This is a genomic window from Rheinheimera sp. F8, assembly GCF_001518915.1.
Genome location: NZ_CP013656.1, coordinates 1,584,869 through 1,700,211, shown reverse-complemented (window position 1 = coordinate 1,700,211; position 115,343 = coordinate 1,584,869). Strand labels below are relative to the sequence as shown.

At 52.7% G+C, this 115,343-nt stretch carries 100 protein-coding genes (2 of these 100 running past the window's edge); 49 read left to right on the top strand and 51 right to left on the bottom strand.

Annotated elements, in window-relative coordinates; all coding sequences use genetic code 11:
* Nucleotides 1–591 carry the 5' portion of a DUF3334 family protein gene (locus ATY27_RS07710; RefSeq protein WP_208933022.1) on the bottom strand. Its footprint begins 87 nt before the window's first position, so only the first 591 of its 678 coding nucleotides appear in the window; it begins with the start codon at nt 589–591; its stop codon lies beyond the left edge, outside the window.
* Between the two features lie 518 nt (nt 592–1,109).
* On the opposite strand from ATY27_RS07710, the gene ATY27_RS07705 reads away from it, so the two are divergent.
* The 3 genes from ATY27_RS07705 (at nt 1,110) to ATY27_RS07695 (ending at nt 4,486) form a co-directional block, all read left to right on the top strand.
* The gene (locus tag ATY27_RS07705; protein ID WP_208933021.1) at nt 1,110–2,591 is read left to right on the top strand and encodes a hypothetical protein; all 1,482 of its coding nucleotides are present in this window, start codon (nt 1,110–1,112) and stop codon (nt 2,589–2,591) included.
* Nucleotides 2,592–2,614: 23 nt separating this feature from the next.
* On the top strand, nt 2,615–3,172 hold the full coding sequence (locus ATY27_RS07700) for a sugar O-acetyltransferase (protein WP_208933020.1): 558 nt from the start codon (nt 2,615–2,617) through the stop codon (nt 3,170–3,172).
* Nucleotides 3,173–3,307: 135 nt separating this feature from the next.
* Entirely contained in the window at nt 3,308–4,486 is a 1,179-nt protein-coding gene (locus tag ATY27_RS07695; RefSeq protein WP_208933019.1) for a multidrug effflux MFS transporter, read from the top strand.
* Here the strand turns inward: ATY27_RS07695 and dusC are convergent.
* A complete protein-coding gene (dusC, locus tag ATY27_RS07690) occupies nt 4,470–5,414 on the bottom strand; it encodes a tRNA dihydrouridine(16) synthase DusC (RefSeq protein ID WP_208933018.1) in 945 nt (314 codons plus the stop codon). The genes ATY27_RS07695 and dusC overlap by 17 nt on opposite strands.
* Nucleotides 5,415–5,592: 178 nt before the next feature.
* On the opposite strand from dusC, the gene ATY27_RS07685 reads away from it, so the two are divergent.
* Together ATY27_RS07685 and ATY27_RS07680 are read left to right on the top strand one after the other, a co-directional pair.
* The gene (locus ATY27_RS07685) at nt 5,593–6,420 is read left to right on the top strand and encodes a transporter substrate-binding domain-containing protein (protein ID WP_208933017.1); all 828 of its coding nucleotides are present in this window, start codon (nt 5,593–5,595) and stop codon (nt 6,418–6,420) included.
* Nucleotides 6,421–6,456: 36 nt separating this feature from the next.
* On the top strand, nt 6,457–6,642 hold the full coding sequence (locus ATY27_RS07680) for a hypothetical protein (RefSeq protein WP_208933016.1): 186 nt from the start codon (nt 6,457–6,459) through the stop codon (nt 6,640–6,642).
* Here ATY27_RS07680 and ATY27_RS07675 read toward each other — a convergent pair.
* The 8 genes from ATY27_RS07675 to ATY27_RS07640 all read right to left on the bottom strand — a co-directional run bounded on the left by ATY27_RS07675 (nt 6,626) and on the right by ATY27_RS07640 (nt 20,831).
* Nucleotides 6,626–7,543: an endonuclease/exonuclease/phosphatase family protein gene (locus ATY27_RS07675; protein ID WP_208933015.1), complete on the bottom strand. Its 918-nt coding sequence runs from the start codon at nt 7,541–7,543 to the stop codon at nt 6,626–6,628. The genes ATY27_RS07680 and ATY27_RS07675 overlap by 17 nt on opposite strands.
* A gap of 70 nt (nt 7,544–7,613) precedes the next feature.
* Nucleotides 7,614–7,838 carry a hypothetical protein gene (locus tag ATY27_RS07670; RefSeq protein WP_208933014.1) on the bottom strand — a complete coding sequence of 75 codons (225 nt, stop codon included), beginning with the start codon at nt 7,836–7,838 and terminating at the stop codon, nt 7,614–7,616.
* Between the two features lie 110 nt (nt 7,839–7,948).
* Nucleotides 7,949–10,552: an alpha-amylase family glycosyl hydrolase gene (locus tag ATY27_RS07665; protein ID WP_208933013.1), complete on the bottom strand. Its 2,604-nt coding sequence runs from the start codon at nt 10,550–10,552 to the stop codon at nt 7,949–7,951.
* Nucleotides 10,553–10,559: 7 nt separating this feature from the next.
* Nucleotides 10,560–12,059, bottom strand: a complete 1,500-nt coding sequence (locus ATY27_RS07660) for a tryptophan halogenase family protein (RefSeq protein WP_208933012.1) — start codon at nt 12,057–12,059, stop codon at nt 10,560–10,562.
* Nucleotides 12,060–12,118: 59 nt separating this feature from the next.
* Nucleotides 12,119–14,950: a TonB-dependent receptor gene (locus ATY27_RS07655; protein ID WP_208933011.1), complete on the bottom strand. Its 2,832-nt coding sequence runs from the start codon at nt 14,948–14,950 to the stop codon at nt 12,119–12,121.
* A 448-nt stretch (nt 14,951–15,398) separates the two neighbouring features.
* Nucleotides 15,399–16,838, bottom strand: a complete 1,440-nt coding sequence (locus tag ATY27_RS07650) for a capsule assembly Wzi family protein (protein ID WP_208933010.1) — start codon at nt 16,836–16,838, stop codon at nt 15,399–15,401.
* A 165-nt stretch (nt 16,839–17,003) separates the two neighbouring features.
* On the bottom strand, nt 17,004–19,076 hold the full coding sequence (locus ATY27_RS07645; RefSeq protein WP_208933009.1) for a M13-type metalloendopeptidase: 2,073 nt from the start codon (nt 19,074–19,076) through the stop codon (nt 17,004–17,006).
* A gap of 129 nt (nt 19,077–19,205) precedes the next feature.
* Nucleotides 19,206–20,831, bottom strand: coding sequence for a methyl-accepting chemotaxis protein (locus tag ATY27_RS07640; protein WP_208933008.1), 1,626 nt, complete (start codon nt 20,829–20,831; stop codon nt 19,206–19,208).
* 153 nt (nt 20,832–20,984) lie between these two features.
* On the opposite strand from ATY27_RS07640, the gene ATY27_RS07635 reads away from it, so the two are divergent.
* The 7 genes from ATY27_RS07635 to argA all read left to right on the top strand — a co-directional run bounded on the left by ATY27_RS07635 (nt 20,985) and on the right by argA (nt 31,272).
* Complete coding sequence (locus tag ATY27_RS07635) at nt 20,985–21,398, top strand: DUF350 domain-containing protein (protein WP_208933007.1); 414 nt, start codon at nt 20,985–20,987, stop codon at nt 21,396–21,398.
* Between the two features lie 10 nt (nt 21,399–21,408).
* Entirely contained in the window at nt 21,409–22,002 is a 594-nt protein-coding gene (locus ATY27_RS07630; protein WP_208933006.1) for a DUF1190 domain-containing protein, read from the top strand.
* A gap of 11 nt (nt 22,003–22,013) precedes the next feature.
* Nucleotides 22,014–23,168, top strand: a complete 1,155-nt coding sequence (locus ATY27_RS07625) for a glutathionylspermidine synthase family protein (protein ID WP_208933005.1) — start codon at nt 22,014–22,016, stop codon at nt 23,166–23,168.
* 280 nt (nt 23,169–23,448) lie between these two features.
* Nucleotides 23,449–25,176 (top strand): glycosyl hydrolase family 18 protein, encoded by a 1,728-nt coding sequence (locus ATY27_RS07620; RefSeq protein ID WP_208933004.1) that lies wholly within the window; start codon nt 23,449–23,451, stop codon nt 25,174–25,176.
* 85 nt (nt 25,177–25,261) lie between these two features.
* Nucleotides 25,262–28,312 (top strand): glycosyl hydrolase family 18 protein, encoded by a 3,051-nt coding sequence (locus tag ATY27_RS07615; protein ID WP_208933003.1) that lies wholly within the window; start codon nt 25,262–25,264, stop codon nt 28,310–28,312.
* A 63-nt stretch (nt 28,313–28,375) separates the two neighbouring features.
* Nucleotides 28,376–29,575, top strand: a complete 1,200-nt coding sequence (locus ATY27_RS07610) for a lytic polysaccharide monooxygenase (protein ID WP_208933002.1) — start codon at nt 28,376–28,378, stop codon at nt 29,573–29,575.
* A gap of 374 nt (nt 29,576–29,949) precedes the next feature.
* Nucleotides 29,950–31,272, top strand: a complete 1,323-nt coding sequence (gene argA, locus ATY27_RS07605) for an amino-acid N-acetyltransferase (RefSeq protein ID WP_208933001.1) — start codon at nt 29,950–29,952, stop codon at nt 31,270–31,272.
* 39 nt (nt 31,273–31,311) lie between these two features.
* Here the strand turns inward: argA and ATY27_RS07600 are convergent, their stop codons facing one another.
* Nucleotides 31,312–32,388 carry a glycerol-3-phosphate dehydrogenase/oxidase gene (locus ATY27_RS07600; protein ID WP_208933000.1) on the bottom strand — a complete coding sequence of 359 codons (1,077 nt, stop codon included), beginning with the start codon at nt 32,386–32,388 and terminating at the stop codon, nt 31,312–31,314.
* A gap of 170 nt (nt 32,389–32,558) precedes the next feature.
* On the opposite strand from ATY27_RS07600, the gene ATY27_RS07595 reads away from it, so the two are divergent.
* On the top strand, nt 32,559–34,016 hold the full coding sequence (locus ATY27_RS07595; RefSeq protein WP_208932999.1) for a hypothetical protein: 1,458 nt from the start codon (nt 32,559–32,561) through the stop codon (nt 34,014–34,016).
* A gap of 53 nt (nt 34,017–34,069) precedes the next feature.
* Here ATY27_RS07595 and ATY27_RS07590 read toward each other — a convergent pair whose 3' ends face one another.
* A complete protein-coding gene (locus ATY27_RS07590; RefSeq protein WP_208932998.1) occupies nt 34,070–35,341 on the bottom strand; it encodes a glutamate-5-semialdehyde dehydrogenase in 1,272 nt (423 codons plus the stop codon).
* A gap of 14 nt (nt 35,342–35,355) precedes the next feature.
* On the bottom strand, nt 35,356–36,441 hold the full coding sequence (gene proB / locus ATY27_RS07585; protein ID WP_244151415.1) for a glutamate 5-kinase: 1,086 nt from the start codon (nt 36,439–36,441) through the stop codon (nt 35,356–35,358).
* Between the two features lie 229 nt (nt 36,442–36,670).
* On the opposite strand from proB, the gene ATY27_RS07580 reads away from it, so the two are divergent.
* Nucleotides 36,671–37,312: an OmpA family protein gene (locus ATY27_RS07580; protein WP_208932996.1), complete on the top strand. Its 642-nt coding sequence runs from the start codon at nt 36,671–36,673 to the stop codon at nt 37,310–37,312.
* A gap of 255 nt (nt 37,313–37,567) precedes the next feature.
* On the opposite strand, the gene speE is transcribed toward ATY27_RS07580, so the two are convergent.
* On the bottom strand, nt 37,568–38,428 hold the full coding sequence (speE, locus tag ATY27_RS07575) for a polyamine aminopropyltransferase (RefSeq protein WP_208932995.1): 861 nt from the start codon (nt 38,426–38,428) through the stop codon (nt 37,568–37,570).
* A gap of 129 nt (nt 38,429–38,557) precedes the next feature.
* On the opposite strand from speE, the gene speA reads away from it, so the two are divergent.
* The 3 genes from speA to ATY27_RS07560 all read left to right on the top strand — a co-directional run bounded on the left by speA (nt 38,558) and on the right by ATY27_RS07560 (nt 42,458).
* Entirely contained in the window at nt 38,558–40,441 is a 1,884-nt protein-coding gene (speA, locus tag ATY27_RS07570) for a biosynthetic arginine decarboxylase (RefSeq protein ID WP_208932994.1), read from the top strand.
* 176 nt (nt 40,442–40,617) lie between these two features.
* Nucleotides 40,618–41,508, top strand: a complete 891-nt coding sequence (locus ATY27_RS07565) for an acyltransferase (protein ID WP_208932993.1) — start codon at nt 40,618–40,620, stop codon at nt 41,506–41,508.
* The gene (locus tag ATY27_RS07560) at nt 41,508–42,458 is read left to right on the top strand and encodes an acyltransferase (protein WP_208932992.1); all 951 of its coding nucleotides are present in this window, start codon (nt 41,508–41,510) and stop codon (nt 42,456–42,458) included. The genes ATY27_RS07565 and ATY27_RS07560 overlap by 1 nt, the downstream gene beginning before the upstream one ends.
* Before the next feature lie 8 nt (nt 42,459–42,466).
* Here the strand turns inward: ATY27_RS07560 and ATY27_RS07555 are convergent, their stop codons facing one another.
* Nucleotides 42,467–43,675: a methyltransferase gene (locus ATY27_RS07555; protein WP_208932991.1), complete on the bottom strand. Its 1,209-nt coding sequence runs from the start codon at nt 43,673–43,675 to the stop codon at nt 42,467–42,469.
* Between the two features lie 53 nt (nt 43,676–43,728).
* On the opposite strand from ATY27_RS07555, the gene ATY27_RS07550 reads away from it, so the two are divergent.
* Complete coding sequence (locus tag ATY27_RS07550; RefSeq protein ID WP_208933459.1) at nt 43,729–44,115, top strand: response regulator; 387 nt, start codon at nt 43,729–43,731, stop codon at nt 44,113–44,115.
* 31 nt (nt 44,116–44,146) lie between these two features.
* Here the strand turns inward: ATY27_RS07550 and ATY27_RS07545 are convergent, their stop codons facing one another.
* The 3 genes from ATY27_RS07545 to ATY27_RS07535 all read right to left on the bottom strand — a co-directional run bounded on the left by ATY27_RS07545 (nt 44,147) and on the right by ATY27_RS07535 (nt 47,291).
* Nucleotides 44,147–45,124: an FHA domain-containing protein gene (locus tag ATY27_RS07545; protein ID WP_208932990.1), complete on the bottom strand. Its 978-nt coding sequence runs from the start codon at nt 45,122–45,124 to the stop codon at nt 44,147–44,149.
* Nucleotides 45,115–46,380 (bottom strand): serine protease, encoded by a 1,266-nt coding sequence (locus ATY27_RS07540; protein WP_208932989.1) that lies wholly within the window; start codon nt 46,378–46,380, stop codon nt 45,115–45,117. Before ATY27_RS07540 ends, ATY27_RS07545 begins: the two co-directional genes overlap by 10 nt.
* Nucleotides 46,381–46,445: 65 nt before the next feature.
* Nucleotides 46,446–47,291, bottom strand: a complete 846-nt coding sequence (locus ATY27_RS07535; RefSeq protein WP_208932988.1) for a tetratricopeptide repeat protein — start codon at nt 47,289–47,291, stop codon at nt 46,446–46,448.
* 375 nt (nt 47,292–47,666) lie between these two features.
* Between ATY27_RS07535 and ATY27_RS07530 the strand changes: the two genes are divergently transcribed.
* Nucleotides 47,667–49,403: an acetolactate synthase 3 large subunit gene (locus tag ATY27_RS07530; protein WP_208932987.1), complete on the top strand. Its 1,737-nt coding sequence runs from the start codon at nt 47,667–47,669 to the stop codon at nt 49,401–49,403.
* A gap of 1 nt (nt 49,404) precedes the next feature.
* Nucleotides 49,405–49,896, top strand: coding sequence for an acetolactate synthase small subunit (gene ilvN / locus ATY27_RS07525; RefSeq protein ID WP_208932986.1), 492 nt, complete (start codon nt 49,405–49,407; stop codon nt 49,894–49,896).
* Nucleotides 49,897–50,007: 111 nt separating this feature from the next.
* Here the strand turns inward: ilvN and ATY27_RS07520 are convergent, their stop codons facing one another.
* Together ATY27_RS07520 and ATY27_RS07515 are read right to left on the bottom strand one after the other, a co-directional pair.
* The gene (locus tag ATY27_RS07520; protein ID WP_208932985.1) at nt 50,008–51,237 is read right to left on the bottom strand and encodes an MFS transporter; all 1,230 of its coding nucleotides are present in this window, start codon (nt 51,235–51,237) and stop codon (nt 50,008–50,010) included.
* Nucleotides 51,238–51,246: 9 nt separating this feature from the next.
* Nucleotides 51,247–52,686 carry an FAD-dependent oxidoreductase gene (locus tag ATY27_RS07515; protein ID WP_208932984.1) on the bottom strand — a complete coding sequence of 480 codons (1,440 nt, stop codon included), beginning with the start codon at nt 52,684–52,686 and terminating at the stop codon, nt 51,247–51,249.
* Nucleotides 52,687–52,880: 194 nt separating this feature from the next.
* Here ATY27_RS07515 and ATY27_RS07510 point away from each other — a divergent pair, with 194 nt between their 5' ends.
* Both ATY27_RS07510 and ATY27_RS07505 read left to right on the top strand, forming a co-directional pair.
* On the top strand, nt 52,881–53,468 hold the full coding sequence (locus tag ATY27_RS07510) for a sigma-70 family RNA polymerase sigma factor (RefSeq protein WP_208932978.1): 588 nt from the start codon (nt 52,881–52,883) through the stop codon (nt 53,466–53,468).
* A 108-nt stretch (nt 53,469–53,576) separates the two neighbouring features.
* On the top strand, nt 53,577–54,437 hold the full coding sequence (locus ATY27_RS07505; RefSeq protein ID WP_208932976.1) for an AraC family transcriptional regulator: 861 nt from the start codon (nt 53,577–53,579) through the stop codon (nt 54,435–54,437).
* A gap of 72 nt (nt 54,438–54,509) precedes the next feature.
* Here ATY27_RS07505 and ATY27_RS07500 read toward each other — a convergent pair whose 3' ends face one another.
* Complete coding sequence (locus ATY27_RS07500; protein ID WP_208932974.1) at nt 54,510–55,793, bottom strand: cation:proton antiporter; 1,284 nt, start codon at nt 55,791–55,793, stop codon at nt 54,510–54,512.
* 333 nt (nt 55,794–56,126) lie between these two features.
* On the opposite strand from ATY27_RS07500, the gene ATY27_RS07495 reads away from it, so the two are divergent.
* From ATY27_RS07495 to ATY27_RS07485, 3 genes are all read left to right on the top strand, one after another.
* On the top strand, nt 56,127–56,399 hold the full coding sequence (locus ATY27_RS07495) for a hypothetical protein (RefSeq protein ID WP_208932972.1): 273 nt from the start codon (nt 56,127–56,129) through the stop codon (nt 56,397–56,399).
* A gap of 11 nt (nt 56,400–56,410) precedes the next feature.
* Nucleotides 56,411–58,360, top strand: a complete 1,950-nt coding sequence (locus tag ATY27_RS07490; protein WP_208932970.1) for a tetratricopeptide repeat protein — start codon at nt 56,411–56,413, stop codon at nt 58,358–58,360.
* Between the two features lie 135 nt (nt 58,361–58,495).
* On the top strand, nt 58,496–59,278 hold the full coding sequence (locus tag ATY27_RS07485; protein ID WP_208932968.1) for a peptidylprolyl isomerase: 783 nt from the start codon (nt 58,496–58,498) through the stop codon (nt 59,276–59,278).
* On the opposite strand, the gene ATY27_RS07480 is transcribed toward ATY27_RS07485, so the two are convergent.
* From ATY27_RS07480 to ATY27_RS07465, 4 genes are all read right to left on the bottom strand, one after another.
* The gene (locus tag ATY27_RS07480; RefSeq protein WP_208932966.1) at nt 59,210–59,455 is read right to left on the bottom strand and encodes a cysteine-rich CWC family protein; all 246 of its coding nucleotides are present in this window, start codon (nt 59,453–59,455) and stop codon (nt 59,210–59,212) included. The genes ATY27_RS07485 and ATY27_RS07480 overlap by 69 nt on opposite strands.
* Before the next feature lie 14 nt (nt 59,456–59,469).
* Nucleotides 59,470–60,096: a GntR family transcriptional regulator gene (locus ATY27_RS07475; protein ID WP_208932964.1), complete on the bottom strand. Its 627-nt coding sequence runs from the start codon at nt 60,094–60,096 to the stop codon at nt 59,470–59,472.
* The gene (locus ATY27_RS07470) at nt 60,096–61,304 is read right to left on the bottom strand and encodes a benzoate/H(+) symporter BenE family transporter (protein ID WP_244151414.1); all 1,209 of its coding nucleotides are present in this window, start codon (nt 61,302–61,304) and stop codon (nt 60,096–60,098) included. The genes ATY27_RS07475 and ATY27_RS07470 overlap by 1 nt, the downstream gene beginning before the upstream one ends.
* 69 nt (nt 61,305–61,373) lie before the next feature.
* Nucleotides 61,374–61,622 (bottom strand): GNAT family N-acetyltransferase, encoded by a 249-nt coding sequence (locus ATY27_RS07465; RefSeq protein WP_208932962.1) that lies wholly within the window; start codon nt 61,620–61,622, stop codon nt 61,374–61,376.
* 108 nt (nt 61,623–61,730) lie between these two features.
* Here ATY27_RS07465 and prsT point away from each other — a divergent pair, with 108 nt between their 5' ends.
* From prsT to ATY27_RS07440, 5 genes are all read left to right on the top strand, one after another.
* The gene (gene prsT, locus ATY27_RS07460) at nt 61,731–64,490 is read left to right on the top strand and encodes an XrtA/PEP-CTERM system TPR-repeat protein PrsT (protein WP_208932960.1); all 2,760 of its coding nucleotides are present in this window, start codon (nt 61,731–61,733) and stop codon (nt 64,488–64,490) included.
* 252 nt (nt 64,491–64,742) lie between these two features.
* Nucleotides 64,743–65,807 carry a choice-of-anchor A family protein gene (locus ATY27_RS07455; protein WP_208932959.1) on the top strand — a complete coding sequence of 355 codons (1,065 nt, stop codon included), beginning with the start codon at nt 64,743–64,745 and terminating at the stop codon, nt 65,805–65,807.
* Between the two features lie 224 nt (nt 65,808–66,031).
* Nucleotides 66,032–67,216 (top strand): formate-dependent phosphoribosylglycinamide formyltransferase, encoded by a 1,185-nt coding sequence (gene purT / locus ATY27_RS07450; protein ID WP_208932957.1) that lies wholly within the window; start codon nt 66,032–66,034, stop codon nt 67,214–67,216.
* Nucleotides 67,217–67,351: 135 nt separating this feature from the next.
* Nucleotides 67,352–68,050, top strand: coding sequence for an AAA family ATPase (locus ATY27_RS07445; protein ID WP_208932955.1), 699 nt, complete (start codon nt 67,352–67,354; stop codon nt 68,048–68,050).
* Nucleotides 68,007–68,354 carry a ribbon-helix-helix domain-containing protein gene (locus ATY27_RS07440; protein WP_208932953.1) on the top strand — a complete coding sequence of 116 codons (348 nt, stop codon included), beginning with the start codon at nt 68,007–68,009 and terminating at the stop codon, nt 68,352–68,354. The genes ATY27_RS07445 and ATY27_RS07440 overlap by 44 nt, the downstream gene beginning before the upstream one ends.
* Before the next feature lie 148 nt (nt 68,355–68,502).
* Here ATY27_RS07440 and ATY27_RS07435 read toward each other — a convergent pair whose 3' ends face one another.
* Complete coding sequence (locus ATY27_RS07435; RefSeq protein WP_208932951.1) at nt 68,503–68,862, bottom strand: hypothetical protein; 360 nt, start codon at nt 68,860–68,862, stop codon at nt 68,503–68,505.
* Nucleotides 68,863–69,191: 329 nt separating this feature from the next.
* Between ATY27_RS07435 and ccoG the strand changes: the two genes are divergently transcribed.
* The 8 genes from ccoG to ATY27_RS07395 all read left to right on the top strand — a co-directional run bounded on the left by ccoG (nt 69,192) and on the right by ATY27_RS07395 (nt 75,097).
* Nucleotides 69,192–70,601: a cytochrome c oxidase accessory protein CcoG gene (gene ccoG / locus ATY27_RS07430; protein WP_244151413.1), complete on the top strand. Its 1,410-nt coding sequence runs from the start codon at nt 69,192–69,194 to the stop codon at nt 70,599–70,601.
* 120 nt (nt 70,602–70,721) lie between these two features.
* Nucleotides 70,722–71,711, top strand: coding sequence for a serine/threonine protein kinase (locus ATY27_RS07425; protein WP_208932950.1), 990 nt, complete (start codon nt 70,722–70,724; stop codon nt 71,709–71,711).
* 93 nt (nt 71,712–71,804) lie between these two features.
* Nucleotides 71,805–72,443: a thiol:disulfide interchange protein DsbA/DsbL gene (locus tag ATY27_RS07420; protein WP_208932948.1), complete on the top strand. Its 639-nt coding sequence runs from the start codon at nt 71,805–71,807 to the stop codon at nt 72,441–72,443.
* Nucleotides 72,444–72,461: 18 nt separating this feature from the next.
* Nucleotides 72,462–73,109, top strand: coding sequence for a thiol:disulfide interchange protein DsbA/DsbL (locus ATY27_RS07415; protein WP_208932946.1), 648 nt, complete (start codon nt 72,462–72,464; stop codon nt 73,107–73,109).
* A 19-nt stretch (nt 73,110–73,128) separates the two neighbouring features.
* Nucleotides 73,129–73,776, top strand: a complete 648-nt coding sequence (locus ATY27_RS07410; RefSeq protein ID WP_208932944.1) for a thiol:disulfide interchange protein DsbA/DsbL — start codon at nt 73,129–73,131, stop codon at nt 73,774–73,776.
* Between the two features lie 213 nt (nt 73,777–73,989).
* Nucleotides 73,990–74,283 (top strand): hypothetical protein, encoded by a 294-nt coding sequence (locus ATY27_RS07405; protein WP_208932943.1) that lies wholly within the window; start codon nt 73,990–73,992, stop codon nt 74,281–74,283.
* Between the two features lie 14 nt (nt 74,284–74,297).
* The gene (locus ATY27_RS07400; protein WP_208932941.1) at nt 74,298–74,810 is read left to right on the top strand and encodes a hypothetical protein; all 513 of its coding nucleotides are present in this window, start codon (nt 74,298–74,300) and stop codon (nt 74,808–74,810) included.
* Between the two features lie 2 nt (nt 74,811–74,812).
* Complete coding sequence (locus ATY27_RS07395; protein ID WP_208932939.1) at nt 74,813–75,097, top strand: hypothetical protein; 285 nt, start codon at nt 74,813–74,815, stop codon at nt 75,095–75,097.
* A gap of 97 nt (nt 75,098–75,194) precedes the next feature.
* Here ATY27_RS07395 and ATY27_RS07390 read toward each other — a convergent pair whose 3' ends face one another.
* The 4 genes from ATY27_RS07390 to ATY27_RS07375 are packed head-to-tail and all read right to left on the bottom strand — an operon-like array spanning nt 75,195 to nt 79,099.
* Nucleotides 75,195–76,130 (bottom strand): alpha/beta hydrolase-fold protein, encoded by a 936-nt coding sequence (locus tag ATY27_RS07390; RefSeq protein WP_208932938.1) that lies wholly within the window; start codon nt 76,128–76,130, stop codon nt 75,195–75,197.
* Nucleotides 76,130–77,317 carry a serine hydrolase domain-containing protein gene (locus ATY27_RS07385; RefSeq protein ID WP_244151412.1) on the bottom strand — a complete coding sequence of 396 codons (1,188 nt, stop codon included), beginning with the start codon at nt 77,315–77,317 and terminating at the stop codon, nt 76,130–76,132. The genes ATY27_RS07390 and ATY27_RS07385 overlap by 1 nt, the downstream gene beginning before the upstream one ends.
* A complete protein-coding gene (locus ATY27_RS07380) occupies nt 77,310–78,728 on the bottom strand; it encodes a M23/M56 family metallopeptidase (protein ID WP_208932936.1) in 1,419 nt (472 codons plus the stop codon). Before ATY27_RS07380 ends, ATY27_RS07385 begins: the two co-directional genes overlap by 8 nt.
* Nucleotides 78,722–79,099, bottom strand: coding sequence for a BlaI/MecI/CopY family transcriptional regulator (locus tag ATY27_RS07375; protein ID WP_208932934.1), 378 nt, complete (start codon nt 79,097–79,099; stop codon nt 78,722–78,724). The genes ATY27_RS07380 and ATY27_RS07375 overlap by 7 nt, the downstream gene beginning before the upstream one ends.
* Nucleotides 79,100–79,346: 247 nt before the next feature.
* Here ATY27_RS07375 and ATY27_RS07370 point away from each other — a divergent pair, with 247 nt between their 5' ends.
* From ATY27_RS07370 to ATY27_RS07360, 3 genes are read left to right on the top strand one after another with little or no spacing between them, the layout of a single operon-like run.
* Nucleotides 79,347–80,027 carry a response regulator transcription factor gene (locus ATY27_RS07370; RefSeq protein ID WP_208933455.1) on the top strand — a complete coding sequence of 227 codons (681 nt, stop codon included), beginning with the start codon at nt 79,347–79,349 and terminating at the stop codon, nt 80,025–80,027.
* Nucleotides 80,024–81,268, top strand: a complete 1,245-nt coding sequence (locus ATY27_RS07365; protein ID WP_208932933.1) for a HAMP domain-containing sensor histidine kinase — start codon at nt 80,024–80,026, stop codon at nt 81,266–81,268. The genes ATY27_RS07370 and ATY27_RS07365 overlap by 4 nt, the downstream gene beginning before the upstream one ends.
* Nucleotides 81,269–81,323: 55 nt before the next feature.
* Complete coding sequence (locus ATY27_RS07360) at nt 81,324–82,877, top strand: amidohydrolase family protein (protein WP_208932931.1); 1,554 nt, start codon at nt 81,324–81,326, stop codon at nt 82,875–82,877.
* Nucleotides 82,878–82,883: 6 nt separating this feature from the next.
* On the opposite strand, the gene ATY27_RS07355 is transcribed toward ATY27_RS07360, so the two are convergent.
* On the bottom strand, nt 82,884–83,717 hold the full coding sequence (locus tag ATY27_RS07355; protein ID WP_208932929.1) for a peptidoglycan DD-metalloendopeptidase family protein: 834 nt from the start codon (nt 83,715–83,717) through the stop codon (nt 82,884–82,886).
* A 622-nt stretch (nt 83,718–84,339) separates the two neighbouring features.
* Here ATY27_RS07355 and ATY27_RS07350 point away from each other — a divergent pair.
* A complete protein-coding gene (locus ATY27_RS07350) occupies nt 84,340–86,976 on the top strand; it encodes a TonB-dependent receptor (RefSeq protein ID WP_208932927.1) in 2,637 nt (878 codons plus the stop codon).
* A gap of 708 nt (nt 86,977–87,684) precedes the next feature.
* Entirely contained in the window at nt 87,685–89,076 is a 1,392-nt protein-coding gene (locus ATY27_RS07345) for an IS4 family transposase (RefSeq protein ID WP_208932925.1), read from the top strand.
* On the opposite strand, the gene trpS is transcribed toward ATY27_RS07345, so the two are convergent.
* Together trpS and rpe are read right to left on the bottom strand one after the other, a co-directional pair.
* Nucleotides 89,073–90,086 (bottom strand): tryptophan--tRNA ligase, encoded by a 1,014-nt coding sequence (gene trpS / locus ATY27_RS07340; RefSeq protein ID WP_208931942.1) that lies wholly within the window; start codon nt 90,084–90,086, stop codon nt 89,073–89,075. The two genes, ATY27_RS07345 and trpS, sit on opposite strands and share 4 nt — an antisense overlap.
* Nucleotides 90,087–90,221: 135 nt before the next feature.
* Nucleotides 90,222–90,899: a ribulose-phosphate 3-epimerase gene (gene rpe / locus ATY27_RS07335; RefSeq protein ID WP_208931943.1), complete on the bottom strand. Its 678-nt coding sequence runs from the start codon at nt 90,897–90,899 to the stop codon at nt 90,222–90,224.
* 238 nt (nt 90,900–91,137) lie between these two features.
* Here rpe and ATY27_RS07330 point away from each other — a divergent pair, with 238 nt between their 5' ends.
* The 3 genes from ATY27_RS07330 to ATY27_RS07320 all read left to right on the top strand — a co-directional run bounded on the left by ATY27_RS07330 (nt 91,138) and on the right by ATY27_RS07320 (nt 92,532).
* Nucleotides 91,138–91,893: a TorF family putative porin gene (locus tag ATY27_RS07330; protein ID WP_208931944.1), complete on the top strand. Its 756-nt coding sequence runs from the start codon at nt 91,138–91,140 to the stop codon at nt 91,891–91,893.
* A 147-nt stretch (nt 91,894–92,040) separates the two neighbouring features.
* A complete protein-coding gene (locus ATY27_RS07325; protein ID WP_208931945.1) occupies nt 92,041–92,322 on the top strand; it encodes a hypothetical protein in 282 nt (93 codons plus the stop codon).
* Nucleotides 92,323–92,337: 15 nt separating this feature from the next.
* On the top strand, nt 92,338–92,532 hold the full coding sequence (locus tag ATY27_RS07320) for a DUF2970 domain-containing protein (RefSeq protein WP_208931946.1): 195 nt from the start codon (nt 92,338–92,340) through the stop codon (nt 92,530–92,532).
* A gap of 13 nt (nt 92,533–92,545) precedes the next feature.
* Here ATY27_RS07320 and ATY27_RS07315 read toward each other — a convergent pair whose 3' ends face one another.
* The 9 genes from ATY27_RS07315 to ATY27_RS07275 form a co-directional block, all read right to left on the bottom strand.
* The gene (locus ATY27_RS07315; RefSeq protein WP_208931947.1) at nt 92,546–93,382 is read right to left on the bottom strand and encodes a Dam family site-specific DNA-(adenine-N6)-methyltransferase; all 837 of its coding nucleotides are present in this window, start codon (nt 93,380–93,382) and stop codon (nt 92,546–92,548) included.
* A 12-nt stretch (nt 93,383–93,394) separates the two neighbouring features.
* Nucleotides 93,395–95,008 carry an AAA family ATPase gene (locus tag ATY27_RS07310; RefSeq protein ID WP_208931948.1) on the bottom strand — a complete coding sequence of 538 codons (1,614 nt, stop codon included), beginning with the start codon at nt 95,006–95,008 and terminating at the stop codon, nt 93,395–93,397.
* Entirely contained in the window at nt 95,001–96,089 is a 1,089-nt protein-coding gene (gene aroB / locus ATY27_RS07305) for a 3-dehydroquinate synthase (RefSeq protein ID WP_208931949.1), read from the bottom strand. The genes ATY27_RS07310 and aroB overlap by 8 nt, the downstream gene beginning before the upstream one ends.
* A gap of 19 nt (nt 96,090–96,108) precedes the next feature.
* Nucleotides 96,109–96,627 carry a shikimate kinase AroK gene (aroK, locus tag ATY27_RS07300; RefSeq protein ID WP_208931950.1) on the bottom strand — a complete coding sequence of 173 codons (519 nt, stop codon included), beginning with the start codon at nt 96,625–96,627 and terminating at the stop codon, nt 96,109–96,111.
* A gap of 153 nt (nt 96,628–96,780) precedes the next feature.
* Complete coding sequence (locus ATY27_RS07295) at nt 96,781–98,808, bottom strand: type IV pilus secretin PilQ family protein (protein WP_244151355.1); 2,028 nt, start codon at nt 98,806–98,808, stop codon at nt 96,781–96,783.
* Between the two features lie 32 nt (nt 98,809–98,840).
* Complete coding sequence (locus ATY27_RS07290; RefSeq protein ID WP_208931952.1) at nt 98,841–99,389, bottom strand: pilus assembly protein PilP; 549 nt, start codon at nt 99,387–99,389, stop codon at nt 98,841–98,843.
* Nucleotides 99,386–99,976, bottom strand: a complete 591-nt coding sequence (locus ATY27_RS07285; protein ID WP_208931953.1) for a type 4a pilus biogenesis protein PilO — start codon at nt 99,974–99,976, stop codon at nt 99,386–99,388. The genes ATY27_RS07290 and ATY27_RS07285 overlap by 4 nt, the downstream gene beginning before the upstream one ends.
* Nucleotides 99,973–100,611: a PilN domain-containing protein gene (locus ATY27_RS07280; RefSeq protein ID WP_208931954.1), complete on the bottom strand. Its 639-nt coding sequence runs from the start codon at nt 100,609–100,611 to the stop codon at nt 99,973–99,975. The genes ATY27_RS07285 and ATY27_RS07280 overlap by 4 nt, the downstream gene beginning before the upstream one ends.
* Nucleotides 100,599–101,678, bottom strand: a complete 1,080-nt coding sequence (locus ATY27_RS07275; RefSeq protein ID WP_208931955.1) for a pilus assembly protein PilM — start codon at nt 101,676–101,678, stop codon at nt 100,599–100,601. The genes ATY27_RS07280 and ATY27_RS07275 overlap by 13 nt, the downstream gene beginning before the upstream one ends.
* Before the next feature lie 152 nt (nt 101,679–101,830).
* Here ATY27_RS07275 and ATY27_RS07270 point away from each other — a divergent pair, with 152 nt between their 5' ends.
* Nucleotides 101,831–104,380, top strand: a complete 2,550-nt coding sequence (locus tag ATY27_RS07270; protein ID WP_208931956.1) for a penicillin-binding protein 1A — start codon at nt 101,831–101,833, stop codon at nt 104,378–104,380.
* A 69-nt stretch (nt 104,381–104,449) separates the two neighbouring features.
* Here the strand turns inward: ATY27_RS07270 and argH are convergent, their stop codons facing one another.
* The 8 genes from argH to ATY27_RS07230 all read right to left on the bottom strand — a co-directional run bounded on the left by argH (nt 104,450) and on the right by ATY27_RS07230 (nt 112,884).
* Complete coding sequence (gene argH, locus ATY27_RS07265; protein WP_208931957.1) at nt 104,450–105,835, bottom strand: argininosuccinate lyase; 1,386 nt, start codon at nt 105,833–105,835, stop codon at nt 104,450–104,452.
* Between the two features lie 67 nt (nt 105,836–105,902).
* Nucleotides 105,903–107,123, bottom strand: coding sequence for an argininosuccinate synthase (locus ATY27_RS07260; RefSeq protein WP_208931958.1), 1,221 nt, complete (start codon nt 107,121–107,123; stop codon nt 105,903–105,905).
* A 10-nt stretch (nt 107,124–107,133) separates the two neighbouring features.
* Entirely contained in the window at nt 107,134–108,048 is a 915-nt protein-coding gene (locus tag ATY27_RS07255; RefSeq protein WP_208931959.1) for an ornithine carbamoyltransferase, read from the bottom strand.
* Between the two features lie 113 nt (nt 108,049–108,161).
* Nucleotides 108,162–108,932, bottom strand: coding sequence for an acetylglutamate kinase (gene argB / locus ATY27_RS07250; protein WP_208931960.1), 771 nt, complete (start codon nt 108,930–108,932; stop codon nt 108,162–108,164).
* Nucleotides 108,925–109,968: an N-acetyl-gamma-glutamyl-phosphate reductase gene (gene argC, locus ATY27_RS07245; protein WP_208931961.1), complete on the bottom strand. Its 1,044-nt coding sequence runs from the start codon at nt 109,966–109,968 to the stop codon at nt 108,925–108,927. Before argC ends, argB begins: the two co-directional genes overlap by 8 nt.
* Before the next feature lie 269 nt (nt 109,969–110,237).
* Complete coding sequence (dauA, locus tag ATY27_RS07240) at nt 110,238–112,007, bottom strand: C4-dicarboxylic acid transporter DauA (RefSeq protein ID WP_208931962.1); 1,770 nt, start codon at nt 112,005–112,007, stop codon at nt 110,238–110,240.
* A 42-nt stretch (nt 112,008–112,049) separates the two neighbouring features.
* Entirely contained in the window at nt 112,050–112,664 is a 615-nt protein-coding gene (locus ATY27_RS07235; protein ID WP_208931963.1) for a hypothetical protein, read from the bottom strand.
* 22 nt (nt 112,665–112,686) lie between these two features.
* The gene (locus ATY27_RS07230) at nt 112,687–112,884 is read right to left on the bottom strand and encodes a hypothetical protein (RefSeq protein ID WP_208931964.1); all 198 of its coding nucleotides are present in this window, start codon (nt 112,882–112,884) and stop codon (nt 112,687–112,689) included.
* 476 nt (nt 112,885–113,360) lie between these two features.
* Between ATY27_RS07230 and ATY27_RS07225 the strand changes: the two genes are divergently transcribed.
* Both ATY27_RS07225 and ATY27_RS07220 read left to right on the top strand, forming a co-directional pair.
* The gene (locus tag ATY27_RS07225) at nt 113,361–114,692 is read left to right on the top strand and encodes a HAMP domain-containing histidine kinase (protein ID WP_208931965.1); all 1,332 of its coding nucleotides are present in this window, start codon (nt 113,361–113,363) and stop codon (nt 114,690–114,692) included.
* Nucleotides 114,692–115,225, top strand: a complete 534-nt coding sequence (locus ATY27_RS07220) for a response regulator (protein WP_208931966.1) — start codon at nt 114,692–114,694, stop codon at nt 115,223–115,225. The genes ATY27_RS07225 and ATY27_RS07220 overlap by 1 nt, the downstream gene beginning before the upstream one ends.
* 40 nt (nt 115,226–115,265) lie before the next feature.
* On the opposite strand, the gene metL is transcribed toward ATY27_RS07220, so the two are convergent.
* A protein-coding gene (gene metL / locus ATY27_RS07215) for a bifunctional aspartate kinase/homoserine dehydrogenase II (protein WP_208931967.1) crosses the window boundary here: on the bottom strand, nt 115,266–115,343 show its end. 2,355 nt of this gene lie beyond the right edge of the window; 78 of the gene's 2,433 nt are visible here — the last part of the coding sequence; its start codon lies beyond the right edge, outside the window — the gene reads right to left on this strand; its stop codon occupies nt 115,266–115,268.

The window sequence follows — 115,343 nt, the reverse complement described above, 5'->3', positions numbered from 1 at the left end:
GGCCAGAATGTCGTCGACATTCTCTTCTTCGGCCGTTTCAAAGTCATGTAATTGAATGAATTCAGTTTTATCCATCGCCAGTTCGAGATAAAAAATATTGTGTAATGGCGTGTTAAAAGTGACGCGACGCGCTTGTGGCTGATCCAGCTGAGTATTGATCAGGATTTGCACCTGTTTGTTGATCGCCATCATTTTTGGCTGGCTTTGATTAATCGACGTCTGCAGTTCCTGCCGCACGCGATTGGTAAAGTCGCCAACGATTTGGTTCATCAGCTCGCCCATCACGTTACCGACTTCGTCTGACGTGTGGAACTGCGCCAGTTCAGTTTCCGGCATCCCCATACTCATCATATATTTGCGGTAGATTTCCATCGCGGCTTCTGCCGTGAAGTTAATCACCACCAAGCCCGAAAAACCACCGTCGAACAACACAAAACAACCTAAATCAGGGCGTAAACACGTCTTGTGGATCTTTTGCACCATCGGAGAATAGGCGATTTGCGAATTGCCGGCGGCGGCAAACACCTGCGTGACCGACGCGCAAAGCGTCAACAACACATCATCGGTGTTCAGTACTTTATTCTTTCTCATGAAGGCTCCTGTTTGGGCCAGATTTCAGCTGCGTGATTATCATCAGGTCTGATAGTCACAGAAACACCGCGTCTATTAAAAATTGGTGTTCCAGAACAACTTAGCAGATGGACGTCGTTCTGGAATACTATGCCAGCAAGCTGCACTGCGCAACTTTGTTATGCAATTCTGCCGCAGTGGCAGACAAAGAATCCGCACCAGCGCCGGAAAGAAACTTCCCGGCGATTGTATGACAAAGTCCCGCCACGACGGCGTCTTCCCTTCCCGTCGGACGGGAGTTCAGCTATGGTGTAGTTTTGCCAATCCTAGGGCATGTTGATGTTTGGTGTTTGTTTTTGCAGCAGTTTGGCAGCTTTTTATGCAAGGCAGTGCGAGAGCCGTGTAGTTATTCTACACAAACGAGCACTAACGCCGCAGAAAGAGCTGTCAAACGCTGCCACCACGCGGTGGCCGACCCGAACAAAACTTAACCACCATACATCAACACGCCATTATCGCCAGCACAGAGACCAGTGTGGATGACCACCGATCCAAAGACACCCGTTGAAAATAGTTATAGTAAGAACTTAGGTAAGCTTATCAGCGGTTTACTGTCGGGTTCGCGTTTCCAGCTGTCCGTCTATGGCACAGCCGCGCGTTTTTTCAGCCGCGATGAGCAAGACAGCGCGGAAATTAGCGCGCTGCAACAGATCTGGGAACAGAGTCAGGCGCAACTGGCGCAGGCCAATCGCAAAACCGAAGCGCAGCTGATCGCCGACGTCCAGCAAAAACGTCAACAATTGTTTGATGCTGAATACCGGTATGAGCAGTTACAGCAACAGCGCTATGCCCAGCTGTACTTGTTGTGTCAGCAATTGCTGGAGCTGACAGAAGGCCAGAATCGCCAGGAAACCATTCTGCGTTCGTCACGCCTGCTCGGCACGCTGCAACTGCTGGCACCGAGTGAGGGCGATGGCATGGCGGCGATGCAACAGAAATACAAACCGTTCTACAAAGCGGTGCTGAGCCTGCGCCTGCTCGACCATTTGCTCGAACAAAACATGATCACCAACAGTTATATTCTGAAAAAAGTCACCCAGCGCCAGCAGATGCTGCAGTTGCCGGATCAGCAGGCTTATTGTCCGTTTCGTGATGACGTACAAATCCCGCTGCTGATGGCGGTGTTGCTGCAGGATGTCGGCCACTACCATCCTGACGCAATGCGGCTGTTACAGGCGGACGGCAACCAGCCCAGTTATCGTCTGCAATTCAGCAACACAGAGCGGCAGGAATTTCTCGAGATCAGTCTACAGGCCAGTGTGCGTTTTCTGCTCAAAGGGATTGGCATGCCAACCTACCGTGGCAATTCCAAAAGCGAACGGGCCGAGTTTCAGCAAAACGAACAGGAAAAAATGGCCTTTGCCGCCACAGTGCTGCGCACCGCCGCGGCACCGGGTTCCGGTGTCGGCAATCTGCTGCGCATTCCACAGGTTTATGCATCCGCTGTGCTGCCGGGTCGCGCCCGTTTTGTCTATGAATCCCTGCCAAAAGTCGCCTTGATTCTGAAAAATGGCGCCCGCGCCGGTCAGTATGACGAGCGCATGGTCGACCAGCTATTGACCATTACCGGTATTTTCCCGCAAGGTTATGGCATTGTTTATTTGCCCAAAGATAAAACCGCGGCCAGCAACGAGCGCTACGAGTTTGCCATCGTCAATTCGTTATATCCACCGAGCCCGGAAACGCCGTTATGCCGCGGCGTGACACGCAACCTGCGTTATCGCACGTCCGGCGCTAACCTGGCGGTCAGCATCGAATACAACTTGTATTTTAAGCCGGCGCGGCAAAAGCTGGCGGTGATCCCGGAAGCGCGTTTGCAGGAGATCCTCAGCAAGCTGTCATCCAGTTTTGAACCGGCGCAGCTGCGCCATTTTCTGCCACGCTGCTGGCATCCCGATGAATTTTTTGCCGATCCGAAACAGCAAAATCTGTGGAACCGCAACGAACTGCAACAAAACTAACCCCGGCAAAGCGAATCACCTACATGACCACTGAACGTGAAAAAATGGCGCAACAGCAATGGTTTGACCCGCGTGACCGCGAACTGGCCGAACTGCGTCGCCGTGCCAAACAACTGTGCCGTCAGCTAAATAACCAAGGACCTGAGCCATTTAAAGCGCATCAGCAACTGGCGAAGCAGCTATTTGGCAAAGTCGGCAGCTGTTATATCGAGCCGGATTTTTGGTGTGATTACGGTGTGAACATCGAACTGGGGCAGCGTTTTTATGCCAATCATCATTGTGTGCTGCTGGACGCTGCCACTATCAGCATTGGTGATGATGTGATGCTTGGTCCCGCCGTACAGATTTATACCGTCAGCCACCCGCTGGCTGCCAGTGAGCGGGTCAGCGGCGCGGAACAGGCGCTGCCGGTGCAGATCGCTGATCGGGTCTGGATCGGCGGCGGTGCTATTATTTTGCCCGGTGTCTGTATTGGCGAAGGTGCCGTGATTGCGGCGGGCACTGTGGTTAATCGCGATGTGGCGCCCTATACACTGGTAGCCGGACAACCAGCAAGGCTGATCAAAGACCTGCCGCGCTGAGCATTGCACACAGTCCTGCGCCACTGACAATTCACAATTATGCGCTGAAGTACCGATTTCCTTTCGGCTTTTGCGATCATTAACGCGCTGTTGATGCGGTAAAATATCAGTTTTTACGAACAGAGAAAGACTGAGATGGCAAACCGTCCCTCACTGGCGCTGATCGCGCTATTTGCCTCAGTGGTGGCAATCACCCCACTAGCGATTGATATGTATCTGCCGGCGATGCCGCTATTAAGTCAGGCATTGCAGACCGATGCCGGCGCCGTGCAGCAAACCCTCAGTATCTTTCTGGCGTTTTATGCGATCGGTATGCTGTTGTTTGGTCCGCTGGCTGACGCGATCGGCCGGCGTGCGCTGGCACTGTTTGGTCTTGCCGGGTTTATCGCCAGCAGTATCTGGCTCAGCCAGTGCAGCACTATAGAAGGTTTCCTTGTTGGTCGTGCTTTCCAGGCCTTTTTTGGCAGTGCGGCGACCGTGGTGGTGCCTGGTATGATCCGCCAGCTATATCAGGAACATACTGCCAAAGGCATGTCTTATGTGTCGATGATGATGATGCTGGCACCGCTGCTGGCGCCGGCAATTGGCAGCGGCGTGCTCAGCATCGCTGACTGGCGCTGGATTTTTCTGGCATTGGCCGGCTATGGCTTGTTGATCTTGCTGTGCAGCTGGCAGTTTTTCCCGGCAACGCATCCGGACAGCAAACGCAAACCAGAGTTTTTCAGTGCCTACCGCACGGTATTAAGTCGCAAAATGGCGCAACCGCTGATCGCTGTGTCGATGTTCGCCTCGTTCAGTTTCTTCTGTTTTCTGACCGCTGTGCCCTTTATCTACATCGGCCATTTCCACGTGGATACCACCACCTTCAGTCTGTTGTTTGGCTGTAATGTGCTGGCGCTGATCGCAGCGAATTTTGCCAATGCCCGCCTGGTGGTAAAGCACGGCAGCGCACGTTTACTGCACATTGCTTTTGCCAGTGCCAGCGTTTGGGCCTTGCTACTGACTGTGCTCGGCGGCTTTGACGCGCCGTTATGGGCGGTAGTGACGGCCATTATCCCACTGATGGCCAGCCTGGGGATTTGTGCCACCAATGCCGATGCGCTGATCCTGATGGCGTTTCCGGAGCATTCCGGCACCGCCACTGCAGTGATTGGCACCTTGCGTTTTGGCGCTGGCGCAGCCGCCGGACCCTTGCTGGCGCTCGGCGGTCAGACGTCGGTACTGCCGTTTGCCGTGCTGATGCTAAGCGGGGTCTGTGGCATGGGGCTGGCGTTGTGGTTCAGGCGCGTCCGCGGCGCTACGCAGGCTGCCTGAGGTGTTGTTGCAGTAATAACACGATGTCGGCGCTTTTACGCAGCAGCCGCAATTGCTGGAATAACACTTCCGCTTGCGGATACTGCAAACGCAGATAACTGAACCATTGTTTGATCCGGTTGCTGTAATACAAGCCTTTATCGCCGGCAATTTCGTATTCCGAATACCGCATCAGCATCTCCAGCACCTGTGGCCACGGCAGCAGTGGCACGCCGTCGCGAATGCGTAGCGCCAGGTTCGGCTGCGCCAATGCGCCACGCCCCAGCATAATATCGCTGCTGCCAGACTGTTGCCGGCACAGCTGTGCATCGGCCGGTTGCCAGATTTCGCCATTGGCGATCACCGGGATCGCAATGACTTTGCGGATTTCGGCGATCCAGGGCCAATAGGCCGGTGGCCGATAACCATCGGCTTTAGTACGCGCATGCACAGTCAGCTCAGAGGCGCCGGCTTCAGCCAGCGCGCGGGCATTATCCAGCGCCAGACTGGTATCATCAAAGCCAAGCCGCATTTTAGCGGTGACCGGAAACTCTGCCGGCACCGCAGAACGCACAGCTTGCATAATGCGGTACAACGTCTCGGTTTCTTTCAGCAGCACCGCTCCGCCTTTGCTTTTGTTCACCGTTTTAGCCGGACAGCCAAAATTCAGATCGACGCCTGGCGAACCCAGTGCCACCGCCCGCGCGGCATTTTCAGCCAGCCATTCCGGCTCCTGACCCAGCAGTTGCACCCGTACCGGCGTGCCCGCCGGCGTTTTACCGCCATTGAGTAACTCCGGACACAGCCGGGTAAACACCCGGCGCGGTAGCAATTGATCCACCACCCGGACAAATTCGGTGATACATAAATCAAAGCCACCGATCTGCGTCAGCATATCGCGCATCAAATGGTCGACCACCCCTTCCATCGGGGCCAGAATAATCCGCATATTTGCGCCAGTTCTCGGAAAAAGGGCGACATTTTAGCCAGAACCGCCGACAATTACCAAATATGCAGATAAGACCAGTCTGCCGCGCTGAATGCCGGATAATTGTGGTGATCGCCTGCCATGCTGGTCGATGGCAAATACCTGTGGAAATGATGTGTTGAAACAACTGATTTTAATAATGATGGTACTTGCAGGATTTGCCTGTCCGGCGGCTGCGCGGGCTAAAGCTGACTCCATTTGCCCACAACCGCTGCGGGTCCATCTGGATTTACATGCGCCGTCGGCTTATTACGACACCACCGGGCAACTGCGTGGTATGGATGTGGAGATGGTACAGGCCATCATGCAGGCCGCTGGTTGTCAGTGGCGCTGGCATGTCACACCAATGACCGGCGCCAGAATTATCAAAAGCCTGCAGGACGGCGATATTGATCTGATGATCCGCGCCTCCAAAACTCCGGACCGCGCCCGTTTTGCCTGGTTCAGCCAGCCATACCGGCAGGAAATTGTTGGGTTGTATGCCAGAGTCCGCAGCGATCTGCCGGAAACTCTGACCCTGGCCGACGCATTGCGGCTGGGTTTACGCCTGATAGGCCCGGCCAGTGGCTGGTATGGCATCGAGTTCGAACAATACCGCAACCGGTTTCGCCAGGAAAAACGCTATACCGCCTATCCGGATGCAAAAATCGGCACCGAGTTGCTATTTGCCACACCCAGCCGCGGTGAGCTGGTACTGATCGACGCCGACCTGTTTTATCATTTTGTTGGCCCGGATCGGGTGATGGATATCCGCCAGGCCAGTCCGGTACTGCATATTACACCAGCGCATCTGATGGCCAGCCAAAAAACCGTTGGGGCAGCGACCATGGCGGCACTGAACAAAGCCATCCGGCGGCTGCAACAAAGTGGTGAATTACAACAACTGGAACTCAGTTACCGGCCACAACTACTGCGCGACCAGCTTGATGGACAAGCAAAGCTGGGCGCGGCGCACAGGATCCGCTAAAATAGCCTTCTTTGAGATTTATACCGGAACCCTGCCATGTGCTCAGCTAAAGCCCTGAAGAAAAAAATCGCTAAACGTGCCAAACAAAAGAAAAATATTCAGGTGAAAAACTCAATCCGGCTGAAACATAAAGCCAATGCCGAAGCAGATGTAGCCGCGACAGCAGTTGAGTCCGAACAGGTCGCATCCTCTGACAATATTGCCGTTACGACTGAGGCCTGAGCGCCCGTAACTGAATTTGTACCAGCGCGTGGTCACTGCTGTAACCATCACGCGCAAACTCAGGCCGGACTAAGTGCTGATCGACCACCTGATAAGCGCTGACTTCACCACAAGCATGATGATGGCGCGGATCAAACGCTGCCGACACCAACAGATAATCCAGAACTTGCCCGGCCGCACCATGATAATGAGTTGCGGGTCTGGTACCCGCTACCGCTAAATCAGCACTGTCCTGCAGCATAAACAAAGGCCGTTGGCTGCGATCTACTGCCAGCAATGGCTGTAACAATGCCGAACTCAGCACATCATTAAAATCACCAGCCAGCACTAATGGCTGCGCCTGACAGCGTGTGGCCAGTGCCTGCGCCAGCAAGGCCGCTTCATGGCCACGTTGCAGCTCAGAGACCCACAGTGCGAGTGCGGCGTCCGTCAGCTCCGCCGGCCGGCGTGATTTGAAATGCACTGTGGCGACAAATACCGGACCAAACTGCGGCGTCTGGATTTGGACTAATAGCGGGCTACGACTGAACTGGAAACTGGTCAGCCCCAGCTGCTGCAGCGCCGCCGGACTGGCAGGGACCGCTTCAGTACTGAGGATCGGATAACGGCTGGCAATGGCCACCACCGGTTTGTTGAATACATGCTCATCGACCAGTACCGGTGTCTCCACTGTGGCAAACCAGTGATAACCCAGTGGGGCTAATAGTTGATGTAAAATATCGACGGAGAACACTTCTTGCAGCGCCAGCACGTCTGGCTGTTGTTGTTGCAGCAAGCTCTTAAGCCAATTGGTTTTTTGCAGCCACTGCGCCTCGGAATAAATATTGTCCCACTCATAACAAGCCAGCGGCGGCGCAGCAAAATTCAACAGATTTAATGTTGCTATTCGCAGATCAGTCATGTCCGGACTCCTCAACACGGACGCTGTCGAATCTCAGCAAAATAACATAAAGCTGCCAATGTGCTGCGGCTTAATGTACCCGGATAGCCGGGTTAATCAGGAACAACAAACGGTCCAGATTCAATTTGTCGTAGGGCATGAAGCGGCTGGGTTTGCCGGGGCGTTCGATGAGCAACGCTTGTTCCAGAAAAGTCAGACAGGCATTACAGGTATGAATTTTTTGACCATCCACGTCAAACCGGCATTGGCTTAACTGCAGGAACTGTATGATCCGGCTGCGGATTTTTGACATCATCAATCTTTCCCTCCATTTATCACCAGTGTCTGATAACCACCCAGACTTGAGTTGTGACTGAGGAAAATCACTGCAGTTCCCGTTTATTTTAAGGTCAGACCTGTCGTCTGTTAGTCAGGCTGGTCTGAGGCAGTCACCGGCTGCAGTTCCAGCCACAGATCATCCATCACTTTAGGTGCGTCCAGACTGGATGCTTTAAAATTCCACGGCGATGGCGTCAGTCCGATCTCGCGCAGCACACCTTCACCGGTTTTATCCCAGCTCGACAAATAAATTTTTGCCCCTTCCCAGCCCGGTAACCCGAGTGCAGCCGCATCGTAACGAATGCGGATCAGGCCTTTGGCAGCATCCACCTGCAGCTGCGGCGCGGCACCGAGCTTTTTCCCGGTGCCGGTTTGGTTCGCACCTTCTGCATTAAATACTGAATTGCCCCAACCAAACAGGAAATGTCCTAACTGCCAGTTCAGCTGCTGTGGCATCTCACGTTGCAAGCCCGGCAGTTCAGAGGCTGACGGCAAATGTGGTACGCCGGGTACATGGAAAAACAGTGCCAAATGGACATTGTCAAAGCCGTTGGCGGGTGCCCAGAACTGGCTGATTTGCTGCATGTGCAGTTCCAGTTCCAGCACATTGCCGCCGGCACGGGCACGCAGAGCACGGATATCGCGTTGCTGCTGCGAATGTTGTTGAGTCGGGCCGGCGTAACTGCCGTCAAACCCATGGTCATCTCCGGCAGGGTCGGCAACATCGGCTTGCCAGCTGGCTCTGGACACTTCCGTCTGAAATTGCCATTCCGTGCTAAGAGCGCCGGTTTTGGGCTGATACAACTGCAGTCGCTGTTGATGCCGGCCTAAATCCCGCACTGGCAGTAAAAACCGGAAAGAACCATCGGCTGCGGCCCGGATTGCTGGCAGTTGCTGTAGTTGCCCATTCAGCACCGGCAGGATCACTGCTTGCGGCTTATCGGTGTGGCCACTTAACCAGACATCATGCTGTAACGTGCCTTGGGGCAACGACTGCCACTGCAATACCGCAGCGCTGCTGAGCGGACTGACACTGCTGCCGGCCTGAGGTTGCAGCACCAGCACGGCCCGGCCAGGCAGCTCCAGCGTCAGCTCACCGGCACTGTTCGGTTGCAGCGACGCCGACAACGCGCCCGGACTTTGCCACAACACTTCGGCTTTCTGACTGCCCAGCGCCAACGCACTGAGCAGGCGCGGACTGTCGGCAGTATTCATCACCACCACAGCCGTTTTGCCCGCAGCGCGCATCTGATAAGCCAGAATACCGGCGCCCTGTGCATCGGCCTGCAGCAGTTTAAACTCACCACGGCTGAATAATTTGTGCTGTTTGCGTAAGTCCGCCAACTGGCGAATGTGCTGATACATAATGTGCTGACGGTTAAATGCATCACCCGTCGCGCCCCAGCCACCGGCAAACATCGCCTGACGCGTTTCGGGCAGCAGCTGTTCATCGCCCTGATAAATCACCGGAATACCAGGAATGGTAAACAGCAACGCATAAGCCTGCAGAAAAGCGGCTGGACTGCCCGCCGCCAGAAATCGTTTGGTATCGTGATTATTCAGAAACGTTGGTAGCAGATGGGGCTGAGTGAACTGACTGACATGTTGCTGCAAACGATAACCGAGCTGCGCCGGCGGCCGGCCTTCTGCCAGCACCTGATTCAGCTCAAAATACAACGGAAAGGCGATGACAGAATTCAGCTCAGGCTGCTCTCGAGTACCGAGAAAACGCCGGATTTTCTGTTCGCCGTCAGCCTGAAACGGTTTAGACGCCTCAAACACTTCACCGAAGGCCAAAAAATGCTGTTTGCCCAGTTCACGCGCTTTGGCCAACACGCCATCCGGCGCGTGCAGGAAATCCTGCCAGAATTCATGTTCAACATACTTGGCGGTATCGATGCGATAGGCATCCACGCCGGCCTGCTCCAGCCAATAACGGTAACTGTGTTTGAGCGCCTGACGCACCTTTGGATTGGCCGTGTTTAAATCGGCCAGCGTTGCCAGCTGATAGTTAAATTCCTGCCCCGGTACGGTCGGATCGCTGATCGGCGGTGTCCAGTGGTAGATGCCGGCAGTGGCATGCGCCGGATTTAAGCGGTTGATCTGGTCAAACGGTGGCTGTACCGGCGCGCGCTGCGCGCTGCTCTCCCCCTCATACAATACGAAGTTTTTTGCCGTGTCAGTCGCATCATAAGGGCCGTCGTAACCAAAAAAATTGCCGGTATGATTGAGTACAATATCCTGGATCAAATACATACCGCGGCCATGTAAATCACGCGACAGCGCCTGATAATCCGCCAGCGTGCCATAGTGGGCGTCGATATTGGCAAAGTCGGTGGCCCAATAACCGTGATAACCGGCGTATTGGGCTTTTTCACTCCACCACTGGTTCGCAACCGGCGGTGTCAACCAGACAGCAGTTGCGCCAAGTCCCTGTATATAATCCAGCTTCTGCTGAATACCTTTGAGGTCGCCACCGCTGTAGTGGCTGGATTTCGCCGGGTTATATTCGCCAACGCCCTGATCGTTATTAGCAGGATCGCCGTCGGCAAAGCGGTCGGTCAGCACAAAATAAATCACCTGGTCACGCCAATCCGGTGATGGTACCTGTAAAGGCCCGGGATTAGCCGCTGCGCCGGCGCTCATCGCCAGCACCGTCAGCCAAATGAAGCTTGTGTTGATGTTTTTCATCCGGCCCTCAGCGAACACAGTAATCAATAAAATCCTGATGGGGTGGCAAGCGGTTGACCGTGACCTGCATCACCGCTTTGAGGTTATCCATTAAATCTCTCAATTGAGTCTCATTTAACGCCTCAACCAATGGGTGATAGTCCTGCGGAATCGCCCCTTGACCTATCATCACCTGTTGCCAGGCGATCTCAGAAAACAGCTCATCCTGTTCGCGCTGCACCATGCCGGTGTCGCGGAACATCGCCATTTTACGGCGCAAGGTTTCCGGCACATCCATCCGCGCACAGTCCAGCCAGTACTGGCTGTCGGTGCGTTCGTTCAGCTTGTAATGCAGGATAATAAAGTCACGGATCTGCTCGAATTCAATCTGTGATAAACGATTAAATTCGTCGCGCATCGCCGGCGAAATGCCGTTGTTGGGGAAAAACTTCAACAAGCGCAGCACACCGGATTGAATGAGGTGAATACTGGTCGATTCCAGCGGTTCGAGAAAGCCACTGGATAAACCAATGCTGACCACGTTATGGCTCCACTGCTTACGGCGCCGGCCGGTTTTAAAGCTGATTTTACGCGGTTCAGCCAATGGTTCGCCATCGAGGTTGGCCAGCAAAGTCGCTTTGGCTTCTTCGTCGCTGCAATATTTGGATGAATAAACAAAACCGTTGCCGATGCGGTGTTGCAGCGGAATGCGCCATTGCCAGCCTTTGGCGTGGGCGATGGATTTGGTATATGGCGTGATTGGCTCAACCGAAGCACAAGGCACAGCCAGCGCGCTGTCCGCCGGCAACCAATGGCTCCAGTCCTCATAACCGGTGTTTAAGGTTTTTTCGATCAGCAGCGCATGTAGGCCACTGCAATCAATAAATAAATCGCCGTGTACCTGCTCACCATTTTGCAGCACCAGCGTTGCCACATCGCCGCTGTTTGCGTGGCGCAGCACCTGACCGACTTTGCCTTCAATGCGCCGCACACCGAGGTTTTCACTGAACTGGCGTAAAAACTGCGCATAAAGCCCGGCATCAAAATGATAGGCATAAGACAAACCGGGTAAATTCACACCCTCGATTTTTGCCAGATGGCCAAACTTATGTTTTACGGCCGCCTGATAAGCCAGCGAAAAATCCCAGAAGTCATAGGGCATGCCGAGCTTCTGGCTGCGCACCCAAAAATGATGGAAATTACAGCTGGGGAATTCTTTGCCGATGCTGCCAAAAGCATGCATGTAACGGTCGCCAATCTGCCGCCAGTTCTCAAATTCAATACCAAGTTTAATAGTGCCTTTGGTGGCGCGGACAAAGGCTTTTTCGTCGATGCCAAGCGCTGCGTTAAAGGTCATGATCGGCGGAATAGTGGCTTCGCCGACGCCAACGATACCAATCTCATCACTTTCCACCAAAGTGATACGAATCGACTTCCCCAGTAACTTCACGAGCAGCGACGCGGAAATCCAGCCAGCGGTGCCGCCGCCTAAAATCACTACTTCACGCACTGGTTTATTTGCTTGCATCACGACTCCGTTTGTCAAAAAAAAGCCCCGGCGAACCAGGGCTTTGATTGTGGCAGAAATTACAGCTTGTAGCTGAAGCCTAACAGGTAGGTTTTGCCATACTGCTGATAATCGCGGATCTTCAATGCGTCGCCTTGTGTTGACACAAATGGCTCATCGCTTAAGTTCTGGCCTTGCAGGAAGATAGACAGACCGTCTAACTCTTTAAAGCCGGCTTCGCCGAAGTCGTAACCAATTTGCGCGTCAACAATAGTCTCGCCTTCGATATCCACTTGTTGGGTGTCGAAACCAATACCATAGACGTCACCTTTAAAGTCGCCACGTTTACGGGCGCTGACGCGGGCCTGGAAGCCATTACGTTCGAAGAACGCTGTCGCAGAAATGATTTCTTTTGACAGGCCTGGCAGCTCGTAGTCTTTACCCAGCGGGTCCTGAATATCCTGATCAACGATGGTGTAGCTGGCGATCAGACCAAAACCTTCCAGAATGTCGCTGACGGCGCTCAGTGGAACTGTTGCAGAGAATTCAGTACCCTGCAGCGTACCGCCACCACCGTTGACTTTACCTGAACCGGTCGCACGTGAAGACGGTGGCACCTGACCAGTGCTTGGATCTGCCACACCGGCTAAGTCAACCTGATACTTACCGTCGAAGATCCACTCGTTCAGATCTTTCCAGAAGTAAGCCACAGAGAAATAACCTTCATCAGAGAAATAGTTCTCATATGACAGGTCGATGCCCAGTGCTTCTTTTGGCTCTAACAGCGGGTTACCACCGCTGACGCTCCAGTTGTTACCATTGCTGTCCACTTGCTGGCTATAAGTCGCGCCAACAGAAGCGTTCATGTCACCCATCAGTGGACGCGACAAAGTTTTCGCTGCACCAAAACGCACAGACTGGTTCTCGGCCACGTCAAAAATCAGGTTAAGGCTTGGCAGCACATGGCTGTAGCTGTGATCGATATCTGTTGGTGAAGCCACAATCAGGCCATTGACAGTGCCAAAGGCTGTACCTTGTGAATCCTGTTCAGTTTTGACATAACGCACGCCAACACTACCAGTCACCGGGATGTTGCCGACTTCGGCTTCTAAATCAGCCTGGGTATACAGTGAAGTGACATCTTCACCAACAGTCCAGGTTTTGAACGAGTGGCTTTGGTTGGTCAGACTTTCTTTGGTCAGCACATAATAACCGTCATTCAGCATAGCGCCTGAATCATAAGCAATCATATTGCCCATGCCGATGAAGTCCAGGTTCACAGTACCCATGCGGTATTGCTCAGGCACAGTCACCATGGCCGGGAAGTCTTTTAAAGTCATGAAGTAACCTTCAGACTTTTTGTCTTTTTCGCGGGTTTTGTAAGACACACCATAGTGCATCTTGGTGAACATACCGGCGTCTTCCAGCATCTGGGTGGCAGCCAGTTTAAATGCACTCATTTCGTCATCAACGGTTGGTGCGTTAATGAAACCGTCCTGAGCAGTGTTTTCGTACAAACTGTTACCGACCACACCAAATTTCTGGTTCAGCGCTGTGCTACCACCCCAGCTGCGCGGGCCACCCAGTTTAATCAGGTTGTAATCACCGTAGTTCAGGCTTGGTGTAAAGATTGCGCCTGAGTTGCCTGGTTTCAGTTCATAAGAAATATTGTCACCAACGCCCAGCTTGTCACCACGACCAGTACCGGCATAGCTTTCAAACGACCAGATTTCGCGTTCCACTGAAGAGTGGCTGGCGTCAAAGTTTAAGGTCCAGTCATCATTCAGGTTGTAATCGGCGTTAAAACCAAAAGCGTTCATTTTGGCATCGCGGTTTTCCAGGTCGTTGCGCACCACCAGGTATTCATTTTTCTTTGTGGCACTTGTGACGAAACCTGTCGCGGGATCCACCGAAATGGCAGTCATTGGCGATCTTTCGTCCGGACCAGATGGATAACCCCAGGCATAAGGAATTTCGATCCCGCGCAGGATTTTCTCGTCAGAGAAATCAACGTACAGCGCGTCAAACGTCATTTTCAGTTTGTCGTTTGGTGCAGCTTCGACAACTAACAACGCGGAGTCACGGTCCAGTACTGATGAACGCACAAACGGCTTGGCACCACCAAGGATGGAATAGTTCTTACCTGCAACAGAAAATTCCGGGTAACCCCAGGCGTTCCAGCGTTTTTCCTGGTTTGGTGAGCTCATTTTTGAATAAGCAAAAGCTACACCGATAGTGTCATTAGCGAACTTGTCGATGTAAGAGAAAGTGCCGCGGGCACCTGAATCTTTGCCGTCCGGGTTCAGTTTATCCAGGCTGGTCATTTCGTACTGGCCGTTGAACTGAATAGTGCGTTCACGGCTTAATGGTTTGACCGTTTGCATGTCGATCACACCGGCAATGCCTTCGGCTTCCAGTGTGGCGTTTGGTGTTTTATAAACGGTCACGCCGCTCATAATTTCAGACGGGTATAAATCGAATTCTACGCCGCGGTTGTCGCCGATAGAGACCTGCTCACGGCCGTTAAAAGTGGTGGCGCTTTCGTTTTCACCAAAACCCCGGATACTGACTTTGCTGGCACGACCGTCCAGACGCTGTGACGCCAGACCAGGCAAACGTGAAATCGATTCGGCGATACTGGAATCCGGTAATTTACCGATGTCTTCGGCAGAGATAGATTCAACCACGTTGGTCGAGAAACGTTTGGTGTTGATGGATTCAACAACAGAACGGCGGAAACCTTTGATCTCGATAATTTCGACAGCGGCTTCGGCTTTCGCCTTGGCGCGCGCTTCAGTTGGTGTGAGTTTTTTTGCGGTATCGGTAGTTGTTTCTTGCGCCGCAAAGCCTGATGCACTGAAACCGGCCGCAGCCAGTGCCAGCGTCAGCAAGTTGAGTTTGTAATGTTTCATTGCCCTTCATCCCCGGTGTGGTGTTTCATAGTTATTTGGTTGCGTGCTCCATACCCAGGGGCATGAAGGAAAACAACCATGCTATTTCTATGTGGAAGCTCACCCCGATACAACATGAATACGTATTCATAATCATGCTTTTGCGCTGCAGCAGTGCAACTTCCTGCAATGCTGCACCTTGCTTGTGCAAAACCGGACCTTCAGACGACGCTAATACGCCAGACTGCACCGAAATGTCCCGCATTTGAGGCCTGTCCCATGTAACGAATAGCACAGAATTTGTGAAAAAAATGACTGATTTCAGGCGGGCGGGCAGAAAGTTCATGCCAGGATTAAATAGCGGCGGTCACTGGCACAGATCCAGCTGACGAAAACAGGGCAATCTGCCGGTCAATCACCGGCAAATTGCATACGTATGCAGAAACTCAGGCAGAGAATATGCAAAATGTCAGAACTGACGGCTCCAGCTCAGGAATAGTTCAGTTTGCCAGTCACGTTGCTGCTTGGCTTTATCCAGCGTATTGCTGAACTCCAGACCCCATTTCCACTGGTCCGCTTGATCGCGCCACTGCTGTTCAGTGCGCCATAGCAACACGGTGCGGGCCGGCAATTGGGTTTGAGTCCACTGCGACGGTGAATCGACCCGGCCGCCGTCGACATTTAAGCGTAACCAGGCCAGTTTATTGTGCCAGCTGGTCGCACTGTCGAGTTGCGTCAGCAGACCCAGATTCAAGGCCTTGCTGTCATTATCATACGAAGTACCAAAAGCCCGGCCATAACGACGATAACCGTCACGATGTGTCGTATGTTCGTAATAACAGTTGAATTTACGGTCATTACTGCAGTCAATGGCGGTATCAATGATTTCCAGATAAATCCGGCTGCTGAGTGCCCGTACATAAGTATCGAGGCCCAGCTGATAAGATACTTTGTACAGCTGCAATGTTTTGGTGCTGACATCATCGGCGAAGGCCGACCAATACAGACCAAACGGCTGGTCGAGCAAGCTGGTACTCCAGCGCAGGTCGTAACCGGCCAGCATGTTTTCTGTCCCTTCAATTTGACCACCACGGAACAAGCCATCAAACCAGTCGTTCAGGCCATTGCCATACCCCTGGCCGCCGTAAGTCATCACCCAGCTAAAGCCCATTTCCAGTGAATTCAGTGGTTTAATCCCCAGTCTGGCCTGCCACAGTTTAGCGTCAGGTACTTCTGCCCGGCTGCTGAGCTGACCAAAGCTGGTGGTGAAGGTCCAGGCCGGCAGCCAATCCTCTGCCTCAGCCACACTCGAATTCCGGCTCAGTGTCACTGCGGGCACCGGGCGGGCATTGGTCGACAACATCGCGCTGGTGTCAAATGACGGGCCCCAGTATTTTTCCAGCGCACCGGCGCTGATAATCCAGTTGCCGGCTTTGACCGCGACATAACTGCCGTCAAGACGGCTGCGATTCTGATCAAATGGCTGACTGACCTGACTGACCTGCAGCCGGGCACTGATGCGGTCGGTTTGATAGCTGCCACTCGCCTGCGCCTGCGCTTTGTCCCGCAGGGTATCGCCAAAACGCAGCACCGCCGGTTGTTCTGTTTCACCAGCAAGCCTCAGACTGGCCTGGACATCACGTCGGTCGCGTTGCCACAGCATCATCACACGTTGTAAAGCATCGCGCAGATCCGGTGACAAAGCATCAGCATCCAGACTCTGCAAGTCCTGCACAATGCCACTCCACATCAGCGGATAAGTATTGATGGGCTGCCGGATATGGCCTGAATCAGCTAACAGCTGGATATCGTTCCGCAGCGCTAAATCATCGGCTTCAATCCACCACCCGGCAGACGCCGGTGCAGAGAGCACAGCGGCACAGCTAATTAATACAGAGAGCAGTTTCAAAATGAATTCCCTTCGCAAAAAGATGTGGCGATTATACACAGTCGCTTGCGCCGGCCAAATGACAGCGTGGTGATCTGATACAATTTCGCTACATTCGTGCGGCGACATGCCAAATAAAAAGAAAACGGGACGCAAGTCCCGTTTTTTTCATGAAACATCCGGGCTTTACCAGATCTTGACCCGGACCTCATCCGGCCGGTACATACCGTCACCTGGCTTCACATCATAGGCCTGATAAAATTCCGGCATATTCGACAGCACGCCTAACACGCGATACATGCCCGGCGAATGTGGCCCGGTAATGATTTGCTGACGCAGTGCTTCATCACGGAATTTAATCCGCCAGACCTGCGACCAGCCGATGAAAAAGCGTTTTTCACCGGTAAAACCGTCGATGACCGGTGCCGGTTTACCGGCAAGTGAGTTCTGATATGCCCGGTACGACACGGTCAGACCGCCGAGATCGGCGATGTTTTCACCAAGCCCCAACGCGCCTTGCAGGTGTAAATCGTCAATCGGATTAAAGGCACTGTATTGGTCAATCATCTGCTGCGCACGTTGTTTGAACTTCTGTTCATCATCCGGCGTCCACCAGTCGCGTAAATTGCCGTCGCCATCTGAACGTCGGCCCTGATCGTCAAAGCCATGGGTAATTTCATGGCCAATCACGCCGCCGATGGCACCATAGTTCACCGCATCGTCAGCTTCGACATTAAAAAATGGCGGCTGCAGAATGGCGGCCGGGAACACAATTTCATTCATTGTCGAGCTGTAATAAGCGTTCACCGTTTGAGGTGTCATGCCCCAGTCCGTGCGATCGACTGGTTTGCCAAGACGGCTGGTATTACGCTGATATTCACAGGCGCTGCTGCGTTGCATATTGCCCACCAGATCGCCGGCTTTCACTTCCAGACAGCTGTAATCACGCCAGACGTCCGGGTAACCAATTTTGGTATTAAATTTCGCCAGCTTGGCCAGTGCCTGTTGTTTGGTCTCCGGACTCATCCACTCGAGGCCATTGATTGACTGTTCAAAAGCGGCGCGCAGATTTTTAATCAGCTGCTCCATCCGGGCTTTGGCTTCGGGTTTGAAATGTTTTTCGACATAAAGCTTGCCGACCATAAAACCAAGCGCTTCATCAATCGCCGCGACCGCACGTTCTTCCCGTGGTTTTTGCTGCTGCAGACCGTTCAGGGCGCGGCCATAAAAATCGAAACTGGCTTGTTCAAAGCCACTGGCCAATAGCGCCGCGTGGCTACGGATTAAATGGAATTTCAGATACAGCTGCCAGTCAGCCAGGCTGATTTGGCTTTGTAATTTGGCGAATTCGCTGAGATATGTCGGCTGACGCACGACCAGACTGTCGATGCCCTGCATGCCGGCGCCTTGCAGGAATCCGCTCCAGTCAAATCCAGGGGCTGCAGTGGCGAGTTCCGCCGGGGTCATTTTGTTATACGTTGCGGTACGGTCACGGTTTTGCACCCGGCTCCATTGAATAGTGGCCAGTTGTTGCTCAATGGCATAAATCCGATCTGCCGCCGCGGTGCCGTCCGGCCAGCCGGCCAGTTCCCAGAATTTGGCGATCATCCAGCGGTACTGCTGTTTGATTTTTTCCGCTTTTTCGTCCGTTTTCAGATAATTATCCCGGTCTGGCATACCAAGACCAGATTGATTCACCAGACTGATATATTGCGTGGAGTTTTTTTGGTCCTGACCAACAAACAAGGTCAGCGGCGTACCATAACGCTGCGGTTGCAATTTGCCCCAGAAGACTGCCAGTTCGGCCGGTGTTTTTAACGCATCGATGGCGGCAATATCTGCGTTTAGCGGTGTCAGGCCCAAGGCGTCAATCGCTGCAGTGTCCATAAATGCGCGGTACAAATCACCGATCTTTTGCGCATCAGTGCCAATATCTGCTGGTTTAGCGGCTTGTTGCTGCACTAACTCCAGCACATGCTTTTCGGCGTTATATCGCAGCTCGTCAAAACTACCCCAACGCGATTTGTCGGCTGGGATCTCGGTTTTCGCCAGCCAGTTACCATTCACGTAACGAAAGAAATCTTGCTGTGGTTTCATCTGAGTATCGAGGTTACCCAGTTCAATCCCCGATTTCAGGGTAACCGTTTCGGTCTGCGCCGTTGCCGCAGGCGCTGCAGAGTCTGGCGCCTTGCCACAGCCGGTCAGGTGAAGAGTCAGCGCCGCAGCGACGGCCAGCGCAATAATGGTTTTTTGCGACATAAAAAAATTCCCGGAACGAACAATGAAATTCGTTCCGAGTGTAGTGAGCCTGATCTGAATGTCCAGCGGGTCAGGTGACCCGGTGGCCGGTTCTGCGACAGACAGAGCAATAGCCGCTATGAATGCAGGTCAGACCTGAAATTCGGCCGCCTGCAACCGTAACCGCGAAGCCAGTTCAGCCAGCGTTTCACTGGCCTCGGCACTTTGAGCTGAGCTGCGGCTGACTTCGCAAATGCTGCTGTTAAAATCAGTGATATTGCGATTTATCTCTTCCGCAACAATAGTTTGCTGCTCCGTTGCTGTGGAGATTTGCACGTTCATATCGACAATCGCTGAGATCGAGTTTTTGATTTGTTCCAGCACAGTACCGGCCTGTTGTGCATTGAGCACACTGCCGTCGGCATGGCCCTGCGACTGCGCCATGGCGTTGACCGCATCGCGGGCTGCTGCCTGCAACGTATCGATCATGCTGCGGATCGATTCCGTCGCTTGCTGGGTATTGGTCGCCAGGGTGCGTACTTCGTCTGCCACTACGGCAAAACCACGCCCTGCTTCGCCGGCCCGTGCCGCTTCAATCGCGGCGTTTAAGGCCAGCAAATTAGTCTGGGCCGCGATGCTCTGGATCACCGACAGCACCTGACTGATTTTGTCCGACTCAGTGCTGAGCTGACCAATGACCGCGCTGGCGCCATTCACCGTTTCTGACAAGCGGGTAATGGCCGTGATATTGGCCGTGACCTGTTGCACACCTTGTTGCGCCTGCACATCCGTCTGATTGGCCTGATCTGAGGTATTTTGTGCACTGTTGGCAACTTCCTGAATCGCTGCCGACATCTGGTTTATCGCTGTGGCAATCAGATTAGCCTGCTGTTCCTGTTCAAACGCCGTTTTGCTGACCTGATGGCTGATGGTACTCATTTCTTCCGACGCCGCCGCCAGTTGCACGACCGCATTGGATAAATCAGAAAAAAACTGCTGCATCCGTCCGATGGTCTGGTTAAACGCCAGCGCAGTATCAGCAATCTCATCGCGCCCGGTGACCGCGGCGCGCAGGCGCAGGTCAGAGTTGGTGCCGACCGCCATAATGGTGGTCTGCAGGCTCGACAATGGCTGCTGGATTGAGCGCGTCACCAGCACCGACAACAGCAACAACACCAGCCCCACCAGCAGCACCACACTGACAAATAACCAGACGGTACTGGCGAGGGTCTGCTGTGCTTCTTCGGTAAAACGACCGGATTCACTCAGTTGCAAATCAATCAGCTTGGTCAGCGCTACACTGAGCGGATCGGCACTGGCATACAGAGTCTCATTAAAACTTTTGACCGGTTCCTGCGTTAGCTGATTATCAGCCAGTAAGCGCCGGTACTGCGCCAGTTGCGCGCTCCAGTGCGCGATGTCGCGTTCGGCGGCCACCAGCAAACGTTGCTCTTCATCTGTCATTTGGGTGACGCGATAGGCCTGCCAGGCTTTTTCCGCATCCCCTTCCGCTTGTTGCAATATTTGCAGGGTCTGGCTGGCATCCAATAAACCGGCGCGGTGTTTATGCAGGGTGTCGACAATTGTCACTGCATAAGCATCAGACACTTGTTTGATTTGCTGTAGTGGCTTCACCCGGTCGTTGTACAGGCTGTCTACGCCTGTCGCCAATAATTTCATGTCATACAATGACAACAGACACATCAGCACCAGCGCCGTCAATGGCAGTGCAGCGAGCAGCACCAGGCGGCTTCGCACTTTCAGTTGATTTAACATTGTGAATTCCTCGGAATTGACGTCGGGATGGATCTTTCTGAGCATAGCTCAGCAATATGTAAATGCGCACAAGCCGGGTCAGTGATTGCGTTTCCAGTGAATTTTCAGGATGATAGGGAAATCTAGTTTAATTCTGTCGACAAGGATTTCCTTATGCCTGATACCATTCTCGCCTCAGTAGCCGGATTGCCCGCTTTCCTCAGTTTTTTTGTGCTGGCGGTATTGCTGGTACTGTTGTTTTGCCGTTTTTACAGCTGGGTGACACCCCACGACGAACTCGCCCTGATCCGTGCCAATAACCCGGCCGCAGCCATTGCTTTTGTCGGGGCTTTAATCGGCTTTGCACTGCCACTGGCCAGCGCCATCGAACATTCAATTTCGCTGGCTGATTGCGCAATTTGGGGCGCTTTCGCGTTAATCATCCAGATTGGTACTTTTGTCGCGGTACGGTTGACCGTACGCCAGTTGCCACAGCGGATCAGCGAAGGCGAAATCGCTTCCGGCATCCTTGCCGCCGGCGCGTCCATTGCCGTAGGCCTGGTGAACGCAGCCAGCATGACATTCTGACGGAGGCTCCATGAACAAAGCAGTCAAACGCAGTAAAAAAGCGGCATTAGTTTTAATGGTGCCAGCGACGGGCTTTTTCCTCGCCAGTTGCAGCACGGAAGAGCCTGTGGAAAGCGCTGTCTACAAAAACGCCGAAGAATGCGCGGCTTTTTATAATCCACCGGAAAGCTGCAAAGCTGAATTCGCCAAAGCCGAAGCGCTGCATCAGCAGGTCGCCCCGAAGTATCAGACTCAGGCCGAATGTGAAGCCGACTTTGGTGCCGGCAATTGCCCGGCGCCCGCAGCTCCAGTGCCTGGCCAACAACAGGCCAGTTCCGGCGGCGGTTTTTTTATGCCGATGATGATGGGCTTCCTCGCCGGCCAGATGCTGAATAAAAGCAGTTCAGCCAAACAATATGTGCCAACGCAGCCGCTGTATAAATCCAAAGATGATTTGTCGACTTTTCGCACTGCAGGTAATCAGCCAGTGGCCCGTCAGACCGGTCCGGTCAGTGTGATGCCATCCCGGATGCAGATGGCGCCGGGCAAAATGGCGTCGCGCGGCGGTTTTGGTGCACAGGCGCAACGGCGCAGTGAACAGCAAAGCGCCTCCTCCGGCGGTTAAGGACTCAAACGATGAAAAAGCTACGGATAGCCGAACGACCGGGTTGGCGCAGTTATGCCGAATCGGTTGGCTTTAACTTTCACACCTTTGACGGCGAACCTTATTGGGATGAGTCGGCCTATTATCAGTTCAGCCTGCAGCAGATTGAACAGGATTTAGAAGAACCGACTGAAGAAATTCACCAGATGGCGCTGTCGCTGGTACCGGAAATTCTGGCCAGTGAACAGCTGTTACAACAGCTGGATGTGCCGGCACCTTATTGGGATTGGATCGCTGCCAGCTGGCAAAGCCAGCAACCGCATCTGTACGGTAGGTTGGACCTCGCCTATGACGGCAATGGGCCGGCAAAATTGCTGGAACTGAACTACGACACGCCGACTTCGTTATATGAGACCGGTTTTTTCCAGTGGGTCTGGCTGGAAGATCAGCTGATGCGCGGCAAACTGCCTACAGGCGCCGATCAGTTTAATTCTTTACAAGACCAGCTGGAACACCGTTTTGCCACGCTGAACCTGCTGCAACCGGTCTATTTCAGCTGTGTCGCTGACAATATCGAAGACAAAGGCACTGTGCATTATCTGATGGATATTGCGATGCAGGCCGGGATCGATGCGCGTTTTCTCGGGCTGGATCAAATTGGTGAAATTAATGGCCAGCTGGTGGATACCGACAACTTCCCGCTGCAGTCGCTGTTTAAGCTGTATCCGTGGGAATTTATGCTGCGGGAAGATTTTGGCACGCACCTGAAAAGCAGCAACACCCGCTATCTGGAACCGGCCTGGAAAATGTTGTTATCGAACAAAGGCATTTTGCCGTTGTTATGGCAAAAATATCCGAACCATCCGAATTTACTACCGGCGTTTTTTGACACAGCCCCCACAAACACGCTTGGTGCTGGTTGGGTGCGCAAGCCGTTGTATTCACGCGAAGGCGCGAATATCGAGCTGGTCGACCATCAGGGCCAACGGCTGCAAGTTGACGGTCCGTACAACGACAGTGGTTTTATCCGCCAGGCCTTTCATCCGCTGCCTAAATTCGGCGACAGTTATACACTGATCGGTTCCTGGCTGGTCGGTGACAGTGCAGCCGGTATCGGTATCCGTGAAGACAACTCGCTGATCACCAAAGACAGCTCGCGGTTTTTACCGCATATCATCCTCGATTAACCTGTTATCACCATTGGCAGTCTTTCACACTGCCAATGGTGTCATTATTGAAATCCCAGCCAAATCACACACCTGCCCTGATATCAGAAATTAATCAAATAAAAATCACGTTCTTGTCTGAAAATCGATTTTGACAACGCTGTCATTTGTTTCATCTTGATGTCAGCAAAACAGGCACTCCTCCACGGACAACTCACACAAGGATAAGTGCAGAAAGTACCCCAGCGCCCGTCATGCTACTGAAATCAGAATAAATCTAAATCAACAGGCAGGACTTTATATGCAAACTCAATTGATCACGCCACGCCGGCTTGGCTGGCTGTGCGCGGCGCTTTATTGCGCGCAGCTGCAGGCCGCCCCGGCAGCGCCGGCCAAACCAGTGCTGGGCTGGCAGGAAACTAATCTGACGCTACAAAACGGCAGTGTGAACGTACCGATCCAGTGGAATATGTGGTGGGGAACCAATGGCAACCAGTGGCAGTTATTACAAAATGGCGTCGTGGTACACAGTGCCAGTCTGACCGCCAATGGCCAGAATGCGCAAAGCGGCAGCAAGTCTGTCACTGTAAGCGCGGCCGGCAGTTATGAATATGTGGTAGCGCTGTGTAATGTGGTGGGCAGCGAACGCAGTTGCACGCAAAGTGACAAACGCCTGATCACAGTCAGCGGCAGCGGTGGCCCTGGCACGCCAGGCGGTTTTGATCCCTGGACCCAGCTGAATTTTGCCGGCTGGCCAAAACCCTTATTACAGCAAAACAAACCCTATCAGAACACCAGCAACAAAATGGTCGGCGGTTATTTTGTCGAATGGGGCATCTATGGCAGGAACTTCCATGCCTATGATATTCCTGCAAAAAACCTGACGCATTTGTTTTATGGTTTTATTCCGGTTTGTGGTGCTAATGACGCGCTGAAACGTGACAATCCACAGGGCTACAGCGCGTTGCAGGCGCAATGTAAAGGCAAAGCCGATTACAGCGTAGTGGTCCACGACAAGTGGGCGGCGCTGGACAAAGCCTACGCCAACGACAAATGGGACCAGCCGATTAAAGGCCTGTTTGCCGAAATGTACCGGCTGAAAAAAACCAATCCGCATTTAAAAATTCTGCCCTCGGTCGGCGGTTGGACCTTGTCCGATCCGCTGTACAAAGTCGGCACAGACGCTAAAGCCCGCGCGGTATTTGTCGCATCCATCACCGACTTCATCAAAACCTACGATTTCTTTGACGGTATCGACATCGACTGGGAATTCCCCGGCGGTGGTGGTGCTAACGAGCTGCTTGGCAGCCCACAGGACGGCGACGGTTTTGTGTTACTGATGAAAGACTTACGCACAGCTTTAAACGCTTTGTCCGCCAAAACCGGCCGTACCTATCAGTTAACCGCAGCCATGAGTGGTGGGGTGGAAAAACTCAGCCGGGTGAATTGGGAAGCGGCACATCCTTACATGGATTACATCAATCTGATGACTTATGACTACTACGGCGCCTGGAACGGTACCCTGGGTCATATGGCGGGTACTTACCCTAACAACAATTCGCCGATCAGCGGGTTTTCGGCCGAGGAAGCGGTGAAGCACCTGCTGGCGCGGCAAGTCCCTGCCAATAAAGTCACTATTGGTGCGGCCATGTATGGCCGTGGCTGGAAAACGGTCAGCGGTGTGAAAAATGGTAATCCATTTACCGGCACCGGCGGTGAAGGCATCGCTGGCAGTTGGGAAAAAGGCATCGAAGATTACAAAAAAATCGAAAGCCAGCTGATGGGGGGTGTCAATGGCAGCGGCGCCAACGGCTTCACGCTGTATTGGGATGACCAGGCCAAAGCCAGTTATGCCTGGAATCCAACCAGTACCACGCTGGTCAGCTTTGACACGCCCCGCTCAGTCAAGGCCAAAGGCGATCTCATTCGTCAATACGGCTTAGGCGGCATCTTCGCCTGGGAATTAGACGCGGACAACGGCCACATTCTGAATGCGATGCATCAGGGGCTTGGACATCCACAGCAATAAATAGTGCAGCCCCGCTGTACCGTCAGCGCTGCACAGAATCCATTAAACATGGCGGGTGCCGGTCACCCGCCTGAAGGAATTTTTGATGAAAATACAACATACCCTGCTTGCAGTCAGCCTCGCCAGCCTGTCACAGCAGGCGGCCGCCGTCAGCTGTACCAATCTGGAAAGCTGGCTCGCCAGCAAAGCCTACAACGGTGGCGCCACAGTCCAGCACGAGCAAAAGGCCTATAAAGCAAACTGGTGGAATCAGAATAAAAACCCGTCGCAGTACGCCAATCCGTATCAGGAATGGAGCAAACTAGGCGACTGTGACGGTGTCGTGGTGAATCAGCCACCACAAGTCAGCCTGACGGCGCCAACGGCCGGCAGCAGCCACAGTGCCGGTGCGGCCGTGACATTGAGCGCCACCGCCAGCGATGCCGATGGCAGTGTCAGCAAGGTCGAATTTTTTGTCGACAATCAACTGGCCGGCAGCGACGGCAGCGCGCCTTACAGCCTGAACTGGACTGCAATTGCCGGCAACCACAGTGTGTATGCCAAGGCTTATGATGACAAAACCACCAGCAGTCAGACGCCAGCGGTCAGCTTCAGTGTCAGCGCCGGCAATAACCAGTTGCCAAGCGTCAGTATCACAGCGCCGGCCAACAACGCCAGCCTGAACGTCGGTGAAACCGTGTTACTGAGCGCCAATGCCAGCGATGCCGATGGCAGCGTCGCCAAAGTGCAGTTTTTGTTAAACGGCACTGTGATCGCGGAAAAAACCGCCGCACCTTACAGCAGCAGCTGGACCGCTGTAGCAGGTGCCCAGCAACTGACAGTACGGGTCATTGATAATCTCGGTGGCCAGAGCGAAGCCAGCATCATGTTTAGTGTGACCAGCACCCCAAGCGGCCACGCCGCCTGCCGCCCTGATGGCCTGTACCAGACGCCCGGCCTCGATGTGCCCTATTGCACTATTTACGACCAGCAGGGCCGGGAGAAAATGGGCGCTGACCATCCGCGCCGCATCATCGGTTATTTCACCAGCTGGCGTACCGGCAAAAACGGCCAGCCGTCCTACCTTGCTCATAACATTCCGTGGGACAAAGTCACCCATCTGAACTACGCCTTTGCTCATGTCGATGCGCAGCACAAAGTGTCGGTTGGCAACCCGCAGGCGCCGGACAATGCCGCGACGAATATGGAATGGCCCGGTGTCGCCGGCGCTGAAATGGACCCGCAGTTCAGCTATAAAGGCCACTTTAACCAGCTGAATAAATTCAAAAAACAGCATCCGGGCGTAAAAACCCTGGTGTCGATTGGCGGCTGGGCCGAAACCGGTGGTTATTTTGACGACAACGGTAACCGCGTCGCCAGCGGTGGTTTTTACACTATGACCACCAACAGCGACAACAGCGTCAATACCGCAGGCATTAACACCTTCGCCGACTCCGTCGTGACCTTCTTGCGCACTTACGGTTTTGACGGCGCTGACATCGACTACGAATATCCATCCAGCATGAAAGATTCCGGCAATCCGGATGATTTTGCTATCTCCAACGCCCGCCGTGCCGGCCTGATGGCGTCTTATCAGGTACTGATGAAAACACTGCGGGAAAAACTTGATGCGGCTTCAGTCGCTGACGGCAAACACTATTTACTGACTATCGCCTCGCCATCGAGCGGTTATCTGCTGCGCGGTATGGAGGTGTTCCCGGTCACGCAGTATCTGGATTACGTCAATATCATGAGTTACGACCTGCACGGCGCCTGGAACCAGCATGTCGGCCCGAATGCGGCTTTGTTTGACGATGGCCGCGACAGCGAACTGCTGGTGTGGAATTACTACCAGAGCGCGCAGTATCAGGGCCTTGGCTACCTGAATACCGACTGGGCTTATCATTATTTCCGTGGTGCGATGCAGGCTGGCCGCGTCAATATTGGTGTGCCTTATTACAGCCGCGGCTGGCAGAATGTCACGGGCGGCACGAAAGGCTTATGGGGCAAAGCGGCGCAAGCGAATCAAAACCAGTGCCCGCCCGGCACCGGGGGGTCACCGCAAAACCAATGCGGGGCTGGCGCAGTCGGCATCGACAATCTGTGGCATGACAAAAACAGTCTGGGCGCTGAAGTTCCGGCTGGTTCTAACCCACTATGGCATACCCGCAACCTGCAACTGGGCAAAGCCGGCTCTTATGCCGCCGCTTATGGCCTGGATCCGGCTAATGACCCGACTGATCGCCTGACCGGCGTCTATCAGGGGCAATACGACCCGACGCTGGTCGCAACCTGGCTGTGGAACGACACGAAAAAAGTGTTTTTGTCAGTCGAAGACGAAGCAAGTATTCAGCAAAAAGCCAATTACATCGTCAATAAAGGCATTGGTGGCGTGATGTTCTGGGAGCTGGCCGGCGACTACAGCTATGACGCGGCCAAAGCCGAATATGGCATGGGCAGCGACCTCACCAACATCTTCTACCAGACCTTTAAAACCGCCGCGCCTTATGGCAATAAACGCGACCCGAGAGCATTGCCGGCGCAAAGCCTGGATCTGCAGGTCAAGATTGACGGCTTTAAACTCGGCGATGCCAACTACCCAATCAATCCGAAACTGACGCTGAGCAACAAATCCGGCCAGACCATTCCGGGCGGCGCCAAAATCAGCTTTGATGTGCCAACCGCCAGCGGCGATAACTTCACCGATCAAAGCGGTTATGGTACCAAGGTCACACAAAGTGGCCGTAACAGTAGTGGCAACAACATCGGTGGTATTCAAAACGACTTCCACCGCGTCGAGCTGACATTACCCACACACAGCCCGCTGGCAGCAAACGCCAGCACCAGCATCACGCTGAATTATTACCTGCCGATCCCGATGCCATCGAACTGGCGCGTCAACGTCGGTAGCCAGAGCTTTGCACTAAAACAGGAATATCCGCAGTTACCTGCCGGCACTATCAGTGGGGGGGATTCTGGCGGCAGTTGTGCCGGCGTGCCTGCCACTGTCAATGACTATCCGAACTGGCCACGCGGCACTTATGCCGCAGGCGGCGATTATCTGCGCCATCAGGGCAAAATCTACAAAGCCAACTGGTGGACGCAAACCGTGCCCGGGTCCGACAGCAGCTGGACTTTTGTCTGCAACAAAGCCTGATCCAACCTTTGATACTTAACAGACAGACCGCTACCCCGGTCTGTCACTTCAGGAGAGCACCCGATGAAAAAGTTATTGTTAAGTGGCAGCGCGCTGCTGTTGTCACTGACCGCATACACAGTACAGGCGCATGGTTATGTTGATTACCCCAAAGCGCGGCAGCAAATTTGCAAAGACGACGGCGGCTATTGGTGGCCGGCCGATGGTTCTGGCATCCCAAATCTGGCCTGTCGCGCGGCTTACCAACAATCCGGCGGCTACATGCTGACGCAACACCATGAATACTCGACCAATGTGCCGGACTACCACAACCAAACTGCGGTGCGCGCTGCCGTGAAAAATGGCTTGCTCTGTGCCGGTGGCGACAGCCGCAAAGCCGGGATGGATGTGCCATCCGCGCACTGGCAGCGCACAGTGATTGATTTAAAAACCACGCCGCAGCTACGCGTGCGTTTTCGTGCCACCACGCCACACAATCCCAGTTTCTGGCAGTTTTATCTGTCGAACCCAGCTTTTGATGCGGCCAGCGCGCCGCTGAGCTGGGAGCAGCTGACGCTGATCCATCAGCAAACTGATGTACCGGCAGTCAGCGGCTATTACGAAATCGACGTGCCGCTGCCGAAGAACCGCAGTGGCAACGCCGTGTTGTATACGCGCTGGCAACGTCAGGATGTGGTCGGTGAAGGTTTTTATAATTGTTCAGATTTGCAGTTCAGTAACGGCGACAGCAATAGCGGCAACTGGCATGACAAAGGTGCTTATTTAACGGCAACGCAGCTTGGCAAAGCCGGTGAAACGGCGTTGCTAAGGGTGTTTGATGTCAACGGCCAGGAACAGCTGCAAAAATCGCTGTTGATAAGCGCAAGCAATCAGACAGGTCAGCAATGGGCGCTGGAACTGGCGCAGCAGGTTAATACCCTGCACAGCGATTTGGTGCAAATTGGTGTGCTCAGCAACGGTCAAATCAGCCTGCAGCAGCCGATTAGCAGCAACAGGTTTTACCTGCGCAATGCCGCAGGCTACGTCAATCTTGATTTAAAACCAGCACAAACCGGCCAGACTTGTGGCGGTGTGGATCCAGCCAAAATCTTCGCTTACCCGAACTGGCCACGTAAAGATGAAGCCAACAGACCGAGTTTTGCCGCCAGCGGCGACTACATGTCTGATGCCGGTAAGTTGTATCAGGCCAAATGGTGGACCCAAAGCAAACCCGGCAGCGATAGCAGCTGGCAGTTTGTCTGTAGTTTCAGTAGCGGCGCCTGATCACTGAGAAAACTGTTTTTGCGATGCGGGCGCAGGGAAGCGCCCGCCTTTTAGATTTATATGCTGTTTTTGTGGATATATTTGCAGGGCGAGACAGTCAAAACCCTACAAAACGAATACATCTTTTTCTTATTCAATGCCTTACCATTAATGCTCTACTCCAGCAAAAAGCGAACCAAATAATTGTTGGATATTTATCCACTTTTCCATTAAAGTACGCGCCAATTTCCTGTCCCGTTCAGACTCCGCTGTATGCACTCAGCAAACTGTGGTCTGACGGTTATACTGCTATCAGTCATACCGCTGTCATACAAAGCGCTTATGACTGAGCCCAGCATTATTGATCCACTTTCAAAGAAGGACACAAACAGAGCGTGCGTACTACTGAACTTGTTGATGGATTCCGCCAGTCGGCCCCTTATGTCAATGCACACCGCGGCAAAACCTTTGTGGTGATGTTGGGCGGTGAGGCCATTACACAACCTGGTTTTCGCAGTATTATCAATGACATCGCTCTGCTCAATACGCTGGGTATTAAAATTGTGCTGGTGTACGGTGCGCGGCCGCAAATCAATGATGCGCTGACGCATGCCGGCCTGACGGCGCAGTATCACAACCGGATCCGCGTCACTGACGACGATTCATTTCAGCTGATTAAACAAGTCGCCGGCGCGCTGCAACTCGATATCACCGCCCGGCTGTCGATGAGCTTGTCCAATACGCCGATGCACAATGCGCAAATCAACGTGGTCAGTGGCAACTTTGTCATCGCACAGCCACTGGGCGTGGACGAAGGTGTCGATTATTTCCACAGCGGCAAAGTGCGCCGTATCGACGTCGCCGGTATCCGCCGCCAGCTCGACCAGAACTGTATTGTGCTGATGGGGCCTATCGCCGCATCAGTCACCGGCGAGAGTTTTAACCTGACCGCTGAAGAAATTGCCACTCAGGTCGCGATCAAATTAAAAGCCGACAAAATGATTGGCTTCAGCGACGATGGCGGCATTATCGACGAAGATGGCGAGATTATCGCTGAGTTAATGCCTAATTTCGCTGAAAGCACATTGACCGCACTGGAAAGCGGCCAACGTGCCTGTACGTCGACCCTGGCGTTCCTGCATGCCGCGATCACGGCCAGCCGCGCCGGTGTGTCACGCTGCCACTTAGTCAGCAGCACAATGAACGGCGCGCTGTTACAGGAGCTGTTCTCGCGTGATGGTATCGGTACCCAAATCGTTACCGAAGCCGCCGAACGCCTGCGTCTGGCTACTATCAATGATATCGGCGGTATTCTGGACCTGATCCGGCCGCTGGAACAACAAGGCCTGCTGGTACGCCGCTCCCGTGAGCAGCTGGAAATGGAAATCGACCAGTTTGTCGTGATTGAACGCGACGGCCTGGTGATTGGCTGTGCGGCTTTGTATCCGTTTCCGGAAGAGAATGTTGGTGAATTTGCCTGCCTGGCCGTGCACCCGAACTACCGCGACGCCGACCGCGGCAGCCTGCTGCTGAAACACATTATCAGCCTCGCCCGCCAGCGCAAATATTACACCTTGTTTGCACTGACGACTCGCAGCATCCACTGGTTCCTCGAACACGGCTTTGAACTGAAAGACGTCGCCGATTTACCGGCAAAAAAACAGCAGCTGTACAACTATCAGCGCCGCTCAAAAATCCTGGCACTGGATTTAACCTAACGTTTGCTGCTGCGCAGGGTTTTGCCCTGCCGGCAACAATCAATCCCTGCCTTGCACCTGTGCGACCACTTGCTTCGCCAGCGCCCGCGCAGTGGTCCACTTGCCGCCATTCACCGTCAGGATCGCCTGCTGCCAATGCATCGCATATTCGCGGCTGGCTTTGCTGGCATCATCCGCACCGCCAAGTAATGGTCTGACACCGGCAAATTCACGTTGAATATCACTGTCAAAGCGTTTGGTGACAAAATAATGGTTATACAGCCGTAGCAGGTAACTGCGTTCAGCATCGCTGCACTGAATGGGCTCGCTCAGTTGCTGTCGCACTTCGGTGGTACCTAACAGCGTCTGACCTTTAAACGGCAATACAAACACAATCCTGCTCTCTCCCGGCACTTCCAGCATATGGCCATAACGGCACAACGGCGGTAACAGCAGATGGCTGCCACGGACTAAGTCCAGCGGCTGCCGCACGGCCAGACCAGAGGTCTCAAGCAACTGATTTGCCCAGGGCCCCGCGACATTAATCACCCGGTCAAACTGACGCCATTCACCGCTGCCAAGCTGCAACTGACCATCGGCCTGCAACGCCAGCACCGGACAATGATCGTGGATTTGCACACCATGCTGACGGGCCTGTGCCGCCACCCAAAGCCCCAGTTGCTGGTCGTCCATCTGGCCGTCAAAAAACAAAAAAGCGCCGAGTAAACCATCTGGTTGTAAATCCGGGCTGCAGCGCAGCGCCTGCTTTGCATTGAGCCAGCGATGACGACCAATGCCCTTGCGGCCTGACAGCATATCGTACAGCCACAGGCCGATTTTTAGTTGCCAGCGTGGCCGGCGGCCACTACGGTAAATCGGATACAGAATTGGCAACCGCCGGGTCAGGTGCGGTGCTTTTTTGATCCACCAGCGCCGCTCATGCAAAGCTTCATGCACTAAGCGAAATTCACCTTGCTCCAGATAACGCAGGCCGCCGTGCAGCAATTTGCTGGACGCCGCGCTGGTCGCCTGCATCAGGCCGTCGCGTTCAAACAATTCGACCTGATGGCCTGCCAGCGCCAGCTGCCATGCCGAAGTCACACCATTGATGCCACCGCCAATTACTGCAATAAACACTGAGTTTTTTCCTTTACTTATTAATTGTTTAAGAAAAGCAAAATTAGCCCTGCTTGTCTAATTTTCCGGATAGAAAGCCAGACCTCTGCGCTGGCGGGGGCTGAAAAAACGACTACAGTTGTGTCATCATGGACCTCTACTGTACCTGAAAAGGCAAAGGATTTTCCGGCATGAACCAGGCCTTATACGGCGCCAATGCTGCCACCAAAATTATCAAAGAATTGCTGAGCAAGACCTTTGATAACAGCACACAAGGGCTGTCGATGTATGAACAGGCCGCCTGGTATTTTCAGGGCCACGAACAACGTAATATCGACCAGCTGCAACAACAAAAAACCGAGTTGCAACGCCGGCTGGATGATGCCAGCAAAGGGGCCCGCCACAAACTCGAACTGAAACTGAATGAGACCAGTCAACAGCTGAAAGAGAGTCTGAAACAGCAGCAGGATCACCGTATCGATCGGATCCGGCAACTAAAAGGCATTGCCCGCCAGGTGGTCGAGTTGATCCAGGGGGATACACCGGAAGAATCGCGGCAACTCGCGGCGCGGGCTTTGGGTACTATTCAGCTGATGTCGCCGACCTACGGCAAAAATATTGCAGCAACCAATCAACGCCACAAACATTTGTATAAAGCCATTCTGGCACTGTTGTTGTTACAACAATTGTTGATCGACAAACAAATCAAGAATCGTTATGTGCTGGCCAAAGTGGCTGACTCACTGAATACTGCAGCAGATACTTCATCAGCATTTATCGAAGAAGTGCAGATCCCGCTGGTGATGGCTTGCCTGCTGCAGGACATTGGCCTGCAGCACCCGCAGGTACAGCAATTACTCTATGGTCCGGATGGCGACGCCGACCCTTACCGGATCTTGCCCGCCGACACCCGCCAGCAATTATTACAAATCAGCTTTGCGCAAAGTCAGCTGTATTTACAAGAAGGGTTGGGACTGGACCAGTACATCGGCAACTCGCGGGCCGAGCGCGAATTGTTTGTGATGATGGAAGAAGATAAACAGGCGTTCACGCTGCATTTATTGCGCTCAGCCATTACACCGGAAGATGGCATTGGCAACCTGCTGAAGATCCCGCAGGTTTACACGTCGGTGGTGTTGCCGTCGAAACAAAATTACAGTTACGACAGCCTGCCAAAAGTCGGGCCGCTACTTAAAGCCGGCGTGGAAAAGGGCTGGTATCCGGCGGAGGTGGTCAGAAGTTTGCTGACGGTGACCGGTTATTTCCCACAAGGCTATGGCATCACTTATATTCCGAAGGACTCGGATAAACGCGACCTGGACCGCTATGAATATGCCATCGTCAACGGCCTGTATCCGCTCGAACCGGAGCAGCCAATTTGCCGGCAGGTCACCCGGAATCTGACCTTTAATACCTTTGGCATCAATGTGGTGGTCAGCGCCGAAAATAACCTGTATTTCGCGGTGGCGCAGCAAAAGCTCGAACGCATCAGTGAAGAACGGCTGCGTGAGATCCTCAGTAAGCTGGTGTCGAACTTTGAAGAGCGGATTAATACCGACCTCATCCCTAAATGCTGGAATCCGGACGAATTTTTTAGTTATCTGAAGCATCAGAATTTATGGAACCGTAACGACACCATCCGTAACTAACCCGGCCGGTTTTAGCGTCCGCCACTGCCATTTTGCAGCAGCGGATCTGCCAGTTATTGCCGGACCTGACCGTCACCAATCACGATATATTTTTCCGTGGTTAATGACTCCAACCCCATCGGGCCATAGGCATGTAACTTACTGGTGGAGATGCCAATTTCAGCGCCGAGCCCCAGCTCACCGCCATCGGAAAACCGCGACGAGGCATTGACCATCACTACGGCGGAGTTGATCTGTTTCAGGAAACGCTGGGCGCGGCTGATGTCCTGCGTACAAATCACTTCGGTATGGCCGGAGCTGTACTGTTCTATATGTGCCGTCGCATCGGCAAAACTAGCCACCACCCGTACTGACATCGCCAGCGCCAGATATTCAGTGTCGTATTGCGAAGGTCCGGCCGCTTGCGCAGCGCTGAAATAGCCCAGACTGCGTGGGCAGGCAAATACCTGAACTCCTTTCTCTGCCAGTGCCGCGCCGGCTAAAGGTAAAAATGCCGCCGCGATATCCTGATGCACCAGCAAAGTTTCCAGCGCATTGCAGACACCCGGCCGCTGAGTTTTGCCGTTTAACAACAGTGCTAAGGCTTTGTCCGGATCTGCCGCTTTGTCGACGAACAAATGGCAGATACCTTTGTAATGTTGGATCACCGGAATACGGCTGTTGGCGCTGACAAAATGGATCAGTCCTTCGCCACCGCGTGGGATCACCAAATCGACATAAGCTTTTTGTTGCAGTAGTTCCAGTAAAATCGCCCGGTCCGGATCCGGCAGTACCGCAATAGCCGCCGGGTTAATTTGATGCTGCTCAAGCACTTGCTGCAACACCGCCGCAATCGCCAGACTGGAATGCAAGGCTTCGCGGCCACCGCGCAAAATCACCGCATTGCCAGATTTCAGACACAAAGCGCCGGCATCGGCAGTCACGTTCGGCCGGGCTTCATAAATCATTGCAATCACACCAAGCGGGATGCGCATCCGGCCAACCTGAATGCCATTCGGTCTTGGCGCCAGCTGCCGGATTTGCCCGACCGGGTCCGGTAACGCAGCGATTTGCCGCACTGCAGCCGCTAATTGCTGCAGCCGCTCTGCAGTTAATAACAACCGGTCCTGCATCGCCGGCGCCAGGTCTTTTTCCCGCGCCGCCGCCATATCCAGCGCATTCGCTGCCAGAATGGCCGGCGTGGCCGCAATCAGCGCTTCTGCCATGTCTGTCAGGATCTGGTTTTTTTGTGCTTCAGATAACTGCGCCAGTTGCCGGCTCGCCGCACGCGCGGCCTGACATAATGCGATGACATCAAATGTGTTGTTTTTAGCTTCGGTTTGCATCTCAGGCTCCCTTTTTATACATCCAGCAAAACGACTAAATCATCCCGGTGCACCGCCACTTCGCTTGGGCAATAACCCAGCACGGCGGCAATTTGATCACTATGGATGCCTTTGATTTTGTTCAGTTCAGCGGCATTGTATTGACTGACACCTTTAGCAATTTTGCTGCCATCCGGCGCCAGTAACCAGACCGCGTCCCCTTTATCGAATTCGCCTAGTACCTGACTGACGCCTTTGGCCAATAAAGACGCGCCTTTATGCTGCACCGCCTGCGCCGCGCCCTGATCCAGCCAGACTTCGGCGCTGGCTTTGCTGGAATGCAATAACCAATGTTTTTTCGCGCTCAGTGTCGTTTGCCGGGCCGCGAACAAAGTGCCAACAGCTTCACCGTTCAGCAGTGCTTCAAAGCTGTGGGCGCGCTGGCCGTTGATGATCAGCGTTGCAATGCCGACCGCAGTGGCTTTGTCGGCAGCCTGTAGTTTGGTCACCATGCCGCCCGTGCCGGTACTGTGATGACTGCCACCGGCCATCGCATAGATGTCTGCCGTCAGCGCTTCGACCCGCGGGATAAGCTGAGCTGTCGCATCAGTGCGTGGATTGGCCGTGTATAAACCATCGACGTCGGAACAAATAATCAGCGCATCGGCTTCGACGACGGACGCCACCATCGCTGCCAGATTGTCGTTATCGCCAACCCGCAGTTCTTTAGTCGCCACAGTATCGTTTTCATTGACGATAGGCAGGGCGCCGTGGCTCAGCAACGTGCGTAAAGTGTTATCGATATTGAGGTAACGGCGCCGGTCGGCCAGATCGGCATGGGTTAACAGAATTTGCGCACAAGGCCAGTCGAGTAACTGGCTCCAGGTCGCCATCATCTGTGCCTGACCAATAGCTGCTAAGGCCTGTTTGACATTAATCGGCAGCGGTTGATGAGTAAATTCAATCGCAGAGCGCCCGGCAGCGACACTGCCGCTGGACACCAGCACCACTTCGACACCACGTAATTTACATTCACTGATAAAGCGCGCGATAGCCAATAAATAACGGGTTGACGTGCCTTTCCCTGCCGGCGCAATCAAAGCACTGCCCACTTTGATCACTATCCGTTTCCAGCTGAACCCCGCCATTTGCCTGCATCTCCGACTTTGTTTAATTAAGCGGCAGCTTAACTGTTTAGCCGTATATATGTCCAGTTATCCAGCGCGACCAACAGCACCGACCACAGGTTTAACGGCGGTCCGTGCCGGGCTGATTCAGCCATAATTCAGCCTGGCGTCACCACACTGTGGCGCATATGCAAATTCTCTTATGCAAAACTTAGGATCCACAATGACTTTATTTCGCCTGACTGCCCTTGCCGCCGCTGCCAGCCTGACGCTGGCCGGTTGTGCCCAGTTCCCGCAAGACAATACCACCCGGGGTGCCGCGATTGGCGCTGTCGTTGGTGGTGTGGCTGGTAAAGCCACCGGCAATCACAAGAATAAACGCGTGGCCTTAGGGGCTGTGCTGGGCGCATTAAGTGGTGCTGCGATCGGTCGCTATATGGATAATCAGGAGCAGGCACTGGAAGAACAGCTGGCCGGTTCCGGTGTGCAGGTCAAACGCGAAGGCGATGTGCTGAAACTGGAAATTCCGTCACAAATTACCTTTGCCTCTGGTCGCAGCGACATCCGCGCAGAACTGTATCCGGTGCTCAATGACATCGCCAAAGTGCTGGCTGAATATGACAAAACGTTGCTGGTGATCACCGGTCATACTGACGATACCGGCGGACGTGAGCTGAATATGCGGCTGTCGCAACAACGCGCCGACACAGTGAAAAACTATCTGAGCGCGCAGCGCATCGACGATCGTCGTTTAGTCACTCAGGGCGCAGGCCCGGACCAGCCGCTGGTGGCCAATACGTCTGAACAGAACCGGGCGAAAAACCGTCGCGTAGAGATCCAGATTGAGCCGCTGATCGGTCAGTAACACCGGCTGATTTTTAGTCCCCAGGGGTGCAGGTTGTTTGATGCATCCCTTTTTTATTTACCACAACTCTGTTCCAGCGGTGTTAAAGTTCACCACAAACCGCTCCGTGCGTTTGCCATTCGCAGAGCGGATGGCGTTCGTCAGGCGAAACGCCAAATTGTTGGCGTTTCGAAAGCCCTGCCTCTCTATACCGTACATCCTGTACATAAAAAAACGGCCGCTGTCTGGCGGCCGTTTTCCTGGTAAGAAGGTGACTCAGGGCTTTAACTCACGGCGCATAAAGTTTGGTAACGCCAGCGACGCCTGATGAATGTCTGCATTGTAGTATTCGGTGGCAAACCCCGGATTTGCCGCGGCTTCCCGGCGAAAACCACTGAAGTGTTCATCTTTCCGTGCCATAGTGCAGGTCCACCAACCGCTTGGATAAACCATCTGTGGGAACTGCAGCGTTTGCAGTTCGGCAAAACCGGCGTCTTTCATCGCCACGCGCATGTCGTTCAGCAATTGCAGATGGATCAGCGGTGATTCGCTTTGTTGCACCAAAATGCCACCGGGTTTTAATGCGGCAAAACAGCTTTGGTAAAAAGCGCGGTTAAACAAACCTTCGCCCGGTCCAATCGGATCAGTCGAATCGACAATGACGACGTCGACGCTTTGTGGCGCCGCATCACGCATATACTGGATGCCGTCGGCGAACAGTAAAGTGGCGCGCGGATCCTGGTTCGAAGCACAAAGTTCCGGGAAAAACTGTTCCGCCATCCGCGTCACTTGCTCGTCGATATCAATTTGAGTGACCTGTTGGACTGATCGGTGTTTCAGTACTTCGCGTAATGTGCCGCAATCGCCGCCGCCGATGATCACAATATTCCGCGGATCAGGGTGGGTAAACAAAACCGGGTGGCTCAACATCTCGTGATACAGGAAATTGTCACGTGTTGTCAGCATAATGACGCCATCGATCACCATCAGATTGCCAAAATCGGTGGTTTGATAGATTTCGATGTGCTGGAAAGGTGACTGAACTTCAGCTAATTTTTGCTCGGTTCGCAGCGAAAAAGCACTACCACTTGGCGCGAAGATTTCAGTAAACCACTGTTGTGAATTAAGTTCTGACATGTATCCACTCCGGGAGCAGCTGCAGGGGCCAAATATTTTGCCAGTGAAGCCGACGCGAGACAAACTTTTCATGTTTTTTTGCCGCCGATACGAATAAAATGGCGGCCTATTTTTTCTAAGGGCACGACAATGGCAGAATGGGGTATCGACAAAGCAAGATCTATTTATAACGTTGCAGTCTGGAGCGAAGGCTACTTTGACGTCAACGCCAATGGCGATCTCATTGCTTATCCGGATCAGGATCACAGCAAGCCGGGCATTAGTTTCCCGGAACTGACAGCACGTTTTAAACAAGAAGGTCTGACTTTACCCGTGCTGGTGCGGTTTACCGACATCCTGCAGCATCGGGTTGAAACCTTAATCAGCTCATTTGCCAAAGCAAAATCTGAGCGGGAGTATCAGGGCGAATATACCGCCGTCTACCCAATCAAAGTCAACCAGCAATATTCCGTGGTGAAAAAGCTGGTGCACTCCAGTAATAAAGTGGGTCTGGAAGCCGGTTCAAAACCTGAACTGATGGCGATCCTGGGCGTCACGGAAAAACCATTGAAAATCGTCTGTAACGGTTACAAAGACAGCGAATTCCTGCGTCTGGCGACTATTGGCCAGATGATGGGTCACACTGTGTATGTGGTCGTTGAGAAATTATCTGAGCTGAAAACGCTGCTGCGGGAAATCGACAGCCTGGGCGCAGCGCCGATGATCGGTATCCGCATTAAGCTGAACTCAGTCGGTAAAGGCAAATGGCAAAACACCGGCGGTGAAAAAGGTAAATTTGGCCTCACTGCAACGCAAGTATTGCAAGCCATTGATATCTTAAAAGAAGCTGGCAAGCTTGACCTGTTGCAGCTGGTCCATTTCCATATCGGCTCTCAAATTGCCAATATCCGCGACATTCACAACGCCATTCGTGAATGTGCCCGTCACTACGCGGAACTGCGCACACTGGGCGTGCCAATCACCACAGTAGACGTTGGCGGTGGCCTCGGTGTCGATTACGAAGGGTCGAACTCACGTTCAGCCTGCTCGATGAACTACACCATGTACGAGTATGCCCGTAACGTGGTATTTGGCTTAAAAGAAGTCTGTGACGAATACGACTTGCCACATCCGAACATCATCACCGAATCTGGTCGCGCCATGACTGCACACCACGCCGTGCTGATCACTGACGCCATCGATGTTGAACGTGCGCCGGGTCTGCGTTACCTGCCAGAGCCTTCTGAAGATTCACCACAAGTGGTGTGGGCGCTGTGGGATTCGTACCAGAACGTGACGCCACGCTCTGCCGTCGAAGCCTATCATGATGCCGTGCATTACTTCACTGACGCGCATGCACAGTATGTGCATGGCCTGTTGACGTTAAAAGACTGGTCGTTGCTGGAGCAAATCTACTTTGCCACCATCAACAAAGTGAAGGACATGCTGGACCTGAGTTCACGTTCGCACCGTGAAATTCACGATGACCTGAACGAAAAACTGGCTGACAAACTGTTCGTGAACTTCTCGTTGTTCCAGTCGATGCCGGATGCCTGGGGTATTGATCAGCTGTTCCCGGTGATGCCGCTGGAACGGATGAATGAGCCACTGGACCGCCGCGCTATTATTCAGGACATCACCTGTGACTCTGACGGTGCACTGAAAAGCTATGCCGATGGCAATGGTATCGAAAGCAGCCTGCCGCTGCCGGAATACAAAGAAGACGAGCAGTACCTGATTGGTATGTTCATGGTCGGTGCTTATCAGGAAATCCTCGGTGATTTACACAACCTGTTTGGCGACACCGATTCTGTGCATGTTGAATTGAACCCGGACGGAACCTATCACCTCGGCAACGCCATCAAAGGTGATACTGTCGCCGACGTGCTGCGTTATGTAGCCTTTGATGCGGAAAAACTGATTAACTCATACTCCAATCAGTTGGGTCGCAGTGCTCTCAGCAGTGAAGCGCAGCAGGCGATGCTGGATGAACTGAAAGCCGGCGTTTACGGGTACACCTACTTCGAAGATTAAGGTAGACTGTACAGGTCGGAGCAGTTCAGTTGCTCCGCTTACCGTATAACCCCAATATCATTGCAGCTGCAGCCAACACCGCCGCAACTACAAGGATGAAGGGCAAAAAAGAGCAGGCCAGACTTGCTCTTTTTTTTGACATCGCCGACAGAAATTCCACCTCATGGAGAGAACTGATGCTGCATTTCTTGCCCAAACCACTGATTGGCTTGGTTTCTTTCTTGTTGTATATCGGCAATACCTTATTCTGGGCCGTCCCTATTCTGTGCCTCGCCATTCTGAAACTGCCGCCAATCCAACGCTGGCAAACCTGGATGACCTGGCTGCTCGACAGCTGTGCCAGCGCCTGGATCTCAGTCAATAACTGCACCACGGCACTGTTTACCCGTATTCGCTGGGATATCAAAGGCCTGGAAACGCTGAGCGTGAAAGACTGGTATCTGATCGTCGCCAACCACCAGAGTTGGGTCGATATCCTGGTGTTGCAAAAAGTCTTTAACCGCAAAGTACCCTTTCTGAAATTTTTCCTGAAAAAAGAACTGATTTATGTACCGGTAATTGGCCTGTGCTGGTGGGCGCTCGATTTCCCTTTTATGAAACGCTACAGCGCCGCTTTTCTGGCCAAACACCCTGAATTAAAAGGCAAAGATGTCGCGACGACGCGTAAAGCCTGTGAAAAATTCCGCTATAAACCAGTGTCGGTGATGAATTTCCTCGAAGGCACGCGCTTCACACCAGAAAAACATCACAAACAACAAGCGCCATTCGCGCATTTGCTAAAACCTAAAGCCGGTGGTATCTCTTTTGTGCTGAATGCCATGGGTGAACATCTGCACAAGCTGTTGGATGTGACCATTTATTACCCCAAAGGCTCACCGAGTTTCTGGGACTATATCAGCGGTAAGGTGCACGACATTAAAGTCCGCGTCCGCGTATTACCAATTGATCCGGCCTGGATTGGCGATTACGACGATCCGCAATACCGGCAGCAATTCCAGCACTGGGTCAATCAGCTATGGCTGGACAAAGACCAGCAGTTAGCGTTGCTGAAAAAGGAGTACAACTGATGTTTGCGTTTCTGCCCGCTCCGCTGATTTTGTTATTGTCGCTACCGCTGTTTACGCTGAACCTGACGGTCTGGGGTTTGATTGTCACTTGTTGCGGTATCCTGAAATTGCTGCTGCCTATACCAAGTGCGCAACAAAGGGTCTCTACTCTGGCGCATTGGGCCTACCGCCACTGGTCGCTGCATAATCGCCAACTAATTGAATTATTTAACAAAGTAGAGTGGCAACTGGAAGGCGAAGCGCAGCTGTCACCACAGCGTTGGTATCTGCTGATCTCCAATCACAAAAGCTGGCTGGATATTCCGGTGCTCAGTCAGTTCGCACTGGACCGCATTCCGGAACCGAAATTCTTTTTAAAAGAAGAACTGAAATGGGTGCCATTTATCGGTTCGGCGTCCTGGGCGCTGGATATGCCTTTTATGAAGCGCTATAGCCAGGCGCAGATCCGCAACAATCCGGCGTTGCAGGGTAAAGATATCGAAACCACCCGCCTGTCCTGCGAGAAATTCCGCCTGCAGCCCACCACTATTATCAATTTTGTTGAAGGTACCCGCTTTACCGCAGCCAAACAGCGGCTGAAGAACAGCCCGTTCCGGTTTTTACTGCCGGCCAAAGCCGGTGGTATCGCCTTTACGCTGGCCAGTATGGGGCCGTTGTTTGATGCCGTGCTGGATGTGACGCTGATTTACCCCGACAACCCGCGTCATGTGCTGGTGGCCATGCTGCTTGGCCGGTTAAAACGCGTGGTGATCCATGTGGACACTTTACCGATACAAGGCCCTATCAACAGCCAAATCATCGGTGATTATTTTCAGGATGACGCATTTCGGCAGCAGTTTCAGTTGTGGCTGAATCAGCGCTGGTTGCAAAAAGATCAGCGGATCGCCGCTTGCCTGGCCGCAGCAGATAATGCATTAAAACCTCAGGTCGACTGCACCTCTTCAATGTAAAGCTGGCGCTATTCTTTGCGACGGACTGCCTGCAGCAGCACATTGCGGGGTGTCAGTTCAGGCGCACAGAGCTCAGACAGGCTGATCTGATAACCCTGCGCTTGCAGGTACAACGCTAAATCAAGCACCAGCCACAGCTCTAAGGGCCGGCGAAACAGATGTTGCACCAGTTCCAGCCGGCGTTGTTGCAACAACCCTTGTCCGGCCCGTTGCAATAAATCTGGTAAAAGGGCCTCAGCCGGTGGCGCCAACTGATGTTCTGCGCCGGCAAAAGCCAGAAAATCACTAAGCTCGCCACTGAACCAGTGTTTGCCGACTGAACGCAGCGGTTGATAATCAAGGCCGAGTTGCCGCCGCCACTGCCACCAGAGCTGCCGCCACAGCATTTCAGTCTGCGACAAACGCGCCACCCGCTCACCACCGGTACAACTCTGTTGCACTGCCAGACGTAAATCAGCCTTACTCAGCGTCAGGCCGCTTTGCTTGGCCTGCACTGATAAAGGCTGATACTGCGCCGCCTGCTGCAAATGATAACAACAAGGTACCAGCGCCAAAGCCGCGCAACCGGCACGCATTGCTTCGCGCGCCGCGACCCGGTGCAGGTCACCACAAGCGTGTAACGCCAGCATTTGTTGCTCTGGCTGCAGATAAGGTGCCACCGGCTGGCGCAAGACGTCGATATGGACAAACCGCTGCTGCAAGCCTAACTGTTGTGCTTTGTGTTGGCTGGCGTCACATAGGTTTTGTTGCCACTCGAGGCTCAGCACCGGTGCGTCATAATAAAAACTCATCACTTTACCCAAATGACCTTTGCCGGCACACCACTCCAGTACCGGCCGCTTTGCTTGCCCGACGCAGGCAGCCAGCTGGGTGATTTGCTGCCATTTGCGGCCGCCAATATCGGTACTGAGCCAAAATGGCAGCGACAGATCCGCAGCCGGCTCACGCGGCAACTCAGGTAACGCAGCAAATAACTGCGGAAAAAAACCAGCGAAATGCTGACGTTGCAGGCTGGGGCTGGCGTCGATTTCGACACAATCTGCCAGCGTAAACCGCTCCAGCAAAGCTACCAGTTCAGTGGGGAACGCTGCCGGCCAGGCCGCCAGCATTGGCTGCAACTGCCAAAAATCACGCTGCTGCAGCAGCACCTGATCCAGCGTCAGCCACCAGCGGGCGAACATCAGCAATACTCCGGCAGTTGCATCACAGACTGGCATTGGTCCAAACCTTGTGACAGACTGAAAAGGCAAGCCTGACAAAAGGGAAAATGATGACAGAACTGAAAAAAATCATGCATGTGGAAGATGATCCCTCGATCCAGATGGTCGCCCGCGTGGCTTTAGAAGCCGTCGGTCACTTTGAAGTTTGTACCTGCAGTGGTGGTATGCAGGCGCTGGAACAATATCCGGCATTCCTGCCACAGTTGATCCTGCTGGATGTGATGATGCCGGGGATGGATGGCCCCAGCACCTTAAAACAACTACAGCAACAATTCGATTTAAGTCAGGTTCCGGTGGTGTTCATGACTGCCAAGGTACAATCCAGTGAAATCGAATCGTACAAAGCGCTGGGCGCCAGCGACGTGGTGGTTAAACCTTTTGACCCGATGACCCTGTCAGAACAAATCCGCCAGATCTGGCAACGTCAGCAAGCCTGACGCAGCCATTTCGCGCTGGCTTCGCTTGCGGTTATTGCGCCGGCGGTTCCTGCCGGGCTTCTTCCGTCAGCCGGAATAGTTCGGCGCTCTCTTTGCTGAATTCTGCGCTACTGACAGGTTTATTCAAATAAAATGTCAGTGGCATCAGACTGTTATCAAACTGTGGTTGTAGATTATTCTGATTTTCAAACAGTAGCGACACGGCCACGCCCTGTAAACTCAGCAGTAAACCGAGGCCGGTAGCCAAAGCGATTTTCTTCAGCGCCGAAATTTGCAGTGCGAGATAGAAGTTGGCCGTCAGCAGCAGGATCACCAGCGCGGTCTGACCGAGATCATCAAGCCACACCACCGCAGTCGCGCCATCAAGACTGAAATTCAGCACCGTCATCAGCGCCTGCCAGCATTCCATCACCACGACGGCAGCAAAAGTCAGTCCCAGCTGTGGCAAAAACCGCGCTTCGTGCTGATTAATCTTCGCCCAAATCGCCAACAAAGCGGGCCACAGCGCCAGTCCGAGCATCAGCAGTGGCAGATTTAATAAATTACGCGACCAGCGGCTTTGCCCTTGTTCCGGCACATTCAACCAGACACTGAATAACTCTTGCGCCAATAAAAATAACGCCAGCAACACAATCAAGGCCGGATGACCAAACTGCCGTAAACGTTGCTCCAGACTGTTGTAGGGTAACGCGGGGGGCACTGGGTGATGCTCATCGTAAATTCTGAGCGCCTGCTCACCGAGCCAGCACAATTGGCCACTTTGTAACTCGGTCGCCTGTGCCACCGGTACTGCGGGTTCAACAAAGCTGCCGTTCAGCGATGCCAGGTCCACCAGCTGCCAGCGGCCCTCTTCCGACAACACCAGCTCGGCATGATGCGGGCTGACATGTTTGTCGTACAACACCAAATCGTTGTTAAATGCCCGGCCTAAGGCAATCCGCGCTTGGCCAAACCGATGCCGTTCAATCACTTTGTGCTGTTTATTCAGCACTTCAATAATTACTGCCATGACACGGCTCCGCTGAATTTCTGACTAAAGGCACGGGCAGTGTCCTGACTGACGCCGGACAGCGTGTAATGACTGATCAGTCCCTGTTGCTGATGATCTAACGATGCGGCCAGATATAACACATCATACAGACCGGCATAGGCGCGATAAGCGCGCACACAATAGATGGTTTTGGTGTGTTGCCCGCCAGGCTGCTGCACGACCTGATGCTGGCACTCAAATGCCGTTACATCTTCTTTTAACGCTTGGTTGTCGGCGTTAGCGCGGGAAATATTCTGCTCATACAACGAGAAAAACTGCAGTGGATGCAAATCCTTACCTTCCAGCCATTCAAACTGCATCTCAACGCGGCCCGAAGTGAAATGCTGCGACAGGAAAATCTCTTCGCTCTGACTACAAAACGCGGTCACTTTTTTCAGCGGATCTTTGTCTTTCTCCACGTTCGATTCGCCCCAGCAACGGACAAAAGGCACCACTTCGTCCGGTACCTTGCCGATGCCAAAATCTTTAAGCTTCCAGTCGGCACCAAGGATTTGACTGAACATTGATTGTTGGCTGGCCAGCAATTGCCGTTCGATATCGGCACGCAAATCTGTACTTTGGCCCTCTTGCTGAAAACGCGCCAACAGCCGTTGCAGCGCATCCGCTGGTACCAGGAAACCCAACTGATTGCCGGCCGATGCCACATTCACGCCGACAACCTGACCATTGGCATCTACCGCCGGCCCACCGCTCATGCCGGAATTCACTGCGCCGGTAAAATGGATGCGTGGATAAAAACTGTATTTCTGCATACCGTTGTAAGTACCCGGCACCAAAATCATCCCCAAATCATGCGGATTGCCGAGCGAATAAATAGTCGCACCCTGTACTGGTTTTAGCGGCTGGATTTGAAACGGATGGGGGGCACGGTAATCAGTGCTGACCAGTGCCAGATCGTTAATCACGTCCACCGCCAGCACTTGTAAAGCGCCTTTTTGCTGCGCCGAGTTCAGATACTCCAGCTGGAATTTTTCCGGCGCTAACACCGCTTCCGACACCACATGATAATTGGTGACGACTAAGGCCGGATCTGCCAACACAAAGCCGGTGCCGATAGCCGCTTTGGCGCCGGAGGCCCGTTCCAACACTCGAACCTGTAACAATGACGGTTCAAACCGGGCAAACAGTTGCTCTGCTGAATCGGCCCGGCCCTGGGCACTGCAAAGCAGCAACAGCACTGACAACACCGCGCAGTAAAATTTCTGCAAGCGCATTGAATTTCCTTGTGATTTTATCCGTCTTCTGACGGATATTGATGCGCCACCGTGACGGTGGCCGATTAATACAACAAACTATAAAGTTTACGCCGGTATTCGCCTGCCAGCGCATCGCCTTTTGGTAACACCGCCAGCATATCTAACATTAGCTTCTTACTGTCACCAAAGTTCAGATCCTGCTGCAGAATGCTGAATAATAACGCTAAAGCGTCAGAAAAACGCTGTACCTGCTGATATTGCACGGCCAGTTGCTGCTTCAGTTGCAGGTTGGCTGGGTCAGCCGCCAGTTGTTGTTCCAGTGCGCGGATCTCCGGACTTTCAGCCGCTTGCTGCGCCAGTTCAATCAATGCTTTGACCTGATGATACAAGGCATCCTGATCGGCCAGCAGCACCGGCGAAATCAACTCTTCCGCTTGTGCCGTCTGGCCCAGCGATGCGGCGCAATACGCCAGCTGCAGCCGCGCATCGACCCGAGCCGGTGCCAGTTGCAAGGCCTGCTTCAGCAACGGATAGGCTTGTTGCCATTGTTGTGTCTCTAACAAAGGCAGCGCCTGTTGCAGCAGTAAATCTTCCGGTTTGGGTAAATACGGCTCTAAACGGCTACGGATCTGCCCTTCAGTTTCGACGCCGGCAAAGCCATCGACCGGCTGACCGTTGCGGATAAACAACACCGTTGGTAATGATCGCACACCAAACTGCATCGCCAGTTGCTGCTCGGCGTCACAATTCACTTTGGCGAGTACCAGATGTTCCGGGTAATCACCGGCAATTTTTTCCAGTACCGGTAACAGTTGTTTGCATGGCTCACACCAGTCCGCCCAGAAGTCGAAGATCACCAGCTTCTGCTGAGACAACTCGAGCAGTTCGCGGACATTGTCAAAACTGACGTCAATCTGATTACTTAACACGGATAAAATCTCTGTAACGATGAAACTTTGCTTACTATGTGGCTGTGCCCCTTGATTTGCAAGGGTTTGCCCTGATTTTCTGCCACTACGTCCAGCGAATAATCAGCCCCGACTCCGGCAAAAAAGAGCTGGCAAGGCCGGACCAGATCCCGTAAAGTACCAACCAGCGAGCCTGCCCATAAAGCCGCCCGGACTGCTCATTGCAGCTGAGGCGTGACCAACGATAAAGGCCGTAGTTTGATTTTTTCACCGCCTTACCGCTGTGAATTCCCCACGTAAGCAGAATTACTTGTCCACAGACAAGAACCACCCCGGCATGCCATTTTGGCTGCACGGGAAACCTTTGCCTACGCAAACTATGAGACCTGAGTAAAAATGAGCCAACAACACCAACCAGAACTGCTGTCTGGCGGCGCCATGCTGATTCGGGCCCTTCGTGATGAAGGTGTCGAATTCGTTTATGGTTACCCCGGCGGTGCCGTGTTACATATCTACGATGCGCTGTTTCAGCAAACCGAGGTAAAACATGTGCTGGTCCGTCATGAGCAAGCCGCCACCCACATGGCCGATGCCTATGCCCGTGCCAGCGGAAAAGCCGGCGTGGTGCTCGTCACCTCAGGCCCAGGCGCCACTAATGCTGTCACCGGCATTGCCACTGCTTATATGGATTCAATTCCGATGGTGGTGATTTGCGGTCAGGTGATGAGCCATCTGATTGGCGACGATGCTTTCCAGGAAACCGACATGCTCGGTATTTCCCGCCCTATCGTCAAACACAATATGTCGGTGCGAAACCCGGCTGATATTCCGTATATGGTGAAAAAAGCCTTTTATATCGCCCAGAGCGGCCGGCCTGGCCCTGTGGTGCTGGATATTCCGAAAGATATGACGATGCCGAACCAAAAGTTCCCATACGAATATCCAAAAGACATCAAACTGCGCTCGTACAACCCGAATGCCAAAGGCCATCCGGGCCAAATCAAAAAGGCGCTGCAGACCTTATTAGCGGCGAAAAAACCGGTGCTATACGCCGGTGGCGGCGTGATTTTAGGCCAGGCCTCTGGCGAACTGACCGAACTGGCGCAGAAACTGAACCTGCCGGTCACCAATACGCTGATGGGCCTTGGCGCTTATCCGGCGACAGATCCGCAGTTTATCGGCATGCTCGGGATGCACGGTACTTATGAAGCCAACCAGGTCATGCACAATGCTGATGTGATTTTTGCCGTCGGTGCCCGTTTTGATGACCGCGTTACCAACGCAACCAAGAAATTCTGCCCGAATGCGACCATCATCCATATCGATATCGATCCGGCCAGTATTTCCAAAACCATCATGGCGCATGTCCCGATCGTCGGTCTGGTGAAGCCGGTGCTGCAGGAAATGCTGCATCAGCTGGAAAAAAACGGCAATACGCTGGATCAGGCCGCACTTGGTCAGTGGTGGCAGCAAATCGATCAATGGCGTGAAGTGCATGGCGGCCGGTTTGAACACCGCACCGACCTGCTGAAACCACAGGCCGTGATTGAAGCGGTCTGGCGTCACACCAAAGGCGACGCTTATGTCACGTCGGACGTGGGCCAGCATCAGATGTTTGCCGCGCAATATTACAAATTCGACAAACCGAACCGCTGGATCAACTCCGGTGGCCTCGGCACCATGGGTTTTGGTCTGCCGGCGGCGATGGGCGTGAAGCTGCATTATCCGGACGCCGAAGTCGTTTGTGTCACCGGCGAAGGCTCCATTCAGATGAATATTCAGGAGCTGTCGACCTGTAAACAATATGGTCTTGGCGTCAAAATTATCAATCTGAATAACGGATATTTGGGGATGGTGAAGCAGTGGCAGGACATGAACTATGACTCCCGCTACTCCAGTTCTTACATGGACTCGCTGCCCGACTTCGTCAAACTGGCAGAAGCTTATGGCCATGTCGGCATCCGCGTGACCAGCCCGGAAGAACTGGAACCGGCACTGGAGCGGGCATTCGCGCTGAAAGATAAACTGGTGTTCCTCGACATTCATGTTGATCCAAAAGAACACGTTTACCCGATGCAGGTACCAGGTGGTGCCATGAATGACATGTTCCTGAGCAAAACGGAGCGGACTTAACATGCGCCATATTATTGCGGTATTGCTGGAAAACGAATCCGGTGCCCTGGCCCGTGTCGTGGGCCTGTTTGCCCAACGCGGTTACAACATTGATTCGCTGACTGTCGCCGCCACCGAAGACCCGACCTTGTCGCGGCTGACGTTGGTGACCCGCGGTGATGATCAGGTCATTGAGCAAATCACCAAGCAGCTGCATAAGCTGATTGAAGTGGTCAAGCTGGTTGATTTGAGCGAAAGCGCGCATATCGAACGCGAGCTGATGATGGTCAAAGTTAAAGCCAGCGGCGATCAACGCGAAGAAGTGAAGCGCTGTGCCGACATCTTCCGCGGCCAAATCATCGACGTCTCACCAACCACTTATACTATTCAGGTGGTTGGCACGTCGGACAAACTGGAAGCCTTTATTGAAGCAATGTGCAACACACAAATTCTGGAAGTAGTTCGCACCGGCGTCTCTGGCATCTCGCGCGGTGAAAAAGCGCTGTCGCTATAACAGTGTGCCAGATCAACGCTAAAAGTGTCTAACCAGAAAGATAAACAAGGCCTGCGACCGCAATGTCGCAGGCCTTTTGTCTTTAAAACTATCCATGCATTTTTAGGATTATTACTCATCTGGCCGTCGCTGTGCCTGCCACAATGCACACACTCCGAGCGTAGACAACAGCATCAGTAGCACCAAACCAACCAGGTAACTGTTGGTCGTGCCCCATAGCGCCGCCAACAACAAAGGCGAACCTGCACGTGCTATGGCTAGCGGTAATCCGATGGTGCCGTTCAGCGACGCAGCTCCTTCACGACTCACATACTGTGCCATAGCAGTGCCCTTGACGATGGTTAACATGCCATTGCCCATGCCAAACAACACGACAAAAGCACAGGCAGGCACTATTGCGAGATTGGCTGGCAGCAAAGCGGCCGTCAATAGCAATAGAATTCCGCTTGGGATCAGCGCTGGAATGAGCCGATTAGCCTCATGCATATCCAACCGTTGTTCAAAAAAATACAACAGCACACGGGCAATTAGCTGAAATATGCCAAGGCTGGCAGGCACCAATACAGCCCATGTTTCTGGCAACTGAAATTCCCGCAACATACTTATTAAGTGCAGTGGCAAAGCCGCAGAAACGACTGTCATTAACAAGATAAAAGCCGCTACCCTCCAGTATGCTGCACTAAGCATCGGCCACATTAGTCCAGCTTTTGGCTGGGCTTTTTGGACCACAGTTGTGATCGGCTGATTTATCGTCGAACGCAACAGGATAAAATGTACAGGTATACCCACGAGCAGTTGCAATAACGCCAAAAACTCAACGCTCTGACGCCAACCATATAACCCGACCATCCAAGCAACGAATGGAATAAAAACCGTACTGGCCAAGCCGCCGAGCCAACTGAGTGTGACGATAGCCTGACGGTAATGCTTTGGGAAACGGCGCGTCAGCACCGCAAACGATGCTGTGTACAACACCATCGACATGGAAACGCCTAAAACGCAGCTGGCCAGGTACAGGCCGAACCGGTCGTTTGCCTGCGCCAGCGACCACAGACCGCATGCTGCCAGCAACGAGCCCAATGTCATCACCCAGCGTTCATGGCCACGGTCGATCAGGCGTCCCACCGGATAAGCCATGATGCCTTCAACCAATAAACTACAGCTAAAAGCCGCCGCCACGTCGATTCGTCGTAAACCCAGTTCGGTCTCGAGCGGCACCATAATCAGTGCATAGGCGTAGTAAAGACTACCCCACCCAACCAACTGTGGCAGCGAAAGCAGCAAGACCCAAGATTGACGGTAAGGAGCAGTCGCGCAACCAAATGCTGGCAAATAATTCATGGTGGCGGGTTAACCACAACAAGAACGGGTCGACGATACCTGACTGATCGCTTTGGTTTTGTCAGCACCACCAGGACTAATCTGCTCGGATTTCGCGCCTGGGTTACAGCAAGAACCCGCAGTCTTGGCAGGTGCATACACTATCGGAGTACAGCAACCGGAAGCGACAGCTCCATCATCTGCTCGCGGTCGGCTAGAACAAACGCCTGTCTGAGGCAGTGTTAGTTGGACGTTGTCTGCAGCGACTATATCGCCCGCAATGGCCGCAACCACTGAGCGTGCTTGTTCGTAGCCGGTTGCCATTAAAAAGTTCGGCGCGCGGCCATAACTCTTGGCACCAATCGCATAAAAATCTGCTTCAGGATGCGCCAACTCGCGGTGACCATGTGGGCGCACGCTGCCGCAGCTATGCTCATTTGGATCGATCAATGGCGCCAGTTGCAGCGTACTTTCCAGCCAAGGGTCGTGCTGGGTACGCAATTCACGACTCAGACGGTGATCCGGGCGGGCGCCGGTAGCAACGATAATGTGATCCACATCGGCAATATGCGGCAGGCTGGCATCGGAAGCTATCACGGTCAAACGACTATTGTTCTGCACAATGGCGTGGGTTTTAAAACCAATGTGAACCTCTAAGAGCCCGTCAGCGATTAATTTATGCAAGCGCGATCCAAGTGCACCGCGAGCAGGTAGAGCATCTGCGTCACCGCCACCAAATGCTCTGGAAATATCATGCCCACGCACTGCCCAGACAACTCGGGTGTGACTATCTTGCTCAGCTAACGATGCTAATGCGAGTAAACTGCCGACAGCTGAGTGTCCAGCGCCTACCACTAAGACTTTTTTGCCCTCAAATTTAGTCCGATCACGACCTGTCACATCGGGCATGCCATAACTGATAGCATTGGCATTTTCCAGTTCCCCCAGCGCAGGTAAACCATGAGCCCCCATCGGACTCGGCTGCGACCAGGTACCAGATGCGTCAATCACGGCACTGGCTAAAAACTCCTCAACAGCCTCACTCATTTGCACGCGCAACACAAATGGTGCTCCTTGCCGGCCTTGCGTTTTGACCTTATCAAAACCTTGTCGTGCAACTGCCAATACCTTTGCATTGACCCGCAGGAATGGCGCAATACTGCGCAAACCACTGAGAGGCAGCAAATATTGATCAATCACTTCGCCAGCCGTTGGCAATACATTTGGCATAGGCCACTTCCAGCCAGTTTCCTGCTGCAGCAACTCTGCAGCAATTGGATCGATGTTGTACTGCCACGGCGAAAACAACTGAACATGGCGATAGCTTTGCAGATTTGCGGCAATACTGGAGCCTGCTTCAAATAGCGCGATCGCATAACCACGGTGTACTAAATGAGCGGCAGCTGCCAAGCCAATCGGGCCTGCACCGATAATTGCAATAGGTAAAGTTGAACGAATAATGTCTGACATGATGTATTCCTTAATCGATGGATCAATGAGGTCAAAGCACAAGACGTATCTGTTGAAAAAAGGTCGCAAAAAATGACTCAGGTGCAAAAGCTATAATCTGGCGAGGGATTTGGGGTGGCGACAAGATTGCTTGCGACCTTTTATTATTCGCTCGTCTACTGCAACGAGTTCAACCTAAAGGTGCAATGATGTCTGTGACTGTTCAACAAACTACTCAAGCGGATTTAGCCGTGGTTTATCAAAACTTGCAGCAGTCCTTGTTGGGATTTATCTGCAAACAAGTCACTGACCCTGTGTTAGCTGAAGACTTATTACAGGATGTTTTTCTTAAAGCAATCAATGCTATACAGCGTGGCGATACTCCAGCTAATTTGATAGCCTGGCTGTACACTATCGCCCGCAATAGCGTCATTGACCATTACCGGGCAAAGCGCCCGACAGATCCCCTGCCTGACAATTTAGCCGCCGTTGGCACTGATGATCATCACATTGAACAGGATCTTGCCCGTTGCCTCAAACCACTGGTGCAGTCCTTACCGCCGCTCTATCGCGATACTTTATTAGCAACCGACTTTGCCGGACTGCCGCTGCAGACACTGGTAGATCTGGAACACGTTTCGCTGTCAGCTATCAAAAGCCGCGCTAGCCGCGGCCGCAAAATGCTCAAGCAACGTTTGCTGACATGTTGCACCATCAACGTTTCGAGCTCTGGACAGATCGAGGAATTTTCCAGCAATACAGCTGAACAAATATTGGATCAAAAGAATTGTTGTCTCGAATGAATTAAACATATTTTGCACGACGCAGATGCCAATGGCTGACGCTGACATCTTAAAAACTGAGCAACCTGAATCAACGCCACCTGTTTAATCTTTGCTGCTGGAGGGGTTATGCGCAAACGTAGTACACAACAGGATTATGCCCGGCGCCTGATGCGCGTGGTCAAACTGATCTGGCAGGATCCGACGCGGCAGTTTTCATTGGATCAACTGGCAGAAGCCGCCAATTTCTCGGCATTTCATTTCCACCGCATCTATCGCGGCATGATGGGAGAAACGGTCAGCGCGACGCAACAACGTCTGCGACTGCATTTTGCCTCACGCGATTTAGCCGTGGATGCAGTGTCGCAAATTCGGGTGGCGCAGCGTGCCGGCTTCCAAAGTAATGCCGCATTTGTCCGCGCATTTACGACGGCCTATGGTGTCACACCCGGTGCTTACCGGCGCCAACGTTTGCTTCTCCTTCAATCAAAAAACCAACAGGAGAAAGATATGTATCAGGTTGAAATTCGCAGGTTAAACGCCCCAATCCACCTGGCAGCACAACGCCATCTGGGGAGCTACTTAAACATTGGTGAAGCGTTCAGCTTGCTGGAGCTGGAGGTTGGGAAGTTACCAGTCACGACACAGCCACGCTGGTTCGGCTTATTTTACGATGATCCGGAACACGTGCGGCAAGGCGTTGTTGGCCCTGAATTGCGCTCAGATGCCTGTGTTGAAATTAAGGCGGCTGCAGAGTTAGCAGCACCTTTGCAACACCAGCAGATCCCGGTGGGTCGTTATGCGGTGATTGAACATCAGGGCGCCTACAGTGAACTGGATCAGGCTTATCAGTGGCTGATTGGACATTGGCTGCAACAAAGCGACGAACAGGCCGCTGCATTGCCTGGCATTGAGCTGTACCTGAATGACGCCAGTATTACCGCGCCTAAAGATTTGCGTACCGAGATTTGGTTGGCTCTGGAAAACTGAGTGGCATTAAACGAACAACAACAGCTGGCAAGGAGATCTGTCCTTGCCAGCTGTTGTCTGCTTAATGCTGCTCTAAGTCTTCAGCGCCACATTTAAAGGCGGCACCGGCGGTTTGTTATCCGGTTTTGCCATATGGCGGCCATACACCAGATGGAACAGCGGGGATGCCATTAACGTGGTGACAATCGCCATCAGCACCATAATGGAAAACAACCCTTGTTCAATCACACCAAACTTGAGCGCGATGTTGATGATTATCAGCTCCATCAGGCCGCGGGCATTCATCAGCGCCCCCACCGCCATCGCCGTGCGGTTGTCGGCGCCGCCAATGCGGGCTGCTGCCCAGCAGGCCACGCCTTTGGCAAAAATCGATGCCGCCAGAATAACTAACGCCATCAACATCACATCCGCCGAAGCCAACACATTCAGCTGTGTTTTCAGGCCAGAATAGGTAAAGAACATTGGCAGTAACACAAACACTGTCACCTTCTGCAGCCGCGCGGTGACAAGTTCAGTCAGCTTGCCACGTGGCATCGCGATACCCAGCAGGAAACCACCAAATACCGCGTGCAATCCAACCCATTCCATCGCATAGGCCGAAATCGAAAACAGCACCAGCACTAACAATAACTGGGCAGCAGACAGCACCCCGGTGTTTTCAACTTTATCCGCCAGCGGCTGCAACCAGCCCCGCACCTTGGTCAGCATCAGGCTGGCATACAACACACCACCAACCACCGCTTTAATCGCCAGTATAGTGCCTCCGCCAAAGCTGGCTAACACCACCGCCAGCACTACCCAGGCCGCTGCGTCATCAATAGCTCCGGCCGCCAATGCCAGAGTGCCCAGAGCGGTGCCGGCAAGGCCGCGTTCATAAATAATCCGCGCCAACATCGGAAACGCAGTGATCGCGATCGCCGCGCCCATAAACAAGGCCGCGTTGGCATAGGAGATATTAGCGGCAAACAGGCCTGGCTCTTCCAGTAGCCACAAACACAGCAACGCGCCGACACCGAAGGGTACTAACATGCCCGCGAGGCTGACACCCACAGCACTGCGGGCATTTTTCCGAAACAGCTGTGTGTTAAATTCCAGGCCCACCAGAAACATGTACAAACCGACGCCAAGCTGGGCGCCGAAATACAGAATGGACATCGTCTCAGGGACAAAAATACTTTTTTGCAGTTCTGGCCAGAACAGACCAAATAATGACGGGCCTAATACCACGCCGGCGATCATTTCGCCGACCACCTTTGGCTGACCGATAAACTTGGCCAGATAACCAAACACCTGTGCAGCCACAATAATCAGGGCCAGCTGCGGCAAAAACGCCAGCGCTAAATCGACATAACTCATCTGCGGTTCTCTCTTTATTTTTCAATAATGCTGATTTGAAGGTGCTGTGGGTGATGTTTGCCGATTATCGTGTCAGTGTCATTGCACCGATCTGTAGATTTGTCACCAAGATACAGATCAGCGTCCAGCGCCGCAAGCGCGAAAATCGGCGCCTCTTTTAAGCAATTGAATTTCATTTGAACAAGCTATATCGGGACAAGCAAGATCCGTTACGGTAATTTTGTTTCCGTATTTAGCACAGATAATCGTTACCTCCGATGAAGAACCGCTGGGCAGCGCTGGCCAAATCTGGCATGCTGCAGCCTTTATTCCGCATCATGGAGTCAGCCGGATATGAGTCAGGACCACGGCGATCAACTCGATCAGCAACTGTTATTTGAAGTCATTGAAAATCAACTGGCAGACGGTTACCCATTGAAAGTAAAAGCAACGCTGATGCGCTTGTGTATGACCGGTCATAGCCGGGAAGACGCGTTAGAACTGATTGCCTGCGCATTGGCACCGGAAATGTTTGCCGTCGTAGAACAGCAGCAGGAATTTAATCTGCCCCGCTACGAAGCGCACCTGGACCTACTGCCGCAAACCCCCTGGATTGAGCAAGACTGAGCCTGCCGCCGTTGAAACTATTACGCTGGCATGCGACTGCCACCCTGTTCTGTTTAAGCTGGCTGCTCAGTGGTTGCCAGCAAACCCCCACGGCCAACAAAATTGCGGTCCCGCCAGCGGGGCAACTATGGGAGCGCACCGCCACAGCCCTGCCGGCAGCCAGTGAGCTGCCCCCCTATGAAGAGCTGTATCTGAGCTTTTTAGCCAGCCGGCAAGTGCACCTGAGTGCCCAAAGCTGGCGCCAGATGCAGGAGCAGTTAATACGCACCGACATCAGCCAATGTCTGACTTTGCCCTGGCAGGAATGGCAGCGGCAAAATCTGCTGAATCTGGCCTTTTACCGGTTGGCGTTAAACTGTTATCGCGAGCATCAACAACCTGAGCAGCAACGCAAACTTCAGGCTTACCAGAGTTATCTGCGCGATGGCATCCTGCGCAGTGGTAATGGCAAAGCCAGTTTCTCTGCCTGGCGGATCAGTACATTTGCCGACGCGCATGAATTGCTCGGCCTGCTCGGTATGCAGATGCAGGATTATCATGCTGTACTCAGCGCCGCCGGCAACAGCATGCATTACGAAGTACATGCCTATGATCCGGCCGATAATCAGCTCAAAGTCGTATTTTTTGAAAACCAGCGCTATCTGCATGCCATTGACGGCCTGCCGTTTCCTTTTGTCGGGCTGATAGACGGCTGGCGCAAAGAGTTATTGCCCGAAGGTGCCAAAAGCAATCCGGCGATGATGGTCGCACTGGCCAGTGTGCTAGCAGAAGAAGGCAAGCATGCCGAGGCCGAACGCTATTTATTGACCGCGATCGGGCAAGGCTCCCTGCAGGCCAGAGTAGCACTGGCCGAACTGAGTTTATTACCCGGCATCACCCTGCAAAGTAGCAAGGCCCAATGTCTGGGCTGGCTGACAGACGCCGCCGATCAGGATTATATCCCGGCGCTGCAGCTGTTGAATTTACTGCACCAGCAGCAACTGACCGGCGGTAAACATCAGCAAGCCAGCCAGGAACTGGTGGTCTATATCAATGAAAAATCCGGCCCTGGTCAGGCGGAAGTACAGTTAGCCCGTTACCTGCTGCAAGGCAAACTGGTCAAACGCAACACCGCAGCTGCAATCACACAATTGCAGCTTGCCGCCAAAGCAGGTCATCCGGACGCAGGCAGTTTTGCCCTGCTGGCCCAGCTTGAACATCAGCAATTGCCCGCAGCCACAGCAACAGCGCAACTTAAACAACTGGCACAACAAGGCAGTACGACTGCAGCTTACCTGTATGTGTCCGATTTGATGCAACAGGCTGATTTAACTGCAGACCAGCGCCAGCAGGCTCAGCAATTGTTGCGTCGGGCCATGTTGTCATTTCACCCGGAAGCATTTTATCTGTATGGATATGGCCTGGAACGCCAATGGTTCAACGAAGCAGGCCACACCGCAGCTGATTATTACCGGCAGGCTGCGGAGCGTTACTTTGGCCGCGCAATGCTGAAACTCGGCAATATGTATCGCGAAGGCGATCAGGTCACTGCCGACCCGCAGCAAGCCAGTCGTTGGTTTTTCCTGTGTACCCGCCAGGGTGTGGCCGCCTGTGCTTTTCATGCCGGCGTGATGCTGGATGATGGCGAAGGTATTCCTGCAGATCCGGCCGGAGCAGTACGTTTTTATAACGTTGGTGCGGAACAGGGTTATGCGCCGGCATTAAACCGGTTGGCTTTGTTATATCTGTTTGGCAAAGGCACCAAAGCAGATCCGGCCAAAGCAGTGGATCTGCTGCAACAGGCGGCCGGCAAAGGCAGCATCAGCGCCAGTTATTATCTGGGACTGTTGTATTTTGAAGGGAAAGTCGTTAGCCGTAATCTGAGTAAAGCCCACCAGTATTTTGAGCAGGCGCGCGAACATCCGAACGCCCGGCATTATCTGGACAACTGGCAACAACTGAGCTCACAGCCGGCAAAATAGCTGGCTGCCCCCACCACCAGTCTGACGCCGATTACAGCATTCTGTAGTCAATTCGTCACTAAATGTAATGCTGCTCGCGGTGGCAATCTGCCGTCGGTTAAGCTGATGTTCATTTCATGTTGGAGAGAACCCCTGATGTCAAAAATCCTGCGCCCGCTGCCACTTGCCGCGTTATTAACCTCTATATGTATTGCTCAGCCTGCGCTGGCGACTGTAGTTCTGGTGAAAACCAGTCTGGGTAATTTTGAAGTAAATCTGTTTGACCAAACCACGCCGGCCACTGTGACGAACTTCCTTAGTTACGTCAAAGCCGGCAGCTACAATGGTACTTTTATCCACCGCAGCGAACCCGGTTTTGTGATCCAGGGCGGCGGTTTTAAATACAGCGGCAACAATGCGGCCCCTTTTACTGCGGTCGCGCAGCAGGCACCGGTGCGCAATGAAGCAAAATGGTCCAATGTCCGCGCCACTATCGCGATGGCTAAAGTCGCCGGCGATCCAAACAGTGCAACCAATCAGTGGTTTATCAATCTGGCCGACAACAGCGGCGGCAATCCGCAACTGGATCTGCAAAATGCCGGCTTTACGGTGTTTGGCCAAATCACCGGCAACGGCATGGAAATAGTCGACGCGATCGCTGCGTTACCAAACAAACTGAATGCCAGTTTTAACGGTGTCCCGCTGCGCAACTACACCAGTGCTGACGCCACAGCTCAGCGCGCAGTGACACAGGACAATCTGGTACTGATTGAAAGCATCAGTGTGGTGAACAGTGAAGTGAACAGCGCAAGCAGCCTGAACCCCAAAGCCAATACAGCCATTTTGCAGCAACAAACGAACAGTGGCAGCTCAGGCGGAGCCTTTGGCTTTGTATTGCTGGGCCTCGGCGCCCTGCTGGCTGTCGCCCGCCGCCGTTAATTCGGCCAGGCAGCCCGGACAATAACAGACCGCAGCCTGTGCTGCGGTTTTGCTGATGGTCTGCGGCAATAGCGGTACCTGCCGGCACCAGCAGTCTGTGCTGCCAGTGACTACCGCACACTGATTCGGCTGGCCGCAGCGCGGGCATATCGTGGCGTCCGTGAGTGTCTCAAGCATAGTCAGCTCCTGATTCATGCCAGTGCCAGATGCTGTTGCAACGTCGTCGCTGCGTCGGCAATATGCCGCTGCAACAAAGCTACGGCCAGATCTGGCTGATTGTCGCGCAATAACTGCAACAGTTGCTGATGCTCAGCCGCACTTTGTGCAGCATAACCCAGACTGACCTGCTGAAACCCCAGATACATTTCCACTTTCAGATGCAGTTGCTGCAACAACTGCAACAACGTCGGCATGGCACAAGGCTGATACAGTAACTGATGAAACTGCCAGTTCAGCTCGCCATGGCGGAGTGGATCAGTGCCCGCCTGTGCTGCCGCGCGCAGACAGTCTTCTGCCGCCCCCAGGATGGCAAAATTCAGCTGAGGGATCGCCAGACGCAGCGCCAGTGGCTCCAGTTGTTGACGGATCAGGCACAGCTCCTGTGCTTCTGCTGCAGACAAGGGCGGGATCATCAGACTGGCTTTACCGGCGCTGACCAGCCAGCCTTCCGCCGCCAGACGGGCCAGCGCGTCACGCACCGGAATGCGGCTGGTCTGATAATAATCGGCCAGTGTCTGCTGTTTCAGCGGCTGGCCCTGTGGCCAAATACGCCGGCGGATGTCGTCGCGGATCTGCAGATATAATTCGGCTTTATTCATCAGGCCCGCCAGCGCTGCAACAGTAACACCAGCACCCCAAGCACCAGCCCCCAGAATGCAGACGCAATACCAAAGAAACTGACGCCCGATGCGGTCAGTAAAAACGTCAGCATCGCCGCCTCGCGATATGGGCCGTCGTTGCTGACGACGGATAAATTTGAGGCAATAGTCACCAACAACGCCAGGCCGGCCACCACCGCCACCAATGCCGGCGGGAACGCTAAAAACAACGCAACGATGGTCGTTCCGGCCAGGCCGGTCAGCAGATAAAAAATGCCGGCGGCAATCCCGGCGCGATAACGTGAGGCCGGATCTGGATGGGCTTCAGGCCCACTGCAAATGGCTGCTGTGATTGCCGCCAAATTGATAGAAAAATTGCCAAATGGCGCAGTGACCAGCGTCAATAATCCGGTCGCCGTTAAGATGGGCGACACCGGCGTCTGGTAACCCTGGCTACGCAACACCGCAAGGCCTGGCACATTTTGCGACGACATCGTGACCAAAAACAGCGGCAAGCCGACACCCAGCAGTGCCTGCCAGTTCCACTGCGGCCACACCCACTCCAGCTGCACCAATGCAGGTTGTAGCTGTTGCAACGACCACTCGCCGCGCAGCAAAGTGAACACCACGCCGGCCAGCAACACCAGCGGAATGCTGTATCGTGGCAAAAAACGCCGGCTTAACACAAATAGCACCACGCTGCCGATCACCAGCAGCGGTGCTTGCGGTAAATGCCGAAAAATCCCCAACCCGAATTGCAGCAAAATGCCGGCGAGCATGGCGGCGGCAAGAGGAAGCGGCAATGCCCTGGTTACGCGGTCAAACCAACCGGACAGGCCGAGCAGCAACGTCAGTAACGCGCTGAACATAAACACACCGACCGCCTCCGCCAGACTGTAGCCGGTCAGGCTGGTCGCCAACAATGCAGCCCCCGGCGTCGACCACGCAGTCAATACCGGGGCTTTAAAGTACCAAGAGAAGCCGATACAGGTCGCCCCCATGGCAAAACCAAGGATACCAATCCAGCTGGCGATTTGTGCGGCATTGGCGCCCGCAGCGGCCGCAGCCTGAAACACAATGGCCACCGAACTGGCAAAGCCAACCAGCACAGCGACAAAACCGGCCACCCAGTGCGAACCGCTCCAGCCGGCAGGCATGGGCGCCCGCTGCAAAGGCGATTCATTGGATTGAACTTGCTGTTGGGTCATAAGCTGCTGCCTTTCCTAAATTTGCATACACTATATAAATTTGTATACATTTCCCAGATATTGCAAGTGTTATAACGCCCGCGCCACATAACTGCAGCTGGCGTGGATCTGCAGCTGCTGCTGTCGGGCCCAGCTTAGTGCGGCCTCTGTCAACAGCGCTGCGATACCATGCCCGCGCAACTCAGGCGGCACAAAGGTATGATAAAAATCGACCGCACTATGGCCATTGATTTGCAGCAACCGATAGTCCAGCCGCGCTTCAGCCTGCCCGGTCTGATAGAGAAAACAACTCTCTTGCGGTCGATGTTCTACCTGCATTTTATTGCTCCTGTGATGTATTCCTTTTGCGGCTGGCGTCAGACAAACTTTGCGCATGACAACGCTATCAATTAAAGTGGTCACCAGCCTGGCTGTGAAGGAATTGTAATGAACCTGCGTTTACTTGCTGTGATGGTTGCCGTATTGGCGCAACCGGTTTTAGCTGCGGATACTGCCGCCGCTTATTATGAAAAAGCCCGTCAATACAGCCAGCAACAACAATGGCGTGAAGCAGAGCTCGAGCTGCGCAACAGTCTGCAACAAAATCCGGCCTATTTACCAGCCCGGTTGATGTTGGGACAAGTGTTATTAAAGGCCGGCAACTGGAGCAGTGCCGAAAAAGAACTACAGCTCGCGCTCGATGGCGGCGCCGCCGCTGAACCATTGATTTATGATTTGATGCGTGCACTGCTTGCCCAGCAAAAAACCAATGATGTGGCATTTCTGCTGGATCGCTACCCGCAGTACAAAGCGCAGCCGGCGTATCAGCTGATGCGTGCCAATCTGCACAAAGCGCAATATCAGTACGAAGAAGCAGTGACGTTGTATCAGCAAAGCCTGAGTCAGGCCGATGCAACGCTCGCTGATGAAATCCGATTTCAGTTGGCGGAACTGCGACTGAAACAACAACAATTCTCGCAGATCCCGCCGCTGCTGAGTGCTATCCGCACCGACGGTGCTTTTGGTAAAAAAGCACAATATTTGCAGGCACAACTGTATTTAATCCAGCAACAACGCGACGATGCGCTGAAGATTTATCAGCAATTGTTGAACCAGGACGACAGTGATGCAATCGCGCTGCTGGGTAAAGCACAGGTCCTGCAGCAACAAGGAAAACTGGCGGATGCATTAAACGCCATCGTCAGTTATCGCGAAAAATTCCCATATAACCCTTATGGTCAGCTGATCCACGCCGCATTGATTGGTCTGCAGGGCGACAACAAAGAACAAAACCGCATGTTGCGTCAAGTTCAGATGCAACTGAACAATCTGCCGGAAAACGCCAAAGAACAAGAAGATGTGTTGTTGCTCGCCGCGACGATGGATTTCAGTCAGGAAAAGTTTGAGCAGGCGATCCTGAAACTGCGCCGGGCGCTGAAATTGTACCCGGCAAACTATCAGGTCCACCAACTGCTGGCGCAGAGTTACCTGCAACTGGGCGACGCCAAAACTGCCAGCGGGTTCAGCCGCCAAGCCCTGACGCTGAATCCGGCCGATTTTCAGCTGTATTTGTTAGGCGCTGCCGTCGCCAGGGCACAGCGCGATCCGGCCACTGAGCTGAAGCTATTGCAGCAAGCCTTTACTGCGTTTCCGCAACAGCCTGAGATCCGTAAAGCCTATGTCCAAAGCCTGCTCAGTAACAATCAAAGTGCAGAAGCCCGGCGTTTATTGACCGAACAGGGCGGCACCAGTCAGCAGGCCGATCTGATCGTTCTGGGCTATTTGCAGCTGGAACAAGGCATGCTGAATGAGGCGCGCCAGACCGCCGCAGACTTATTAAAAAGCGACCAGTCTAAAGTGGAAATTTTCCAGTTGGCCGGAGATGTTGCTGCCAAATCGGCCGACGCCGATCTCGCCAGGCAATTTTTTCAGCAGGCGCTGACGCTGGATGCAAACTACAAACCCAGCCTGCTATCTCTGGCGAGTCTGGCACTGCAGCAGCAAGACTGGAACAGTGCGATGCAGGCGTATCGCACGCTGCTGCAAAAAGACGCCGCCGACCCGTTGGTGTTACAGCTGATGGCCGACGCTGCGTTACGCCTGGGTAAAGCGCCAGACGCTATCCATTATTTACAACAGCTGGATCAACAGGATTTGAAACTGGTGCCGGCACGAATGGCATTGCTGGAACTATATCTGCAAACCAATGCGTTAGCAGAAGCCAAAGCTCTGGCTGAACAGCTGACGGAACAGACTGACATCAGTACAGATCTGTATTTTGCCAAAGCCCGGCTGGCATTGCAGCAGCAGGACCTGGCCGAAGCAAAGCGGCTCAGCGAGATCCTGTATGGTCTTTGGTACGATCAATCCTGGCGTCTGCGCGACCTCGCCGATCTGCAACTGCGCAGCCAGGATAACAGCGGCGTGGCAAAAACACTGGCCCGGCTGCAGGCACTGGATGCCGATGAAGCCAGTGTCGGCTTGTTGCAGGCAAGGCTGGCACTGTTGGAACAACGCTTTGCTGATGGCATGAAATTGCTGCAAAAACTGCAAAGCAGTCTGGGCCAACAACCCGCCTTCGCCGAACTGAAAGCACATTTCCATCTGGCGCAAGGTCAGGATCAGGCCGCTGTGGCGCTACTGGCCCCCCTGTTTAAACAATCCGGCGATCAACGGCATCTGTTGCTGTTACTGCGCGCACAACGTCAGGATCCCACGGCGATTCAGCAACTGCTGTGCGATTGGTTAAACCAGCATCCAACTGACTTAAGCGCGACAATGTTATTGGCGGAGCAGCTGGAACTGGCGGGACTGCCAGATCAGGCGCGGACTTTATATCAGCAAAGCCCGTTGCTGGACTCTCAGGCCGTCCTGCAAAACAATCTGGCCGTGTTGTTATTTGAGACAGATCCGCAACAGGCACTTAAACTGGCGCAAAAAGCGCATCAGGCGATGCCGGAACAGCCGGACATTCTCGACACTTATGGTTATGCGCTGGTCAAAGCGGGTCAGGCTGAACAGGGGCTTGGCGTACTGCGTGACGCGGAGATCCGCCAGCCAAATTCAGTGCTGTTACAGCTGCATATTGCGGCCGCTCTGCAGCAATTAAAAAGACCAGAAGAAGCGAAGGCTGTCCTGCTTCAGCTCAAAGATCGTCCGCTCAGCGCAGCAGAACTTAAGCTGTTACAGCAACTGCAGAAAAACTGAAAAAAGGTACAGTCAGCGCAAAAACGTCCCTGAGCGGGCTGAATTTAACAGTGAACACCATGAAATGTTGCTGATTTATTGACAAACACTTTGCTTTAGCATGTTCTTATATTATTGATTATTATTAATAATATTTCTGCGCTAAGGCACATTTACCGATTCGCCAAAATTTCAAAAAGACAGCGTTGTCAAGAACAGGACTGATCGGGTATCATTGCGCAAATTTTCAGCAGCATTTTGCAGGAGTCTGCGATGAAGTTAGCAGTTGTATTCAGTCTGGTTATGGCCAGCCTGTGCAGTATGGCCAGTCAGGCCGGTGGGATCAGCCTCGGTCAGGCTGCAAACTACAACGTGTTTGTGAAAGAAAACTTCAGCGCCAGTTCGTCTGATACCGAAGGTGCTGCGGCCATTGGCGGTAATTTACTGGTCAACGGCGGTTACGATTTTGGTTACGTCAACAGCAGCGCGCCGGCGACCGTCACAGTCGGTGGTAATGTGGTGAAATCCGGTTACGGCCACCTGAATGTGTATGACGGCGCCGGCAACAGTAAACTCGGTGATTTGGTTTATGGTGGCAGTTACAGCGTCAGCAATGGTGGTGTTGGCACCGCCTCCACTACCAAAGCCCCTTCCAGCGTCGATTTCAACAGTGCTTTCACTCACCTGAACAAACTGTCGGATGAACTGGCGGCAAAAACTACTCCAGCCGTTGGCGTGAACCGCAATATCCAGGATGGTGTGCTGGTGTTTACTCCAGCCAAAGTCACTGCTGACAACGTTTATGTCTTTAATGTCACTCAGGACGACCTGAACCAGTTCCACACGGTCCGCGTCGACAACGCCAACATCAGCAAAGACGCTTTAATCGTGTTCAACATGAGCAACCCGAACGGTTCTCAGGCCAAAAACTGGACACCACAAGCTAAATGCGCCGTCGGCCAAAAAGATTGTATGTCTATGACTCAAGTCCGCTATGAAGTGGGCGACCTGAACAGCAATAGCCCAGCCATCGCCAATCATGTGCTGTTTAACTTCAACGGTATCAATGATCTGCGCATCTCATCTTCTGTATACGGGTCTATTCTGGCGCCAAAAGCTGCCGTCTCAACCGAATGGGGTGTGATTTGGGGTCAAGTGATGGCGAAATCCTGGAGCGGTAATCAGCAAGTCAACTGGTCACCATTGGATATTCCGCCAGGTGGCAATACCAGCGTCAGCGCCCCTGCCCCAACGGCTTTGTTACTGCTGCTGCCGGCATTGTTCTGGTTCCGCCGTCGCGCTACTGGGCGTCTGCCACAGGTCGCTATGGCCAGCTAAGCTGAGCTGAGCGCTGAACCATCATCAAACGGACCTGCGGGTCCGTTTTTTGTCTGCATTTTTCATGGTTAAACAACAGGTCAGCAGTCATCTGCGGTGGCTGATTCATTCATTAGCGGGCAGTCCGCAATCAAATGCGGCAAAGACTGCAATAAAGGTTGAAAAACCCAGCCTGATCAGTAATCTGAAGCCCATAGCCGAAGCAATGAAGATCGAGAATAATCATGCCGATGATTGGAACTCCCGGCAGTCCCCACAGCACCAAAGTGCTGTTATTGGGCTGCGGTGAACTGGGTAAAGAAGTATGTCTGGAACTGAAACGTTATGGCTGTGAAGTGATCGCCGCCGACCGCTATCCCAACGCGCCGGCCATGCAGGTCGCTGATCGTCATTATGTCATTTCGATGCTGGATGGTGCCGCGCTGCGTCAGCTGGTGATCCGCGAAAAACCGCATTTTATCGTGCCGGAAATTGAAGCTATTGCCACCGCAACCTTGCTGGAGCTTGAACAAGAGGGATTCTGCGTGATCCCAAGTGCCCGTGCGGCACACCTGACCATGAACCGGGAAGGCATCCGGCGCTTGGCTGCTGAAGAACTGGCACTGCCAACATCCCGTTATCGCTTCGCTGACGACCACGCGAGTTATCTGGACGCCGTGGCTGAAATTGGTTATCCCTGCGTGGTGAAACCGATCATGTCATCATCCGGCAAAGGCCAGTCCGTGCTGAAAAGTCCGGCAGATCTGCAAAATGCCTGGTTGTATGCCCAGGAAGGCGGCCGTGCAGGTAAAGGCCGGGTTATTGTCGAAGGTTTTGTCGATTTTGATTACGAAATCACCTTGCTGACTGTGCGTACAGCGGATGGTCATACCCAGTTCTGTGAACCTATTGGCCACCGGCAGGAACGGGGCGACTACCGCGAATCCTGGCAACCACAACAGATGTCAGCTGCCGCCCTGGCAAGTGCCCGCGATTACGCCAGCCGGATCACCACCGCGCTGAGAGGCCGTGGTTTATTTGGCGTCGAGCTGTTTGTTAAAGGCGATGACGTCTGGTTCAGCGAAGTCTCTCCGCGCCCGCATGACACCGGTATGGTCACATTGATTTCGCAGAATTTATCAGAATTTGCCCTGCATGCCCGCGCGATCCTCGGTCTGCCAATCCCAACAATCCGACAGTACGGCCCAGCAGCATCCGCTGTGTTATTGGTTGCCGGTCATTCCAACCAGATGCAATATGGTAATCTGGCTGCGGCGCTGAGCGCACCAGACACCGAACTGCGCTTGTTTGGCAAACCGGAAGTGCAGGGCGAACGGCGGTTAGGCGTCGCACTGGCGCTGGGCGAGACCACTGATCAGGCGGTGACAAAAGCCCTGCAGGCGATAGCTCAGATAAAGGTTCAGTTGTAAAAAACAGACGGTGGCTGATTAAGCCGAAGTCTCCTACACTGTAAACGGACTGCCTGTTCCGAGGCAGTCTGCACAACCTGCAGTTCTGCAAAAGCAGTGCTGAATTGTTTTGGTCGCGACTAAGAGGGAAGCTCCATGATTTTGTTAGTTGGCGGTGAGAAAGGCGGCAGTGGCAAAAGCTGTCTGGCGCAGAATATCGCGGTGTATTTTTCCAGCCTGAAAAATGCCAATGTCATCCTGGTCGATTGTGACCCGCAACGCACCACATCTGACTGGGTACAGGAGCGCCATTTGTCGCCCCAGGTCCAGTGGATCAACTGCGTACAGATGTACGGGAAAATCCGTTACGAATTAAAGAGTCTTGAACACCACTATGACTATGTCATCGTTGACTGTGGTGGTCAGGATAGCGTGGCGTTACGTTCAGCCATGTCAGTTGCCTCCCATGTGCTGTTACCGCTGCGACCGAAGCGACGCGACCTGAAAACTCTGGAGCATCTGGAAGATCTGGTCAGTAACTGTAACGTGGTCAATCCGGATATGATTGTCGCCTGTGTCCTGACGCAGTGTCCTTCACTGCCAAATCAGGGTGGTCGTATTCTGGAAGCCAAAGACGTGGTGCGCTCATTCAGTCTGCGCGTGCTCAACTCAGTCACTTTCAGCCGCAATATTTATGATGACAGTGAAGAAAAAGGCATGTCGGTGATGGATACTGAACCTGATGGCAAAGCCGCCAGTGAAATCAAAGACATCATTCAGGAATTATTGGCAATGAAGGCGATACAAGAAGATGGCATTGACCGATCTGAAAAAAAATTCAACACGATCGAATAAGCAGGCTTTTTCCGTCGATGAATTTATTGCCGACGCTGAAAATTATGCGATGGGTAAACCGCAAATTGTCAGTGTACGTCATGTTGCCGGCGATGAACTGGAGCCTTTAATCAACAAAGGGCCGATGCGTCATGCGACTTTTACTTTGAGCGAAGAGGCGATCGGTGTGTTGAATCAGCTCAGTCTGGAAACTGGCGTATCAAAGTCAAAGCTGATCCGTCAGTTAATTCTGAATGTTGACGCGCAAAATCAAAGTGTCGTGATCCAAAGTGGCCAGGCAGTTGTGGTCAAAAAAATCGAATAGAATCATCAATGGCGGTTTGATGGAATGCAACAAAGCGGTCGGATGACCGCTTTTTTTATGCGGCAATTTAAGACGACAACTTTAAAGGCCATCGTCTGGTACGCTTAAAAAACAGGTCCGTCCTTAGGGCACCTGCATTACCGCCTAATTAACGCAGACCGTGTTCAAAGTCTTTGATCGTGCTACAAATCCGGTTTTGCGTTTCGCCAAAAAACAACGGATTAAACTGTTTTTCTTTGCAATAAGCCTGGTAGAACGCAATCAGTTCAGCCCGACTTGATGTTATACGCTTCAGTTCTTCTTGCTGCTTCTGTCCGAGCTCAGCCGAAAAATTGGCAAAACGCGTTTCGATTGTGCGCAGTACCTGCTCGCCGTGCACCTGGCTGGCATTGCCGGCAGTTTCAGCAAACAGGCCGTAAAGCTGCTCTTTATATGGTTTTAACCGCGGATGGTCAGAAAAAGTCGCAACCAGCAAGATTGCCACAATGACCCACAAAAATTTCTTCATACTGCCCCCATATTGTTTCATTGCCATTCTACGCCGATCAGACCGTCTGACAACAGGCAAAACCAGACTGTACACAACGTTTACACAGTGTAAGAATTTTTGTGTAATCGGCATTTACACCTTGAGTTCCCACTCGCGCTAAGTATCAGAAAACATGAGCTATATCAAATGGTCCGCATATTGCTTGATGCATCATCAAAGTTCAGATTTATCACTGCTATATCCATAAATTTAGCAGGGACTTTAGACAAGCCACGGGCGGTAGCTGCTATACTCGCAATCCTGCCCGACTGTTACTGCAGTTTTTTACAGCAAAAAAGAGGTTCCCCTTGGACCAACAACAACGAATTCCGGTCAAAGTCGACATGCACAATCCAAAAGCGCCGGATCATTATCCGTCGCGGGATCGGATCTATGTCCGTGCGGTGAAAGGGCTGCATCAGCGCCTGCGCCGTAATATGGGTTTTGTCTTTATGGCGATGTTTTTTCTACTGCCGTGGTTGCAGTTTGAAGGTCATCAGGCCGTGTTGTTCGATCTGGACGAGCAGAAATTTAATATTTTTGCCATGACGTTATGGCCACAGGATTTCACCATCATGGCGTGGATTTTCGTGATCGGCGCCTATGCCTTGTTTTTTGTCACGACTTTTTACGGCCGGGTCTGGTGCGGCTATATGTGCCCGCAGACGGTCTGGACTTTTATTTTTATCTGGTTTGAAGAGAAAATTCAGGGCAGTCGCAATAACCGGATGAAACTCGACAAAGATCCGTGGAGCGGCCAGAAAGTGTTGAAAAAGGGCCTGACCCATTTTGCCTGGCTGGCATTTTCACTGCTGACGTCATTGATTTTTGTCGGCTACTTCACGCCAATTGACCAGTTGTTCCTAGATTTCTTTACTGCACAGGCAAGTTTCTGGTCTGTGGTTTTTGTGCTGATTTTTATGTTCTGCACCTACGGGAATGCAGGCTGGATGCGCGAAATCATGTGTACCCACATTTGCCCTTACGCCCGCTTCCAGTCCGCCATGTTTGATAAAGACACCTTTACCGTCACCTACGATGCAGCACGTGGCGAAAATCGTGGGCCACGTTCACGCAAAGATGCTGATTACAAAGCAAAAGGCCTTGGCGATTGCATCGACTGTAACTTATGTGTGCACGTTTGCCCGACCGGTATCGATATCCGTAACGGCCTGCAATATGAATGCATTAATTGTGGCGCCTGTATCGATGCATGTGACGATACCATGGACAAAATGGGCTATGCCAAAGGCCTGATCAGTTACACCACAGAACACAGTCTCAATGGTAAACCGACCAAAGTGGTGCGACCAAAACTACTGGGTTATTTTGTTGTACTGCTGGTGGTATGTGCCGCATTCGGCTGGACTTTGTGGACACGACTACCGGCCGAGCTGGATGTGGTACGTGACCGTGGCAGCCTGTTCCGCGAAACAGATGAAGGGCTGATTGAAAACACCTATACGTTGAAGATCATCAATAAATCTCAGCAAGAACAGACGTTTAAGCTTAGTTTTACTGGTATGGATAAAGTCAATTGGCTCGGGATCAGCGAAGTGACGATTAAAGGCGGCGACACGGCAAGTGTACCGATCAGTTTGTCAGCCGATCCGGCGGACATGACCAAGCCGATGACCGATATTGAATTCAGTATCGAAAATGCCGCCGACGCTGAAGTCCGTTTATCGCAGCGCAGCAACTTCTTTTCAGCACGATAAGCTCTGAGCTCTGGAAAAAGCCGCCTGCTGGCGGCTTTTTTTACGCAGGACGTCCCGTATGCAGCGCTTGCCGTGGCGCGGTATGATGCCTGACCCAATAGATCACTGCGCCGGAAATCCATGACGTCTGCCAATTTTCACTTTCACCAGTTACAGCCTGATCTGTTGCTTGATGCGTTAGAGAGTTACCAGATCCGCCTTGAAAGCGGCCTGATGGCGCTGAACAGCTATGAAAATCGGGTCTACCAGTTCAAGGCCGATGATATGCAACGCTATGTGGTGAAGTTCTATCGCCCTGAACGCTGGACGGCTGAGCAGATCGGCGAAGAACACCAGTTCTGTCGCGATTTACAACAGGCTGAGCTCGATATCATCGCCCCGTTGCTGTTTGATGGGCAAAGCCTCTTACAGTATCAGCATTATTATTTTGCCGTATTCCCCAGTAAAGGCGGCCGGCCGTTCAGTGCAGAACAGGACGAACACTGGGAACAGTTAGGGACGTTGCTTGGCCAGTTGCATCAGGTCGGCGCTGCCAGCACTTTTCAGCATCGGCCAACTCTGCAGGTCCATGCCGAATTGCAACAAGCCATCCCCGATTTACTTCAATGCCCGCTGCTGCCCGCAGGGCTGCGCCCCCACTATCAGCGCACGCTGGAACAGCTGTTGCAAACTATCCAGCAGCTGCCAGCCGTTAAATGGCGCTCTCGGCGCATTCATGGTGATTGTCATGCCGGCAACATCCTGACCGACCAACAGTTGTTTTTGCTGGATTTTGACGATTGTTTGCAAGGACCAGCCGTGCAGGATTTTTGGATGCTGCTGTCCGGCGATGAGATGGAACAACGGATCCAACTTGAAATTTTGACTGAGCAATATCAGAACTTTACTGATTTTAACCAGTCAGAACTGGCGTTGATTGAACCGCTGCGCTGCCGGCGTATGGTGTTGTACATGGTATGGCTGGCCAAACGTTGGGCGGATCCGGCCTTTCCATTACATTTCCCCTGGTTTACCCAGGAAGATTACTGGCAGCAACAACTGCAGCAGTTGCAACAACAGAACCTGCGGCTGCAACAGCCCACACTGCGTTTATACCCGTATGATATCTGACAGATGCCGGTGTCAGAGGCTATACAGCGGAAATTGCTTCAGTGTAAGCTGTGCGCCATCAGATGTTATTTAACGGATTGACTGGAATTTGTTATGAAAAAACTGTTGTCGTTTATTCTCGCATTTTGTCTGGTGCCAGCGGCGCTGGCGGTTGGTGGCCCTTATGAAGAAGGCACGCACTACGAAGTGATCGCGGAACAAGGTACTGCCAAACCTGAAGTAAAAGAATATTTCTCTTTTTATTGCCCACACTGTTTTGCCTTTGATCCCTATGTCAAAAGCCTGGAAAAATCGCTGCCACAAGGCACTGTGTTGAAAAAGTACCATGTGGATTTTATGGGACAGGCCAAACAAGAAATTCAGACTGGATTGACACAGGCGATGATCCTGGCCAAAGCCAAAGGCAAAGGCGATGAAGTCAGCAAAGCGATTTTTGAGCATATCCATGTCAAACATCAACCCTTTGCTTCTGCTGCTGATATCCGCGCTGTTGTAGTTGGCGCCGGCATTGATGAAGCTATCTATGACAAAGAAATTAATAACTTTGTGGTGAAATCTCAGACCAAACTGATGCAAAAAAGCCAGGCTGACGCCTCAAAAACCAAAGTACTGGACTCTGTGCCGACTTTTATTGTCAACGGCCGCTATAAAATCATCAATAAAGCGTTGGATAACGCGAATACAGAGCAGGATTTCAAAGCCTTAGTGCAACACCTGCTGGCAAAACCATAATCAGTCGGAGCTGTTGGTATGTTCAGAGTGTTCGCAAAATCCATGGTGCTGTGTGCAAGCCTTGCAGTGACTGCCTTCAGCCACGCTGCGGGAAGTTATCTCGAAGGAACGCACTACGAAGTGGTCGCGGAACAGGCAACCACAACACCTGAGGTGAAAGAGTTTTTTTCATTCTATTGTCCGGCCTGTTTTGCCTTTGATCCATACGTCAATAGTCTCGAGAAGTCATTGCCAGAAGGTACCGTTGTTAAAAAGTACCATGTTGATTTCATGGGTGCAGCCAGCAAAGAGATCCAGGCACAGCTGACTCAGGTACTGGTTCTGGCGAAAGCCAAGGGCAAAGGTGCAGAAGTTGGCCAGGCGTTGTTTAACCACATCCACGTCAAACGTCAACCATTCGCCTCAGCGGAAGACATTCGTCTCGTTGCGACTGCCGCAGGTATAGATCCTGCAATTTATGACAAAGAAATCAATAGTTTTGCTGTAAAGTCTCAGACTAAACTCATGCAAAAAGAACAGGAACAGTTCAGCAAGTCCAAAGTTTTGAATTCGGTCCCGACAATCATCGTTAACGGTCGTTATAAGATCATCAATCAGTCTCTGGACAAGACCAACACCGAGCAGGATTTCAAAGCCTTAGTGCAACATCTGCTGGCCAAACCATAATCAGTCAAGGTATTCAGATATGTTCAAACCATTCTTCAAAGCTATCGTTTTATGCGCAGGTGTTGCGGCCAGCGCTTTCAGTGTCGCTGCAACAACTTTTACCGAGGGCAAGCATTACGAAGTCGTCGCTGACACCGCCACGGCCACACCTGTGGTCACTGAGTTTTTCTCGTTTTACTGCGGCCATTGTTTCGCCTTTGAGCCTTTAGCTAACAAACTGGCCGCCAGCCTGCCAAAAGGCGTAAAGTTTGAGAAAAATCATGTCGACTTTATCCAGGCCAGCTCGCCAGAAGTACAAAACAGCATGGCAAGAGCATATCTGGTTGCCCATAATGCCGGCAAAGGCGAAGAAGTTGCCGGTATGATTTTTAACTATATCCATCGCCAAAAAGCTAACTTTGCCGGCGATGGCGATATCCGCTCCTTGCTACTGGTGAATAATTTCGACAGTGCCACCTTTGATAAAGGCTTTAACAGCATGCCGGTATTAGCTGCAGCCAAAAAAATGAAAGAACAGCAGACCTACTGGTCGGAAAAGAAAGTACTGACCGGTGTGCCAATGTTGTTGGTCAATGGCAAGTTTAAGGTCAAATTTGACGGCCTTGATGAGAAAAATGCCGATAAAGAGCTGATTGAATTGCTGGCTTATCTGGCTGCCAAGAAATAACACTGAGCATTTTGTCTCAGCGTTGCTAAAAAAACCGGTTCTGTACCGGTTTTTTTATTCAGTCAGGCAAATATCAAATGTTTATCAAATTTTCACCAATCAAATTACCGCACCTCTGATTGTTTTTTACACTTCTGGTCACTTATAGTTCACAAAAAACATATCTGCGCACCATGCCGCGCTTTTAATAACGAGTCAAATCGGGTGACAACTATGAATGATATAAGTATTCAGGGCGGCAGGGCGTATGCAGCCGCTTACGCATCCAATGATGTAAAAATGCAAGCTCCAGTACCAGCCGAGGCTGTAAAATCACCGACAGCGGCTTCAAGCGACACAGTTTTGATTAGTACTCAGGCAAGAGAATTATTTCAACAATCGAGCATTAATGATGCACCTATTGCCCCAACCAGCAGTGACCAATCAGTCGTATCAAGCGGAAGTAAGCCGGGACAAGTGACACTGATGAACGGTGGTGGCGGTGTAAGACCTCCTGAATCACCTTAAGTCAGGTGATAGCAATGACTCTATTTGATACATTATTTGAGTTCTCTGATGAAATTGTGACCTACCGTTTCTTATGCTACCTACTGCTATTATTTATAGTCATGTTGGTCGAGCGGAAAATTTCATCTGCAGGGATAACAATTGCGGTGTTAGTTTTAGGTGAAGGCGTACATCTTGTATTCATTGAGCCTCTATATGAAATTGCAAAGCATCAGCAAATAATAAATAAATTTGGGTGGTATGGTTCATGGGTAATCATAGACACATTCATATTATTTATTCTCTATGAAGCACATTCAAAAATGAAGTTACGAGTCACCACAATGGCTCAATTTTACGGCGCCACTCTTATATTTTTTAACTGCTGCCAAGCAATAGACTTTATTGATAGAGCATCAATAAACACGAATACATTCTCACTTTTTTATCAGTACGGAATATTCTCAGTCAATATGATAATGTTACCGGCTATGATAATACTTTGGTTACGACAAAGACGCTTACAGCGAACGGTTTACGGAACATAAAAATGGAATTGTCTCTTATAGTCGTCATGCTTGTTTTACTGACAGTAAGCTTTAATATCTTTATAAAATTACGAGGGCTCGCTGGCGAGCCCCAAATCTACGCCGAAGTTGCCAGCGAATTGCAGCAGCGGGCACACGATTTACTGGTGCGTAAAGATCATATTGAAGCGCGCGCCAACCTCAATTTAGCCGACGAAAACGAACGCTGGAAAAATGATTTGGCGCAGTATATGGAAGACTATGAACAAGAGGCGCTGGCGCGACGGCGGATCCATTTGGGTCATTAAGCAGACAATAAGTCGGGCTGATTGCGCTCTGAACTCCTTAAAAAACAAAATGCAGCCGGAATAAGGCTGCATTTTGTTTTTAATGACAGACAAAACTTTATCCGCCGGTATAAGGCCCCGCTCCAGGCAAAATCTCCAGCATGGCGCGGGTGACCATTGGTGGAAACACCGTCAAATGATCTTCGTCTGCCAGTACCTTCGTCTGCACTTTCAGACCGGGTTGCTTGGCCTGTTGCAGCAACATGGAGAACTGTTGCATATCACCGACCAGATCAGTTTCAGCATAGTGTCTTGCCGTTGGGCCTGGCTGCTCAAAACTGCCACTGTACAACCAGACACTGGCCCGGGTAGTCTTCGGCATGGCCGCCAGCAGTGTCGGCGCGGCCTGTAGCAGTTGCCGTTTGTCAAACCACAGCGACGGGCTGCTCAGCACATAATGACTGAACAGTGTTGGCTGATGCAGCAGCAGATAAGCGCCAAACAAACCACCATAAGAATGACCGAGGTAAATCTGCCGCTTCGGATCAATGCGGTATTGTTGCTGCAGCAGCGGTAACACCTGCTTCGCAATAAACCCGGCAAAAGCCGGCGCATTGCCATACACCGTAGCGCCATAGTCTTCACCTGGCAAAGCCGGCCGGGCTTTCACATTCGTTGGCGTGTAGTCCCGGCTCCGACTGGAGACTGGCGTATCTGTAGCCGGATAGGCCAGACCTGCCAGAACAAAGTCTTCGATATTCCGTCCCTGCTGCCCTACCCGGTTGCGAATGCTGCGGATCAGCGGAAACGCATAAGGCGCATCGGTTACCAGCAATAATGGGCAGGCGCTTTTGCGCTGCTGACAGGGCAATGGAATATCCACCCACAATGGATAATTACGGCCCTGAAACTTCAGCTCATGCACCGCAGTACCCGCTAAACTGACAGCCGGTGGCGTTTCTGCAGCTTCTGCGGCAAAACAGAACATCAATGCCAGCAACGAATGACGCAGGGTTCGTCCGGGCTTTGCGCCCGGCAGGTTACAGCTCAGCATTATCTGGCCCCTTTTTTCGTTGCGCCATGCTTGTGTTTTGCCAGCTGTGGTCCGGGTAACACCTGCTGCCAGAACCAGCCAGCCAGTTTGCCGGTAACGTCTGCTTCTGCATTGGTCAGCAGCACTAAGCCATAACCGGTCGCCGGCGAATAAGCGATATAGGGCCGGTAACCGTCGACCACACCGGCGTGGTAATACAGCTTATCGTCGCCATATTGCACCATCCGCCAGCCACGGCCGTACCAGGCACTGGCATTACGGTATTGCTGCCAGACCGGCCAGCGCGGTTTAACCGGCATTTTTACCAACGGCTGCTGCAGCTGACTGAGTAGCGCTGGCGAAAACACTTCTGGCCGGTATCCCAACATCGCAATCAGGTATTGTGACAAATCCCGTGCACTGGCATTGACACCGGCTGCGGCGGGAAAACGATAAAAATTGGCTTTAGGCTTCACAGTGCGCCAGCCTTTGCCACCGCGCTGATGCGGCAGCGCTTTGTTGCGGCTGGCCAACAAACCGGTCAGACCGTACGACGCAGTATGCATTTGTAGTGGCGCAAACACTCTTTCACTGACCAACGTTTCATAAGGCTGGCCGGTACTTTGCTCGGCTGCACGGCCCAGCAAGCCAAACAATACGTTCTGATAGCTGTAACAACGACCAGGCGGGCAAACCGGCGCCAGCTCGGCCAGTCGCGGCAGAATTTGCGCCGGGGTTTGGTCGGCCTCAATCAAGTCTTCAAAAGCATGTGCCCAAAAACCTGAGCCTTGCGACAAAATGGTTTCGACACTGACTTTTTGCTCAATCGCCGCCGTTTTCAGCTGCAACTCCGGCACATAAGCCTTCAGCGGTTGCTGTAAATCCAGCCGGCCCTGCTGGGATAACTGCACCATGATATTGCCGGCAAAGGTTTTCGACACTGAGGCTAACCGGAATACAGTGTCTGCATTGACCCGGGCGTTGTCGCCAACGGCGCGTACGCCATAACTGCCAAGCGCCAGCACCTGGTCTTTATAAACAATGGCATAAGCACCGCCAGGTACTTTGGCCTGCTGCAGTTGCTGATTAAACTGCTGCTGAAATTGCGGCAATAATGCCGGATCTGCGCTGGCTTGAGCCTGCGGCATGGAGGTTATCCAGCCCAGTGCAGCACAAATCCACAGCTGTAAACGGTACTTCTTATTCACCCGTCGCTCCTTGCAGCTGGTCCAGTGGCAATACTGTTGCCGGATCAATCCGCTGCCCATTTAATAACAATTCCAGATGTAAATGCGGACCAGTCGTACGACCAGAATTCCCCAAAGTACCAATCACCTGACCGGCATCAACCTGCTGACCCGGCTGCACGTCGACCCGATCCAGATGAGCAAACAACGACTGATATCCACCGCCGTGATCCAGCAGCACCACATTGCCAAAATTGGCGTGCAGGCTGCCAGTGCCGGCCAGCAAAACCCGACCCGCTGCCACAGCTTGTAAGGAAGCACCACGCGCCGCGATAACATCAACGCCGTTATGCGGTTTGTTTTGGCGGAAATTGTGCACTTCTCCATACCAGGAGCCCACTTTGCCCTGCACCAGCGGCGCCAGCCACTGTGAAGGAGCAAGTCCGGTCAGTTCAGTTTTAATCGCCCATGCCGGCAGACAAAGCATGCAAATCCCGGCAATAACCAATCGGCGCTGCCAGCACGACAAGGCCGGCCCGGGTTGCATGATTTGACCAATCCGGTGCTGCAACATGGCACCACTGCCACTGCCGGCACTGGCCTGCAACCAGCGGCCGGCTGCTGTTAGCTGTTGCTGCGCGCGGATCGCCTGCAATAAGGTTCTGGCATACAGCGCACGCTGCCCAGGTTTTTGCGCCAACACCCAGCCATCGACCTGCGTTTCCATCGCTTGCTGGAAATGCCGTTCCAGCAGTCGCAGCGCAGGATTAAACCAACACAAGGCACAGAGCAGACGCCAGCACAATAACCACAAAGGATCACGGCGTTGCAGGTGCTTCAGTTCATGCCGCAACAGTAACTGTTGCTGGGGCAACGTCAGCTGCCAGAACCACTCCGGCAGCCACAATACGGCGCGACGGATGCCACTGACAAAAGGGCTGCCATTGTTCGGCAGCTGCTGCAACTGCAATACCGGATATTGGGCCAACAAACGCTGTAAAGCCGGGTCGTCCTGCACCACGGGCTGTAGCGCTTGTAGCGGCAACGGAGCCGACAGCTGATGTAACTCACGCCACAAGTGCCACTGCCGAGCCATCAACCACAATGAAATCAATGAGCCCAGCGCCAATAACAGCGTCGCCAGTGCTGGCAACAGGGCTTGCAACGGCTGTTGCTCCACCCAGCCTGGATGCGCCGGCAACGCCAATAATGGGCTGACGCCATGGTCAAGTTGCTGTGACCAGTGCTGCGGCAAATGGACAGCACTGTCTGGCCACGGCAAAAATGGCAGCAGCGATACCAGCAACAGCAAAGGTGCCAGCGCCGGCCAGTCCGACAATGCAGAAAAACGCCTTGCAGCACGTTGTAAACACCATGCGGCGGTGGTGCTCAGTAACACCCAGCAAAATAACGCCAGCAGCAGATTCAGCATGAGTCACCGCCTTGCTCTAGCTGCTGCAATTGTTGTTCTAACGCCTGCAGGTCGTCAGCTGTTAATAACCGGCTGTCGGCAAACATAGCCAGTGGCATCGGTTGTTTCAGCTCAAGCACCCGGCTGGCAAAATCCTGCGCCAGTGCTGCCAGCGTTGCTACTTTGGTTACCTGCGCACTGTAGCTGTTCTGATTACCTTGTAACTCAGCCACCAGCAACCCTTTATCCACCATCCGCTCCAATGTTTTGCGCGTCGAGGAATAACCCCAGCCTAAGACATCGGCCAACTGGTCATGCAATTCGCGGCCGGTTTGTGGCTGCAGCTGCCAGAGCAATTTGAGAATTTCCAATTCTGGGGCTGTAGGTTGCATCCGCGTGTCCTGTCAGTTCAGTGATGGCCAAATACTGCGACAGATGTCGCAGATTGGCAAGTGGTAATTGCGACAGTTGTCGCAGAACAATACTGAATGGATAAAAAGCCGGCGGTACGGACCAGAATCGCGCTGATATTTGACAGATTTTTCACAGCAGCGGCATGATGCTGTATCTCCGCCACCAAGCCGGACTTACCATATGCCGCAGTTACCTACCCCTGCTCAGCCGTTTCCGGCCAAAACTTTGCGTATTTTATTGGTGGAAGACGAGCCCGCGTTGGCGCGGAATATTCTCGATTATCTGCAATTGTGTGGTCATCAGACGGACTATGCCGCCGACGGCAAACTCGGTTTGCAGCTGGCATTGCAGCAGCACTTTGACGTGATCCTGCTGGATTTGATGCTACCGCGCCTGGATGGCGTGAGTCTGTGCCGCCAGCTGCGCGCGCAGGCCAGCCGGCATACACCGGTGCTGATGTTAACCGCCCGCGACACGCTGGCCGACAAAACCGATGGATTTTATGCCGGCGCAGACGATTATCTGACCAAACCCTTTGCGCTGGCTGAACTGGCGCTGCGCTGTCAGGCTCTCGCGCGGCGCAACGAACCGCAGCAATATTGCCTCGAGATCGGCCCTTTGCGGCTGGACCGGCGCACACTGCAGGCCTGGCGCGACGACCAACTACTGCAACTGCACCCTATTGGGTTTCAAATCCTGCAGCTGCTGGCCGAAGCCTATCCGGCGGTGTTGAACCGGCAACAACTGACCGACCAGCTCTGGCCGGATCAAGCTCCGGATTCAGATGCACTGCGCAGTCATATTTATCTGCTGCGCCAACAGCTTGATAAGCCTTTTGCCTGGCCCTTATTGCACACAGTTCACGGCGTTGGTTTTGTGTTACGGGTCACGGAGCAGGTGCCATGAATAGCAAAAAGACCTCGCTGAGCCTGCGGATCCGTGCGGCTTTCCTGCTGCTGGTACTGGCCTGTGGTGTATTGTTTGGCCTGCTGACGCTGGTGTTTGTCTACACCACCGAGGATGCTCTGTTTTACCAGCGGCTGGACCAGGAAATCGCCCGTCAGCAATTATTACCAGCGCCCGCGCCGCCGCTGGACCCACATTTGCAGCTGTTTCAGTCCGTCAGCCAGTTTCCGCCGGATTTGGCGGCGGCGTATCAAGCCGAGCCCAAAGCCTCCGAACTGCCCGGCACTGCAGGCCGGCATTATCACTTAAGGCGCTGGTCGCATCCGGCACAACAAGAACCACTGTTTCTGGTCACTGAAGTCAGTCAGCAACTGGTGGTCAGGCCGGTGCTGCGCACTATGCTGGCGGTCTATGGTAGTCTGCTTGCGGTGTTTTTGCTGTTGGCGCTGGCCCTTGGCTGGTATCTGGCACGGCGTGCCAGCAGGCCACTGCAGCAACTGGCTATGCTGGTCCAGCAGGATCCGCTGCCACTTGGTTTTGCCGCTCAGTTTCATGATCAGGAGATCAGCCTGTTGGCGCAAAAACTGGAGCAAAGTATGCTGCGGCTACAACAGTTTGCCGAACGCGAACGCCAATTCAGCCGCGATGCCAGCCATGAACTGCGCACGCCTTTGGCGGTGATCCAGAGCAGCTGCGAGTTATTACTGCTCAACCCGCCCGCCGATGCTGATGTCGCGCGCCGCCTGCAGCAGATCGCCAGTGCCTGCACTCAGATGCATCTGTTGATCCAAAGTCTGTTACTGATGGCACGCGAGGCCGACGTTTCTGCCATCAGTCCAGTCCATCTCACTGCGGCACTGCAGCAACTGTGGCAACAACAGCAACAATGGCAACCACGGCCTGAGTTGATTCTGCAGTTACAGCTGCCAGATACCCTGACTTTGTTGGCGCCGCCTGAATTATTGCAGCTGCTGTTGAGTAATCTGCTGCAAAATATCTGGCGTCATAGCGCGGCAGGTATTGTTTGTATCAGTGCCGGTGACCACTGGCTGCAACTGGAAAATCCACGCTCAGCTAATCCGGGCGCTGCCAGCGCCTTATCCGGTTTTGGTCAGGGTATTGCGCTGCGGCTGGCGCAAGCTTGTGCGCTGGAACTGCACAGTGAAGCGACACCGCTGTTGTGGCGTAGCCGCTTGTGCTGGCAAGCAACGCAGACTGAGACAAACTCTGGTTTGACATAAATTTCACCTGACAAGCTGCACAATGCGGTCTTTGCCGAATCCCTGTGGAGCGCCCATGTTACGCCGTATCCTGTTATCTATCGCCCTGCTGTTGTGCCTGTTATTGTTCAGCGCGATGGTGCTCATCCTGTCGCCAATGCCGGACCCACCGGGGCCTGTATACAGCCACTCGCATATCGTGCTGGATCAGGTGCATATCGTCGATACCCGCACCGGTGAGATACAGCGCGACCGCGCGATTTGGATCAACCAGGGCCGCATCGAACAGATCTCGGCAGCCGGCGTTTCAGCACCTAAGGATTATCTTTATGTGTCAGGTCAAGGCCACTATGTAGTGCCTGGCCTCTGGGACAACCACAGCCATAGCCTGAAACTGTCGCCACAACTGCATCATCCGCTGTACCTGGCGCATGGCATCACCTATTTGCGCGATATGTCTGGCTGTATGACGGGTGCAGACAGCTTGCTGGCCTGCGTCGACGACCGCCGGCGCTGGGCGCAACAAGCGCAACGAGGTGAACGCAGTAGCCCGCTCTATCCGCAGCAAAGCAGCTTTGCCATAGACGGCGGCGCTGAAGTGCCGGCAGATTTTCCGACCTTTTTACGGCTGCAAAGCGCTGAGGATGCCACAGCACTGGTCCGGCATTATCAGGCGCTTGGTGTCGATACGCTGAAGACCTATGAATTGTTAAACCCGCAACAATATCAATGGCTGAGTACGGCTGCAGCAAGCGCCGGCATGCAACTGGCAGGACACCAGCCCTGGCGCGTTACGCTGGCCGAACTGATCCAGGCGCGTCAGCATAGTGTTGAACATGGCCGGTTATTTTTATTTGAATGCTCGGCTGTCGCCATGCAGCTGAAACAGCAGCCAATGCGGGAAGGGCTAATCAACAGTGACGTCTGGCGCCAAATCCTGCAAAGTCAGGATCCGGTGATGTGTCAGCAGAAAATGGCTGCGATGGCTCGTGCTGGCGTGTGGTGGAGCCCGACCTTATTAACGCTGCAACTGGGTGCCAGCGCTGCGGATCCAGCGTTTCGCCGGGACCCGCGGCTGGCGCAGGTACCCTGGCTGCTGCAAAAGCTCTGGCAAGCCGACGCCGATGGCATGCAACGCCGTGGCCGTGACCAGCAGGGGCGGCCTGTGCATGCAGAACTGTTAGCTCTGGCGCAGCAGCAACTGAAACAGGCTGTGGCGCTGGGAGTGCCAATTCTGGCCGGTACAGATACGCCTGACAGTTTTGTCTTTGCCGGCAGCGGCCTGATTGACGAACTTGAGCTTTATACCAAAGCCGGACTGACCCCGTTGCAGGCACTGCAAAGTGCGACGTTATGGCCGGCACAATATGCCGGAGTTGCCGCAAGCGCGGGCACTGTGGACGTGGGGAAAGATGCGAACCTGCTGCTACTCGCCGACAATCCGCTGCAGCAGATCCAGGCGCTGCGTCAGGTTGAGGGGCTTGTTCTGGCCGGGCATTGGTACGACAAACCGCGGCTGAACGCGCTGCAAATCTTTAGTGCTGAACAGGCCGGTAGCATAACGCTGAACCTTCAGCTGGCCTGGTCAGCGCTGCAAAGTGCACAATTTCGCCAACAATTTGCTGACTAAACCAGGTTAATCGCCAGCACTGGCCACTTTGGCGGAGCTGGCTTTGCTTTTGCCTGATTTAACTGCGCCCGGTGTTGTGCCAGTTTTGCCGGATTTGCCGCTCGTTTTCGCGACTCTGCTGGCAGGTTGTTTTGCCTTGGCCGATGTTTTTGCCGGCTTCGCTGTTTTTGCTGGCCCCGCTTTGGCGATTTTGGTCTTCACTGTGCGGCTTTTTGTCACTACGACGCGTTTTTTCGCCGGCAGTTGGTTAGCCGCCACCTGACGCTGCATTTCTGTTAAGGCGTGCTTACGTTCCTGCGGGCTTAACGGCAGCAGCACAATAGGGTCTTGCGGCACACTGCCGCGCCACAGTTCAAAATGCAGATGCGGCCCGGTCGCGCGACCGGTCTGGCCGACCAACCCTATCTGCTGACCGGCTTCCACCCACTGACCGAGCTGCACATCGAGCCGCGACAAATGGGCGGATAAACTGGTCAGCTGGTCGCCATGTTCGATCAGCACCGCATTGCCGAAGGCCTCGCTCAGACTGCTATTATCGGCGCTTAACACCACGCCACTGCTTGCAGCAAACACCGGGGTGCCACTTGGCGCGGCAAAATCAACGCCGTGATGCTGGCGATTGCGGCTTTTGATGATATAGCGGGCAAATGAAGCGCTGATACGGGCGCCTGGCAATGGATGGACGAAAGTCACTGGCCCGCGCTGCTGCTGGGTCACAGTTTTTTCTGCCACCGGAGGCACTGGAACCGGTGGTGCGCTGGCGCAGCCTGCCAGCAAACAGAGCCAGCCCAACATCAGACCGGCGCCGTACAGACGTCGGTTTTGCAAAAATAAACGCATATAGTTTGATTCCGGCTAACTCTGGGTCAGCGTCTTGGTTCACGACTTCGCACGCAGCCGCTGGCAGCGAAGCATGGCTTGATTGTCAGACAGTGTCGCCGGATCAAGGACTTCCGGCAAGCCAACAACGCAGATCTGCTTAATTTCTACCCTGCTGATGCCACAAATGCGGTTTAACGTTTATCTATTATTCCTTTTAGGTATATAAAACCGAATGACAGCGCTTGTCATGATATAAAAAATCGCTACAATGCGCGACATCTGGACGGCTAAACATCCATTGCATCCAGAGAAGAAATTCACCCTGCACATGCTCACCGGTCAACCGGAAGCCTGGAAATCGTAGTAAGAAGGATTCCGACCATGTTGCCAGTTCAACAGTTACCAAACGCCGATACCAGCGTTCATAGCACCACTTGCACGCCAACCTCAATTTGTTGCCTGCTGCCAGCACGAATGTGTTGCTGATCACCTGTCTGGCCTGAAGCCCGCGCCATATTTCGGCGCAGCGCCTAGCCACCCTGTTTTTACCCTATTGACTGACTGCTGCGGCGGTCCAATTCGCTGAGATTTGCAGCCCCGCTGCGAATACACTCAGCGCCGAATTTTATTGAGGTTTATCATGCGTTTTACCCCACATTCCCTGACGCTGCTCGCCAGCGCCATCGCTGTTGCTACGCCGGCATTCGCCACTACAGCTGCCGAAGCCGCCGCTCCTGAAAAAGCCGTCGAGCGTATTCAGGTCACCGGCAGTTTTATCAAACGCAGCCAGCAGGAAGATGCCACACCGCTTTTGCAAATCGACGCCGATGCGATTGCCGCAAGTGGCAAAGTCACACTGACCGAAGTGCTGCGCGATCTGTCGGTCAATTCCGGTAACAGCTTTGACGAGCAATATACCGGCAGCTTCTCCGCTGGCTCGGCATCCATTGGCTTGCGGGGTCTCAGCCCGAAAAACACCTTGGTATTGGTCAATGGTCAGCGTCTGTCCAACTACGGCTTTGCACTGAATACCCAGGACACATTTGTCGACCTGAACGCTTTACCTTTAAGCGCTATCAAACGTATTGAAGTGTTAAAAGACGGCGCCTCGTCGGTTTATGGTTCTGACGCTATTGCCGGTGTAGTGAATATCATTTTAAAAGGACAAATCACCGACACCGAGCTGTCGCTCAGCACCGGTCGTGCCACTCAGGGTGGTCTGGAGCAATATGGTCTGGGCCTGTCGACCGGCATCGGCGGAGTGGCAGAGGATGGCTATAACCTGAGCCTGACGCTGGATTGGTTTGACCGTGCCCGTTTGGATGCCAGCGAACGCGACTTATTGAAAACCGGCGATTTCCGCCATTTACCGGGCGGCAAACTGGCTGGCTGGAGCGCACAGGGCGCCAACTCGCTGGCCAATCCATCGTTACCGCAGGCACTGGCCAATTGCCCGGCCGGCAGCGAAAAACGACCATGGAATGATTTCACGCCGGGGCGCAAAGGCGAAGTCTGTGCTTTTAACGCCCAGCCTTTTAATACGCTGCAGCCAGAAGTAACCCGCCGCCAGTTATCACTGCAAGGCACTGTCGCACTTGGTGAAAACTTAAGCGGTTTCGCTGAGTGGTTATACAGCGACAACGATTCAGCGATGTTGTTTGGCGCACCGCTGACCGTCGGCGCCGGCCTGTGGGCTTATAATCCGGTCAACGGCACTCTGACTGATATTCCGGTTTTATTGCCTGTTGGTCACCCGGACAATGCTGTTGCTACGAGCACAGGCAAACCGCTGGCCATTGAATACATGCTGTTTGACTTAGGCCCACGCACCAAGGCCAACAGCCAGCAGTTCAGCCGGCTGCTGGCAGGTGTGAAATATCAGGGCGAAGTCTGGGATGCGCAGCTGCAACTGTTGCAATCATTCAGCCATCAGCGCGAATATGTCGACAATTTCGTCAATCGTTATGAATTTGAAAAGGTACTGAAAGATGGCAGCTACCGCTTTGACGGCCGTCAGAACAGTGCCGAAGTACTGAACCGCCTGCGTTTGCAAACGCGCCGGCCGGGTGAATACGAAATTAATTCAATCAACGGCAGCGCCAGCCGCGATTTATGGGACAACGACTATGGCACAGTTGCCATCGCCACCGGTTTTGATTTGCGTAAAGAACGGATGGATGCCGGCACGTCGCCACAGGTGTTGTCCGGTACTGAACTGCGCCCGGCGATTAATCTGGTCAAAGGCGAACGCACGGTCAGCGCGGCTTTTGCTGAGCTGAGCCTGCCGCTGTATACCGACCTGACTGCCAGCGTCGCCGGTCGTCTGGACCACTACGACGATTTCGGCCGTGCCTTCTCGCCCAAAGCCGGGGTGCATTATGTGCTGGCGGAAGACTGGTTGCTGCGCGCGTCCTGGTCACGTGGTTTCCGTGCTCCTTCTTTACCGGAAATTGCTGACAGCAATACCATCAGCTACGGCACTGTGATTGACCCGAACGACCCGCTGGAACCGGGCAGCCGCCGCGGTTACACCCAGCTGCGTGGTGGGAACCCACTGCTGCAACCGGAACGTTCCACCAACAGCAATGCCGGTCTGATCTGGTCGTTCAGCAAACAAGGCAGCGTGGGCATTGATGTATTCAGAATTGAACAGCAGGACATTATCGCCGGCGACAGCGCGCAATATGTGGTGGACCACCCGGAGCTTTATGCTGACCGTATTTTGCGTGATGCACAAGGTCGCTTACAGATCCTGAAAAACCAGTACACCAACCAGGGCAGCCGCGATACCCGCGGTGTGGATATCGACTTTAACTTCCGCTTTGAGCTGAACAATGGCCATAGCCTGAGCCTGAAAACAGTCTGGTCACACTTACTGGATTACAAACAGGCACTGGTGGCCGGGCAGCCGGTGCTGGAAGGTGCAGGCAACAATCAGTTTGGCGCACTGCCGGCCTGGAAGAGTAATAACAGTCTGATTTGGCAACACAGCGATTGGCAAGCCAGCCTGACGGCCGCTTTTACCAGCGACTATCAGCAAAAAGTGGCGACGGCCGCCAGTAACCCGGGGCTTCGCAGCGATATCAGCAGCTTCACGCAGTGGGACAGCCAGCTGAGTTACCGTGGTATTGCCAATACCCAAATCAGCTTTGCAGTGCAAAACCTGTTGGATCGTGACCCGCCGTTTGACCCAAGCGCCGGCAGCGATTACACCGACACCACACAATACAACCTGCGTGGCCGGCAAATCAGTCTGACTGCCAGTTATCAGTTCTGATCAACAGCTGTTCGTTACGAAGAGATTAAGTAAAAGGCCCACTCGATTGAGTGGGCCTTTTTGCTTTATTGGGAAAGGTGATGCGCTCCGCAGAGCTGATGGCGTTAGCTTGCTTTTTAACCCGAGCTTCACGGCACAATCGTATTGGATAGCCACAGTACGACATCAGTGCCGGGAAATAGCCTGACAGGCCATAAAACGACAAAGCCCCAGTCGAAAAACTGGGGTTTATAGCTTTATTGGGAGCCTTCATATCCCTCGCGGAGCTTCGGGATTGTTCCGTCGCTGTGTGACAGCCAGCAGAGCCAAACTGTTGGCGTTCTTAAACCCCTGCCCACTAATGGTTCGGTTGGCATGATGAAGTGCGGGTGGCTTCGTGGGAGTCTGCACCCTCGCGGAGCTTCGGGTGTGCTCATCAGCTGTGTGACGGCCAGAGCTGCAAAACTGTTTGCGTCCTGCAATTCAATACCGCGGCTTCGTGGGAGTCTGCACCCTCGCAGAGCTTCGGGTGTGTTCAGCCGGAAGAACGCAACATTGGTTGCGTTCTTAAACCCCGGCTTCACTGTACTACTCTACGCGCAGCAAACCGCTAGGGTCTAAATACAAAAAACCCCGCTCACTGAGCGCAATGCAGATCAGTTAAGAGTACTTGACCGATCCTGGCAGTGTAGGAAAATCCGGAACCCGTCATAGGTTCCGGATTTTTTTATGCCGTTAATTCAGGATTTAACCGAAGTCATTGAGATGTCCGGGGAGCCCGTCGCCCGGATGGAAGTATTTGCCAACCATATTCCAGATGAATGGGTCCGTATCGCCGCGGCCTTATCCGACAAGGTCACTATCCGCCGCAGGCGATTGCCCGCTGATATGGTGTTGTGGCTGGTGGTCGGTATGGCTTTTTTCCGCAATGAACCTATCTCAGAAGTCGCCCGTCATCTGAATATCTGTGCCGATGGTCTTGCCAACGATGTGCTCCTGGCTGACAGTGCGCTGTCGCAAGCCCGTCAGCGGCTTGGCGAACAACCGGTTGAATGGTTATTCCGTCAATGTGCGCAAGTCTGGGGTCATGAGCGTTATCCATCTGATACATGGCATGGTCTGCAGGTATTTGCCGTCGATGGTGCCTTGTTCAGAACGCAGGATAATCCTGAGCTCAGAGGCCATTTTGGTTCGGGTAACACCGCTACCAACCGTCAGACGCCTTATCCGATGTTGCGTCTGGTGGCGCTGATGAATGTGCGCTCGCATGTGGTGGTCAACGCAGCCATCAGTCCTTATCGCAAAGGCGAAATCCCGTTGGCCCGCGATTTCATTCAATCCTTGCCGGCGCACTCCGTGACGTTACTGGATAAAGGTTTCTTCAGTGCGGACTTGCTGCTGGGCATTGCCGATGAAGAAACTAACCGGCACTGGCTTATCCCCGAGCGTAAAGGGCTGGTGTATACCGAAGTCGAACGCTATGGCGATGGCGACCGCTTGTTGCAGATGAAAATCTCCCCACAGGCGCGTAAAAAGAACCCGGCATTGCCGGAGTTCTGGCAAGTCAGGGCTGTGACCTATGAAATTGCAGATGGCGAGAAAACAGTCTTCACCTCATTACCTGCGACAGAGTTCACGGCACACCAGGTGGCGACGCTCTACCATGAGCGCTGGGAAATAGAATTAGGCTTTCGGGATATTAAAAGCTCGATGCAACACAATACCATCACGCTTCGCAGCAAAAAGGTGGCGTTGGTGTATCAGGAATTATGGGGACTCTTGCTGGGATACAATCTGGTCCGAAGAGAAGCCAGTCAGGCAGCAGTCGCGCACAAACGAGCCCCTGATGAAGTCAGCTTTAAGTTTGCCTGTCAGTTTATAGCCAACAAACTGGCGATGATGGCAGGCGCTATCTCACCATCGCACACGGCAAGAAGACTGTCAGAGCTGCGCGGTTGTATCGGCAATCTGTTTATAGAAAAACGCCCCAGGCCAGCAAGGCCCAGGGCGGTGAAGATATCCAAAACCCGTTATCCGGTAAACCGCAATGCGGCTCCACTTAAGNTDANAGAGNYATTGCCCGAAAGCGGGGCTTTTTGCTATGACGGTGTCACGTTTTAAGGCAACACAAAACCAACTGCTTCGTTCACCTTGGCTAAAGTTGCCGCCGCACGACGACGCGCTTCTGCGGCACCTGCCTGCATCACCTGCTGTAAGGTGTTGTGGTCATTACGCAACTCGTGGAAACGTTGTTGTACCGGCTCTAACAGCGCAATAACGGCATCCGCGACATCACCTTTCAGGTGGCCATACATTTTGCCTTCATATTCATTGACCAGCGCATCAACAGATTTGTTGGTAACGCCTGATAAGATACTCAGCAGGTTGGCAACACCTGGTTTGTTGTCGATATCGAAGTATACGCGTGGCGGATCTTCAGAATCCGTCATCGCTTTTTTGAACTTCTTGCTGATCATCTTCGGATCTTCGAGCAAACCGACAAAATTCCATGGATTTTCGTCCGATTTTGACATCTTCTTGGTCGGTTCCTGCAGACTCATCACCCGAGCTGCCACTGGTGGGATATAAGGCTCAGGCACAGTGAAAATATCGCCGTGCAAGGCGTTAAACCGCATTGCGACATCGCGGGCCAGCTCCAGGTGTTGTTTCTGGTCATGACCGACCGGTACCTGATTGGCCTGATACAGCAGAATGTCGGCAGCCATTAACACCGGATAGGTGAAAAGACCTGCGTTGACGTTGTTATTGTGGCGTTCTGATTTGTCTTTAAATTGTGTCATCCGGCTCAGTTCACCGAATTGCGTATAGCAGTTCAACACCCACGCCAGTTGGCTGTGCTCCGGCACATGTGATTGCATAAAGACAGCTGAACGGTTTGGGTCTATGCCACAGGCCAGATACAGGGCTAAAGAATCAAGAGAGGCACTACGCAGTGCGGCTGGCTCCTGGCGGACCGTAATCGCGTGTAAATCAACGATGCAGTACAGACAATCATAGTCATCCTGCATCCGGTCCCATTGGCGCAAAGCGCCGAGATAGTTGCCGATAGTCAACTGACCGGACGGCTGCGCGCCGGATAATACGATAGGTTTGGCCGAATTCTTCTGCATGAACGCTGGGATCCTGTCTGCATACTGCATCTTCTGCTTGGCAGTATTGTCAAAAAATTGCGCCGATTATAACCGGTTCCGCCAGCTTTGCCACGCCCGTCTCAGAGCTGGCTGACGGGAACTTTCTGGCCTGACTCAGACCGGACGGACTTTGGCTAACTCCGCGCGCATCGCCGTGATCACCTGCTGATAATCCGGCTGACTGAAAATAGCCGACCCGGCAACAAACATATCCGCACCGGCAGCGGCAATAGCTGCAATATTGTCAACTTTAACACCACCATCGACTTCCAGCCGGATCGGCCGGCCACTCTGGTCGATTATTTGGCGGGCCTGGCGCAATTTATCCAGCGTCGCTGGTATAAAACTTTGGCCACCGAAGCCAGGATTAACCGACATCAGTAAAATCACATCCACCTTATCCAACACATAATCCAGGTAACTGAGCGGTGTCGCCGGATTAAACACTAAACCAGCCTGACAACCTTCATCTTTAATCAGTTGCAAGGTGCGGTCGACGTGCCGTGAAGCTTCAGGATGGAAGGTAATGATCGAAGCACCGGCTTTGGCAAATTGCGGCACCAGACTATCCACCGGCTCCACCATCAGATGCACATCAATCGGCGCTGTCACGCCATAGTTGCGTATTGCCTGACACAGCATCGGGCCGAACGTCAGATTCGGCACATAATGGTTATCCATCACATCAAAATGTACGACATCCGCGCCTGCAGCCAGCACGCGGGCCACATCATCACCGAGGCGGGCTAAGTCCGCCGACAAAATAGAAGGGGCTATCCAAAACGGTAACATTCGTCTCTCCCAGCTTACAAAGTCGTCACTGTAGCCGATTTCATTGCGCCACGCAGCCGCTTTACCGATGATGAATCCAACGAAGCGCCCAAAAAACAGGCAATCCTGCACCACTTTCGCGCATTTCGCGCTGGCTGATTCGCTGGTAAAAGTCTATCTTATTGAAATAAAACATCTTTCACTGATGGCACAGAACTGGAATTACCTTTGGCGACCATTACAGATAAGGGCAAAGCAAATGAAAACAATGGCAACTAAAACAACAAGTTCGTTGATGCAGGGAAAAAAACTGGGCGCTATCGCATTATTGGTCGCCAGCTGTTTTGGCGGAGCTGCACAAGCCGCCACACTGACCGGAAACGTGGGTTATGTGTCTGATTACCTGTTCCGTGGTATTTCGCAGACAAATGAAGGCATGGCCTTGCAAGGCGGTATGACGCTGACCGCTGACTCAGGATTTTACCTGTCAACCTGGGGTTCAAACATTAAATTCGGCAATGGCTCGATGGAGCTGGACATTCTGGCCGGTTGGACCGGAAAAATTAACGAAGACTGGACCATTGACGTCGGTGCAATGCAGTATCGCTATCCAAACGGTGACAATGAAACCGACCAGTTTAACTTCAACGAATTCTATACCAAGTTTATTTACAAAGACTTAGTCCTCGGTTTCGCCTACTCAGATGACTATTTTGCATCTGGCGTCAACGAATACTACTACCTGTCAGCAGACTACACCTATGTATTGCACGAAAGTTTGAGCTTGCTGTTGCACCTCGGCCACAACCAGTTTGCTGACAATGCGGAATACAATACCTTTATTGCTGCCGGTCCGCTGCGTGGTGATGCCTATCTGGACTGGAGCGTTGGTTTAGGCACTTCGGTATTGGGCTCTGCAGTGCAGTTAAAATTTGCGTCAACGAATATCGAAGGCAGTGCGGGCTGCGATCTGTGTGATGGCCGCTTAGTACTGAGTTTGAGCAAGACTTTCTGAGAACAGAAAGATACGACATCATAAAAAATTAAAAAAACAGCCTTTGTCCACGACCCGAACCGGCAGCCGCAAGGCCGCCGGTTTTTTCTTGCCACAACCAAGGCGCTGGCGTAAAATCGAGCAGCTATTATTTGCATGGACGTTCTGATGAAAACTAAAACTCTGCTGAAATCTGCGTTATTGCTGCTGCCTTTGACAGTCGCTATCGCGATTTCTCACAGTCCGGAACAGCAAAACGCTATGGCCAGCTGCCAACCACAGCTTGTGGTGGCGGAGTCGGGAATTGAAACCCTGCAACTGCAATGTGACAGCACACAACAACAAAGCTGGTTAGGTTGGGCGCAAGGTCATAGCCGTTCTACTCAATTCCACTTTATTGATTTGTTGGAATTACTGAATCGCCTGCACACGCGCCAAGATAATGAATAACGGCCTCTTCTGCTGATGACAGGCACCAAGCCCGGACTCAGACAAATCCTCAAAGCGGTGTTCGGCGCCTTTATCGGTGTGCAATCTGAACAACAACGCCAACAAGACTTTCAGACTCAGGGCCCCTTGCCCTACATCATTGCTGGTGTGATCGTCACATTGTGTTTTGTATTGGGATTAATTCTTGTGGTGAGCCTGGTTCTGAGCTGAATGCCGCGTCGGGTTACTTCTGCCGATAAATAGCAAACAATTCAGCAACCTTGCCACGGCTACTGCCCTTCTGACTGATCGAACGCCCGACCTGGATTGAATCCAGTTCGGCACCGGCATATATCTTCCGGGTCAGAGGCGTATCATGATTACTAATCACCACAGTGTGACCGGCCGCTTGCGCCGCCTCTGCCAGATTGGCGAGCTCAGCCTGATCATCAAAAGTAAAACTGTTTTTAGCATAAGAAGTGAAGCTGGCTGTTTTCGACAGCGGCACATAAGGCGGATCACAATAAATCACTGTTGGCGGCTTCGGCAGCCGGGCAAATAATTCCGGGTAACTCAAACAGGTAAACTCGGCTTTTTGCGCTTTTTCGGCAAAACGCCACATCTCCGCTGCAGGGAAATACGGCTTTTTATACTTACCAAAAGGTACGTTAAACAAGCCGGACTGGTTATAGCGGCACAGCCCGTTAAAACAATGCCGGTTCAGATACAAAAACAACAACGATCGTTCAAGCAAATCTTCGCTCTGATTAAATTGCTGACGAAGTTCCAGGAAGCGTTCTTTGTAATTGTTCTGCTGCGTAAAAAACTGCTGCGCTGCTCCAATCAGCATATCTGGCTGACTTTGTAATAGCCGGTACAGCCCAATCAAATCAGCATTTATATCATTGAGCACATAGGCTGGATAGTCGGTATTGAGAAATACTGAACCGGCGCCAACAAAAGGCTCAACCAGCAAATCGCCGGCTGGCAAATGCTGACGGATCGCCTCCGCCAGATTGTATTTACCGCCTGCCCATTTCAGGAAAGCGCGTTGTTTGGCTATTTTTACGGCTTTAGTCAACGCAGCGGCCCATTAGTTAGTACTGATTTCACTATGGATATCACTGAGTGGCTTGGCGAATCCCTGCTGCAAAGGTACCGGCAGCTGTGCCGCCTGTTGTTTAGCGGCCGTTGTGCTTGCGAACGGCGCCATCACCACCACCAGCTGGCGTTTACCGTCTTTTTTCCGCTCGTAGGTATAGGTTTGCAAGTTGCTGTAGGACTGACGGAAACTCTGCAGCGCGGTATCGTTCGAGAACACCACCAACTGCAGCGCATACTGCGTGCCCGACAATGACAACAGATCAGATTCACTATAGCGGTAAGCACCACCAGTCACAGTGTTCGCGCTGGCTGGCGCCTGATTCAACTCTGCAGATGCTTCGGCTGCTAAGTCTTCCGCTGGTTCAGGCGCTGCTTCAGTTGTCGTGACCGGCGCTTGTGGTGTCGCAATATTGCTTGATTCTGCTGCCATTTCAGACTCTACAGTGGCTTCTTCCGGCAGTGTCGCTGGACGCGTTGTGCCGGTTGCAGTGCTGACATCGGCGCTGATCTCAGCCGCTAAATCCTGCTGCGAACTATCTGTCACCGCAGGGGCCGGCGTTGTCGCAACTGGTTCTGCGCTTGTTGTGTCTGTCGCACTGGCGGTTTGCTGTGTCACCGGAGTGACGGCCACATCTTCTGCCGGAGCGGCGGGCTCTGCTGAGCCGTCAGTATTAAGCGTGCTGCTTTGTTCAGTAAAATCTACTGGCTTCTCAAGACCTTTCGTCTGTGCGGTTCCCCGTTCAGCTTTTTCCAGTTGGTTGACCAATTGTTCAACTACGGCTTTCTCGGCGGCCGGCGGCGGTGGTGCTTCTTTAACCTGAGTCACACTGCCAGCCACTTCCTGTTCTTCCGGCAGATAGGTCAGCGTACCAATACCATCCCCCTGTTGCAGTTGGCGTTCTGTCCAAAACCAGAATACAACGATCCCAACAATCACAGCCATCCCGACGGTAAAAACCCACAATGGTGCTGCAACGGATGCCGTTTGCACTGCAGCCTTCTGCTGTTTCGGGGACTTAGCCGCCAGTTGCGGGTTTAATAAGACGTGTAAATTGCCTTGCGCCTGTGCCAGGCGCTCAGCAATCGTCAGTGTACTGAAAGCGCCGTCCTGCAGCAGCACACTGGCGTCTTCCATCGTAATTGGCGCCAATGGCAAATTGAGTTCGGCATGGGCATCGGCTTGTTCTGCCGTCGCAATCACCAGGCAAGGAATTTCAGCAAGCTCGCTCCACAACTGTTCCGGCAAATACTCAGACTGGTCAAGGATCAGTGCCAACGGCTGTCGGCTCTCGCGCTCGCCAATCAGACTGAGCAGGGTTTTGTCGGTAACCGCGCCGTGACCAAACCATTGCTCCAGTAAGTGCTGGCGAATTTTGCCAGCGCTCAGTTCAGGTTCAACGGTCAGTAATGCCAGATTAAATTCGTCGGATAATAGTTCGGCAACCGCTAAGGCCAGCGTGGATTTACCGGAGCCCGGACCACCGACCAAATAAATCAGCTGATAAGGATTAAATTCGAGCTGAAAAACCAACCGTTCGAGCCATTGGCGCTGTGACGGCAACAAGCCCTGCTGTGTCGCCAGTTTTTGATGTAAATCAGCCATATGTGGCGCCAAATACCTGAATAAGTTCTTGTTCTGTCACGTCATCGACGATAATGGCACGTCCGCATTGTTGCAACAAGATAAAGCGCATTTGGCCGGCTTTAACCTTTTTATCAGTCTTCATATACGGCATAAAATGCTGAATGGTCATGCCAGACGGCGGCATTACCGGCAACTGTACCGCTAACAACAAACTACGGATCGCATCGACATCTGCAACTTCAATCCAGCCACGTGCTGCCGACAGTTGCGCTGCCATCAGCATACCAACGGCGACAGCTTCACCGTGCAACCAGCTGCCATAACCCAACCAGGCTTCAATAGCATGGCCAAAGGTGTGACCGAGATTAAGCAGTGCACGCTCGCCTTGTTCAGTTTCATCCCGGCTGACAATATCCGCTTTCATCTGACAACAATGGCGGATCATCTGGCTCAGCACGGGTTCTTGCTTCGCCTGGATTTGCGTCTGATGGGCGATCAACCATTGCAAAAACGCGGCATCGCCAAGCAGACCATATTTAATGACCTCAGCCATACCGGCAGCGAACTCGCGCGGTGGCAGGCTTTGCAGCATATTGGTGTCTATCAGCACGGCCTGAGGCTGTTTAAAAGCACCAATCATATTCTTGCCAAGCGGATGGTTCACGGCTGTCTTGCCACCCACCGACGAATCGACCTGCGATAACAAGGTGGTCGGGATTTGCACAAAGTCGACACCACGTTGATAACAGGCGGCGACAAAACCGGTCAAATCGCCAATAACCCCGCCACCCAAAGCTACCAATAAGCCATCACGTGGAAACTTTTGTTCCAGCAAAAACGAATTGACCTGTTCAAACGACTGCAGGGTTTTATAAGCCTCACCATCCGGCAGCAGGCACTCACTGACATCAGCGGCGCCAAACAACGAACGCACCTTATCCAGGTACAACGCTGCAACTACAGGATTGGAAATAATGGCGACTTTTTTGTATCCCCAGAGCGGGGTGAATTCGGCTTGCTCAGCGGCGCTTTGACAAAGCGCCGGAGCAATCAGGATGGGATAACTGCGCAGACCAAGTTGAACCGCAACTTTTTCCATCTACAGCTCCCTTCTGAAATTAAAAACCCAGTTGTTCGACGATTTGGTTGGCAACAGCGCGGGCGCTTTGCTCGTCGGTACGAATGGTAAAATCGGCGATTTCTTCATACAGTGGATTGCGTTCTGCCGCCAGACGCTCCAGCACATGTTGTGGTGCTTCTTCGGTCTGTAACAGCGGACGACGCTTATCACGTTGTGTGCGGGCGACCTGTTTCTCAATTGGAGTTTCCAGATAGACCACAATGCCGCGGGCTGACAGACGGTTGCGGGTCTCTCGACTCAGTACCGATCCACCACCAGTTGCCAGCACAATGCCCTGCATACCTGTTAAGTCTTCAATGACGTTTTCTTCGCGCACCCTGAAACCTTCCTCACCTTCCAGATCAAAGACCCAGGCAATGTCTGCGCCGGTACGGCGTTCAATTTCCTGATCCGAATCATAGAATTCGAGGTGCAGCATTTCTGCTAAGTGACGGCCAATGGTACTTTTTCCTGCGCCCATTGGGCCAACGAGGAAGATATTGCGTTTCTCTGCCATATGTCGTAATGCTAATTCAGCTAACTCAAGAGGGTTGATGTCAGGACCAAAAAGCTCCCGTGAAAATTTTAAGCGCTGAATTATGGCAGTATTGGCGCGGGCTTCGCAAGCAAAAGTTCAAAAGGGACAGCCATTCGGCTGTCCCTTCTGCAATTAGCGGGTCTCGTTGATGATTTTTGGTGTGACAAAAATCAGTAATTCTTTTTTCTCGGTTTTATCCAGCGAACGGCGAAACAAAGCGCCAGCGTATGGAATATCGCCAAGTACCGGGATTTTCGATACGGTATTGATCGTTTGTTGCTGATAAATCCCACCCAAGACAATAGTTTCACCGTTGTCGACCAGCACTTGTGTCGTGATACGCTGAGTATCAATCGCGACGGCATTACCGGTTGGCGTTTGTACCACTTTGCCTTCAGTATCCTGGGTTACAGTCAGGTCGAGGATAATTTTGTTATCCGGCGTCACCTGCGGTGTGACTTCGAGGCTTAGCACGGCCTTTTTAAATTCGACGGTGGTCGCGCCACTGGATGCCGCTTGCACGTAAGGGATTTCAACACCCTGTTCGATGCGGGCTTTTTTCTGATTAGCGGTAGAGATCCGTGGTGAAGCCACAATTTCTGCTTTGTTTTCCACTTCAAGCGCCGACAATTCCAGATCTATTAAAGTGCCATCGCCCAGCTTGGAAATATGGAATCCGATACTACCAGCGCCATCGGTCGATACCGGCAAATTGACGTTGTAGCGCCCCGCCTGTGCCGGGATCTGGCCATTTGCCAGCGACTGCGCGGCAGCTGCAGTGCCCGACATCCCTTTGGTCAGCTGCTGATCACTGAAGCCCCAGCGAATGCCTAACTCTTCCGCCACACTGTCTTTGACTGTGACCATTCGCGATTCAATCAACACCTGCTTGACCGGCACATCCAGCCGCTCAACCAGCCGGCGTACGTTTTCAATCGCTTTGGCAGTGTCTTTCAGCAAAATAGTATTGGTGCGCTCGTCAACCGACACATTGCCACGCGCTGATAATAAAGAACTGTCTTTACCGTCCAGCAGCTTAGCCAGATCTGCGGCTTTGGCGTAGTTGACGGTGATAAACTCAGAATATAACGCTTCTAGATCTTCGACTTTTTGCCGCGCCTGCAGCTCTTTGGCTTCACGTTCGGCCAGTTCATCAGTCGGTGCGACCATCAGAATATTACCGTCCATCCGTTTATCCAGGCCGCGAACTTTTAATACGATGTCCAGCGCCTGGTCCCATGGCGTACCATCAAGCCGAAGCGTGACATTGCCACTGACCGAATCACTGGTCACCAGGTTAAAGCCGTTATAGTCGGCGATAATCTGTAGCACAGTACGCACTGGAATATCCTGAAAATTCAGAGATATGGCTTTACCTTTGTAGTCTTTACCGCCCTGCATAAAACCACCGGCCATTGGGTCTTTTTCGATGCTCAGGCTGAAAATATTATCCACTTGCTGATAGGTAAAAGTGAATGCGGCGGTCGGTTCAATTTCCAGACGGGTGATCACACCATCTTTAAAAGTTTCAATGCCTTTGACGATAGTACCGAAATCCAATACATCTAACTGGTACAACAAGTCATCAGCGATATCAGTGTTATGGAACTCTACGACAATTTTACCCAGATTCTCCCGCACATCGATGGCTGCCGAGCTGTCTTTCAGGAAAACCAGTACCTTACCCTCACCTTTTTCACCGCGGCGAAAATCGATGGCCTGTACTTTGTTGATATAAGCATTGGCATCCGGCTTCGCACTACTGCTGGCAGCGTCACTGACCTGCAGATAAAAGGTATTGCCTTCCAGCCGGGTTTTATACAGTTTCAGGTGGTCCAGAAAAACGGCAGTTTTTATGCCTTTTTGCCAGAATTCTGTCCGGGCATTTTTGACACCGGCTTTGTTGATCGTGACATCAGTCAGTTTTTCTTCAAACTCAGCTTCCGGGAAGGTCAACTCGATACGCGACGGTTCATTTAAAATCTGTACTTCAGGTGCCGCGCTGAGCGTTTCGTCAAAGACAAACTCAATCTCAGTTTCGCCAGTACTGAGCGGACTATATCTGACGTCATATAACAGCGGAGCTGCCATCGCAGAGCTGACGCTCAGCAACAAGCAACCTAACGCGATGTGGCACCAGGCTGATCGTTGTTTTTGCATGTTTTTTAGTTGATCCATATGATGCTCACACCTTATTTGCGCGTTGCGGCATTGGGGTCGGCCATTTGCATGGTGGTCGTCCGCTCTTTCCAACATCCGGCGCCGTCCGGGATTAATTCAATTAATTCAATCTGGTTTGCATCTACCTGAATGATCCGGCCATGAAACAACCCAATGTAATTATTTTTACTGACTCTGTGCAAGGTTTTGTCGGCTGCTTCAATCAATGCCCAGACATTGCCACTGTCCCCGAGCGTGCCACGCATTGCCAGATTATCCAACGCAAATTTTTCCAGCGGTTCTTTGCGTCTTGATGGATCAGGGCTCAGACAGTCCTGTGATTGTGAAAATTGTTCCTGCACCGCTTCCGGCCGCGGCGCACTGAACGGGCTACGGGCGTTCACTGATTGGTAACTGATATGCACAAAAGGCTTGGCTTTTGGCAGTGGTGGGATGCCCGCCGGGGTATTGGCTTTAACTGATTCCATAAATTGCTGGATATCAGTCAGCGAATCATTACACCCCTGCAGTAACAACATCATGGCACTCAGTGCCAACAACCGGCCAGCAGGACGACTCATGGCGCCTCCTTATACCGGTAAGTTTTGGCAACCACATTAAACACCAGCCGCTCTTCTTTGTCGGTTGTCACCGAAAAATCATGCAACGATACAATGCGCGGTAATTTAGCCACTTCACTGACAAAATTGCCGAACTGGTGATAATCGCCGACGACATCAATCTGGATCGGCAATTCAGTGTAAAAGTCTTTTTCAATTTCCGGCATCCAGTTAATCCGGACAAAGGTTAACCCGGTGGATGTGCCGGCATAAGTAATATCATCCAACAAGCCCGGTGTTTCGTGGGTTGCAGGCAATTGTTTCAACAAATACGAGAAGGTTTCTTCCATCTCAATCATCTGTTGTTTGTACAGTTCAAGATTGACTGCTGCCGCATACTTCGCCCGATAAGTCTGGCGCAGTTCCTGCTCACGCGTCTCAGCTTTTTGCAGCGTGGTAATTTTGTCATCGACCAGCATGAAATAACTCAGTGTCGCGACCAGGATACTGAACACGGCCACTAACATGGATTTTGCAACTGGCGGCCAGGAGCCCACATTCGCCAGATCCAGATTATTCAGTTCTTCCAGATTAATATTCAGGCTCATTTGGTGCCTCCTGCTTTTTTAACAGGTTTGGCGTTTTTGGCTGGTTTTTTTGCTTTGTCAGCTTTTTGCTTGGCTGTATCGATGTGCACCGTTTCATAACTTTTAACCATCAGGTGCATTTTAAAATCACTGAGCAGCTGGGTTTCATCTTTTGCCGCCTCAATAAATTCAAGTAACGGATTGGACAGTAACTCAGAAGTTTCAACAGAGCGGATCATATTGGACAGCCGGTTATTCGATTCACTTTTACCAACCAGCAATAACGACGGGCCTTTTTTCTCCAGGTTAGTCAGATAAACCCCGGCCGGCGTCACTTTGGCAATTTCATCCATAATCTGCGTACCCAGATTTCGGCTGCTCTGCAGCTGCGCAATCAACTCCATCCGTTTCTGCAGATTCTTTTTCTTTTCGTCGAGTTGTTTGATTTCGGCAATCCGCTGGTCAAGGATCGCAATCTCACCCTGCAGGTAATTGTTACGACCATCCTGCCCCTCGATCATCGAGCCGTACACGGCACTGACAGCAAACACCAGTAAAAAACTGCCAACACAAGCGGCAGTCATCGTGGTCATAAAACGGGCTTGTTGTTGTTTCTTTTGGGCTTCGCGCCAGGGCAGCAGGTTCAGATATGCCATGTTGAGAAACTCCGCATCGCGAGGCCACAAGCAACCATTAATTGCGGTGCCAGCTGCGTCAGCTGTTGCCGGTCAACCGCAGGACCAACTTCCATATGCTGAAACGGGTTTGCCACAATCGTATGGATGCCAAGTTCTTCGGTCAGTAATTTATCAATACCTTCAATCAGCGCGGTACCACCAGAGATGATCAGATAATCAATGCTCTCACGGCCTGAAGTTGTTAAATACATCTGAATACCACGGCGGACCTGCTGCAGGATCATGGTCTGAAATGGCGCCAGTACTTCAAAAGTGTAAGTCGGCGGTAAGTCATTACTGACTTTGGCCTGCTCTGCTTCTTCGTAAGTTTTGCCATAATAAGAAATAATGCTGCGGGTATATTGCTCGCCACCAAACATCTGGTCGCGGGTGTAGTGAGTTTTGCCGCCCTCGAGAATACTCATCAGCGTCATCGTTGCGCCGATATCAACAACGGCAATCAATTTCTCATGCACATCCGGTGGCAGTTGATGAAAGCACAATTCAGCTGCACGGCTTAAACAATAAGATTCGACATCAACTACTTTGGTCGCAAAGTTACCCGCGTCAAGTGCAGACACCCGGCTTTGCACACTTTCAGTGCGCGCTGCGCTGAGCAGTACATTTACTTTCGACGGGTCATTGGCGTTCAGATCCTGTTTCTCAAAATCCATACTGACTTCACTGAGCGGGTACGGGATCAGGCTGTCAGCTTCAACTTCAATTTGACTGGCCAATTCATCATCCGACAGGCTGGCATCCATAAAAATCACTTTGGTGATCACCGTGGAACCGGATACCGCCGCTGCAGCAAACTTGATGTTTTTCGGAATTTTTTTGCGGATTTTAGCAATGACTGTACCGACAGCTTCGATGTCCTGGATCTCACGGTCCGTCATAGACCCTTTAATCATAGGTTCTATTGCCAGGGCTTCTACTTTATAATGCTCGCCGTGTTGGCTCAGCAGAATAGCCTTGACGGTATGAGCGCCAATGTCGACGCCCAGGATGAGTGGATTTTTCGCACGAAACAACCGATTTATCATAGCTTCCTGCAGCCGTCTCAAACTTATGATTATTATGTTTTCGCTGTGGCGTACGTTGTTTTTGCACGAGAAACAACGTGCTTCAACAACTACTAATGAATTTATACTAGCAGCCTATTTTGGTAAAGGGCAGCAAAAATTGGGGCTATTCAGTGTCTTGGCTTAAAAAACTTGTCATTATCCTGTTGAGTTGTCTGACCTTAGGCGTACTTAGCGTTGCCATCACTTATCTGGTGCTGAAAAACGACCTGCCGAGCGTCGAAACGCTGAAAGATGTACGCCTGCAAACACCGATGCGGGTTTTCAGTCAGGACGGCGAATTAATTTCCCAATTTGGTGAAAAACGCCGGATCCCGCTTAAACTAAACGAAATGCCACCGATGCTGATAAAAGCAGTGTTGGCCACCGAAGACTCACGCTTCTATGAGCATCCGGGTATTGATTTGATTGGCGTGATGCGTGCGGCCTCGGTTGTGGCCACCACCGGCGACTATAGCCAGGGTGCTTCAACGATTACGCAGCAACTGGCACGGTTGTTCTTTTTAAGTCGCGAAAAGAAAATCATCCGCAAGGTCAAAGAAGCTTTTCTGGCGATCCATATCGAAGAGCTGCTGAGCAAAGACGAAATCCTAGAACTCTATCTGAACCGGATTGAACTGGGTCAGCGCGCTTTTGGCGTCGGTGCTGCAGCCCAAGTGTATTTCGGCAAGAATATTCAGGATCTGACCCTGTCAGAAATTGCCATTATTGCCGGTTTACCGCAAGCGCCGTCCGTATTGAACCCGGTGCGCTCACCAAGTCGCGCCCGCGCCCGCCGCAATATTGTGCTCGGCCGGATGCTGGCAGAGAAATATATCACCCAGCAGGAATATGACGAGGCGATTCAGTCGCCGATTATTTCGAAACTGCACGGCGCCCAGGTTACCGCATCTGCGCCTTATCTGGCAGAAATGGTGCGACAGGAAGTAGTGGCCCGTTATGGCGAAGAAGAAGCCTATTCAAAAGGTTTTCAGGTGTTTACTACAGTAGACGCGCGCCAGCAGACTCGTGCCGTCAACGCGTTGCAGACCAATTTGCATGCGTACGATGAGCGGCATGGTTTCCGTGGCCCACTCAAAACAGTCTGGCCGGCCGAAAAAGTGACCGCGGCTGACGGCAGCATCACGTTTAAAGAAGAAAAGCGCTTGTCTGACGAAGCTATTCTGGCTTATCTCGATGAACAGGATGCGATTGAAAAACTGCAACCGGCAGTCGTTACCCAAGTCATGGCACAAAGTGCTGAGGTGATGCTTTCTGGTGGCCGCAAAATCGAACTGCCCTGGGACGGCCTGAAATGGGCGCGGGCATATATCAGCAATGAACGTCAAGGCAATGCGCCCAGCGCTGCCGGCCAGGTATTGTCGCCAGGGATGCTCATCTATGTGCGTGAACAGGAAGGCCAATGGCGCCTGAGCCAATTGCCGCAAGCCAGCAGTGCTTTAGTCGCAATGAATCCAAAAGACGGCGCGATCCGCGCCTTGGTTGGTGGTTACAGCTTCAGCCAGACTCAATTCAACCGGGTGACACAGGCAAATCGTCAGGTCGGTTCCAATATCAAGCCATTTATCTATTCCGCCGCGCTGGAGCATGGCTACACGCTGGCCTCGGTGATCAATGACGCGCCGATCCATGAATGGGACGAAGGCTCAGGACAAGCCTGGCGGCCAAAAAACTCACCGGAAGAATACGACGGCCCGATCCGTTTGCGTGAGGCCTTAGCAAAATCGAAAAACGTGGTGTCAGTGCGCCTGATTGGTGGTGTTGGTATTGACCATACCATCAACCATCTCGCTAAATTCGGCTTCCACGCCAACGATCTGCCCCGCAATCAGACTTTGGCGCTGGGTTCTGCGTCACTGACCCCGCTGGAGCTGGTCACTGGTTATGCGGTATTCGCCAATGGCGGCTATCTGGTGAAACCTTATGTCATAACCAAAATTCTTGACGACCAGAATAATCTGATTTACGAACACCAGGCCATCAGTGTTTGTGATCAATGCGAGCAACTGGCCGCCAACACAGCCGAAGCTGACACCAGTGAGACGCAACCTGCGGCAACTGACGCAGCAGAGACAGTCGCAGCCGCGACAGCGGATCCGGCAGTGACAGAACCGCCAAAGCCAACGGAACAGTATGCGCCACGGGTGATCTCGGCACAAAATGCCTTTCTGATCGCTGAAGCGATGAAAAGTGCTATTTGGGGCGGTCCGGGCTGGAATGGCACGGCGCATAAATTAAAGGCGTTAAAACGCCGCGACATCTCGGGGAAAACCGGTACCACTAACGATGTTAAAGACGCCTGGTTCAGCGGTTTTACACCGGATCTGGTGATCACCAGCTGGGTTGGTTTTGATGATTCCGAGAGTGTGTTAGGACGTTCTGTAACCCTTGGCGGCGAATCTGGCGCGACTTCAGCGCTCCCCAGCTGGCTGAGTTTTGCCGAGCTGGCATTGGAAAATGTGCCGGAACAATTCCCGCCAACCCCGACGGGGATTGTCTCGGTGCGCATCGATCGCAAAACCGGTTTGCTGACGCAGGCCAGCGACGACAGCAGCGAGTTTGAGTATTTCATGCAAGGCACTGAACCGACGCAATATGCTGATCCAGTCAATCCATTACAGCCAGACCAGCAAAAACCGGCGGAGATTGATATTTTCCGTTAATCCGAACCAACTGAAACAACAAAGCCGCACAAGTGCGGCTTTGTTATATGCATCACAGAAAATACTCGCTTACGCCGTTAGGGTCTCAAACCAGGCTTCCGCAGCAGCAAGCGCCTGCCCCACCTGCACCGGGCATGTCCCACCAAGCGCCGAGCGTTTAGCCATGCCAGCTTCAATAGTCAGTGCCGGATAAACATCTTCACCAATCAGTGCGCTGACTTCCTGCAGTTCAGCCAGGCTCAGCTGCTCCAACGCCACTTGTTTGGCGGCGGCTTTTAACACCAACTCCCCGGACAGTTCATGTGCATCCCGAAAAGCAATGCCTTTACTAACCAGATAATCGGCCAGATCTGTGGCATTGCTGTAACCAAGTTCAGCCGCTTTACGACAACGGTCCACATTGACAGATAAATGCGGCAGACAAGTCGCCAGTACCAGCAGGCATTGCTGCCAGGTATTCATTAAATCGAAAAAGCCTTGTTTGTCTTCCTGCATGTCTTTGTTGTATGCCAAAGGCAGGCCTTTAAGGATATGCAGAATTGCCACCAGATGCCCAAGCACCCGACCAGTTTTGCCGCGCAGTAACTCAAACACATCCGGGTTTTTCTTCTGTGGCATTAAAGAGGAGCCACTTGAAATCGCATCGCCGAGTTTAAAGAACCCAGCTTCGCCCGAGCAGAAGAAAATCACATCTTCGGATAAACGCGATAAATGCGTCAGACAGATGCTGGCACAGGCAGATAACTCAACAACATAATCACGGTCTGATACCGCGTCGAGGCTGTTGCGTGCAGCCTGGCTAAAGCCTAAGCGCTGCGCCAAAGCTTGCCGGTCCATCGCCACACCAGTGCCGGCCAGAGCGCCTGAACCAAGCGGGCAGCTGTCGAGGCGCTTTAACGCATCGTCAATCCGGCTTAAGTCACGGCGGAACATTTCGACATAAGCCAGCGCCCAGTGACTGACCAGTACCGGCTGTGCGCGTTGTAAATGGGTAAAACCCGGCATCACAGCGCCGTGATGCAAGCGGGCGAAATTGAGTAATGCGCCGATAGCACCAGTCAGGGCCTGCTGCACCAGCTGCGCATTCAACCGGCTCCATAAGCGTAAATCGGTGGCAACTAAATCGTTACGGGAACGGCCGGTGTGCAATTTTTTTGCGATCACACCGATTTTGTCGCCGAGTTTCAGCTCGACCCAGCTGTGAATATCTTCTTCCACAGTCTGCAGCGGCAGCTGTGGATTGGCGCTGACTTCATCCGCCAGTTCAGCCAGTGCCAGGTCCAGTGCTTTGGCTTCGTCCGCAGTGATAATGCCGCCTTCCAGCAGACCACCGGCCCAGGCACGTGAACAGGCGATATCCTGTTGCGCCAGCAGATAGTCAAAACTCAATGAATCATTAAATGCCCGGAATTCTTCCAGACTCGCTTCCTGGAAGCGGCCGCCCCACATCGCCATACTGACCTCAACAAATCTTATGAACAAAAGCCGGGCAAGCCCGGCGTTTTTTTAACACGTTCCGGCGTTATTCTTTCACGCTGTGCAAAGCACGGATGCGGCTCGCCAGACTGTACAGGCGGATAAAGCCGGCTGCATCTTTCTGGTTATACACTTCGTCACCGTCAAAAGTCGCGAAAGCTTCTGAATACAGGCTGTTTGGTGAACGGCGTTTGGCGACAGTCACCTGGCCTTTATACAGTTTCACTACGATGTCACCGGTCAGTTGCTCTGCCAGTGAATTAGACGCGGCAAACAGTGCATCTTTTAATGGCGTGAACCAACGACCGTCATACACCAGTTGCGCCACTTCCAAACCGACTTCTTCACGGTACTTCAGTGAAGTGCGGTCGTACACCAGCGATTCCAGTGCGCGCAGTGCCGCCACAATGATGGTGCCACCTGGTGTTTCATAACAACCACGTGATTTCATGCCGACCAGACGGTTTTCGACGATATCAATCCGGCCAACACCATGGATTGAACCGGCTTTGTTCAGTTGTTCAATGGCTTCCACACCTGACACCGCTTTGCCATCAATCGCTGTCAGCTCGCCTTTTTCAAAGCTCAGCTGAATATATTCGGCTTTATCCGGTGCTTGTTCCGGAGAATTGGTCCACATCCAGACCTGCTCAGACGGCTCGTTCCATGGGTTTTCCAGCTCGCCACCTTCGTGAGAAATGTGGAACAGGTTGGCATCGCGGCTGTAAATTTTGGTCGCGGTCGCGGTAGTTGGCACTTTTTTCTCTGCCAGATAGTTCAGCAGGGACTGACGGGAATTAAATTCCCACTCCCGCCATGGTGCAATCACTTTTAACTGTGGCGCTAAGGCAGCAAAAGCACCTTCAAACCGCACCTGGTCATTGCCTTTTCCGGTACAACCGTGACAGAGCGCGTCAGCGCCCAGTTTCAATGCCAGTTCGACCTGGGCACGGGCAATTATTGGACGCGCCATCGAAGTACCCAGCAGGTACTGGCCTTCATACACGGCACCGGCTTTAATCGTCGGGTAAATCACTTCTTTAACAAACTGCTCTTTTAAATCCACGACGTAGCAGCTGCTGGCACCGGAATTAATCGCTTTTTGCTCAACGCCTTCTAAGTCTTCAGCGCCCTGGCCGACGTCGGCGACAAAAGCAATGACTTCACAGTCATAGTTATCTTTTAACCATGGCACTATGGCCGAGGTATCCAGACCACCGGAATACGCTAAAACGACTTTCTTCACACCTTTTTTTAATTCGCTCATGAGACAAACCTCAACTAAATAAACTGACTAAAACGGCATTCTGGACATGCATGCGGTTTTCCGCCTGCCGCAGGACCAGAGAATAATCACTGTCCAGCACTTCGCTGGTCACTTCCTGACCACGATGTGCAGGCAGGCAGTGCATAAAATGTTTGGCGCCGAGGCGCTGCATCACGGCAGTATTGATCTGAAATGGCGCAAAGGCCCTTTCGATCTGTGCCGGATCGGTTTTATTGCCCATCGACAACCAGGTGTCGGTATAAATTGCATCGGCGCCGGCAGCGGCCGATACGTGCTGACTCAGCGTCAGTTTAGCGCCACTTTGCGCAGCCAGGGCCTGCGCTTTTAACAACACATGCGCGTCCGGACCAAAACCCGGTGGTGTCACCACCGTCAGCGTCATGCCTAAAATGGCGGCACCTAGCATCAGCGAATGACAGACATTATTGCCATCACCAACAAAAGCCAGATGTACCTGCGATAAATCGCCCAGCACTTCCTGCAAGGATAATAAATCGGCTAATGCCTGACACGGGTGGTACAGGTCACTTAAGGCATTTACGACCGGCTTTTTACTGCTGGACGCCAGTTTTAACAGTGTTTGCTGTGAATACACCCGCGCGACAATCGCATCACACCAACACGCCAGATTGGAACCGAAATCTTCCACCGATTCACGCACACCCATAGCGCCGTTTTGCTGGTCCAGATAGACGCTGTGACCACCGAGCTTGTAAATGCCGACGTCAAAACTGACCCGGGTCCGCAATGATGGTTTTTCAAACAGTAAGGCAATGCTCTTGCCTTTTAGTGCCTGATTGTAATCTTCCGGAGTTTGTTTGATTTGACTGGCCAGCGCCAGTAAACCGGACAACTGACTTTTACTTAAATCCGCTAAACACAGTAACTGCGATAATTGACTCATTGTTTCACACTGCACGGCCGCAACGGGCCACCTTTTTTTGAGGAAATCTGTCCGGCAACGGACACCTCTCCTGTTTAGGGTGTCCGCGCGTTAGAGAACAGATTTCAGTGGGGTTACCAACTGATACAAGTGCCAACTTCCTGCTGTTGCATCAGCTTCAATAAATCTTCCGGCTGTTGCCAGCCAGCGACGATGATTGGTCGTCGCAATGCTGCGGCCGTTTCCAGCGCCGCGTCGAGTTTCACTTTCATGCCGCCTTTAATCACACCGCTGTCAACCAGCGCCTGCGCTTGCGTGCTGTTCAGTGACTTAATCAGCTGACCATTGCCATCCAGAATGCCCGGCACGTCGGTGAGTAACACCAGCGTCCCCTGCACCAGCTGACAAATGGCTGCAGCGGCAATATCGGCGTTCACATTCAGTAACTGACCGTCATCACTGAGACCAATAGAGCTGAACACCGGCACAAAACCATTATGTATCAAAGTGTTGACTAAAGTGCCGTCGTTCGCTCTGGCAATACCAACAGCGCCTAGTTTGGTATTGACGTCAAATTTCAAGCTCTGACCGGCGGCGAGTGTCAGCCCTACCGCGTTTAATCCGGCCAGCTGCGCCCGCGCCACCATCAGGCCGTTAACCGCACCGGCCAATGCGCCGGTGATCACCGGCATTTGCTCCGGCGGTGACACCCGCTGACCATCAATTTTTTGCGTGTCGAAACCAAAAGTCGCCAGCCAGCTGTCGACCTGAGCACCACCGCCATGCACCAGCACCAACGGATATTCCGCGGCCAGGCCTTTAATCACGGTCAATAAACTATCAAGTGCCGGCATATCTTCAAGCAGCCGGCCGCCCATCTTCAGCACTAATGGTGAATTATTCATGACAGACTCCGCCGCCAAGTAAACCAGCCGTTTCCGGCTTGCCAAATTTGACGTTGGCCGCCTGCATCGCCTGCGCTGCGGCGCCCTTGAGTAAGTTGTCGAGCGCTGAAACCACAACAACCTGCTCGCCGTCGATTTGCCAGAAAATATCGCAATAAGGCGTACCCGCCACATCCGCCACATTCGGCGACTGGCTCAATAACCGTACCAGCGGTTTACCGAGGTATGCCTGATCAAACGCGGCTTTCACCTGCTCGGCAGTCACACCGGTTTTTAACGTCACGACGCTGGTCGCCAGAATGCCGCGTTTAAAATTGCCAAGGTGGGGCGTGAACACCACTTTGCGGCCTAAATTCTGTTCAATTTCCGGTCTGTGTCTGTGTTTAAAAAAACCATAAGCGTTGAGGCCGACTTCACAAAATGACGTACTCAATGCTGCTTTGCGGCCAGCACCGGAAACACCGCTGGTCGCGCTGATCACCGGGATATTGTCGTCTGCCAACAAGCCGGCTTTGACTAAAGGTAACAGCGCTAATGACGCTGCCGTGACATAACAGCCCGGCACAGAAATCAATTGCGGTAATGGCTGGTCCAGCCATTCCATCAGTGAATACACAGCTTCATTGATAAGCTCTGGATGCTGGTGAACATAACCATAATATTTTGGGTATAAATCAGGGTCTTTCAGCCGGAATGCGCCGGACAAATCCACCACCACAATGCCGGCCGCCATCAGTTTTGGCGCCACTTCTTCACTGGCCTCATGCGGCAGCGCTAAAAAGGCAACATCAACTTTGCCGCGGATATTCTCGATCTCGGCATCGGTCCATGGCTGTACCAACAAATCCAACTGGCCTTTATGCCGCGGATACAGGGAAGAAAAAGACTCTGCCTGCCGCCCGGCAGAGGCATAGGCGTGGCAGAGTGCAAAGTGAGGGTTACGCGCCAATAACACACAAAGTTCGGCGCCGCTGTAACCGGCGGCCCCTAACACTGCGCTGCGAATCACTGAACTGGTGGCAGATTGTGATGACATCTTGTGGTCAGTCTCCAAATGCTAAATAAAAAATGGCCACACCAAAAACTGCGGCCAGTGTATAGAGGCTTTCATGCACTTTCAAGAATTATTATGCTGTTTTTGTGAATTTTTATATTATTCAAATTCACTTTATGCGCTTGCATAAAGATTCACCGGCCGCCAACACAGTGTTGGCAAGGCCCGGAACATCATTGGTCTATTGTCGCAGACCGTGCTTTGCATGAATATGAAAATTTAGCAGAGTGGCTGATAACTGCTAAATGTTGCTAAAGACCTGGATTATCCAGCGCGCTGTCGGACAGCGACCAGCTTTGATCGCGTTTCGGTAATAGTCGCAACGCATCAGGCAAGGTTGGATAAAATGACAATAAACCGTCAACAGGCCGCACCTTGGCTTTCGCCAGCGTTTTCAGTACCTGGAATTGCAGATCTACCAGCATCACGTGGCAGTCTGTTTTAGCCGTTGCGGCCAGAAACTTATCAAAGGCTGCCAGGCCACCGGCATCCAGCAAAGTCACGCCATCCATCAGCAGTACCACTTGCTGTTGCTCTTTACTCAACAACGCCAGTTCAGCAAAGACCCGGTCTGCGGCGGCAAAAAACAATGGTCCGCTGATGCGGAACACTTTATGGCCGGGTGCCAGTTTTTCGCTGACCAGCTTCGGGTTCTCTGTCACGTCCGACACCTTGGTCATTTCGGCGACTTCGCGCACAAATAACAGTGCCGCAATGATGATGCCGCAACTGATCGCGATCACCATGTCAAAGAGCACAGTAAATGAGAAACAGACCGCGAACACCAATACGTCGCTGCGCGGAGACGTATTGATCAAATGCAATGCTTTAGGCGCTTCACTCATATTCCAGGCGACCACCAATAACAACGCGGCCATGCCTGCCAATGGCAGATAACTGAGTAGCGGCGCCAATGCAAAAAGCGCCAGCAGGACCACGCCCGCATGCACCATGCCAGATACAGGTGAGACCGCACCTGCCCGGACATTAGCCGCTGAACGGGCCAATGCTGCGGTTGCTGTGATGCCACCAAAAAATGGCGCAACGATATTACCAATGCCCTGCCCCAGTAATTCGCTGTTTGCACTATGACGCCGGCCAGTCATGCCATCCAGCACCATGGCACAGAGCAGCGATTCGATCGCCCCCAGCATCGCCATGGCAAAAGCAGCCGTCAGCAGGTCTTTGATTAGTTGTGAGCTCCACACCAACGGCTGACCATCGGCGCCCGGCAATAACCAGGGCCATTGCAGGCTCGGCAACATATCCGGGATGCCGGCGGCGAGCGAACCATCGGCCGCGGTGTAATGAAATCTGCTGCCAATCGTTTCGACCGGATAGCCGAAATGATTTAACACCAGTGCCAATAAAGTGGCGATGATCACCGCAGGTAAATGCGGCGGAATACGGCTGCCGAGCTTAGGCCATAGCAACATCAGCCACAGCGTAACGGCAGCGACCAGCATCGCCGGCCAATGTGCCGTGTCTGCCGCTTTCAGCAGCACCTGCAGCTTTTCCAGATAATGTTCCGGCATCGTTTCAACACTGAGGCCAAATAAATCGCGCAGCTGTAACGTCGCAATGACCACAGCAATGCCGGCGGTAAAGCCTAATGTCACCGCTTCAGGGATGTATTGGATAAAACGGCCAAGCCGCAGCACCGCCATTGCCACCAAAATGCCGCCAGACAGCATAGTGGCGAGCAATAAGCCGCCAAGACCGTACTTTTGCACGACCGGATATAAAATGACGATAAAAGCCGCAGTCGGGCCAGAGATGCTGTAACGCGAACCGCCACAGAGTGGGATCAGAAAACCGGCAATAATCGCCGTGTACAAACCATATTGCGGCGGCACGCCACAGGCAATGGCCAAGGCCATCGCCAACGGGATAGCAATAATGCCGACGCTGATACCAGCCAGAATGTCTTTGCCAAGCTCGGAAAAACCATAACCTTCTGCCGCCGCTTCACGCAGCGCATGAAAAAACCGCAAAGAAAACAAATGAGCACGGTGCGACATCAGACAGCCTCACAACCCTAAAACTCTATTGTAGGGTTAAAATCAGGGTGCCAGAAATTTGTTTTGGATCTTTTGCAGGATTTTCCAGCGGTTAGGATCGAGTAACAAAGCCCAGATACTGAGTTCAAACAAGGTTTTTAGCGTCAGTTTAATTGCATGCTGATGTTGATAAATCCAGGGTTTGCTTTCGCCGTAAAATGCCGGGTCCATGGTATAAATCACGTATTCCATCGCCTGCAAACAGGCAATCAATGATGAAAAAGCCAGCAACAGCGCCATCAGATACACCTGGGGGACATAACCCTGACGTTTTGCCCGAAATAATTTCAGCAATGCAGAATCATCATGATAATGCACGATACAAAACGCCATCACTAAATCTATCAGTGCCGAACATAGGTAATACACCAGAGCAGTATCCAGCGTTTTCAGGAAATAAGAGATCGGGAACTGCAGTAACTTTATAAACACGATCAACAACAGCAGTGGCAGGATCTGCCGGCGTTGCAGACTGAACAAAGCAATGATGGCAATAGAACCAAAAGAAATCAGTCGTTCAAAGTCGGGCTGATGGTTCAGATAAAATGGAGCCGCCATTGCAATGATACATAACAAAGTGGCGGCTGTATTTCTTAGATAGTCTGATGTCTGATTCACAGAACCTGCATTTGTCCAAATTTTAGTTTTTGATCCAGATTGGACCGTCGCTGTCACCGATATGTAATGCGCTGACAACGCCATCGTTCGATTTCAGTGAAATACCGCCGCTGACTTGCGCCAGTTCAGTTGAATTTAACTCGACCAGCTCTGCTGATTGTTCTTGTTTTGATACTGGAAACAGAGCTGCGAACAGTTTTGATTTTGCATTGAATTTCATGATGAGTAAATCCCTTAATTGTAAAGATTATTTGGTTTGGATTCTAAGTTCCCTGACCCGGATCATGCAGATCCAGCGGGTGCAAGTTGAAATTGCAAAGTCAGTGCCAGCTGCTCATCAATACAATAAAATATGATTTTATCTATATATTTCAATTCCTTAAAAATACACCCTGGAATACAACACAGCAAATCAGCCTACATTGGCCACAGATCCGACCTCAAGCGGCGATATTTTTCCGCCGCTGCCGGGACTGCTTGCCGCATTTTGCCGCCGCTTAACTGTCAAGATTTTGTCACTGCACCCATCAGCTGCGGCAAAATGCCACACCACGCAATGTGCAAAGAGCGGATATAGTCAATGCTGACTCAGTACAGCGTGCATTGGACCGTGACTTTTTACGGCCGACTGCGTAGTCTGAACCTGTCAGTTTTTTGCAACGGGCGCTTAGCGCCCGCTTTTTTTGAGAGCGCTTTATGCTGCCCGTTCTGCTCAGCCCCGAGTCAAAATCTCATAGTCAAATCAAGCAATTACAGAAATTTCGCTGGGGCTTGGTCGGCACAACTTATTTAGCCGCGTTGGCAGCCTGGACATTTAATTATCCAGTCAGCAGTTGGCCATTAATGCTGTTGTTATTGTCATTGTACGGTTGTACTAACCTGTCCCTGGTGTGGTTGCCTGGTGCGGCGCAACACCCGCATCGGATCTTCGCACTGGCGATCCTGTACGATCTGAGCTTATTTACCCTGATGCTGGCTTTGTCCGGTGGCGCCGGTAATGGTCTGATTGCCTTGTTGTTATTACCAGTCGCTGTCAGTGCCGTGTTGTTGCCGCGTCGCATCGCCTTATTGACGGCGACACTGGCGGTTACCTGCTATCTGCTACTGGCGATCTTGTTGCCTCTGAGTCAGGTGGATCCGCACACCGGCCAGCTGATTTATGACCCGCATGCAGCGCACCGCAGTCATCAGGTTTTTATCGATGGCGCAGAGCAAAGCCTGGGGATGCCTGAACAATTCAGCGCACATCTATGGCAAATGGCCTGGGCTTTTGCCTTGTCAGCGTTTTTTATTGCCGCTTTTGGCAGTGCACAGGCCCGGTTGGTGCGGCAGAAGAGCCGGGAATTGTACCAGTTACAACAACAGCAATATCAACAGGAACAGATGCTGGCCGTGGCAACTTATGCGGCGAACGCGGCACATGATCTCGCGACCCCACTACAAAATCTGACCCTGTTGACCGACGAATTGAGCGACAGCCCGCCAGATCCCGCTCTGCTGGCTGACCTGCGTGGAGAAGTGCGCCGCTGTCAGCATATTGTCCAGCAACTGCGGCAAAATGCGCTGCAGCTGCGTCAGCCACAAACCAGGGAAGCACTCTGTCTGGTGGCACAACGGGCCTTAAAACTATGGCTGGTGAGCCGGCCCGAGATCAGTCTGACGCTGGAAGAACACACAGACCATACTGAAAATCCGATCTCTGACGCGTTGGCGTGGTCTGCCGCCTTATTTAACATTTTGGACAATGCTGCGGACGCCAGTCTGGCTCAGCAGCAACCGAGGATCGATGTCCGGCTAAGCCAGCACCAGCAGCAATTTAGTCTGCAAATCAGAGACTTCGGCCAGGGATTATCGGCAGAGCAGCTGGCCACTTTGGGCAAAACACCTTATGACAATGCTGAAGGCCTCGGCCTTGGCCAATTTTTGGCAAACAGCACCATTGAACGCTGTGGTGGCCAGGTGTTGCGGCGCCAGGCTGAAGGGGCCGGCCTTATCACTGAAATCCGTTTTCCGGCAAAGGACGTCTGATGAAACTGACTTTATTAGATGATGATGAGACCTTGTTGCGCACTCTGCAGCGTCGTTTCACTGCAGCCGGTCATCAGGTCCATACATTTTCCACACCGCCGTCACTGCCAGAACTGCTGGCGACCGTAGCTGACGTCTGGCTGATTGATTTGCGCTTTGGTGATACCTCAGGCCTCAACTACATAGCCCCACTGCGTGCAGCGCTGCCCGAATGCCGCATTTTGTTGCTGACGGGTTTTGCCAGTATTGCCACCGCAGTGCAGGCGGTAAAACTTGGCGCCGACGATTATCTGACTAAACCTGTTGATTTTGCAGTGTTATTGCAGGCACTCAGCAGCGAGCCCAATAGGCCCGTAACGGGCGAACAATGTGTTGAAGACCAAGAGACTTTATTGTCGGCCGACCAAATGGAATGGGAACATATTCAGCGCGTCCTGGCGCAGCAAGATGGCAATATCAGTCAGACCGCACGGTTACTTGGTATGCACCGGCGTACCTTGCAGCGCAAGCTGCTGAAACACAGACCCGGCTAAGTTGCCGGGTCTGGTCGTTCACAAAACATCAGAGACGCACTCAGGCGCGCGGATTGGCCCAGGCGGCAGCTTGTGCCTGACTGTGCCTGGCGGCTTTGGCAGCGGCAATTTGCTGACG

Coding starts and splice junctions, on each gene's coding strand:
- ATY27_RS07705 (WP_208933021.1), top strand. CDS start 1,110: ATGACCACCGATCCAAAGACACCCGTTGAAAATAGTTATAGTAAGAAC.
- ATY27_RS07700 (WP_208933020.1), top strand. CDS start 2,615: ATGACCACTGAACGTGAAAAAATGGCGCAACAGCAATGGTTTGACCCG.
- ATY27_RS07695 (WP_208933019.1), top strand. CDS start 3,308: ATGGCAAACCGTCCCTCACTGGCGCTGATCGCGCTATTTGCCTCAGTG.
- dusC (WP_208933018.1), bottom strand. CDS start 5,414: ATGCGGATTATTCTGGCCCCGATGGAAGGGGTGGTCGACCATTTGATG.
- ATY27_RS07685 (WP_208933017.1), top strand. CDS start 5,593: ATGATGGTACTTGCAGGATTTGCCTGTCCGGCGGCTGCGCGGGCTAAA.
- ATY27_RS07680 (WP_208933016.1), top strand. CDS start 6,457: ATGTGCTCAGCTAAAGCCCTGAAGAAAAAAATCGCTAAACGTGCCAAA.
- ATY27_RS07675 (WP_208933015.1), bottom strand. CDS start 7,543: ATGACTGATCTGCGAATAGCAACATTAAATCTGTTGAATTTTGCTGCG.
- ATY27_RS07670 (WP_208933014.1), bottom strand. CDS start 7,838: ATGATGTCAAAAATCCGCAGCCGGATCATACAGTTCCTGCAGTTAAGC.
- ATY27_RS07665 (WP_208933013.1), bottom strand. CDS start 10,552: ATGAAAAACATCAACACAAGCTTCATTTGGCTGACGGTGCTGGCGATG.
- ATY27_RS07660 (WP_208933012.1), bottom strand. CDS start 12,059: ATGCAAGCAAATAAACCAGTGCGTGAAGTAGTGATTTTAGGCGGCGGC.
- ATY27_RS07655 (WP_208933011.1), bottom strand. CDS start 14,950: ATGAAACATTACAAACTCAACTTGCTGACGCTGGCACTGGCTGCGGCC.
- ATY27_RS07645 (WP_208933009.1), bottom strand. CDS start 19,076: ATGTCGCAAAAAACCATTATTGCGCTGGCCGTCGCTGCGGCGCTGACT.
- ATY27_RS07640 (WP_208933008.1), bottom strand. CDS start 20,831: ATGTTAAATCAACTGAAAGTGCGAAGCCGCCTGGTGCTGCTCGCTGCA.
- ATY27_RS07635 (WP_208933007.1), top strand. CDS start 20,985: ATGCCTGATACCATTCTCGCCTCAGTAGCCGGATTGCCCGCTTTCCTC.
- ATY27_RS07630 (WP_208933006.1), top strand. CDS start 21,409: ATGAACAAAGCAGTCAAACGCAGTAAAAAAGCGGCATTAGTTTTAATG.
- ATY27_RS07625 (WP_208933005.1), top strand. CDS start 22,014: ATGAAAAAGCTACGGATAGCCGAACGACCGGGTTGGCGCAGTTATGCC.
- ATY27_RS07620 (WP_208933004.1), top strand. CDS start 23,449: ATGCAAACTCAATTGATCACGCCACGCCGGCTTGGCTGGCTGTGCGCG.
- ATY27_RS07615 (WP_208933003.1), top strand. CDS start 25,262: ATGAAAATACAACATACCCTGCTTGCAGTCAGCCTCGCCAGCCTGTCA.
- ATY27_RS07610 (WP_208933002.1), top strand. CDS start 28,376: ATGAAAAAGTTATTGTTAAGTGGCAGCGCGCTGCTGTTGTCACTGACC.
- ATY27_RS07595 (WP_208932999.1), top strand. CDS start 32,559: ATGAACCAGGCCTTATACGGCGCCAATGCTGCCACCAAAATTATCAAA.
- ATY27_RS07590 (WP_208932998.1), bottom strand. CDS start 35,341: ATGCAAACCGAAGCTAAAAACAACACATTTGATGTCATCGCATTATGT.
- ATY27_RS07580 (WP_208932996.1), top strand. CDS start 36,671: ATGACTTTATTTCGCCTGACTGCCCTTGCCGCCGCTGCCAGCCTGACG.
- speE (WP_208932995.1), bottom strand. CDS start 38,428: ATGTCAGAACTTAATTCACAACAGTGGTTTACTGAAATCTTCGCGCCA.
- speA (WP_208932994.1), top strand. CDS start 38,558: ATGGCAGAATGGGGTATCGACAAAGCAAGATCTATTTATAACGTTGCA.
- ATY27_RS07565 (WP_208932993.1), top strand. CDS start 40,618: ATGCTGCATTTCTTGCCCAAACCACTGATTGGCTTGGTTTCTTTCTTG.
- ATY27_RS07560 (WP_208932992.1), top strand. CDS start 41,508: ATGTTTGCGTTTCTGCCCGCTCCGCTGATTTTGTTATTGTCGCTACCG.
- ATY27_RS07555 (WP_208932991.1), bottom strand. CDS start 43,675: ATGCCAGTCTGTGATGCAACTGCCGGAGTATTGCTGATGTTCGCCCGC.
- ATY27_RS07550 (WP_208933459.1), top strand. CDS start 43,729: ATGACAGAACTGAAAAAAATCATGCATGTGGAAGATGATCCCTCGATC.
- ATY27_RS07545 (WP_208932990.1), bottom strand. CDS start 45,124: ATGGCAGTAATTATTGAAGTGCTGAATAAACAGCACAAAGTGATTGAA.
- ATY27_RS07540 (WP_208932989.1), bottom strand. CDS start 46,380: ATGCGCTTGCAGAAATTTTACTGCGCGGTGTTGTCAGTGCTGTTGCTG.
- ATY27_RS07530 (WP_208932987.1), top strand. CDS start 47,667: ATGAGCCAACAACACCAACCAGAACTGCTGTCTGGCGGCGCCATGCTG.
- ilvN (WP_208932986.1), top strand. CDS start 49,405: ATGCGCCATATTATTGCGGTATTGCTGGAAAACGAATCCGGTGCCCTG.
- ATY27_RS07520 (WP_208932985.1), bottom strand. CDS start 51,237: ATGAATTATTTGCCAGCATTTGGTTGCGCGACTGCTCCTTACCGTCAA.
- ATY27_RS07515 (WP_208932984.1), bottom strand. CDS start 52,686: ATGTCAGACATTATTCGTTCAACTTTACCTATTGCAATTATCGGTGCA.
- ATY27_RS07505 (WP_208932976.1), top strand. CDS start 53,577: ATGCGCAAACGTAGTACACAACAGGATTATGCCCGGCGCCTGATGCGC.
- ATY27_RS07500 (WP_208932974.1), bottom strand. CDS start 55,793: ATGAGTTATGTCGATTTAGCGCTGGCGTTTTTGCCGCAGCTGGCCCTG.
- ATY27_RS07495 (WP_208932972.1), top strand. CDS start 56,127: ATGAGTCAGGACCACGGCGATCAACTCGATCAGCAACTGTTATTTGAA.
- ATY27_RS07485 (WP_208932968.1), top strand. CDS start 58,496: ATGTCAAAAATCCTGCGCCCGCTGCCACTTGCCGCGTTATTAACCTCT.
- ATY27_RS07480 (WP_208932966.1), bottom strand. CDS start 59,455: ATGCTTGAGACACTCACGGACGCCACGATATGCCCGCGCTGCGGCCAG.
- ATY27_RS07475 (WP_208932964.1), bottom strand. CDS start 60,096: ATGAATAAAGCCGAATTATATCTGCAGATCCGCGACGACATCCGCCGG.
- ATY27_RS07470 (WP_244151414.1), bottom strand. CDS start 61,304: ATGACCCAACAGCAAGTTCAATCCAATGAATCGCCTTTGCAGCGGGCG.
- ATY27_RS07465 (WP_208932962.1), bottom strand. CDS start 61,622: ATGCAGGTAGAACATCGACCGCAAGAGAGTTGTTTTCTCTATCAGACC.
- prsT (WP_208932960.1), top strand. CDS start 61,731: ATGAACCTGCGTTTACTTGCTGTGATGGTTGCCGTATTGGCGCAACCG.
- ATY27_RS07455 (WP_208932959.1), top strand. CDS start 64,743: ATGAAGTTAGCAGTTGTATTCAGTCTGGTTATGGCCAGCCTGTGCAGT.
- purT (WP_208932957.1), top strand. CDS start 66,032: ATGCCGATGATTGGAACTCCCGGCAGTCCCCACAGCACCAAAGTGCTG.
- ATY27_RS07445 (WP_208932955.1), top strand. CDS start 67,352: ATGATTTTGTTAGTTGGCGGTGAGAAAGGCGGCAGTGGCAAAAGCTGT.
- ATY27_RS07440 (WP_208932953.1), top strand. CDS start 68,007: ATGGCATTGACCGATCTGAAAAAAAATTCAACACGATCGAATAAGCAG.
- ATY27_RS07435 (WP_208932951.1), bottom strand. CDS start 68,862: ATGAAGAAATTTTTGTGGGTCATTGTGGCAATCTTGCTGGTTGCGACT.
- ATY27_RS07425 (WP_208932950.1), top strand. CDS start 70,722: ATGACGTCTGCCAATTTTCACTTTCACCAGTTACAGCCTGATCTGTTG.
- ATY27_RS07420 (WP_208932948.1), top strand. CDS start 71,805: ATGAAAAAACTGTTGTCGTTTATTCTCGCATTTTGTCTGGTGCCAGCG.
- ATY27_RS07415 (WP_208932946.1), top strand. CDS start 72,462: ATGTTCAGAGTGTTCGCAAAATCCATGGTGCTGTGTGCAAGCCTTGCA.
- ATY27_RS07410 (WP_208932944.1), top strand. CDS start 73,129: ATGTTCAAACCATTCTTCAAAGCTATCGTTTTATGCGCAGGTGTTGCG.
- ATY27_RS07405 (WP_208932943.1), top strand. CDS start 73,990: ATGAATGATATAAGTATTCAGGGCGGCAGGGCGTATGCAGCCGCTTAC.
- ATY27_RS07400 (WP_208932941.1), top strand. CDS start 74,298: ATGACTCTATTTGATACATTATTTGAGTTCTCTGATGAAATTGTGACC.
- ATY27_RS07395 (WP_208932939.1), top strand. CDS start 74,813: ATGGAATTGTCTCTTATAGTCGTCATGCTTGTTTTACTGACAGTAAGC.
- ATY27_RS07390 (WP_208932938.1), bottom strand. CDS start 76,130: ATGCTGAGCTGTAACCTGCCGGGCGCAAAGCCCGGACGAACCCTGCGT.
- ATY27_RS07380 (WP_208932936.1), bottom strand. CDS start 78,728: ATGCTGAATCTGCTGCTGGCGTTATTTTGCTGGGTGTTACTGAGCACC.
- ATY27_RS07375 (WP_208932934.1), bottom strand. CDS start 79,099: ATGCAACCTACAGCCCCAGAATTGGAAATTCTCAAATTGCTCTGGCAG.
- ATY27_RS07365 (WP_208932933.1), top strand. CDS start 80,024: ATGAATAGCAAAAAGACCTCGCTGAGCCTGCGGATCCGTGCGGCTTTC.
- ATY27_RS07360 (WP_208932931.1), top strand. CDS start 81,324: ATGTTACGCCGTATCCTGTTATCTATCGCCCTGCTGTTGTGCCTGTTA.
- ATY27_RS07355 (WP_208932929.1), bottom strand. CDS start 83,717: ATGCGTTTATTTTTGCAAAACCGACGTCTGTACGGCGCCGGTCTGATG.
- ATY27_RS07350 (WP_208932927.1), top strand. CDS start 84,340: ATGCGTTTTACCCCACATTCCCTGACGCTGCTCGCCAGCGCCATCGCT.
- trpS (WP_208931942.1), bottom strand. CDS start 90,086: ATGCAGAAGAATTCGGCCAAACCTATCGTATTATCCGGCGCGCAGCCG.
- rpe (WP_208931943.1), bottom strand. CDS start 90,899: ATGTTACCGTTTTGGATAGCCCCTTCTATTTTGTCGGCGGACTTAGCC.
- ATY27_RS07330 (WP_208931944.1), top strand. CDS start 91,138: ATGAAAACAATGGCAACTAAAACAACAAGTTCGTTGATGCAGGGAAAA.
- ATY27_RS07325 (WP_208931945.1), top strand. CDS start 92,041: ATGAAAACTAAAACTCTGCTGAAATCTGCGTTATTGCTGCTGCCTTTG.
- ATY27_RS07320 (WP_208931946.1), top strand. CDS start 92,338: ATGACAGGCACCAAGCCCGGACTCAGACAAATCCTCAAAGCGGTGTTC.
- ATY27_RS07310 (WP_208931948.1), bottom strand. CDS start 95,008: ATGGCTGATTTACATCAAAAACTGGCGACACAGCAGGGCTTGTTGCCG.
- aroB (WP_208931949.1), bottom strand. CDS start 96,089: ATGGAAAAAGTTGCGGTTCAACTTGGTCTGCGCAGTTATCCCATCCTG.
- aroK (WP_208931950.1), bottom strand. CDS start 96,627: ATGGCAGAGAAACGCAATATCTTCCTCGTTGGCCCAATGGGCGCAGGA.
- ATY27_RS07295 (WP_244151355.1), bottom strand. CDS start 98,808: ATGCAAAAACAACGATCAGCCTGGTGCCACATCGCGTTAGGTTGCTTG.
- ATY27_RS07290 (WP_208931952.1), bottom strand. CDS start 99,389: ATGAGTCGTCCTGCTGGCCGGTTGTTGGCACTGAGTGCCATGATGTTG.
- ATY27_RS07285 (WP_208931953.1), bottom strand. CDS start 99,976: ATGAGCCTGAATATTAATCTGGAAGAACTGAATAATCTGGATCTGGCG.
- ATY27_RS07280 (WP_208931954.1), bottom strand. CDS start 100,611: ATGGCATATCTGAACCTGCTGCCCTGGCGCGAAGCCCAAAAGAAACAA.
- ATY27_RS07275 (WP_208931955.1), bottom strand. CDS start 101,678: ATGATAAATCGGTTGTTTCGTGCGAAAAATCCACTCATCCTGGGCGTC.
- argH (WP_208931957.1), bottom strand. CDS start 105,835: ATGGCGATGTGGGGCGGCCGCTTCCAGGAAGCGAGTCTGGAAGAATTC.
- ATY27_RS07260 (WP_208931958.1), bottom strand. CDS start 107,123: ATGAGCGAATTAAAAAAAGGTGTGAAGAAAGTCGTTTTAGCGTATTCC.
- ATY27_RS07255 (WP_208931959.1), bottom strand. CDS start 108,048: ATGAGTCAATTATCGCAGTTACTGTGTTTAGCGGATTTAAGTAAAAGT.
- argB (WP_208931960.1), bottom strand. CDS start 108,932: ATGAATAATTCACCATTAGTGCTGAAGATGGGCGGCCGGCTGCTTGAA.
- argC (WP_208931961.1), bottom strand. CDS start 109,968: ATGTCATCACAATCTGCCACCAGTTCAGTGATTCGCAGCGCAGTGTTA.
- dauA (WP_208931962.1), bottom strand. CDS start 112,007: ATGTCGCACCGTGCTCATTTGTTTTCTTTGCGGTTTTTTCATGCGCTG.
- ATY27_RS07230 (WP_208931964.1), bottom strand. CDS start 112,884: ATGAAATTCAATGCAAAATCAAAACTGTTCGCAGCTCTGTTTCCAGTA.
- ATY27_RS07225 (WP_208931965.1), top strand. CDS start 113,361: ATGCTGCCCGTTCTGCTCAGCCCCGAGTCAAAATCTCATAGTCAAATC.
- ATY27_RS07220 (WP_208931966.1), top strand. CDS start 114,692: ATGAAACTGACTTTATTAGATGATGATGAGACCTTGTTGCGCACTCTG.